The organism is Psychroflexus sp. MBR-150 (assembly GCF_053628795.1).
Map to the genome: position 1 here is coordinate 1 of NZ_JBRJHB010000010.1, position 92,361 is coordinate 92,361.

Annotated in this window: 92 protein-coding genes; 43 read left to right on the plus strand and 49 right to left on the minus strand. The window is 32.4% G+C overall.

Features of this window, described 5'->3' with window-relative positions; all coding sequences use genetic code 11:
* Positions 1 to 116 precede the first annotated feature (116 nt).
* The 3 genes from ACSSV5_RS07075 (at position 117) to ACSSV5_RS07085 (ending at position 1,613) form a co-directional block, all read left to right on the plus strand.
* Positions 117 to 446, plus strand: a complete 330-nt coding sequence (locus ACSSV5_RS07075; protein ID WP_454245333.1) for a hypothetical protein — start codon at positions 117 to 119, stop codon at positions 444 to 446.
* Positions 447 to 489: 43 nt separating this feature from the next.
* Positions 490 to 912 carry a hypothetical protein gene (locus ACSSV5_RS07080; RefSeq protein WP_454245334.1) on the plus strand — a complete coding sequence of 141 codons (423 nt, stop codon included), beginning with the start codon at positions 490 to 492 and terminating at the stop codon, positions 910 to 912.
* A 206-nt stretch (positions 913 to 1,118) separates the two neighbouring features.
* On the plus strand, positions 1,119 to 1,613 hold the full coding sequence (locus ACSSV5_RS07085; RefSeq protein ID WP_454245335.1) for a helix-turn-helix domain-containing protein: 495 nt from the start codon (positions 1,119 to 1,121) through the stop codon (positions 1,611 to 1,613).
* 229 nt (positions 1,614 to 1,842) lie between these two features.
* Here the strand turns inward: ACSSV5_RS07085 and ACSSV5_RS07090 are convergent, their stop codons facing one another.
* Positions 1,843 to 2,010 carry a hypothetical protein gene (locus tag ACSSV5_RS07090; protein WP_211066472.1) on the minus strand — a complete coding sequence of 56 codons (168 nt, stop codon included), beginning with the start codon at positions 2,008 to 2,010 and terminating at the stop codon, positions 1,843 to 1,845.
* Positions 2,011 to 2,148: 138 nt separating this feature from the next.
* On the opposite strand from ACSSV5_RS07090, the gene ACSSV5_RS07095 reads away from it, so the two are divergent.
* The 4 genes from ACSSV5_RS07095 to ACSSV5_RS07110 all read left to right on the plus strand — a co-directional run bounded on the left by ACSSV5_RS07095 (position 2,149) and on the right by ACSSV5_RS07110 (position 4,025).
* The gene (locus tag ACSSV5_RS07095; RefSeq protein ID WP_454245336.1) at positions 2,149 to 2,541 is read left to right on the plus strand and encodes a Fur family transcriptional regulator; all 393 of its coding nucleotides are present in this window, start codon (positions 2,149 to 2,151) and stop codon (positions 2,539 to 2,541) included.
* 82 nt (positions 2,542 to 2,623) lie between these two features.
* Positions 2,624 to 3,010, plus strand: coding sequence for a DUF302 domain-containing protein (locus ACSSV5_RS07100; RefSeq protein WP_454245337.1), 387 nt, complete (start codon positions 2,624 to 2,626; stop codon positions 3,008 to 3,010).
* An 80-nt stretch (positions 3,011 to 3,090) separates the two neighbouring features.
* Positions 3,091 to 3,366: a hypothetical protein gene (locus ACSSV5_RS07105; protein ID WP_211066475.1), complete on the plus strand. Its 276-nt coding sequence runs from the start codon at positions 3,091 to 3,093 to the stop codon at positions 3,364 to 3,366.
* 20 nt (positions 3,367 to 3,386) lie between these two features.
* Entirely contained in the window at positions 3,387 to 4,025 is a 639-nt protein-coding gene (locus ACSSV5_RS07110; protein ID WP_256437268.1) for a serine aminopeptidase domain-containing protein, read from the plus strand.
* Positions 4,026 to 4,390: 365 nt separating this feature from the next.
* On the opposite strand, the gene ACSSV5_RS07115 is transcribed toward ACSSV5_RS07110, so the two are convergent.
* From ACSSV5_RS07115 to ACSSV5_RS07170, 12 genes are all read right to left on the minus strand, one after another.
* Entirely contained in the window at positions 4,391 to 5,149 is a 759-nt protein-coding gene (locus ACSSV5_RS07115; RefSeq protein ID WP_454245338.1) for an SDR family NAD(P)-dependent oxidoreductase, read from the minus strand.
* A gap of 244 nt (positions 5,150 to 5,393) precedes the next feature.
* The gene (locus ACSSV5_RS07120; RefSeq protein ID WP_454245339.1) at positions 5,394 to 6,275 is read right to left on the minus strand and encodes a glycerophosphodiester phosphodiesterase family protein; all 882 of its coding nucleotides are present in this window, start codon (positions 6,273 to 6,275) and stop codon (positions 5,394 to 5,396) included.
* Positions 6,276 to 6,285: 10 nt separating this feature from the next.
* On the minus strand, positions 6,286 to 7,824 hold the full coding sequence (locus ACSSV5_RS07125) for a RagB/SusD family nutrient uptake outer membrane protein (RefSeq protein WP_454245340.1): 1,539 nt from the start codon (positions 7,822 to 7,824) through the stop codon (positions 6,286 to 6,288).
* An 11-nt stretch (positions 7,825 to 7,835) separates the two neighbouring features.
* Complete coding sequence (locus ACSSV5_RS07130) at positions 7,836 to 11,117, minus strand: TonB-dependent receptor (protein WP_454245341.1); 3,282 nt, start codon at positions 11,115 to 11,117, stop codon at positions 7,836 to 7,838.
* Between the two features lie 109 nt (positions 11,118 to 11,226).
* Positions 11,227 to 12,255 (minus strand): FecR family protein, encoded by a 1,029-nt coding sequence (locus tag ACSSV5_RS07135; protein ID WP_454245342.1) that lies wholly within the window; start codon positions 12,253 to 12,255, stop codon positions 11,227 to 11,229.
* A 506-nt stretch (positions 12,256 to 12,761) separates the two neighbouring features.
* Positions 12,762 to 13,325, minus strand: coding sequence for an RNA polymerase sigma factor (locus ACSSV5_RS07140; protein ID WP_454245343.1), 564 nt, complete (start codon positions 13,323 to 13,325; stop codon positions 12,762 to 12,764).
* Positions 13,326 to 13,937: 612 nt separating this feature from the next.
* Entirely contained in the window at positions 13,938 to 14,822 is an 885-nt protein-coding gene (locus ACSSV5_RS07145) for a dioxygenase family protein (protein WP_454245344.1), read from the minus strand.
* The gene (locus ACSSV5_RS07150) at positions 14,806 to 15,855 is read right to left on the minus strand and encodes an LLM class flavin-dependent oxidoreductase (RefSeq protein ID WP_454245345.1); all 1,050 of its coding nucleotides are present in this window, start codon (positions 15,853 to 15,855) and stop codon (positions 14,806 to 14,808) included. Before ACSSV5_RS07150 ends, ACSSV5_RS07145 begins: the two co-directional genes overlap by 17 nt.
* 58 nt (positions 15,856 to 15,913) lie before the next feature.
* On the minus strand, positions 15,914 to 16,795 hold the full coding sequence (locus ACSSV5_RS07155; protein ID WP_454245346.1) for an SDR family oxidoreductase: 882 nt from the start codon (positions 16,793 to 16,795) through the stop codon (positions 15,914 to 15,916).
* A 451-nt stretch (positions 16,796 to 17,246) separates the two neighbouring features.
* Positions 17,247 to 20,900: an Eco57I restriction-modification methylase domain-containing protein gene (locus ACSSV5_RS07160; protein WP_454245347.1), complete on the minus strand. Its 3,654-nt coding sequence runs from the start codon at positions 20,898 to 20,900 to the stop codon at positions 17,247 to 17,249.
* 477 nt (positions 20,901 to 21,377) lie between these two features.
* Positions 21,378 to 21,911 carry a hypothetical protein gene (locus tag ACSSV5_RS07165; protein WP_454245348.1) on the minus strand — a complete coding sequence of 178 codons (534 nt, stop codon included), beginning with the start codon at positions 21,909 to 21,911 and terminating at the stop codon, positions 21,378 to 21,380.
* Between the two features lie 139 nt (positions 21,912 to 22,050).
* On the minus strand, positions 22,051 to 23,241 hold the full coding sequence (locus ACSSV5_RS07170) for an SGNH/GDSL hydrolase family protein (protein WP_454245349.1): 1,191 nt from the start codon (positions 23,239 to 23,241) through the stop codon (positions 22,051 to 22,053).
* A 292-nt stretch (positions 23,242 to 23,533) separates the two neighbouring features.
* Here ACSSV5_RS07170 and ACSSV5_RS07175 point away from each other — a divergent pair, with 292 nt between their 5' ends.
* From ACSSV5_RS07175 to typA, 13 genes are all read left to right on the plus strand, one after another.
* The gene (locus ACSSV5_RS07175) at positions 23,534 to 23,866 is read left to right on the plus strand and encodes a single-stranded DNA-binding protein (protein WP_454245350.1); all 333 of its coding nucleotides are present in this window, start codon (positions 23,534 to 23,536) and stop codon (positions 23,864 to 23,866) included.
* A 267-nt stretch (positions 23,867 to 24,133) separates the two neighbouring features.
* A complete protein-coding gene (rpsF, locus tag ACSSV5_RS07180; RefSeq protein WP_211066492.1) occupies positions 24,134 to 24,472 on the plus strand; it encodes a 30S ribosomal protein S6 in 339 nt (112 codons plus the stop codon).
* Between the two features lie 3 nt (positions 24,473 to 24,475).
* On the plus strand, positions 24,476 to 24,772 hold the full coding sequence (rpsR, locus tag ACSSV5_RS07185; RefSeq protein WP_125085365.1) for a 30S ribosomal protein S18: 297 nt from the start codon (positions 24,476 to 24,478) through the stop codon (positions 24,770 to 24,772).
* Positions 24,773 to 24,784: 12 nt separating this feature from the next.
* On the plus strand, positions 24,785 to 25,234 hold the full coding sequence (gene rplI, locus ACSSV5_RS07190) for a 50S ribosomal protein L9 (RefSeq protein ID WP_211066493.1): 450 nt from the start codon (positions 24,785 to 24,787) through the stop codon (positions 25,232 to 25,234).
* Between the two features lie 116 nt (positions 25,235 to 25,350).
* Complete coding sequence (locus ACSSV5_RS07195; RefSeq protein WP_454245351.1) at positions 25,351 to 26,559, plus strand: sensor histidine kinase; 1,209 nt, start codon at positions 25,351 to 25,353, stop codon at positions 26,557 to 26,559.
* A 60-nt stretch (positions 26,560 to 26,619) separates the two neighbouring features.
* Positions 26,620 to 28,542, plus strand: coding sequence for a BatA domain-containing protein (locus ACSSV5_RS07200; protein WP_454245352.1), 1,923 nt, complete (start codon positions 26,620 to 26,622; stop codon positions 28,540 to 28,542).
* Positions 28,543 to 28,548: 6 nt separating this feature from the next.
* Positions 28,549 to 29,814: a dihydroorotase gene (locus ACSSV5_RS07205; RefSeq protein ID WP_454245353.1), complete on the plus strand. Its 1,266-nt coding sequence runs from the start codon at positions 28,549 to 28,551 to the stop codon at positions 29,812 to 29,814.
* Entirely contained in the window at positions 29,789 to 30,130 is a 342-nt protein-coding gene (locus tag ACSSV5_RS07210) for a DUF4870 domain-containing protein (RefSeq protein WP_454245354.1), read from the plus strand. The genes ACSSV5_RS07205 and ACSSV5_RS07210 overlap by 26 nt, the downstream gene beginning before the upstream one ends.
* The gene (locus ACSSV5_RS07215) at positions 30,131 to 30,781 is read left to right on the plus strand and encodes an alpha/beta hydrolase (protein WP_211066496.1); all 651 of its coding nucleotides are present in this window, start codon (positions 30,131 to 30,133) and stop codon (positions 30,779 to 30,781) included.
* Positions 30,782 to 31,423: 642 nt separating this feature from the next.
* Positions 31,424 to 31,585 carry a T9SS type A sorting domain-containing protein gene (locus ACSSV5_RS07220; RefSeq protein WP_454245355.1) on the plus strand — a complete coding sequence of 54 codons (162 nt, stop codon included), beginning with the start codon at positions 31,424 to 31,426 and terminating at the stop codon, positions 31,583 to 31,585.
* Positions 31,586 to 31,689: 104 nt separating this feature from the next.
* On the plus strand, positions 31,690 to 32,838 hold the full coding sequence (locus ACSSV5_RS07225; RefSeq protein ID WP_454245356.1) for a hypothetical protein: 1,149 nt from the start codon (positions 31,690 to 31,692) through the stop codon (positions 32,836 to 32,838).
* Positions 32,839 to 32,852: 14 nt separating this feature from the next.
* A complete protein-coding gene (locus ACSSV5_RS07230) occupies positions 32,853 to 34,313 on the plus strand; it encodes a transporter substrate-binding domain-containing protein (RefSeq protein ID WP_454245357.1) in 1,461 nt (486 codons plus the stop codon).
* Between the two features lie 76 nt (positions 34,314 to 34,389).
* Positions 34,390 to 36,186 carry a translational GTPase TypA gene (gene typA / locus ACSSV5_RS07235; protein ID WP_454245358.1) on the plus strand — a complete coding sequence of 599 codons (1,797 nt, stop codon included), beginning with the start codon at positions 34,390 to 34,392 and terminating at the stop codon, positions 36,184 to 36,186.
* Positions 36,187 to 36,390: 204 nt separating this feature from the next.
* Here typA and ACSSV5_RS07240 read toward each other — a convergent pair whose 3' ends face one another.
* A complete protein-coding gene (locus ACSSV5_RS07240) occupies positions 36,391 to 37,152 on the minus strand; it encodes an MBL fold metallo-hydrolase (RefSeq protein WP_454245359.1) in 762 nt (253 codons plus the stop codon).
* Positions 37,153 to 37,251: 99 nt separating this feature from the next.
* On the opposite strand from ACSSV5_RS07240, the gene ACSSV5_RS07245 reads away from it, so the two are divergent.
* A complete protein-coding gene (locus tag ACSSV5_RS07245; RefSeq protein ID WP_454245360.1) occupies positions 37,252 to 38,718 on the plus strand; it encodes a TonB-dependent receptor in 1,467 nt (488 codons plus the stop codon).
* A 183-nt stretch (positions 38,719 to 38,901) separates the two neighbouring features.
* On the opposite strand, the gene ACSSV5_RS07250 is transcribed toward ACSSV5_RS07245, so the two are convergent.
* From ACSSV5_RS07250 to ACSSV5_RS07270, 5 genes are all read right to left on the minus strand, one after another.
* The gene (locus ACSSV5_RS07250) at positions 38,902 to 40,521 is read right to left on the minus strand and encodes an AlwI family type II restriction endonuclease (RefSeq protein WP_454245361.1); all 1,620 of its coding nucleotides are present in this window, start codon (positions 40,519 to 40,521) and stop codon (positions 38,902 to 38,904) included.
* Positions 40,522 to 40,573: 52 nt separating this feature from the next.
* Positions 40,574 to 41,488, minus strand: a complete 915-nt coding sequence (locus ACSSV5_RS07255; protein WP_454245362.1) for a DNA adenine methylase — start codon at positions 41,486 to 41,488, stop codon at positions 40,574 to 40,576.
* Positions 41,485 to 41,796 carry a helix-turn-helix domain-containing protein gene (locus ACSSV5_RS07260; protein ID WP_454245363.1) on the minus strand — a complete coding sequence of 104 codons (312 nt, stop codon included), beginning with the start codon at positions 41,794 to 41,796 and terminating at the stop codon, positions 41,485 to 41,487. The genes ACSSV5_RS07255 and ACSSV5_RS07260 overlap by 4 nt, the downstream gene beginning before the upstream one ends.
* Before the next feature lie 70 nt (positions 41,797 to 41,866).
* Complete coding sequence (locus ACSSV5_RS07265; RefSeq protein WP_454245364.1) at positions 41,867 to 42,232, minus strand: efflux RND transporter permease subunit; 366 nt, start codon at positions 42,230 to 42,232, stop codon at positions 41,867 to 41,869.
* Positions 42,233 to 42,253: 21 nt separating this feature from the next.
* On the minus strand, positions 42,254 to 43,330 hold the full coding sequence (locus ACSSV5_RS07270; protein ID WP_211066502.1) for a helix-turn-helix domain-containing protein: 1,077 nt from the start codon (positions 43,328 to 43,330) through the stop codon (positions 42,254 to 42,256).
* A 310-nt stretch (positions 43,331 to 43,640) separates the two neighbouring features.
* On the opposite strand from ACSSV5_RS07270, the gene ACSSV5_RS07275 reads away from it, so the two are divergent.
* The 4 genes from ACSSV5_RS07275 (at position 43,641) to ACSSV5_RS07290 (ending at position 49,735) form a co-directional block, all read left to right on the plus strand.
* Complete coding sequence (locus ACSSV5_RS07275) at positions 43,641 to 46,550, plus strand: TonB-dependent receptor (RefSeq protein ID WP_454245365.1); 2,910 nt, start codon at positions 43,641 to 43,643, stop codon at positions 46,548 to 46,550.
* Between the two features lie 64 nt (positions 46,551 to 46,614).
* Positions 46,615 to 47,763 carry a tyrosine-protein phosphatase gene (locus ACSSV5_RS07280; protein WP_454245366.1) on the plus strand — a complete coding sequence of 383 codons (1,149 nt, stop codon included), beginning with the start codon at positions 46,615 to 46,617 and terminating at the stop codon, positions 47,761 to 47,763.
* Positions 47,764 to 48,065: 302 nt separating this feature from the next.
* On the plus strand, positions 48,066 to 49,094 hold the full coding sequence (porQ, locus tag ACSSV5_RS07285; RefSeq protein ID WP_454245367.1) for a type IX secretion system protein PorQ: 1,029 nt from the start codon (positions 48,066 to 48,068) through the stop codon (positions 49,092 to 49,094).
* The gene (locus tag ACSSV5_RS07290) at positions 49,094 to 49,735 is read left to right on the plus strand and encodes a CPBP family glutamic-type intramembrane protease (protein WP_211066506.1); all 642 of its coding nucleotides are present in this window, start codon (positions 49,094 to 49,096) and stop codon (positions 49,733 to 49,735) included. Before porQ ends, ACSSV5_RS07290 begins: the two co-directional genes overlap by 1 nt.
* A gap of 13 nt (positions 49,736 to 49,748) precedes the next feature.
* Here the strand turns inward: ACSSV5_RS07290 and rimO are convergent, their stop codons facing one another.
* Genes rimO through ftsY form a run of 3 tightly spaced genes read right to left on the minus strand, consistent with a single transcriptional unit; the run spans position 49,749 to position 52,299 of the window.
* Positions 49,749 to 51,050, minus strand: coding sequence for a 30S ribosomal protein S12 methylthiotransferase RimO (gene rimO, locus ACSSV5_RS07295; protein ID WP_454245368.1), 1,302 nt, complete (start codon positions 51,048 to 51,050; stop codon positions 49,749 to 49,751).
* 3 nt (positions 51,051 to 51,053) lie between these two features.
* Positions 51,054 to 51,353 (minus strand): hypothetical protein, encoded by a 300-nt coding sequence (locus ACSSV5_RS07300; protein ID WP_454245369.1) that lies wholly within the window; start codon positions 51,351 to 51,353, stop codon positions 51,054 to 51,056.
* 1 nt (position 51,354) lies between these two features.
* Entirely contained in the window at positions 51,355 to 52,299 is a 945-nt protein-coding gene (gene ftsY, locus ACSSV5_RS07305) for a signal recognition particle-docking protein FtsY (RefSeq protein ID WP_454245370.1), read from the minus strand.
* Between the two features lie 235 nt (positions 52,300 to 52,534).
* Between ftsY and ACSSV5_RS07310 the strand changes: the two genes are divergently transcribed.
* Together ACSSV5_RS07310 and ACSSV5_RS07315 are read left to right on the plus strand one after the other, a co-directional pair.
* On the plus strand, positions 52,535 to 53,734 hold the full coding sequence (locus ACSSV5_RS07310) for a DNA adenine methylase (RefSeq protein WP_211066510.1): 1,200 nt from the start codon (positions 52,535 to 52,537) through the stop codon (positions 53,732 to 53,734).
* Entirely contained in the window at positions 53,734 to 54,513 is a 780-nt protein-coding gene (locus ACSSV5_RS07315; protein ID WP_211066511.1) for an HNH endonuclease, read from the plus strand. The genes ACSSV5_RS07310 and ACSSV5_RS07315 overlap by 1 nt, the downstream gene beginning before the upstream one ends.
* 279 nt (positions 54,514 to 54,792) lie before the next feature.
* On the opposite strand, the gene ACSSV5_RS07320 is transcribed toward ACSSV5_RS07315, so the two are convergent.
* From ACSSV5_RS07320 to rpmB, 3 genes are read right to left on the minus strand one after another with little or no spacing between them, the layout of a single operon-like run.
* The gene (locus ACSSV5_RS07320; protein WP_211066512.1) at positions 54,793 to 54,942 is read right to left on the minus strand and encodes a DUF4295 domain-containing protein; all 150 of its coding nucleotides are present in this window, start codon (positions 54,940 to 54,942) and stop codon (positions 54,793 to 54,795) included.
* A gap of 7 nt (positions 54,943 to 54,949) precedes the next feature.
* Positions 54,950 to 55,132, minus strand: coding sequence for a 50S ribosomal protein L33 (gene rpmG, locus ACSSV5_RS07325; protein WP_454245371.1), 183 nt, complete (start codon positions 55,130 to 55,132; stop codon positions 54,950 to 54,952).
* An 11-nt stretch (positions 55,133 to 55,143) separates the two neighbouring features.
* Entirely contained in the window at positions 55,144 to 55,383 is a 240-nt protein-coding gene (rpmB, locus tag ACSSV5_RS07330) for a 50S ribosomal protein L28 (RefSeq protein ID WP_125087986.1), read from the minus strand.
* 179 nt (positions 55,384 to 55,562) lie between these two features.
* Here rpmB and queA point away from each other — a divergent pair, with 179 nt between their 5' ends.
* From queA to ACSSV5_RS07355, 5 genes are all read left to right on the plus strand, one after another.
* Positions 55,563 to 56,612, plus strand: a complete 1,050-nt coding sequence (queA, locus tag ACSSV5_RS07335) for a tRNA preQ1(34) S-adenosylmethionine ribosyltransferase-isomerase QueA (RefSeq protein ID WP_454245401.1) — start codon at positions 55,563 to 55,565, stop codon at positions 56,610 to 56,612.
* A 495-nt stretch (positions 56,613 to 57,107) separates the two neighbouring features.
* Positions 57,108 to 57,611: a hypothetical protein gene (locus tag ACSSV5_RS07340; RefSeq protein WP_454245372.1), complete on the plus strand. Its 504-nt coding sequence runs from the start codon at positions 57,108 to 57,110 to the stop codon at positions 57,609 to 57,611.
* Positions 57,599 to 58,327 (plus strand): NRDE family protein, encoded by a 729-nt coding sequence (locus ACSSV5_RS07345; RefSeq protein WP_211066515.1) that lies wholly within the window; start codon positions 57,599 to 57,601, stop codon positions 58,325 to 58,327. The genes ACSSV5_RS07340 and ACSSV5_RS07345 overlap by 13 nt, the downstream gene beginning before the upstream one ends.
* A complete protein-coding gene (locus ACSSV5_RS07350) occupies positions 58,312 to 58,971 on the plus strand; it encodes a hypothetical protein (RefSeq protein ID WP_454245373.1) in 660 nt (219 codons plus the stop codon). The genes ACSSV5_RS07345 and ACSSV5_RS07350 overlap by 16 nt, the downstream gene beginning before the upstream one ends.
* Positions 58,950 to 59,264: a DUF6695 family protein gene (locus ACSSV5_RS07355; protein WP_211066517.1), complete on the plus strand. Its 315-nt coding sequence runs from the start codon at positions 58,950 to 58,952 to the stop codon at positions 59,262 to 59,264. The genes ACSSV5_RS07350 and ACSSV5_RS07355 overlap by 22 nt, the downstream gene beginning before the upstream one ends.
* Before the next feature lie 23 nt (positions 59,265 to 59,287).
* Here ACSSV5_RS07355 and ACSSV5_RS07360 read toward each other — a convergent pair whose 3' ends face one another.
* The 5 genes from ACSSV5_RS07360 to gyrB form a co-directional block, all read right to left on the minus strand.
* Positions 59,288 to 59,905, minus strand: a complete 618-nt coding sequence (locus ACSSV5_RS07360) for an L-threonylcarbamoyladenylate synthase (protein ID WP_211066518.1) — start codon at positions 59,903 to 59,905, stop codon at positions 59,288 to 59,290.
* 6 nt (positions 59,906 to 59,911) lie between these two features.
* Complete coding sequence (locus ACSSV5_RS07365; protein ID WP_454245374.1) at positions 59,912 to 61,966, minus strand: HD family phosphohydrolase; 2,055 nt, start codon at positions 61,964 to 61,966, stop codon at positions 59,912 to 59,914.
* Between the two features lie 195 nt (positions 61,967 to 62,161).
* Complete coding sequence (locus ACSSV5_RS07370; protein WP_454245375.1) at positions 62,162 to 63,082, minus strand: malate dehydrogenase; 921 nt, start codon at positions 63,080 to 63,082, stop codon at positions 62,162 to 62,164.
* Positions 63,083 to 63,101: 19 nt separating this feature from the next.
* Complete coding sequence (locus tag ACSSV5_RS07375; protein WP_454245376.1) at positions 63,102 to 64,121, minus strand: DUF6588 family protein; 1,020 nt, start codon at positions 64,119 to 64,121, stop codon at positions 63,102 to 63,104.
* A gap of 92 nt (positions 64,122 to 64,213) precedes the next feature.
* Positions 64,214 to 66,154 carry a DNA topoisomerase (ATP-hydrolyzing) subunit B gene (gene gyrB, locus ACSSV5_RS07380; RefSeq protein WP_454245377.1) on the minus strand — a complete coding sequence of 647 codons (1,941 nt, stop codon included), beginning with the start codon at positions 66,152 to 66,154 and terminating at the stop codon, positions 64,214 to 64,216.
* 175 nt (positions 66,155 to 66,329) lie between these two features.
* Here gyrB and ACSSV5_RS07385 point away from each other — a divergent pair, with 175 nt between their 5' ends.
* Positions 66,330 to 66,857 carry a DUF2911 domain-containing protein gene (locus ACSSV5_RS07385; protein WP_454245378.1) on the plus strand — a complete coding sequence of 176 codons (528 nt, stop codon included), beginning with the start codon at positions 66,330 to 66,332 and terminating at the stop codon, positions 66,855 to 66,857.
* Between the two features lie 79 nt (positions 66,858 to 66,936).
* Here ACSSV5_RS07385 and ACSSV5_RS07390 read toward each other — a convergent pair whose 3' ends face one another.
* The 10 genes from ACSSV5_RS07390 to ACSSV5_RS07435 form a co-directional block, all read right to left on the minus strand.
* Positions 66,937 to 67,848 carry a bifunctional metallophosphatase/5'-nucleotidase gene (locus tag ACSSV5_RS07390; protein WP_454245379.1) on the minus strand — a complete coding sequence of 304 codons (912 nt, stop codon included), beginning with the start codon at positions 67,846 to 67,848 and terminating at the stop codon, positions 66,937 to 66,939.
* A gap of 2 nt (positions 67,849 to 67,850) precedes the next feature.
* Complete coding sequence (locus tag ACSSV5_RS07395; protein ID WP_454245380.1) at positions 67,851 to 68,612, minus strand: 5'-nucleotidase C-terminal domain-containing protein; 762 nt, start codon at positions 68,610 to 68,612, stop codon at positions 67,851 to 67,853.
* A 4-nt stretch (positions 68,613 to 68,616) separates the two neighbouring features.
* Positions 68,617 to 69,258: a protein-L-isoaspartate(D-aspartate) O-methyltransferase gene (locus tag ACSSV5_RS07400; RefSeq protein ID WP_211066524.1), complete on the minus strand. Its 642-nt coding sequence runs from the start codon at positions 69,256 to 69,258 to the stop codon at positions 68,617 to 68,619.
* Between the two features lie 136 nt (positions 69,259 to 69,394).
* Positions 69,395 to 70,540, minus strand: coding sequence for a DUF6997 domain-containing protein (locus ACSSV5_RS07405; RefSeq protein ID WP_454245381.1), 1,146 nt, complete (start codon positions 70,538 to 70,540; stop codon positions 69,395 to 69,397).
* 81 nt (positions 70,541 to 70,621) lie between these two features.
* Positions 70,622 to 70,927: a hypothetical protein gene (locus ACSSV5_RS07410; RefSeq protein WP_454245382.1), complete on the minus strand. Its 306-nt coding sequence runs from the start codon at positions 70,925 to 70,927 to the stop codon at positions 70,622 to 70,624.
* Positions 70,917 to 71,696 (minus strand): DpnI domain-containing protein, encoded by a 780-nt coding sequence (locus ACSSV5_RS07415; protein ID WP_454245383.1) that lies wholly within the window; start codon positions 71,694 to 71,696, stop codon positions 70,917 to 70,919. Before ACSSV5_RS07415 ends, ACSSV5_RS07410 begins: the two co-directional genes overlap by 11 nt.
* Positions 71,696 to 72,373 (minus strand): DNA adenine methylase, encoded by a 678-nt coding sequence (locus ACSSV5_RS07420; protein ID WP_454245384.1) that lies wholly within the window; start codon positions 72,371 to 72,373, stop codon positions 71,696 to 71,698. Before ACSSV5_RS07420 ends, ACSSV5_RS07415 begins: the two co-directional genes overlap by 1 nt.
* A 186-nt stretch (positions 72,374 to 72,559) precedes the next feature.
* Positions 72,560 to 72,781 carry a hypothetical protein gene (locus ACSSV5_RS07425; protein ID WP_454245385.1) on the minus strand — a complete coding sequence of 74 codons (222 nt, stop codon included), beginning with the start codon at positions 72,779 to 72,781 and terminating at the stop codon, positions 72,560 to 72,562.
* Between the two features lies 1 nt (position 72,782).
* The gene (locus ACSSV5_RS07430) at positions 72,783 to 73,121 is read right to left on the minus strand and encodes a DNA cytosine methyltransferase (RefSeq protein ID WP_454245386.1); all 339 of its coding nucleotides are present in this window, start codon (positions 73,119 to 73,121) and stop codon (positions 72,783 to 72,785) included.
* The gene (locus tag ACSSV5_RS07435; RefSeq protein ID WP_454245387.1) at positions 73,111 to 73,419 is read right to left on the minus strand and encodes a helix-turn-helix domain-containing protein; all 309 of its coding nucleotides are present in this window, start codon (positions 73,417 to 73,419) and stop codon (positions 73,111 to 73,113) included. The genes ACSSV5_RS07430 and ACSSV5_RS07435 overlap by 11 nt, the downstream gene beginning before the upstream one ends.
* Positions 73,420 to 73,688: 269 nt before the next feature.
* On the opposite strand from ACSSV5_RS07435, the gene ACSSV5_RS07440 reads away from it, so the two are divergent.
* From ACSSV5_RS07440 to miaA, 10 genes are all read left to right on the plus strand, one after another.
* Complete coding sequence (locus ACSSV5_RS07440) at positions 73,689 to 74,648, plus strand: Gfo/Idh/MocA family oxidoreductase (protein WP_211066863.1); 960 nt, start codon at positions 73,689 to 73,691, stop codon at positions 74,646 to 74,648.
* An 11-nt stretch (positions 74,649 to 74,659) separates the two neighbouring features.
* The gene (locus tag ACSSV5_RS07445; protein WP_454245388.1) at positions 74,660 to 75,550 is read left to right on the plus strand and encodes a 3-hydroxyacyl-CoA dehydrogenase family protein; all 891 of its coding nucleotides are present in this window, start codon (positions 74,660 to 74,662) and stop codon (positions 75,548 to 75,550) included.
* 3 nt (positions 75,551 to 75,553) lie between these two features.
* Entirely contained in the window at positions 75,554 to 76,792 is a 1,239-nt protein-coding gene (locus tag ACSSV5_RS07450) for a DUF1015 domain-containing protein (protein WP_454245389.1), read from the plus strand.
* Positions 76,793 to 76,829: 37 nt separating this feature from the next.
* On the plus strand, positions 76,830 to 77,489 hold the full coding sequence (locus tag ACSSV5_RS07455; RefSeq protein WP_454245390.1) for a YggS family pyridoxal phosphate-dependent enzyme: 660 nt from the start codon (positions 76,830 to 76,832) through the stop codon (positions 77,487 to 77,489).
* A gap of 356 nt (positions 77,490 to 77,845) precedes the next feature.
* Complete coding sequence (locus tag ACSSV5_RS07460) at positions 77,846 to 78,088, plus strand: hypothetical protein (protein WP_454245391.1); 243 nt, start codon at positions 77,846 to 77,848, stop codon at positions 78,086 to 78,088.
* Entirely contained in the window at positions 78,079 to 78,396 is a 318-nt protein-coding gene (locus tag ACSSV5_RS07465; RefSeq protein ID WP_211066534.1) for a type II toxin-antitoxin system RelE/ParE family toxin, read from the plus strand. The genes ACSSV5_RS07460 and ACSSV5_RS07465 overlap by 10 nt, the downstream gene beginning before the upstream one ends.
* A gap of 218 nt (positions 78,397 to 78,614) precedes the next feature.
* The gene (locus tag ACSSV5_RS07470; RefSeq protein WP_454245402.1) at positions 78,615 to 79,967 is read left to right on the plus strand and encodes an exonuclease domain-containing protein; all 1,353 of its coding nucleotides are present in this window, start codon (positions 78,615 to 78,617) and stop codon (positions 79,965 to 79,967) included.
* Positions 79,964 to 81,703, plus strand: a complete 1,740-nt coding sequence (locus tag ACSSV5_RS07475) for a TrkH family potassium uptake protein (RefSeq protein WP_454245392.1) — start codon at positions 79,964 to 79,966, stop codon at positions 81,701 to 81,703. Before ACSSV5_RS07470 ends, ACSSV5_RS07475 begins: the two co-directional genes overlap by 4 nt.
* Positions 81,704 to 81,720: 17 nt before the next feature.
* Entirely contained in the window at positions 81,721 to 82,410 is a 690-nt protein-coding gene (locus ACSSV5_RS07480) for a potassium channel family protein (protein ID WP_454245393.1), read from the plus strand.
* Positions 82,411 to 82,413: 3 nt separating this feature from the next.
* Positions 82,414 to 83,337, plus strand: a complete 924-nt coding sequence (gene miaA, locus ACSSV5_RS07485) for a tRNA (adenosine(37)-N6)-dimethylallyltransferase MiaA (protein ID WP_454245394.1) — start codon at positions 82,414 to 82,416, stop codon at positions 83,335 to 83,337.
* Between the two features lie 35 nt (positions 83,338 to 83,372).
* On the opposite strand, the gene ACSSV5_RS07490 is transcribed toward miaA, so the two are convergent.
* From ACSSV5_RS07490 to ACSSV5_RS07530, 9 genes are all read right to left on the minus strand, one after another.
* Positions 83,373 to 83,780, minus strand: coding sequence for a protein-export chaperone SecB (locus tag ACSSV5_RS07490; protein WP_211066537.1), 408 nt, complete (start codon positions 83,778 to 83,780; stop codon positions 83,373 to 83,375).
* Between the two features lies 1 nt (position 83,781).
* Positions 83,782 to 84,003, minus strand: a complete 222-nt coding sequence (locus ACSSV5_RS07495) for a hypothetical protein (RefSeq protein ID WP_454245395.1) — start codon at positions 84,001 to 84,003, stop codon at positions 83,782 to 83,784.
* Positions 83,990 to 84,565 carry a hypothetical protein gene (locus tag ACSSV5_RS07500; RefSeq protein WP_211066539.1) on the minus strand — a complete coding sequence of 192 codons (576 nt, stop codon included), beginning with the start codon at positions 84,563 to 84,565 and terminating at the stop codon, positions 83,990 to 83,992. The genes ACSSV5_RS07495 and ACSSV5_RS07500 overlap by 14 nt, the downstream gene beginning before the upstream one ends.
* Positions 84,566 to 84,819: 254 nt before the next feature.
* Positions 84,820 to 85,542 (minus strand): response regulator transcription factor, encoded by a 723-nt coding sequence (locus ACSSV5_RS07505; RefSeq protein ID WP_454245396.1) that lies wholly within the window; start codon positions 85,540 to 85,542, stop codon positions 84,820 to 84,822.
* 3 nt (positions 85,543 to 85,545) lie between these two features.
* Positions 85,546 to 87,111, minus strand: a complete 1,566-nt coding sequence (locus ACSSV5_RS07510) for a sensor histidine kinase (RefSeq protein WP_454245397.1) — start codon at positions 87,109 to 87,111, stop codon at positions 85,546 to 85,548.
* A 121-nt stretch (positions 87,112 to 87,232) separates the two neighbouring features.
* Positions 87,233 to 87,829 carry a dephospho-CoA kinase gene (gene coaE / locus ACSSV5_RS07515; RefSeq protein WP_454245398.1) on the minus strand — a complete coding sequence of 199 codons (597 nt, stop codon included), beginning with the start codon at positions 87,827 to 87,829 and terminating at the stop codon, positions 87,233 to 87,235.
* Positions 87,826 to 88,776 (minus strand): CdaR family protein, encoded by a 951-nt coding sequence (locus tag ACSSV5_RS07520; RefSeq protein WP_211066542.1) that lies wholly within the window; start codon positions 88,774 to 88,776, stop codon positions 87,826 to 87,828. Before ACSSV5_RS07520 ends, coaE begins: the two co-directional genes overlap by 4 nt.
* On the minus strand, positions 88,773 to 89,783 hold the full coding sequence (locus tag ACSSV5_RS07525; RefSeq protein ID WP_454245399.1) for a glycosyltransferase: 1,011 nt from the start codon (positions 89,781 to 89,783) through the stop codon (positions 88,773 to 88,775). Before ACSSV5_RS07525 ends, ACSSV5_RS07520 begins: the two co-directional genes overlap by 4 nt.
* Before the next feature lie 79 nt (positions 89,784 to 89,862).
* Positions 89,863 to 92,361 (minus strand): fibronectin type III domain-containing protein (locus tag ACSSV5_RS07530; RefSeq protein WP_454245400.1); only part of this gene is annotated, 2,499 nt, incomplete at its 5' end.

Here is a 92,361-nt window from a genome sequence, read left to right on the forward strand (position 1 = left end):
AGATAGAAAGTCCATTAGACAAAATGGCAAAAAAGTATAAAAACAAGCCTAAAAATTAAAAAAGTGGTGTATTTTTGTGGATATATACTAGTTAGCAAACATTAAAAACAAACTGAATGAAAAAATTAAACCTAATTATTATTTTATTAAGTTTTTCAACTTTAATTATCAGCTGTGGTGCAAATCCAACAAAACTAATGGCAAAAACAATGGATAAAGTCTATATTGGAATGCCTATATCTGAATTCAAAGAAAAAGTTGAAAAAGAGGAGCTTGTTGAAATGAACGAAACAGTTACAATTTTCAGAAAAGTAATAAAAACATATAATGACACACCTGGAGTTGGTTGGAGAAGTGACCACCGATATTTTTACTTTGAAAATAACAAACTTGTAAAAGTTGACAAAGGAGAAAGAGCAGTTGATTATAGAATTAAAATAGACTAAATTTTTGGAAATCTTCAGTAATCCATATTTCGAGAAAGTTACTTTGACAATTTTAGCAATTGCAATAAAAATTGTAGTTGACACTTTCATTAAACCAACCGAAACGATAAAAGGAATATCCAAATTATTATTGACCCTAATTTATTATGTTTTGCCTTTAACTATAATTGTTTGGCTAAACATTGATGGAAATATTGAAAATTCAAAATTTACTACAACAATCATAGTCCTGAATTTTGTTTTTTTATTATTTAACTATTTTCAATCTAAAATCAATGAGACCAATAAAATGCTAGAACAACTAGCGAAAACGGAATTTGACAAAGTTGAAAAAGTAAAACAAATAAATGCTGTACAGGTAGAAAAAGTTAAATCTATCAATGAAAATCAGAAATATATTTTGAGTGAATTATCAAATATAAATGACCGAATAATAGAATATTTTAAAGACAAATCGAAAAAATAACGTTTGCTAACAATGTATAACCACAATTACGGCGGATTCGACTACGTCCGAATCCACTCGGAATTGCTAACGTCAGTGCTAAACCGAAAATAAACGCTAAATTTAACCCGTAACTGACGGTTATACGAGACCGTTAGCCCACATTAAAAAGATGTAATTTCCTGAAATAGGTTGACTAAAAATTAAACCATTAATTATAGTCACTTATGAAATCAAAAAAAGAACACTGGCGAAAAAAAAGCTACCAAAAAGTAACTTTAGAAACCAAATTATTAGTTGTTGACCAAATCGTAAACGGTCAGCTCTCAAGAAAAGCTGCCTCAAAGAAATATGACGTTCCTCGGACAACTATTTCCTACTGGCTAAGAATTTATAGTACCTTAGCCCAACAAAAAATAGGTATGAGTAAAAATCAAGAAATCAAGAAATTAAAAGAAAAGATCGAAGAACTGGAGTTCGTTAAAGACTTTCAGCAAGACATCATTGCTGATATGGAACTCATTACAGGAGTGGATATGGCAAAAAAGTCGTTGCCCAAAACATTAGCAAAAGAGATAGAACGAAAGAAGAAAGACCGTATAAAAGAAAATGGCTCTATGGATGTTTTGGGATCACTAAACAAGCCTTCTACAAACGACTTAAAGCCCAACAAAAACATTGAAATAGCTAGAGATATGACTCATCAAGCTGTATATTTATAATAACCTAAGAACGCATTTTAGTCTTGACCTTAGAAAACCAGCAGAGGTTCATTTAAATCCGAACATCAAATACAAGTCGTATAGAAAAAATAACTTAAATTTACAGGAAATTAAAATATGAGCACAAAGTAAAAAGTTATTCTAATTTTTTTTGGGCCCATTCAAAAGGCTCAGAAAAAAAATTGGAAATAACTTTTGATCGATAATCTAATCAATAACCAAAAAAGAGTCAACCTATATCAATATAATACATTGACTTTTGCACTGGTAAAAGTTGATGAAATTTTCCAAGTTTTAGAATGTCGATAAAGTTTAGAAAGAAATCTGCTCTTTTGTGTTTATCAACAAAAGCACTGTTTAATTCTGATAAATTTTTAATATCTTTGTGTTGTAGCATTTTGTCGTATTTGGAATTACAGCTTTAAATATACTGAAAATCAGTAAATTAAAGAAACAAAAAGCTACTTTTTTTGTAATATTTATCTTGTTTTTAGGACAATTTAAAAGTGCGAAACTTGAGTTAATTATTACTGTTATGGAAAATCAGGAAATCGATAAAAAACTTGAATCGAAAAACGTAAAATCAACAGCCATGCAAACGTTGGTTTACAAAGCACTGAGCCTATCGGATTTGGAACAACGCTTTGGAAAAGTTGAGCGTTCAACCATATTCAGGGCACTTAAATCATTCGAGGATAATTTCATCGTTCAAACAGTTAATGATGGTTCAGGTTCAGTTAAGTATGCCGTTTGCGATGAGGATTGTACATGTAATATAAATGACCTGCACGTTCATTTTTTCTGTACGCGTTGTGGCAGAACACGTTGCATGAAGGAACTGCCCATCCCCGATGTTAAACTGCCCGATGGATATACTTATGAGAATACCCAGTTCATTATTAACGGGGTGTGTCCGCACTGTGATTAAACTTTGCAACAATTTTGCACTAACTTTTATGTAATTTTGGTGTTAATATTATTAGAATGTCTCACATTAAAAAATTATTAGTATGAAGTATTATTTTGAAAAAACCACAGATTATGCTTTTGAAGAAGCAGTAGAAAAAGTAACCGAAGAACTTAAAAAAGAAGAGTTCGGGGTACTGACCGAGATTGATGTGCAGGCCACATTGAAAAAGAAACTGGATGTCGATTTCAGAAAATACCTAATTTTGGGGGCTTGCAATCCGCCATTTGCACATAAAGCACTGCAAGCCGAAAACAAAATCGGAGCCATGCTACCCTGCAATGTGATTGTGCAGGAACTGGAGAATGGCAAAACAGAAGTAGCTGCCGTTGACCCAGTGGCATCCATGAAGGCGGTTCAAAATGACAAATTAGGTGGTATTGCTGGCGAAATCAGGGCGAAACTTGAAAAGGTCATTGAAAACGTATAATAACTTAATAATCATGATAAAAATTAATCGAAATAAAAAAGAGGATTGTTACATTCTTATTGACGAGTTTTATCATTTACATGGCAATTTGTTTATCTCTTATCTATTGGTCGATACCTGAAATAAAGAACATTAAAAACTACGATTTTAGTTCAATCGAGGAAAATTCAGGTTCTTCTCTTGGAGAAACGCAATGGATTAAAACCAGAGATGGATTTGAATTATTCAACAGAATTTATAAAAGCGAAAGCAAAGATGTAATGATTTTAATTCATGGCTCTGGTTCTGAAAGCAGGTATTTGTCAAGTTTATCCGATTCAATTGCAAAAAAAAATTGCCACAGTACTGACGCCTGATTTAAGAGGACACGGAAATAATAAAGAAAAAAAAAGGAGAAGTTGAGTACATAGGACAACTTGAAAACGACATTGAAGATTTGATTGAGTTCAGCAAACAAAATCTCAAAGCTGATAAAATCATATTGGCAGGACACTCATCGGGAGGCGGTTTAGTTTTAAAGTTTATCGGCAACCCTAAAAACACAAAAGTTGACAGGGCAATTATGCTTGCACCTTATTTGGGATACGATGCAATAACGGTTAAACCGAACAGTGGCGGTTGGGTGACGGTTGCGTTGAAAAGGATAATCGGACTATCGATGTTGAATAACATTGGGATAAAGATGCTCAATGGACTTCCGGTTTTGTTTTTCAACCGGCCGGAAAGTGTTAATGATGAACTCCAGGTTCCTTTTTATTCGTTCCGAATGACGATAGATTTTACGCCCAAGAATTATAAAGAAGACATAAGAAATATAAATATCCCGTGCCTGGTTTTAGTAGGAAAGCAAGACGAAAGTTTTTATCCCGAACAATTTGAAGTTGCTTTTAAACCAGCCGACAAATTTGTCAAGACATTAATATTAGACGATGCGAAACATTTAAGTCTTGTTGATAAACAAAAGACATTTGAAATAATTAAAGAATGGGTGAAAGAAACAGAGCACGAAAATTAAAATCTGCTTCGCAGACAGAAAAGAAAACTATGGAGAAATCCTTGTGAAAAGTTTAGCCACGTTAGACAAGTTTTTAGATGACGGAATGAATGCCAGCAGCCGCCAACACATGGTATAGTGCATGCAGGTTTCAGAGGTTTGCAAAGGCTTGTGGCTCGTAAAAAAAGTCGGTGTAAACTGATAGGAAATCGCTTCGTAATCCCGCACGACACCTAAACTGAAAAAATGTCAAGGCTGTTTTATGGCTAATGGTGAATGTTATTTTATATATCTTTCTAGGTATTGGGGTTCTTAAAAAATACGTCGGTATTATACTTTCATCTGTTTATTAACGATACTATTTCATTAAAAATGGTATAATATCATTATAGTGCGGTCAATCCACCATCAATAACTAATTCAGAGCCTGTCATATAAGAAGATTCATCAGAAGCAAGAAATAAAACACCATACGCAATTTCTTCTAATTTTGCCCCTCTACCCAAAGGTGTTCCAGAAAGTGAATTCATTTTAAAATCATCAGAACCTTTCATCTGTGTTGTCATAGGAGTTTCTACATAACCTGGATGAACGGAGTTGACACGAATGTTATCCTTGGCTAATTCAACTGCTGCCCCTTTGGAATAGATTCTTGAACCACCTTTTGATGCCGTATAGGCCGTACCATTACCTCCACCAATAATACCTCCTACGGATGAAATATTGATAATGGAACCTGCTCCTTCTTTTTTCATATAAGGAACAACGGTTTTAACTCCTATGAACTGACCTAAAAGATTAACCGAAAGTACTTTGTTGAATTCTTCTACGGTTCTTTCTTCCAATGATCCCATGATATCACCAAGAATACCTGCATTATTAACCAGTACGTCTATTTTACCAAAAGCTTTCTCCGCTTTTTGAGCTACTGTTTTCCAGCTCTCTTCCGAGCTCACATCATGGACGACATATTCCACAACACCACCATTAGCCTTTATTTCAGCGGCAACGGATTTTAATTTTTCTTCTTGTATATCGGTGATGATTACTTTTGCCCCTTCTTTGGCAAATAGTTTAGCTTCTGCTGCACCCATACCACCAGCAACACCAGTGATAATTGCGACTTTGTTTTCTAATCTGTTCATGCTTATATGTTTTTTAATTTAAAATCGAATTTAATTAAATTCCATTTAAATATTAATAAGTTTCACATAAATTTAATAAACTAAAACATCAGCCTACAAACAATTATCAAAAGTTTAGATTTTTGGATACTTTTTATTTCTAAGTCCTAAGATTTTCAGTTTTCTTTCTTTAAGTTGGTGGTTTTTATCTTATTTCTCCTTATATTTTATCAATTAACACTATAATTCATTTAGTTTATCAATATTAACGATGTAAATTTTTCGATTTAAGAAATGCTAGTAGTTCTTCAGGTAAATCAGTCTGAATTACATTGACATACTTTTCATTTAAGACTTTTTCAAAACCAGAACCTTTTTCTTGCAATTCCAAATCATCGATATCTCCCATGGTTTTTACCAAGATACGCATCCCTTTATATGCCATTTTTTTCATTAAATAATCATTATAAAAATCATGGTCGATGTGTACAATTTTTATATCGTCATATTTTAGCATATCTTCTACATCACAAGTAGAATATGCCCTTGGCATAATTTTAATTTCTGGATTCAACTTATGTATATGGGGGAAATATCTAAAATTATGTAAAAAGAAAAGCACTTGCTTTTCAGCATTATGCTTTTCAATAAGTTTAAAGGTTTTAACCACAGCTTCTTTATCATCCAACTTAAAGTCAACATCTATCATAATTTTATCTTTAGTAAGCTTTAGAACCTCGTCGAAAGTGGGTACGGCTTGATTGGTTGGTTTTTCATTAAACAATAAATGCAATTTTTTTAATTCATCTAATGTAAAAGAACTGACTTCTCCAGTACCATCTGTTGTACGATCGACAGTAGCATCATGCATAATGATTAATTTTCCATCCTTAGTTTGTCTTAAATCCAATTCGATAATATCCACTCCTAAACGGATACTTTCTTTCATTGCAGCTATCGAATTTTCTGGATAATTTTGATGAGCTGAACGATGAGCCATTACCAGAATTTCCTCTGGTTCATTATTAAAAACATGTAATATACTATCTAATCTTGTTGTGATCTGTGCCTGAACTTGCAGAGCTATGAATAAAAGAAAGAATAGATTTTGGAAAGCTTTTGTTGTTATATTTAGATTTCTTTTCATTTTAAAATTTTTAGTATCCGTCATTTTGTGGAAATTCTACTGTGCTTAAATCGATTTGAGATTGTGGTATCGGTCTTAGTTTATGATAATCCATGATATTAGGTTCAGCATTAGGATTATATAGCCTTGTCCGTTCTATTAATTTTCCTGTTCTTGCTAAGTCCATCCAACGTTTCTCCTCAGCACCTAATTCTAAAGCTCTTTCATCTAAAATTTTATCCATGTCTATTTGCGATGCGGTCACTAAAGGAATCATAGTACCTTCTTTTGATGCTCTAATACGAACTTCATTTAAGTAATCAGCAGCTTCTTGTTTTTTATCCTGCTTTAAAAGTGCTTCTGCTGCCAACAAATAAGTTTCTGAAAGTCGATATACAAAAAAGTCTCGAAAACCTGCTCTGTCTTGAAAACTGGCACGTGTGGGATCATCATGTTTTTTTATACCCCAATGCATTTTATCGATATTAGGAGCTATTTTTGAAGGAACATCTGATTCTACCTGCCAAACAACAGTATCTCCTATAGCTTTACCTTCTGGCAAAGTTGCTTCATTATTGTAAAACCAGGTATATCTAAATGTAACATCAAATCGAGAATCATTTTCAGAAAATAAATTTCTAAAAAATTCAGTAGGACGAAATCGAGTATATGGTCTTCCTCCTTGAGTTACGTCTCGTTTAAGCCCAGGATATTGATCATAGGCTGGAGTAAAAAAAAGATGACCTTGGTTTCCATCTCCATTAAAAAGCGGGTCTCGAATGTATTGAACTGCAAAAATTATCTCTTCATTTACCTGATTATTATAATCAAACACATCAGCATAATTACTCAGTAATGCATAAGGACCTTCTTGTATAATCATTTTAGCAGCGTTTTCTGCACCTTCATAATCATTCAACAATAAGTCAATCAAAGCTAATTGTTGCAAGGCTGCTCCTTTTGTAACTCTTCCATACTCATCTTGTGTATAGTCTAAGTTATTTACAGCATATTCGGTATCTTCTTTCATTTTTTCCCAAATGCTAATCCTATCGGTTCTTACATCTTCTGTATTTACGCCTTCTGTTTCAGTATCTCTATAGACTACATCGCCATACTGTATGGTCAGCCAGTAATAATAATGAGCTCTTAAAAATCTTACTTCAGCTTTATAGGTTGTTTTCAGAGCCTCATCCATATCAACATTATCTATACGATCAAGTATTGTATTAGAAGCATTAATTCCGGCATAGCAGGTACTCCATATATCTTCTAAATAACCCATAGATGAGTTCAATTCAGAACTGTATCTGTCCATACCTTTATAACCGCCATCTTTACCGTGGCGGAACAAATCTGTACCAAAAGTAGTTAGAGTAAAGCCAGGCTGAGATCCATATAAATCTCTGAGATATGAATAAACACCATTCACACCGTCAACTATTCCCGAAGGAGTATTGAATATAGTATTGGGAGTAGCTTCTGAAACAGGGTCTTCGTCTAAACTACATGAATAGAAAACACCCAATGCTAACACTGATAAAATGATTAAAAAATTTATTTTTTTCATGATAAATAAAATTAAAAAGTTACATTAAGATTTAAAGAGTACATTTTGGTAGAAGGATATAAAGCTCTTTCACCATTAGATTCAAACTCAGGATCAAATCCCTCATAAGAAGTAAATGTAAAGGGGTTTTCACCTATTAGAGTTAATGTTAGGTCTTGAATATTGAGATTTTTTGTCAATTTTTTAGGCAAAGAATAGCTCAAAGCTATATTCCTTATCCTCACAAAGCTCACATCTTTATAAGCTAAGGTAGATCCTAAGAAAACGCTTTCCTGACTTACATTAGGGCGTGGATTTGCGTTGGTGGGATTTTCTGGCGTCCAATAATCAACATCTAAATTATTATATCTTCCTGCAAGTCTGTTATTATTGACGTAAAATTGAGAAAAGGTCTTGTAGTTTTGACGGGTATAGAGTACAAAAGATAGGGCTAAATTTTTATAGGTAAAGCTATTGGTAAGACCGCCTATCCATTCAGGGTTTGCAGAACCGATGATGGTTCTATCATCCGCATTGTATAAACCATCATTATTGATATCTTCAATTTTTATATCTCCAGGTGCAAATCCTGCTGCTTCTGCCACTTCTGCTTCATTTGTCTGCCAAATACCAATTTTTTTATAATCGTAAAAGACATTGATAGGTTGCCCAATAAACCAATTATTTCCAACATCATCCTGACCGTTTCCAAAAAGTTCGGTAATTTTATTTTTATTGGTAGCAAAAGACAAATCAGCTCTCCAATTAAAATCTGAAGAATTAAGAATATTTTTAAAGGATAAGTTTATTTCTAAACCTTTATTTCTTGTAGATCCAATGTTTTCTAAAACACTTTCAAAACCCGTACTCGTAGGGATACTTCTCGGTAACAAAAGATCTTCTGTATCAGCTACATAATAATTTATAGAACCTCCTATGTGTTGGTTCCAGAATTCAAAATCAAGACCCAAGTTGAATTGTTTTGTAGTTTCCCACCGCAAATCTGGATTTGATAAAGAACCAGGAACAAAACCAAGAACACCATTATCTCCAAAAGCATAGGAACTTGAATTTAAAAAACTAAAAGTTTGATAGGGTTGTATTCCTGTATTTCCAGTTTCTCCATAGCTAACCCGAAGTTTTAGATCTGAGAAAGTAGGTAATTTAAAAAATGGTTCGTCAGAAATACGCCAAGCCAAAGCTGCTGAAGGAAAGAATCCCCATTTATTTCCTTCGGCAAAACGAGATGAACCATCAGTTCGAGCGGTTACAGTTAGGAGATAGCGTTTTTTAAATTGGTAATTAAGACGTCCAGTATAAGAGAGAAGCCTCCACTTTTGATAATTAGATCCAACTCCTGTGATTTCAGTAGCAGACCCTAAATTATTATACGATTGTGAATCATAGGGCAAATCTCTGACATTTATAAAACTTGACCTCGTGACTTGATTTTGATAACTTTGCACTAAGGTTGTTGATAGTGAATGAGATTCATTAAATTCATGATCATAGCTTAAAATATTTTCTACGGTTATAGAAATAATATCAAAATTATTTTTTCCAGCCAAAGAAGCTCCTCCTTGAGAATTAGTGGTTTCACTTCCATAAAAATAGCCTTGCTTTCCAAATTGTAGATCAGGACCGACTTTCAACTGGTAGGTCAAATCATCTGTTATTTTATATTCCCCATAAATACTCGAAAAAATACGAGTTTTAAAACGTTCATCTACTGAATTTTGAATATCAGATAACGGATTTACGCGTTGGCTTTCATCATTTGTAGGACGAAAACGAATGTTTCCTTCTTCATCATAAGGAACCCCTAAAGGGCTTAAACGCAACACATTATCATACAAGTCGTTTTGGGTAAAATCTTGTTTTGAATAGCTACCGAATGAGGACACACCAAACTTAAATCTCTCATTTACTTTATGATCTAAATTTATTCTTAAAGATGCCCTGTTATAAGTTGAGCTTTCAACAATTCCCTTTTCATCAAAAAAATTTATAGATGTAGCAAACTGTGTTTTTTGATTGCCACCCCTAATAGATATTTGGTGATTCTGTTTATAGCCTGGGTCGTATGTAAAATCCTGCCAATCTGTAAAGTTTCCGTTTGCCAAAGATTCTAAAGCGATATTATCAAAAATCTCCTCATCGTCTGGATAGCTTCCATCAGGTCGTATGGTCCGGTTAGCTTCTCTCCTTAGTTGGGCAAACTCTTCACCGTTCATCAAGTCAATTTTATGAATTACAGAGGTTATACCGTAATAACCGTCATAGGTGATGCGAGTCTCTCCTATCTCTCCTCTTTTGGTAGTGATAAGAATAACACCGTTTGAAGCCCTAGAACCATAAATAGCTGTGGCAGATGCGTCTTTTAAAATCTCAAAAGAAGCTATATCATTGGGGTTAATGTCATTTAAACCGCCACTGATGGGAATGCCGTCTAATACAATCAAAGGTTCATTATCAGCACCGATAGATCGTGCACCCCTTATGCGTATGTTAGTTGGCGAACCAGGCTCATGACCACCATTAAAAACATCTACTCCCGAAACTTGCCCTTTTAATAACTGTAAAGGATTGGCTACTGGTATATTTTTAAAATCTTCACTATTTACAGATTCTACTGAACCCGTTACATCCCGTTTTTTTTGCTTTCCATAACCTATTAAAACCACTTCGTTTAAGCTCGTAACATCACTTTCTAATTGAATATTTATTACTCTACGCTCATTAACTGAAATGGTTTGTGGAATGTAACCTAAATATGAATATTCCAATTCTACGTCTAAATTAGGGACATCAACAATATATCGACCGTCTAAATCGGTTATGGCACCTGTATTAATCCCTTTTACTTTTATATTCACTCCTGGTATAGGTTCTCCTGATGTTTTATCGGTTACTACCCCAGTAACTTTTCCTGTTTCATCCTTTTGAATTATGATGATATTGTTTCCATTAACCTCATAAGTAAGAAACGTTTTTTCTAGTAAACGCTTTAACACTTGTTCTATACTTTGATTTTCAAATTTTAGGCTTAGATTTTGGTAATTATTTACTTGTTCTTGGTTAAATACAAACTTTAAGTTACTCTGGGCTTCCACTTGTCTAAACCCATCTATTAAAGGTGCATTATTGAGTTCTACAGAAACTTTTATTTCAGAAATGTTCTGTGCCTTTACAATCCCAATATTATATAAGGATAACAATAGCATAAAAATCAATGATGTTTTTATAAATTTTTTAGAAAAAGAAATATTTTTGTTCCAACTAAAAAATAGAATTGTTTTGTAAGAAATTTTCATAAATTTGAATGTTTAATAGTTTGAGATGGTTATTGAATTGAATGTTTTTGAATTAATCCAGTAATTCAAAATACAAATACTGGTCTAGTAGGTTTTACCTAAAGTTTTTTTACTGCATATTTTTATCTTTTTTTAAACAACCTTTTCCCGTTATAAGAATTTGGTCATGGGTTAATAATTTGTATGATGTAGGGTTAAGCCGGCATAGCATATCCAATATTTCATTTATAGATTTATCAGCATTAAAACTTGCTGTGATAGGGCAATTTTTGGCAGACTCATTTTTAAAAGTTATAGTTACCTGATATCTTTTTTCCAGTATTGTGGCTACTTCCCCGAAATTTGATTCTTTAAAAATCAACTGTCCATTCTTCCATTCATTCCAATTTGGATTGCTTATTTGAGTGGTATGTATCTTATTGGTACGATGGCTATATGTGAGTTTTTCATCCTTTGTGAGTAAACTTAGTCTTTCATTTCCTCGAGATACTGAAACCTTGCCCGTTGCCACCGTTACTGAAATGTTTTCACTGTCTGGGTAAGCACTAATGTTAAATGAAGTGCCTAAAACTGTGGTTTTTAAATCCTGAGTATAAATAGAAAAAGGTCGTTTTGCATTGTGTTGCACTTCAAAAAAAGCTTCTCCTTCTAAGTATATTTCCCGATAATTTTCTTCAAATTTTCTTGGATATCTAATTTTGCTCGTTGTTGTTAACCAAATCTTAGAGCCGTCAGGTAAATTGATGTTTTTGATTTTTCCTGAGTTGTTTTCAACAAGAACATCATCGGCTAATTTCATATTTGAAAACCAAAACGCAACAGCACCAGACAAGCCAATTAGCAGAAAAATGATAGCTGCGATCTTTCGGAAACTAAAGGCTGGTTTTGATTTTTTGGTATTACCTATCGCATTTTCTTTTCTAAAGAATATTTTATTTCGAACCAACTTCTTAGCGTTATCCAAATTAAATTGTGGATATTCACTCTCATCAAAATTCCAATTAGATTTAATTTCAATATATAATTTTAAATCCTCAGGGTTTTCTTGAAGCCACCTCTTTACTCTCTCATCTTCTTCTGCAGAAGTCTCTTTTAAGAGATGTTTAATTATGAGTTCCCAAAAATCCTGTTGTTCCATAGTTTTACCTTTCTACTTATAAGACCCCAAAACCCAGTTTTTTTCCCGACTCATGCTATTACCAAATTGTTAAGGTAGAGTTAGCTTTAGGTTTTTATATTTAACGTGAGTTCGATATAAATTCCAGTAAAATATATTCATATAAAACACAGATATTTAATCATTTGTCATGTTGACAGAGCGATGCATGAGCGACGAGACATCTCAGTAGGATGAGATTTCTCCTCATTCTTCGTTCGAAATGACAAAATTTGCTAACAAAAAGATGTAATTATCTGATTTACAGCTTTCGATAAATCTAACTCACGTTATTTAAGAAGATATTTATGAAACAATCTTATACCATTTTGAGTGAATAATATCGTTTAGATAAAGGTATAAGTTTGATTAGCTTGCTATATTTGTATCATCAGCAATGATATTTTTCGTCTTAGCAAGTGAAAAAAGTTTAATCAAAAAAGTCTAACAATATTTTTTTTTACTGGACTTCTTGATTTTTTATAATTTTATATTACGGATTTTAATTTAAGAATTTCTTTCAATTGTTTATCGGCCAAACGCAGTTGATTCATTACTGTTTTTTCTGAAATGTTTAAAATTTCGGCGATTTGTTTATTTGAAAGATGTTCTTTACGATTAAGCTGAAAAATCTTTCTTCTTTTTATAGGAAGTGTTTGTATCAATTTTTCCATTTCAATTTCAGTTTCCTGAAATATCAAATTTTCAAAAGCATTTGCCGATTTTTCTATACTTGTGTTGGCTACTTCTTCAAGCTGTTGATTTGCTACTTTTGTTTTGCGAATTTGTTTTAGTGCATTATTTTTAACAGCCATAAATAAATACGACTTTAGACTTGTATGAATGTATTCTTTTTTACGATTTACCCATAACCCAAAAAATATATCTGCAACAATTTCCTCACAATCTGTTTTAGCATTTATAAAACCGTAACAAAACCTACATAACAGAACATAATATTTCTCCATTAAAATTTCTAAAGCCTTTTCCTCATTATTTTTGAGTCTTTTCAGCAAATCGGCATCGGATTCATATTTATTTGCTAATTTCATTTTTTTATCCTGTTAGCATTTCATAGGTGTTAATCAACTATTAATAAAACCATAGATTGCTTCAAAAATATTTAGTTCATAAGAGATAGTTATTAAATCAAAATTAAGGTTGGGTTAAGTAAAGTAGATGATTTTTTATAGACTCCAAAAAATGTATTATACCGTACTTTTAACTTGAATTTGATAAACCCAAAACGCATCAGTTTAAGTGAAATTCTGATAGTAATTTTGTAACGAAACAATGCTATTTGGTTGCCAAAAGCCCATTCTCAATACACTTTTCTCAATCTTTATGGTTAAGAAAAGTCTCAAATTGACCTATTCTTGCCTAGCCTAAAAATGATGGAACTCGTAAAATTTTATATTTTAACGTGAGTTCGATATAAATTCCAATAAAATATATTTCTATAAAATACAGATATTTAATCATTTGTCATGTTGACAGAGCGATGCATGAGCGACGAGACATCTCAGTAGGATGAGATTTCTCCTCATTCTTCTTTATCAATGACGTTTTTTTATAATATACACATATTTAGATAATTACAACATTTTTTCTTTTCTTTTTTGCATCGCCCAAAAAAGTCTATGCTTACAAATATTTATCTAAATTTATCGTTCAATAATAAAACTGCGTTCGCTAAAAGCTGGTATAGTTGGCTCGCCTCCGAAAAAATACTTGATTTCATCATCTTGATCCATAAGTCCCAAACTGTAAAGTACAGGTACATAATGATCAGGCGTGGGAGCAGCTAACTTACTCAACTTATGACTGTTTTCGTAGTTAATGATATTGACAATGTTTCGGGAATCAATCTGTTTTTTAATCCAAGCATCATATTCTGTCTCCCAACCATAAGGCGTCTTATCATTTTTGTACAATTTTTGGCTTGCTAAAGGTAAGTTGTGTATAAGGGCACCACTTCCTATAATCAACACGCCTTTGTTACGCAATGATTTTAGTTGTTTGCCCAACTCATAATGGTAGTCGGGTTTAGCATAATAATCAATACTCATCTGAAAAGCGGGAATATTGGCTTCTGGAAATAAATGCATCAGCATAGGCCACGCACCGTGATCTAATCCCCAATCGGTTGTTTCGGTAACCGAAGGAACAATCTTCTTTACTTCATGGGCCACATCAGGCGAACCTTTAGCACGGTAATACACTTTGTAGTATTCTTCAGGAAAACCATAATAATCGTAAATCTGTTTTGGACTATGCGAAACATTAACGTAAGTCCCTTTGGTACACCAATGCGCTGATACAACCAATGCTGCTCTTACTTCATATTTTTTTTGAAGGTTAATGCCTAAATCATAAAGTTTTTGCCAAAATTCCCTGTCACTTCTTGAAACAGGAATATCCATCGGGTTGCCGTGAGAGGTAAACAGCACGGGCATTTTCTTACTTTGTGTAGGTAAAGTATCTGTGAATGATTTAAGTTGATTTAATGTGGTCATACCTGATGTATCAAAATTAGACTTCGGTTTCAATTTTTGCTTTAACAAGCGGAATTACTTTTGTGGCATAAACGCTTATTGCTTTTTTGACAATATCGTGGGGCATGGTTGCCAAAGGCATTTGAATGATAAATCTGTCGATGTTCAAATGTTTGATGAGCAAAATAATTTTGTTCGCAACTTCTTCAGGACCACCTACAAATAATCCTTGTCCTGGTGAACGTGCATAATCATATTCGTCTCTAATGTAAGGTGGAAAACCGCGTTCTCCTAATAAGTGATTTCTGTAATACTGTATGTATGGAAAAAATGTGTCGGCAGTTTCTTGATTATCGTCAAGTACAAAACCGTGTGCTTGAACACTAAATTTTAAGTTATCCGAATCGTGCCCACTTTCTTGTGCTACCGCACGATACAATTTTGGGTATTTACTGAAGTCAACAATGTTGCCACCCAACATGGCCAAAACCACGGGAAGTCCATGTTTTGCTGCTTTAATAACGGTACTCTGCGAACCACCTAAGGCCATAGAGATATTCAATGGTTTTTCGGTGCGTGGATAAACCCCTAAGTTGTCAATCGGACTTCTTGTTTTTCCATGCCAAGTAACAAACTCGTTGTCTCTTGCTTTGAGCAACAATTCAAGTCGTTCATCAAACAATAAATCGTATTGATTAAGGTCGAAACCAAACAATGGAAATGATTCGGTAAATGCTCCACGCCCAACCAACAACTCTGCTCGGCCATTACTGATAGCGTCAATTGTTGCAAAGTCTTGATACACACGAATAGGGTCGCTGGTCGATAAAACGGTAACAGCACTACCCAATGTAATGTGTTTGGTTTTTCCCGCAGCCGCAGCCAACACAATGGCTGGCGATGAAACTGCAAATTCTGGTCTATGATGCTCGCCTACGCCATAAAAATCAACTCCTAACTCGTCGGCTAAAACAATGTCATCAACCACTTGCCGAATGCGTTCTGCTTGTGAAATAGTTACGCCCGTATGTGGGTCGGGCATAACATCGGCAAAGGTGGAAATGCCAAATTCAATGTTCTTTTTCATACGTTATAATTACTCAAATAAGGCAATTTTTTTAAGCAGTTTAGCATCTGAATATCTTTTATTTTTTAAATTTTGACGAAAGATATTTTTTAACTGTAGTGGGTTTACGTCCGAGTAATTGAGTTAAATCAGTAGTAGAAATATTCATAGTATCAGCAGCAAAAGCAACCGCAAAGGCTGTAAACATTCGTGCAAAATCTTCTGGTACATCATGCTGCATCAAAGTTTGCTTATAAACTTCAGGTTCGGGAGTAACATAGTTGATGGCAACTCCAGTAAGTTCTGAAATGTAATTGGCAATTTCTCCAAATGATATGGGTTGTTCGTTTCCTATTAAGTAAGTTTTATTGTCGTGACCGCTTGTCGTAAGCACGTTAGCAAGTGCTTCAGCAACTTCGTTACGCAGTACAAAATTTACTTTTCCTTTACCAGCTGGAACAAAAATGGTTTTGGTTTCCAATACCTGTTCTCCTACGTAATCCATCAGCATATCCAAATAAAAACCATTATCAAAAAGAGTATAAGTAATACCCGATTCTTTAAGGTACTTTTCGGTTTCTATATGATCTTCGGCTATAAACCAAAGCGGAGATTTGGGATCTTCTTCGGTTCTCATAAAACTGGTATAGACGATATGCTTCACGCCATTTTCTTTTGCAGCTTTGATGGCATTGATGTGCTGTTCTGCTCTGCTTTTGTTCATTTCGCTGGATGAAATTAAAAGCATAGTTTCTATACCTTGCATTGCGGAGCGCAGGGAATCAATATCATCATAGTTACCTATTTTTATATTTATTCCTTTAGATTTTAGTTCGGCTGCCTTGCCTTCATCTCTCGCCAATGCTGAAATTTGATTGGCTGCAACACCCTTTTCTAACAGAAAGTTTATCGTTGCTTTTCCTAAGTGACCTGTTGATCCTGTGATAAATAACTTGCTCATAATTAATTTGTTTAGAAAATTATTGTTTTAACTATTCAGTCTTACTATACTTTAGAATTTCAATAAATTTCTATAAAATTAGCTATTATTAAAGAAATATTGATAATTTTTAAGAAAACATTATGCTAATTTAATGTGAATTGGACTAATAAAATTATGGTATTTTGAGCACTTTCAAATCAAAATAATTTATTTGATAAGAAATGAGCTTTTTTAAGATACTAATGCATTAATAAAGGCAAGGTTTGTAAGCTAATTTTATTTAACTCATTATCAAATAATTGTAATAGGGATAATATTATTTTTCTTCTGTAAAACACTTGTGTTGGGTTTTTCGAAATATAGGGCAAAGTTAGCGAAAACTATTTCTGTTTCTAAAATAAAGGCTCTAAATAGATATTATTGTTACTAAATTCCGTTCTACTCGGCTTTTAGCACTGGCTTTTCATTTTTATATATTCTTTTCTATCGTTGCAATTTCAGTCGGTTCAATGTCGTAAAGTTCGTAGATAATCGAGTTGATTTTGTTTTCGGCTTTTCCTAACTCCGTTTTTAGTTGCTCCAATTCTTTTGTCAGTTGTATTTCTCGGTCAAAATTGTTTTCCGCTTTTGCTGTTTCCAACAATTCTTGGTAATCCGAACTTTTTTGTTTGTTAGAAATTATGCTTGAAACTAAATCAGCTACTTTTTCCTGAATTTCTTTTGTTGGATTAATAATTGGCAAATTCATTAACGGCTCTTTGTCCACTTGATATAAATCGCCTTGCATTTTTCCTTGATATTTCAACCAAAATGCAATTAGATTACTGTTTAATAAACCTGTTAAATACTTTTGGTTTAGGCGTTCAGTTTGTATTGAAAAATAGGTTTGAGAAACATAACAATCAAAATCTGTAAACGTAAAAGTAGGTCTTACACACTTTCTTAATGAGATTATTTTTTCTCCATTAAAAAACTTTTCTTCTCTTGCTCTATGTAAACCATAAGGTTTGTTATCAGATGTTATTACTTCTTGAAATTTATCTAAATGTTCTTTTAAATTTGGATATGGCTCAATTGCTTCTGGATTTTTAAAACTGGAATCTGTATAAATTACCCAAAGTCTATTTTTATTTGTTCCATAAAATCTATGCAATTCTGTAGTTGTGTAAAATGGCTTAACTAATTTTTTTTCTTCTGCGGACAAATTAAGATTTTCATACTCTGTTTGAGTTATATTGAAAATTCCTTCACCAATTGAAAAACCTTCGCCTAAAATAGAAATATGCTTTTTGTTCGTGAAATCTTGGTGCACATCAATACCTGTGGCAATTTCTTTTTTGTCAAAGGCGAAATTTTGTTTTGCTCTTATTTTTTCTAAAATTAAAGTTAGTTCAGCATTTACAAAATTGATAGGTTTATCTAAGTTTTCTTTTCTATCGATATTGGCTCTAAAATATTCGTATTTTTCATCTTTAACACGCTCTAAAAACAATTGTGCATCTTCGTGTTTTATTTTGCTGTCATTTACTTTTGAAAAGTTGAAGTTATAGTTTTCATTATTTTCAGAACTTTTCATTATATAAATCATGGTTTGAATGCCTGCCGAATCAAACACTTTAAAATCGCCAAAATCTATGAATTCTGTGAGTTTTCCTTTGTTCAGCACTATGTTTCTAAATTTTGAAGCACCTGAATTGGTTATCCAATTATTGGGTGCGATATAACCAATCAATCCATAATCTTTTTTAATGATGTTTAATGCCAAAGCACCAAAGAAATACCACAAATCCATTTTGCCTTGATAACAAGGATGGTCGTGTAAACCGTCAAAAGCTTGTCGGTTTGTGTATTCTTTAATATACGGCGGATTACCGATAACCACATCAAATCCGCCAGTAAATTCAGGCTCAAGAGCTTCATCAATAGTACAACACATTTTTTCGATGATACTTTTTATAATTTTATCGTGTTGTGGTAATTGGTGTTTAGTTCTGTTGTTTTGTATATAAGCAATGGTGTTTTGTAATTGCTCTTCGTTCATTATTTCTTTAGGAGCACTATACTTTTGTTGCCACACAGGTTTGTATTCTTTTTCTTTATGCAGAGGTTTATCCTGCAAGGGGTCATGACCCCTTGCAATATCCCTTGCGTATCTTGAGTCATTTACTCTCTTTGCGGTGATTGATTTTATTTTTTGCATTATGGATGCAACTTCATTGATATCACAAGCAATTAACAGATGCATGTGGTCAGCACAAATATTATACGCCAGAACTTTAATTTTGTCTTTTTCAACAATTTCAGCAATGGTTTCTGTAATAATTAAATCTTCTTCTTTTGTGAAATAGATGATGTTTGGGTATGGGTTTGTTCCCATCTCTCTTTTTTCTCGTACTTTATAATCCATCATCCTTTTGGATGTACGGCTGTCATGAACTGCCGTTGTAATGTGATATAGTTTTTTATCTTTTTCCTTAAAAACTTGGGGAAACTCTTTGTGCCAATCAAATTCACTTGTTAAAAGTGAGTTGCCACATTTTATGTTATTGTTTAATTTGGAAAGTTTGCGGTCTTTTTTTGCGGTGCGAAGCCAAAGTGATAATTGGGCAATTTCAACACTTTCTTCGTTGATATCTACACCAAAAAGATTGTTTTCTAAAATGTTCTTGTCTGTATCAAACAATCTCAATGGTGAGTTTGTCAAGTCTGCAATGATGTCGTCTATTTTTTTATGCTCTTCAATCAAGTAATTTAATGCTTGATTTAAAAATGCTCCACTTCCGCAAGCTGGGTCAATTATTTTTAAATTTGTCAACCAATTTTTGTACTCGGTCAAGGTTGTGAAAAGCTTTTTACCTTTTACCGTTAGCGTCTTGTCTTTTTTTAGAAACGAATCGTCATATTCAATTTCTTCAATGTCGAGTTCTTTTCTTTTGTCAATGCAAAGTTTACCTATTGTATTGGCAACAATATAAGTTGTGATATATTTTGGTGTGTAAAAAACACCGTCTTTCTTTCGCTTTGTTCTTTTTTGGTCGGAAACTGTGCCCTCAATTTCTGCGGTTACTTCCTCAATTTCATTGAGTGAATGCTCAAAAATATGACCGAGAATATTTACGTCAACTTCTGTATTGAAATCGTAGGTTGATAGTTTCTTTAAATCGTCAATTAAAATGTCATCATCAATGTTTAGGTTGTTGAGCAATAAATCTTCATAAAACAATCCGCCATTGTATGCAGGAATATTGTCAGGTTCTTTTTTGCCTTTTCGACCAATGTTCATATATCCGAAATACTGCTTGAAAATTTCGTAAATTGGTTTGTAGGCATCTTCTTCTTTTAAGATGTCAAAACGCTTGATGATTCGTGAAATTGAATTTGGTGGCAACAATCCGCTATCTTCAGCAAACAGGATAAACAGAAAACGATCTAAAAGTTTTTGCGATTTTTTGAAAAGCAACAACTTATCATTGTCCGGATGATTTGCAATAAGGTTGTTGAACAGTTTTGTTTTAAAGTTGGAATAATCGTTGTAAAGTTCCTCAGAAATTTCCTTTTCGTGAAATTGCGTTTCTTTTTTAAGTTGTATGGGAAGATTTGAAAAAATACTTTCCTTATGAAGAATTAGGTACAGCAATTCAAATCGTTCCCTGTCGAGAAAAAACAAGTCAAACTCCTCAAACTCGGTAGAGTAGTCTATGTAAAACCGAAGTTTTTGAAAATTAGAGGTTATGATGTATTTACACTCTGGCTGATTGTTTTTATAGTTAAACGCTTGTTGCGTTATTTTTGTCAAGTCCTTTGTTTTTGTTGACTTCAACTCAATTACTGCAATTGCATTTTCATCTTTTAAAATTGCACCGTCTGCTTTTTTTCCGTCCGTTTGGTTTTTAAATTCACGTTGTAAATCAAAATTTTCATCTGGTCGAAGTGTATAACCGAGAACGTCAACAAATATTTCACGTAAAAATCCGTCTTGATATTCCTCTTCTTTGAGCGTTTTTATTTGCTCTATTTTTGTTGGATTGTAATTCAGTCGGAATGTTTGGAAAGCCTTTTCCAACTTTTCTTGGTCAAGATTTTTAAGGTGCTTTTGTATGACTGATTTCTGAAATATTGGCATTTATTTTCGGTTGTTTTTTCTTTCACAAGATACATTTTTTCGAGCATTGGTAAAAACAACTCTTTTGGTTTTTCGACCTTGGGTTTTAACGTAGGCAAAAAACCAAATGTATTTAACCGTGAGGTTAGCTTTTTAGCTTCAAACTAACCTAAAATTATACCACTATAAATCAATCATTTATATTTTATTCGAAGTTTCAACTTTCAATCCTAAATTTACTCATTTTACGTTAGCCGATGGGCTAAAGTTTCTATGAGTCTATGAGGGATTGTTGCCAACGTTTGGGCTATCTGTAGTGCGGGGCATAAAAGCCAAAGCCTTTCAATTCAGCACATACCCAAGCGAGTGATTTTATATTTATAAATTTCATTATTTAAATATACAAATTGCGAGTGAAAAAACATGCTCAAGTCTTCAAATTCAGCTAATAATCCCGCATTACTTATAGCCTCGTGTTGTGCCACGTTTTTAATTATATTAATCGTTATCAGAAGTTTTGGATATTGAATCTAAATTTTTTATTTGTATTTGTTTTAAATTTTGATGGTTCAATTGAGATGTCGAATCTTTGTAATTATTGAAGCCAACTTTTAAGGAATCATATTTCTTTAAAAGAGAATTATAATCATCTTTTAAAAATCGATTGTCAAAATGCTGATAAATATTAAAAATTAAAAGAATGAAAGCAATTAAAAATCCAACCCAGGGTTTATTATACCATTCATTCCTATTTTGTTTTTTCTCAAAGTTTTTAAATGTTTTACTTGAAAGTTTTAGTTTTTTCCCTTTATCAGTTAATTTAAAACAGTCGCCTTTTGATACTCGAATAAACAAGTCATTGTTTTTAGCAAATAATTCAATTTTATCGATTAGTTTGAAAAAATACTTTCTTTCATCTTCTGTTTTAGGTTTTAATTTGTCAAAAACTGGGTCTTTAATACCAAAAGCATTAAAATCATCTATATTTTTAATAACTAAATCAATGTATTTTATTAGTTCTTTTTCAGTCATTTTTTATTAATATGGCATAACGGTTACGTATATGAAACGTTTGGCATTTCGAAGCACTTTTCTGTCAAGTTACAAGTACTTTTGATACGGGTTGAAATACTCGATAACACACTGACTGCCAAATGTTTTATATACGATGTTATGGGCTGATTATTTTTTCAATTTCTTTTCGTAAATGTTCGTATGCTCTATAATGTCCTAAGTCGTTAAAATGTGTTCCGTCTATTGTCGCTTCGTGGTCCTTACCGATAAGACTTTCACTATTTATGTAAAAAATATTTTTCCTTGTCTTTATTTTGCTTTCATAAACATCATTCAATGCGTTATTTTGCTCATTTATAAATGACATCGTCCCAAAGACTGTTTTGTCATCTTTTTTAAAGAAAGCAAAATCTCTGATTATACTTTCTACAAGTATAATTGGAACTGTGTCATTAACAGAGTTTATATAATCAATAGTTTTTGGCAGGTTTTTTCTAATCGTGTCTGCTGGAGAGTTTGGTGTGCAATCCAAAATAATCACAGAAGGTTTTGCAGTCATTATGTATTCGGCAATTTCTTTTTCAAATCTACCGTTACCACTAAAACCTAAATTGATTACTTCTTTGTTAAAATATCTTTCCAATAGTGCTGGGTATGTTAGTCCTGGACGTGAAGCCGATGCACCTTGTGTTATACTCGTTCCATAAAAAACAATTGGGTGAGAAGTGTCAATAATTTTTTGAGATGGTTTATTAATATATGCACCTTTATTTATACCTAATTCAAGTGATTGAATTCCATCATATAAGGGTAGATTTAATAAGTATTCTCTATTAATTGTATCCATTCCTTCAATTATAATTGCTTCGTTTTGGTATGCACCTGTTGGTTTTGCAACACCAACAAATTGCCATTTATTGTCAGTATATGCATACAAATCAAGTCCTTTTGATGCAATAGGTGTCATATTTGACGAATTGCTATTATTTTTCAATTTCCAACGGATGTTTATTGTAGAGGAATTTGAAGAAAAACGAATAGAAATGCCTGCTGAATGTTGAGAAAGTCCCCAAACTGGTTGTCTTACTTTACTTTTAGAAATTAAAGGAAGTCTCGTGTAAGTTTCTGTATTTGGTAATTGACTAATAATTTCAAATTTTGAAGCATCGTAAATAATTGTCGGAATTTTGTCTGTGTCTTTAAGTTTTTCTTCTTGTATTACAGACAATATTTCTGGAAAAAACTTTGATTTAAGTTTTGGATAATATTTGTATGCTATCAAAATTGTCCCACAGATGAAGACAATATTCAGCAATATAGAAATTCTTGCTATTGTTTTATTTTTCATTTTTACGTTCTCCGTTCTTTTTTAATTTGCCCATAACTTCAGTATATACCAACAAATATAAAACTTTTTTAACAATTCATTAATTTTTTATAAATATTTGTTTATTAGGTTTTTATCCATTTACAAATAGTTACAAACAAAAGTAAACGAAAGTAGATGTTTATTTACCGAATATCTCTTCCCTCCTATCTCATCTTTGTCCTGTCGTTTTGTTACGGCACTGGTTTAGAAACCCTAAATCGGTTTTATGTTTAACTTGTTCCGCCAAAGGCGGAATCAAAAATTTTATATTATGAATAATTTACGTAACCATGTGCAATTAATGGGAAGATTAGGTCAAGACCCAGAAATCATCAACTTAGATTCTGGTAAAAAATTAGCGAAATTCAGTTTAGCTACCAACGATTATTTCACCTCAGCTAAGGGTGAAAAAGTAGAAAATACCGACTGGCACAATATTGTGGCTTGGGGCAAAACTGCTGATGTTATTGAAAATCACGTCTCTAAAGGTCAAGAAGTGCTGATTGGTGGTAAACTGACTACGCGTTCTTATGAAACTAAAGACGGTGACAAACGCTACATCACTGAAGTGGTTTGCAATAATATTGTGATGACGCAGAAATAGGTTTTGCAAATGAATAAAATTTCATGTTTAGTTCAAACCTTATAATCTAACAACACAATATTTAAAAAGTCATTGCTAAGCTGTTTTCTGCTGAAATGCAGGAAACAGCCGTGGCAATCTTGGGATATATAATTGTGTTTTGAGGTTTAAAAAGTGAATTCATATACTTCAAAAGCCATAAATTACTCTTATTTTTATTTAGCAGAAAATCTTGCAGTTAAAGATAAAAAGTTTATTTTTGCACCCGTTTAATTAAAAACTATATTTATGAACCAGTACGAAACTGTTTTCATTTTAAATCCCGTTTTATCTGAAGATCAGATAAAGGAAACAGTCAAAAAGTTTGAAGATTACTTATCTTCAGAAGGTGCAGAAATGGTGCACAAAGAAGATTGGGGGCTAAAAAAATTGGCTTACCCAATCGAAAACAAAAAAAGTGGCTTTTACCACTTGTTAGAATTTAAAGTGAAGCCTGAAATCATCGATACTTTTGAGTTGATGATGAGACAAGATGAACGCGTTATGCGTTTTTTAACTGTCAAGTTAGACAAGTATGCCGTAGAATGGGCAAGAGAACGCGTAAAACGAACCAAACAAAAAGCTTAAGCGATGTCAAAAATTGAAGAACAATCAAAAGAGAAAAACGAAGGCGAAATCAGATATCTGACGCCTCTTGATATTGAAACGAAAAGTAAAAAACGTTTTTGCCGTTTTAAAAGAGCTGGCATCAAATATGTTGATTATAAAAATGCGGATTTCTTGATGGAGTTTGTGAACGAGCAAGGTAAAATTTTACCCAGACGTTTAACAGGAACTTCTTTGAAATACCAAAGAAAAGTTGCTCAAGCTGTAAAACGCGCAAGACACTTAGCCTTAATGCCTTATGTAGGTGATTTACTTAAATAAAACGAAAAAAACATGGAACTTATACTGAAAAAAGACGTTGAAAATTTAGGTTTTGCTGACGATGTGGTAACAGTTAAAAACGGCTATGGTCGAAATTTTTTAATCCCTCAAGGGTTTGCGGTTTTAGCCACTTCTTCTGCCAAAAAAGTTTTGGCTGAAAATCTTAAACAACGTGCTCATAAAGAAGAAAAAATCATCAAAGAAGCTAAAGATGCAGCTTCAAAACTTGATGGTTTAGAACTTAAAATTACAGCTAAAGCTGGTGCAGGCGATAAACTTTTTGGTAGCATTACCAATGCTGATTTAAGTGAAGCCTTGGCCGATAAAGATGTAGAGGTTGACAAAAAGTTTATTTCTATTCTTGGTGGCAACATCAAAAGATTGGGGCAATATGAAGCCAAAATCAGATTTCACAGAGAAGTGGTTGCTGATTTTACCTTTGATGTTATCGCAGAAGCTTAAATAATTTATTGTTATTTATTAAACCAAACCTCGTCAATTGACGGGGTTTTTTATATAAATTTATCAAGTGCATAGGAATTACTTTTAATTTTTGTTAAATTGCCCTTTTAATGAATATGCAAACATCAACTCCTTCTGAAATAGAACAAAAACGTTTAAGAGCTCTAAAGTCTCTTAACATTCTCGATAGCCAACCTGAAAAAGAATATGATGATTTGACCGAATTGGCTGCTTACATTTGCGACACACCTGTAGCAATGATCAGTCTAATTGATAAAGACCGACAATGGATAAAATCTAAAATTGGTATTGACTTTTGTGAAACTGAACGCAAGATTTCGTTTTGCACACATGTCATCAATCAACCTGATGAAATATATGAGATTGAAGATACCTCAACCCATGAATTGTTTAAGAACAACCCTTTTGTCATTGAAGAAGGCGTTAGATTTTATGCTGGAGCTCCTTTAATTAACGAAAACGGTTATGCACTTGGCACAATTTGCGTGATTGATTTTAAACCAAAAACTTTATCAGACCAACAAAAAATAGCTTTAAAAAATTTGGCTAATCAAGTGGTAAAGCTTTTTGAATTGCGCTCTAAAAATGAAAACCTGCGTGAAGTGCAACGCAATTTAAAAGAAAAAAACACTCAACTTAGAAATTTTGCTGGTGTGGTTTCGCATGATATGAAAATGCCACTGGCCAATATCATCGTGACCATTGATATTTTAAAAAGCAAATACAAAAAAGTCTTAGATGAAGCTGGTTTTGATTATCTCAACAACCTGAAACAGTCAGCCTTTAAAATGAGTGACTATATCAGCAATATTCTTACCCACTACGAAAGCGATGAAATAACCGAAAAACAAGCTAAAGAAAACATTGATCTTCACGAACTTCTCGAAAACATCATAGAATTGTTAGACGTCAATGACAATTGCGAAATCAATCTACCAGCCCAAAACACCCAAATCAAATGCAATAAAACCGCTGTTGAACAAATTTTGCTCAACCTTATCGGTAATAGTTTAAAATATAACGATAAAGAAAAAATTATCGTCGATATAGATTTTTCTGAAGATGACTCTTATTACTATTTTAGCGTAAAAGACAACGGTATTGGTATTCCTAAAGAAAAACAAAAAGATATTTTTAAATTGTTTTCTACAGTTGCTGAAAAAGATAGACGCGGTCAAAAAGGGAACGGCATTGGTTTATCTACGGTGCGTAAACTCATCAACAACCTGGGTGGAAAGATTGACGTAGAGTCTGAAAAAGGCATTTATACTAAAATTTCATTTAGTATTGAGAAATGTGAGTAAGTTGAGTTTGATTACAATCACCATTAGCTATATTTGCCCTTAACGCTTCTAAACCTTGGTATGCAATTTTATCGCCCTGAACTTTTATATGGATTATTGGCACTTGCCATTCCTATTATTGTGCATTTATTTCAGTTGAGAAAATTTAAAACTGAACCTTTTACCAATGTCGCTTTACTTAAAAAACTCATCATTTCTTCAAGAAAAAGTTCTAAGCTCAAAAAATGGTTAAGTCTCATTGCTAGATTGCTTATCATCACATGTTTGGTTTTGGCTTTTGCTCAACCTTATTTTTCTGATTCAAAGATTGTTGACCAAAAGAAACAAATTGGTGTTTTTATAGATAACTCATATAGTATGGCTTTAAAAGGACAAAATACTTCGCTGTTTGAAAAAGCCAAAAAAGAGTTGCTTGAAGCATTACCAGAAAATGAAAATTATCATATCGCAACACATGATCAAAGTCTGAAAAATGTAAAACCTAGCGAATTCAAATCTTGGCTATACGATTTGGATTACAGTTCGGTGAGTTTAGATTTAAAAGCCATCTTTACCAAAGCTCAAAGTTTGTATCAAGCTCAGGACAATCAACTTAACGAACTTGTGATTTTATCTGATTTTCAATACTTTGAAGAGTTTGACAGCTCAAGTCTTGACACGACTTATAATTATCATTTTATACAATATCAACCTAAGGAACAAATCAACTTTAGCATAGATACCGCTTATCTTAAAACTTCGGCAGAACAAAAAACCCTGATGTTCAAAGTCTCAGCATCTGATCAAACCACACAAAGTTTGCCAGTTTCATTGTATGATGATAAAACTTTACTCGGCAAATTTAGTTTGAATTTTGAAGATGAAACCGAAAAAAACTACAGCTTTGATATAGAACAAAACGAAATAATAAACGGACAAATTCAAATTGACGATGCCAGCCTGAATTTTGACAACAAACTATTTTTTTCAATAGCTGAGCCTGAAAAAATTAAAGTTCTAATCATTTCACAACAAGCTTCATCTTATTTAGACAAGGTTTATAACAATGAAAGATTTGACTACCAACAAAGCCTTATTGGCAATTTAGAATATGCCGATATCAGTCAAGCTGATGTAGTTATTTTAAATGAACTTCAAAGCATTCCAAACGCGTTAAAAATCAGCATAGAAAATCATATAGCTGAAAATAAAGTATTAAGCATTATTCCTTCAAAAGACATTGACTTGAACAGTTACAATGATTTGTTTAATGCTTTAAATTTAAGACCATATTCTGCTGTCAATTCTAATGAAATTAAACTGACTACTATTGCTTTTGAACATCCTATTTTTGAAGATGTGTTTACACAACGTATTCAAAATTTTGACTATCCTAGTTTTGAATCCTATTACAGAAGTTCAAATCCACAAAAAGCCTTAGCCTTTAGTAATGGTTTAGCTTTTTTAGAATCGCAGAATAATATTTTTAGATTTAATGCAGCTATTGAAGACAATTCAAATTTTAAACAATCGCCGTTGGTCGTGTTAAGCTTTTATAATCTGGCATTACAAGCTCAAACCAAAACTCAGCTTTATGCAGAAATAGGACAATCTTATCAATTTAACATCAAAACTCAACTCAATCCTGATGAAGTTTTAAGTCTGTCTCAAGATGAATACAAATTCATTCCTAAACAAAATGCAAAAGGACAACACATTACGCTCCAATTTGATGAAAACCCAAACACGCCAGGACATTATGCCATTACCAATACCCAAAATGACACGTTATATCAGTTGGCATTTAATTTAAATCGTAAAGAAAATCAATTTAATTATTTAGATGTTTCTAATTTTAACAATGTTAAAACCTATGACAGCTTTACGACTTATGCTCAAAATTGGTCTGAAAGTCAAAATCAAAAAAGTTTATGGCAATGGTTTATCGCTTTTGCATTGATATTTATGATTATTGAATTACTTTTGTTGAGATTTATTAAATAAGACTTTATGAGATTGCTTATCAAATCAGCAAAAATTATTGACCCAAAAAGTCCTTATCATCTTAAACAAAAAGATATTTTTATTGAAAATGGCAAGATTAAAGCCATAGAAGACAAGGTTGATGAGAAAGCAGATAAGCAAATTACATATAAAAACCTCCACGTTTCTCAAGGTTGGTTTGATTCTTCAGTCTCTTTTGGCGAACCTGGTTTTGAAGATCGAGAAACTTTACAAAATGGCTTAGATACCGCGATGAAAAGTGGATTTACGAGTGTGATTTTAAATCCCAATACCGATCCCGTTATTGACAATGCCGCTTTGGTTCAGTATTTAAAAACCAAAACCCAAAGTCATATTGTCAACGCTCTAATTTCAGGAGCATTAACCGAACAATCAAAAAATCAGCAACTTGCAGAATTGTTTGATATGCATCAACACAATGCAGTAGTGTTTGGCGATTATAAAAAAGGGATTCAAAATGCCAACCTACTCAAATTGGCTTTGCAATACACCAAAGCTTTTGAAGGTTTGGTTCAAGTTTTCCCGATTGAAAACAGCTTGAGTGAAAAGGCACAAATGCACGAAGGCGAAATCAGCACAAGTCTCGGTTTAAAAGCACAACCACGAATGGCTGAAGTGATTCAAATAAAAAGAGATTTAGACCTATTGAGATATACCGATTCGAAAATTCATTTCTCTTGTATTTCTACAGCAGATTCAGTTGAACTTATAAAACAAGCCAAAAAAGAAGGTTTGGATGTGAGTTGTAGCGTTGCTATTTCCAATTTGATTTACACAGATAAAAAACTGCAGGATTTTGATACCAGATATAAAGTTTGGCCACCATTAAGAGAAACTTCAGACCAAAAGGCTTTAATAAAAGGACTCAAATCTGGTGTTATAGATATGGTAACTTCAGACCATCAACCACTTAATATCGAACTTAAAAAAACAGAATTTGAGCACGCCGCTTTTGGCAGTATAGGCTTAGAATCTGCCTTTGGCATTTTAAATAAAAAATTGGGCTTAGAGCCAAGCATAAAATATCTTACCCGTGGAAAAACACGTTTTAACCAAGCGTTTTCTTCAATAGAAGTCGGGCAAAACGCTGAGCTAAGCCTTTTTGACCCCGATATAAAATGGACGTTTTCAGAAGATGATATCATTTCGAAATCAAAAAATGCGATATTTCTAAGTGAAACGCTTAAAGGAAAAGCTCTCGGTATCATTAATAAAAATCAATTTTATGTTACAGATGTCACAAAATTCTAAAAGTCCAAAAGGAAAAACGGCAGCTATAACAAGCTATTTATTCTTTTTTTTAGGCACTATCATTGCCCTATTTATGAATATGGAAGATAGACATGAATTCGCAAGATTTCATATCCGTCAATCTTTTGGATTACATTTTATCTTTATCTCCTTTTCACCTTTAGCCAGTGGGTTTGACAATTGGATGATCAGTTTTTCATTGTATCTATTTTATACGGTTTTATGGTTTTACGGGTTTATCAATGCGGTTACCAACAAAACTCAACCTATTCCTATACTCGGTAATTTTTTTCAAAAACTATTTAAAGTGTTATAAATGACAACAAAAAATTTAAGCTTAACTCATCTCATTAGACCTTCAAATCTAACCCAACCATCGCCACTTATTTTGATGCTACACGGCTATGGCAGTGATGAAAAAGATTTGTTTGCCTTTGCCGAATATCTGCCTGAGAACTATACTGTGATTTCAGTGCAAGCTCCTTATGGTTTACAACCTATGGGTTATGCATGGTATGCCATTAATTTTGATGCTGATGCCAATAAATTTAGCGATACCCAACAAGGAATAAAATCCAGAGAAAAAATTAAAAATTTTATCACCGAAGCGATAGATGCTTACAATATCAATCCAAAAGAAGTGACTTTGTTCGGCTTTAGTCAAGGTACAATTTTAAGTTTTGCCACGGCTCTAACCTATCCACATTTGGTCAAAAACGTGATTGGTTTGAGCGGTTACATCGACAAAAATATGGTTGAAATAGCCGATAAAAACGCTTTAAAAAAACTACATGTATTTAGTTCTCATGGCACAGCAGACCAAGTCATACCAGTAGATTGGGCAAGAAAAACCCCTGAAATTTTAAAATCCTACGGAATTGATTGTGAATTTAAAGAATTTCCCATCGGTCACGGTGTCAACCAAGAAAATTTTGAAGCGGTGTTAGATTGGCTGAAAAACCATTGAAAAAAGAATTGATAATAATATCACAAATGCTTTATTTTATTGACAAATTTCAAGCTGATATCAGAGTTTGTTTATTTTATAATCCTTTTGTTAAAACCGTTTAAGTGTATAACTCAAAATTTTTATTACTAACCTGAGTTCGATTTAAATAGGGTTTTCTCAGAAAATCAGAATTTAAAGTTATAGATTTAGGATTTGTTATAACCTGAGTTCGGTATATTGAAAGCTTTAAATCAGATGATTATATCTTTTTGTTGGCAAATTTTGTCATTGGTAACAAAGAATGAGGAGAAATCTCATCCTACTGAGATGTCTCGTCGCTCATGCTTCGCTCTTTCGACATGACAAATGATTAAATATCTGTATTTTATATGAATATATTTTATTGAAATTTATATCGAACTCACGTTGTTATAAATAGAACGTCTCCAATCCAACTATTTAAAACCGTTGAAACGCTTAGGATTGTGCGTGGGCTATGGTTTGCAAATATTCGATGGTGAATGGATTTATCCATTTTCTATGATTTCAATTTCTTCTCTGTAAGTCATTGAAATAAATTTTAACACATTCATCCCAAGGAAAATGATAGGCTAATTTTACCTAATCCTGTTGATAATCGAATTAAAATTGAATCTGTAGTTGATCAATTTACAATTTGAAATATACGATATAAAAGGCCTACTTTTAATGCAAACCCAAAACAGAAATAGTAACGCTTCAAAATTTTCAACAGGTATCTATTTTCTTAAAATTATAAATAAAAATCAACAAATATTGACCAAAAAGATCATCAAGAAATAAGCAGATTTATCTCATTTGACAAAAATCCTAAACTAAAATTTTGATTAGAAGGCATATTGTTTTTAAAATTTAACTAAAAAACGTATGTTTGAATAAAACCAAACATGAAAAACCTTTATTTGCTTTTAGTTTTTTTAAGCCTGATGGGTTGTAACTCGACTAAAAAAGTTGAAAAGGCTTTATTGTCAGGTAACTATCAAACAGCTATAAATCTTGCTGTAGATCAAATTCAAAAAGGTAAAGACAACAAAAAGACAGAAGATCAAAAATTAATTTTACAACAAGCCTTTAAAAACTACCAAAAAGAAATTATTAAAAAAAATGATTTCTTAAAAAAAGACCCAACTACTAATGCCGAAAAAGAGATATATGAAAATTATTTAGAGCTTTACGAAACGCAAAATAATATTAAACCTCTTTTACCGCTTTATCATCAAGGTAAAAAACTAAAGTTCAAGTTTGAAGATATTTCTTCTGACTTGATCATCGCTAAACAAAACTATGCAGAATATCTTTATCAATCAGGACAATCGTTTATGGATAAAGAAAAAACGCTTTCATACAGAAATGCATATGAAATATTTGAAAAACTCGACCAATTAATACCTCAATATAAAAATTCAAATAATTTAGCCGAAAAAGCGAGCTATTTAGGTAAAGATTTCGTCTTTGTCAATGCCGTAAACAATACAGAAGTCAGCATCCCAAAAAAACTTGAAGCTGAAATATTAGACTTCAATACTTATGGAATAGACAATCAATGGACAGTATATCACTCCAACCAAAAAGATGGAAATCCTTACCAATTTCAAATTAATCTCATCTTTGAAAATATTACCTTTTCACCTGAACAAATTGTTGAAAAGGAAAAACACATTAACAAAACAATCGAAATATCAGAAGTTCAAACGGATAGATCTGGAAATGAAATAACCAAAAATGTTAAAGTCAATGTAAGTGGTTTGTTGAACACCATTTCTCAAAGCAAATCTGTTTCTATTATTGCACAAGTCGATTATATTAACTTAGATACGGCTCAAAAAATAGATGATTTCAAATTAGGTAGCCAATATGTTTTTGAAAATATTTATGCTACTTTTGATGGAGATGAGAGAGCTTTAGACAAAAAACAAAAATCACTTCTAAACAACAAAGCAGTACCATTTCCTAGTAATGAGCAAATGTTGTTTGATGCGGCTGAGGATGTCAAACTCAAACTCAAATCTATTTTGAAAAGACATCCCTTAAGATAAATTTAAATTAACTTATGATACGATTGATTTTTATAAGCTTTTTAAGCCTTTTTTTGCTGTTATCCTGTAGTGATAGTAATAGCAAAGATGTTAAGGCTAAAAACACTGAACTTAATAAAAATCGAAAGTTTAAAGATATAATAGAAAGTGGCAAAATAAAAGCCATAACAACTTATAGTGGCACCACCTATTTTTTATACCGAGGACAACCCATGGGGTTTGAATACGAAATCCTTAAAAAATTTGCTGAAGATTTAAACCTTGAACTAGAAATCGTAATTGCCAAAGACGAAAATAAACTCATTGATATGCTCAAAGCCAACAAAGGCGACATAATTGCCTACGGCTATACTATCACAGAAGAACGCAAAAAAGAAATAGATTTTAGCATTCCTTTATATTTATCACATCAAGTTTTAGTTCAGAGAAAACCAAACAACTGGCGAAAAATGAAACTTCACAATATAAGAGAACAACTTATATCTAATCCAGTTGAATTGATAGGTGATACCGTTTCAGTTAAACGCAATTCATCCTATGCCCAAAGGATAGTGAACTTGTCAGAAGAAGTAGGCGGAAAAATTTATATCGATACCATTCCTGGTCAAATGACTACTGATGAGATTTTTAAAAATATTGCAGAAGGTAAAATAAAATACAGTATTGTTGATCAAAATGTAGCTTCTATTTACGCATCTGACTATCCTATTCTTGATATTTCCACAAAAATGAGTTTTTCTCAACGCATTGCTTGGGGTTTGAGAAAAGACTCAAATCAACTTAAAGATACTTTAAACCAATGGCTTAAACGTGCTAAAAAAACAGTTGATTATCACGTGATTTACAATAAATATTTCAAAAACAGAAGATCCTTTAGAAAACGTGTAAAGAGTGAGTTTTACAGCCTTAACGATCAAAAAATAAGTCCTTACGACGATTTGATAAAAAAATATGCAAAAAAATTGGGTTGGGATTGGCGTCTGATTGCGTCAATAGTTTATCAAGAATCGCAATTCAAACCTTCTAATGAGTCTTGGACAGGAGCCACTGGTCTTATGCAGATTATGCCAAGAACTGCTGAAGAACTAAAAATCACTAATCCAACCGATCCTGAGCAAAGTTTAAGAGGTGGCACAAAATATCTATCTCAACTTTGGAAAGCCCACAACACTGTTCCTGATTCTATACAGCGTATAAAATTCACTTTAGCATCTTATAATGCAGGTTTGTTTCATATTAAAGACGCTCAACGTCTTGCTTCACACCTCAAATTAGATTCACTTCAGTGGGATAAAAACGTAGAAAATGCACTTCTTAAATTGGATAAACCCGAATTTTACAACAAAGATTTTATAAAATACGGATACGTCAGAGCAAAAGAGCCATATAAATATGTCAAAGAAATTTTTGAACGTTACGAGCATTATAAAGCTTTTATTGATAGAAATCCTAATTTAAAAGAAGAAGAACTTTAGTATTAATTTTATAACTCATAAAAGGGTTTCTATTCAGATTTTATAAAGTACATTTGCAACTTTTTAAAACTGAGTTATGAACCTTAGAAATATTGCCATTATTGCCCACGTTGACCACGGTAAAACCACCTTGGTTGACAAAATTATGCACCATTGCAAACTTTTTAGAGACAACCAAGATACTGGTGAACTCATCTTAGATAGCAGTGACCAAGAACGCGAACGCGGTATCACCATTGTATCCAAAAATGTTTCTGTAGTATATAAAGACACTAAAATTAATATTATTGATACTCCTGGTCACGCCGATTTTGGTGGCGAAGTTGAACGCGTACTCAATATGGCCGATGGCGTTTTACTTTTAGTTGATGCCTTTGAAGGTCCGATGCCACAAACCCGTTTTGTGTTGCAAAAAGCCATAGATTTGGGGTTAAAACCTTGTGTGGTTATCAATAAAGTGGACAAACCAAACTGCACGCCAGAAGAAGTTCACGAAAAAGTTTTTGATTTGATGTTTGAACTCGGTGCTGAAGAATGGCAACTCGATTTTCCAACCGTTTACGGTTCTGCACTTAACAACTGGATGAGCGAAGATCCTGATAATGTTACAGACAACATCGAACCATTATTAGATATGGTTGTAGAACATATTGATCCTCCTAAAGTTAAAGAAGGTAATCTTCAAATGTTGATTACCTCTTTAGATTTCTCATCATACACAGGAAGAATTGCCATAGGAAGATTGCAACGTGGCAAGCTCAAAGCTGGAATGAATGTCGTTTTAGTGAAACGAGATGATTCTATCCAAAAAACAAAAATTAAAGAGCTATATGTATTTGAAGGCTTAGGCAAACGAAAAGTTGACGAAGTTCAAGCCGGTGATATTTGTGCTATTGTTGGTTTAGAAAATTTTGAGATAGGCGATACTATTGCCGATGTTGAAAATCCAGAAGCTCTATCTAAAATCAAAATTGATGAACCTACAATGAGTATGTTGTTTACCATCAATGATTCTCCCTTTTTTGGTAAAGATGGTAAATTTGTAACTTCAAGACACATCAAAGAACGTTTGTTAAAAGAACTTGAAAAAAACTTGGCTCTTAGAGTTGAAGAAACCAACAATGCTGATAAATTTATCGTTTATGGACGAGGTGTGATGCACTTATCGGTTTTAATAGAAACCATGCGAAGAGAAGGTTACGAACTCCAAATTGGTCAACCTCAAGTTATCATCAAAACCATAGACGGAAAAGCTTGCGAACCTATTGAAGAGTTAACCATTGATTTGCCTGAAAATCTTTCAGGTAAAGCTGTTGAAATGGTTACTCAACGAAAAGGCGAAATGCTCAGTATGGTGACCAAAGGTGAACGAATGGTCATCGAATTTATGATTCCTTCTCGCGGTATTATTGGTCTAAGAAATCAATTGTTGACAGCCACTGCCGGTGAAGCTATTATGGCACATCGATTTAAAGAATATCAACCCCTTAAAGGTGACATTCCTCAACGTCAAAACGGCTCTTTGATCTCTATGGAAAAAGGAAAAGCTATTCCCTACTCTATCGACAAACTGCAAGACAGAGGTAAGTTTTTTGTCGATCCAGGCGAAGATATTTATGAAGGTCAAGTGATTGGTGAAAGTTCTAGACAAGATGATTTAACTGTCAACGTTACCAAAACCAAAAAGCTTTCTAATGTCCGTTCTTCAGGTGCAGACGATAAAGCTAAAATTGTGCCGGCCAAAAAATTCTCTTTAGAAGAAGCTTTAGAATATATTCAAAAAGACGAATACGTTGAAGTGACGCCAAATTTTTTAAGACTAAGAAAAATTTATCTTAAGGAAACCGATAGAAAACGCAATAAGATTGTTTGACCTATTATACCAAATTGAATGAGTAAAAAAAAGTATAACACCGACCTATATTTTAACGTGAGTTTGATATAAATATTAGGAAAAAAAATTAAAAAAGTAGAAAAATTAGTATATTAAAACACTGAAAAACAACAATATAAACTAATTTTCTGCTTATGATTTCAACAAATAAAATTACTGAAATTTACTATTGAATAAATCGGGTTATACTTCTATTTTCAAATTATCGTAAGCCAAAAAAACATTTTCTGGAAGTTTTTTTTGCACCTCTTCATGAAATCCCATTTTATGACTGATATGTGTAAAATATGCCCGTTCTGGTTTTACATGATTTACAATTTTAAGTGCTTCGCTTAAGTTGAGATGTGTATTGTGCGGTTCTTCTCTTAAAGCATTTAAAACTAAAACTTTTACGCCTTTCAATTTTTTCATAGACTCTTTTGGAATAGTTTTAGCATCAGTTACATAGGCAAAATCGTCTATTCTGAAACCGTAAACTTGGAGTTTGCCATGAAAAACATTGATAGGAATAACTTCTTTTTTTCCAATAATAAATGGATTATCATCAATGATATTGATATCTAAAGTCGGTGCACCAGGATATTTGTTTTGTACTGTAAAAACATATTCAAATCTTTTTTTTAGTTCTTTTAAAACCCTTTGATGTGCGTAAATAGAAATATCACCTTGCCTAAAGTAAAACGGTCTGACGTCATCTAGACCGATAACATGATCATTGTGTTCGTGGGTAAACAAAATGCCGTCTAATCTATCAATAGGGTTAGCTAACATTTGTTGTCTAAAATCAGGACCACAATCTACTACATAGGTATAAATATCCCATTGAATCAAAATAGAAACTCTAAGTCTTTTGTCTTTAGGGTCATCGCTTAAACATACAGGATGACGGCTTCCAATTACGGGAATACCTTGTGAAGTGCCTGTACCTAAAAATGTAACTTTCAAAACCTTTATTTTTTCACAAAAGTAGGGATTATTTTTTGTAAGCTTATGCATTTAATTATCTTTGTTAGTACTAAAATTTATACACTTAAATCAACAAAAATGGCAGTTTCAATCAAGGGAGACAAAGAGTTTGACGAAGTACTTTCCATCAAAAACAAAGCCTTAAGAATCAACCTTAACAAAAACATTTACGGCACATTTGCTGAAATTGGTGCTGGACAAGAAACCGTAAGGAATTTTTTTAGAGCTGGTGGTGCCAGTGGAACCATAGCTAAAACTATGAGTGCTTACGACAAAGATTTTAGCGATGCTATTTACGGAACTGAAGACGATAGACGCTACGTCACTGAAAACAGGCTAAACAAAATGCTTGATCATGAAACCAGACTTATCGAGGAACGTATCATAAGGCGTAAACATCCTGATAAATTATTTTTTACCTTTGCTAACACCGTTACCACGATAGATTTTGCAAAAAAATACAAAGGTCATGGTTGGGTTGGTATTAAATATCAAGTCAAACCTGACGAAGCTTACAATAAAATAGTTTTGCATCTGAGATTTAAAGAAAACAATGCTAAACATCAACAAATCACACTTGGTGTTTTAGGGGTTAATTTGATTTATGCGGCTTATTACAATCACGATAGTGCAAGAGATATTTTAATAAACCTTTACAATCACCTTGAGAAAGACCAACTAGAAATTGACACGATAAACTTTTCTGGACCGCGTTTTAAAAAAGTAGATAACCGTTTGATGAGTTTGCAATTGGTCAAAAACGATATGACCGATGCGGTAATGTTTGCTCCAAATGGTAACAATGTTTTGCCTGCAAGTATTTTATACAGGAAAAATATTTTAGCTTTAAGAGGAAGTTTTAGACCTGTGACTAACGTCAATATGGATATTTACAGAAATTCATTAAAGCTCTTTAAAAGCGAAAGAAAGGTCAGTGAGAAGCAAACCCAAGTCATTTTTGAAATCACATTATCTAATCTAAAAGCTGAAGGCGAAATAGATGAAGCAGATTTTTTAGACCGTGCTGACTTGCTTTGTAATCTTGGTCACACAGTTATGATTTCTAACTTCCAAGAATACTATAGGCTTGTTGAATATTTTTCTAAATACACCAAAGAACGAATGGGTCTTGCTATGGGCGTTAACAATCTTATTGACGTTTTTGACGAACGCTACTACAGACATTTAAGCGGTGGTATTTTAGAAGCATTTGGTAAACTCTTCTTTAAAGACCTTAAAGTTTATCTTTATCCATACAAAAACCCAGAAACTGGCGAAATAACCAACAGCGAAAATCTTAAAGTTCACCCGAGAATGAAAGAACTCTACAAATTCTTTAAACATAATGGTCGCGTGGTTGATATTAAAGATTACGACGAAGACAATCTAGGAATTTTCTCAAGAGAAGTACTTCAAATGATAGCTGATGATGAAAGTGGCTGGGAAGACAAATTACCAAGGCAAACTGCTGAAATGATAAAAAGCCAAAACCTGTTTAAACGCGATTATAAAAAGGCTGAGTATGTTGGATATGATATTTCGTGATTCTAATTTTTAGTTTTAAAGTTAAACTTATTTTCTAACCAATAAAGGTCTAGTGTATGAGCAGTAGTGGATTAAAAAACATTATCTTTTCGGTTAAACACTTGCTTTTATTAATATTCATTTCGTTTCAATTTTGTACCAAACTCGCTATTGCTTATACAAATTGTTATGCTTTCACCTTTTTTATTCATTCAGCCAATTCAATGCTTCTTGTGTTATTCCATTATACCAATCTTTTTCGTTTTCTGTGGACACCGCTAATACATTTGAACGTTCAAAAAACTTTTGTACGTGTCTTGGCTCGGGAACATAACTTGCTTTGTGCGAGTCCTCAACCATTTTGATGAAAACACTTAATGGTAGCGGAACTATTGTGGATTTTCCACCATAATAGCTGATATTCATTTTATGCAATGCGTAAAAGTGAGCAATACAAGCATCATTTATATTCGGTGCAATAAATAGACAGTAAGCAGGTTTGTCTGTTTCTCGTTTTACTTTAGCAAGATGTCGAGTTACAGGTTCGCCCTCTGTTTCATATTGTCGTTGTCCGCCTTGCATAGTCACTTCTACAGTCAGACCAAATTCTCCATAATCACAAACAATATCCGCCATATTTCCTTGTGCTGTGGACATTGGATTTCCAAAGTCGTCAAACTTTAAATTGGTTTTAATGTTACCACCGTCCAACATTGTCATTGCTCGCCAAGTGTTCCATTCAAGCATTAAAGGAGTATCGTAAAGCGAATTGTCAAGAATTTGGTCAAATGTTGAGTTTATTTCATCAAACAATCGATAGTCTTTAATTGCTATTACTTGCTCGGTGAGAATTTGCTCTTTACGTTTTTCTAATTCGTCTGCATAAATGTCTTTGAGTTGTTGTAAACTCATTTCATTGCTGATTTGAATTTCGGGGAACTCCGAAGCTATTTTTTGTTCAAGCAATTCGCGATTGTTAGAAAGTAAAGTAGGAGTTTCCGCATTGCCGAGATAGTTTATATATTCTTTCTGATTATCAATAAAAACAGGTTCTCGGCTTGTGCGTTCCAAAAAATAATCCACCTCTTGAATTTTTTCAGGTGCTATTGAAACAGATTTTCCAATATGAGAAATTTTTACCAATCCCGTTGCTCGTAAATAACGAATACAAGCATCAGCATAATCTCGCATATTACTTGCTTTCGTTTTTAGGAATTTTGAGATAGATGCATCATTGGTTTCTCTCGTTTTTGTGTTTCCTTCAATGATATCATCTTGGTATATTTCTCGTAGCTCTTTGTCTAAATATTCTTTGCGAAATTTTTTATAGTTGCCTTCATTTTGAGCTTTTGCTGTCCGAAATTCATTCACCTTTTGCAGAATTTCATCAAACTTTCTGTAATCCACCAATTGCAAGCCGAAAAACATTAATTCGTCAAATTTTAGTGAACCAAAATGGCGAACTAAACGAAACAGCTCCAAATAAGGTTTAACCCAAAATTTTGCTGCCTTTTCAGATGGTTTATGGTACGGGGAAGGAACTTGGAATTTTAGGAGTTGTCTTAAAAATATTTCGTCCTTGCGTTTTGAATTTACTAATTCCGAACCTGCTGGTGTTAGGCTAATTTTGGGAGAAAGAATGACAAAGCCAAGAGCTTTTGGTGCTCGGTTAATTCTATCTCTTGAACTAAACGCTGGGTCTTTTGCTCCTTGTCCATTGAAAAAGTTTTCCTCTTTCAATAATTCCATAAAAGCTCGTTGTGTTTCTGTATTCCATTTTTGCCCTGCAAAATGAGTGCTCAACAACTCTATTTCTGGTATCATTTTAGCCGGAGTTCTCGGAGACGTAGTAACGAAAATTACTTTACTGTCAATTCTAGCCATAAGAAACAGATTCTTCTTCTAATATTAGCTTGGGTTCTCTTTTTAATGCTTCATTACCATAGTTTGAAATAAGAATATGACTTGCTTCTGCCTTAAATCTATTTCTAATATTTACGGCATATGATTTTCCATATTCGTCCACAATCATATCTCCGTATAATTTTTCGGTTAGCGGTGTTCGTCCAATAACCATTAATGCTTTACAGTTTAATTCTTTATAAGCATTGGCTAATTCGTTATGGTTTTTTTCGTTGAAACCGTCTTTGTGTTCTACATTTCCATAGTCCGAAAATACGCAGTCGTAAGGCGGGTCTAAAAAGATAAAATCATCTTCGTTTGCCATTTCGAAAATAGCTTTATAGTCATAGTTGTATATTTCCGTATTGGCCAGTAGTTGACTATGCTTTTTTGTTACTAATGATGTGTTTAAATTTTTATAACGTCCATAAGGAACATTGAACTCGCCTTTCGAATTGTAGCGTATCATTCCCGAATACGCAGTTTTGTTAATGAAGAAGTACAGCAGGGCATCAGAATATTTTTTTTCTGTCAAATCGTTAAACATATTCCTGATTTGATAGTAAAGTGTTTCGTTATCGTCAGCAACTCTTTCATTTGGTGTTTTGGCTTTTAGCTTTTCAAATTTTTGACGATTGATTTTGTAGATTTTTTCGATTTCGAAAAGTTCTTTTTTTAAACTTTCAAAGTCCAATTTCACGCCTTTGTAGAAATCCATCAATTTAGAATTTATGTCATTGATGATTGCTTTTTTTGGTTCTAAATAAAAAAACAATGCTCCGCCACCAAAAAAGGGTTCAATATATCTGCCATTGAAATCGGGTATGTATTTTTCTAGGTGTGGAATTTCTTTGGATTTCCCTCCTCTGTATTTGACTAATGGTTTCATATTTTTGTTTTTTGGCGTTTATAATTAATGATGTTTTCCGCCACAACATTCAGAATTTGTGTAGCTTCATCTTCGTCAGCAATTAGGTCATAAACCTTGTCTGCCGACCACAATTGTAAAAGTTCTTTTGTATCAGTTTTCAATAGTTTCGCGAGGGTTGAAACTTGTTCACGTTTTGCTCGTCTGTCGCCTTTTTCGATTTTACAGTAGGTTGCTGTATCAATTTCCAATACGGAAGCCAATTGTCTTTGAGAGATTTGTTGTTTCTCTCGAAGCGTTCTGATTCTATTACCAAATATTGTTGACATATATTTGTCTTGACGTTATTTGGCAAATCTAATAATTAATTCTGGCTTTAGAAATTTTATCGGAGTCTTTTTAGGTGAGGCATAACTTATACAAAATAGGAATAAAGTATAAACTGATAAAAGTACCTACAAACAAGCTACCAATAACAGTAAGAGCTAAAGGCTTTTGCAAATCTGCTCCTAAGCCTGAGATAAACAAAAATGGCATAAGAGCTAAAATAGTAGTTAAAGAAGTCATCAATATAGGCTTTAAACGCATAATACCAGCTTTTTCGATAGCTTTATCAACATCATTTAAACCAGACTTTCGCAACATATTGATGGTATGAACTTTTATGATACTATCATTTATGACTATACCCGCCATAACAACTATGCCTATACCCGTCATATCATTTAAACTGCCTCCAAAAATCCAAACTATAAAATTGTACATTACTCAATACATCTTCAGTTGTCAGCTTGCCTTATAAATAGAATCCTTAGAATTTAAGTGTTTCCTGTATTCACTGGGAGTGAAATTTGTTTCCATCTTAATATATCTATTAAAAGAAGCCTTAGATTTAAAACCACATTGAAAAGCTATATCTAACAATTTCATTGAACCATTCTTTTTACTTTCAATAATTCGTTTTGCTTCTTCAATTCTATAATGATTAATAAATTTATAAAAATTCTTATTGAGATGTGAGTTCAACACTTGAGTTAAATAATGTTTAGGAACATCTAAATTGTCTGCCAATTTATCTAAGGTTATATTTTCATCCAAATAAATCTTACTTTCGCTCATATATTTTTCTAAATTAATTGCTATTTCTTCTATATTCACTCCCCTAATTTCAGATTTCTCGTATTTTTTTTTCTTCTTATTAGAAGAAACCAGTTTTAAATAAAATAAGTGTTGAATCAACAAGATACAAATAATGGTCAATGTGCTATAAATAATCACCCTATTGGTGTAATCAGAGAAATAATTAGGTAAAATATAACTTAAACCCCATACGATTAAAGATGGAGTAAATAACAAATAAGAAATTATTTTTAATCTGTTTGAATTTACGCTATCATCGCTACTTTGATGCTTTCTAATGGTAAAAACGCTAAGCAATCCGTAAACGGTTATCGATATCAAAAAAGCATAAACCATAAGTGGTTTGTAAATGCTAAGCCACTGCACATAATTATTGGAAGAGGTAAATAAATTGCCTACAATAACCACATAAAAAACTGAAGCAACCAACAGAGGAGTAAAGTGATATTTTACTTTGGTTTTGTCATAGTCTATTTTGAAATATTTACAAATAGCAAAATATAACAATGGACCATAAGCTAAGCTCAAGCTTGTAATAAGGTTTCTAAATAGAAAATCGGTATCTGCCAATTCCAATAAAAGAAATTTTAAAGAAAAGTGAATCAATACAATAAGTATAAAATTCTTTATAAAATATTCCTTTTTAAATAGACTTTTGTTAGAACGCAATAAATATAAAGCGACAAGAACTTGACAAATTGCAACTATTAAGGTTGTTTTCATATTCAAAGATATTTATCAAATTTATATAATTTGTTAACTCATTATTAAGTAAGGGTTACGTTTACAAACTCTATAATCTGAAAAATCAAATCCATATCTCTTAAAGATTATATTACAAAAAATTAACCTAAAGGTAATACATGCTTTTTGTTTTTTATATTACTGTATATCAGATGTTTAAAGTATTATTTTTATCATTAAAAGTTTAAATTAATTGGTTGCTACCAAAAAAGGTGTCCACCAAATATCCGATACTTTTACGCGGTTACTTAATTATAGATTTGGCGAAAATTTTAAAACATCTATTTTTATGAAAACAAAAACCTTTTTCTCATCTAGTAAAGAAGCTTTGCTACTTTATCTATGTATTTTATTTTCAACTGTATCATTTTCGCAAAACTCAGCTTCAATCACTGGTGTTTGCGTGGACAGTTATGGTAAACTGCCTGGCGTTTCTATTTTAATAAAAGGCACTAACTATGGTGCGATTTCAAACCTTGAAGGAAATTTTACCATAAACAATGTTCCTGTTGGTGATCAAGTTGTTGAATTTTCTTTTATGGGCTACGAGACAATCACAAAAGAGATTGTGGTTGAAGAAAATCAAATGATAAATTTAGGAACTATCAAAATGACTGAAAGTGGCATTTCCTTAGATGCTGTAGATTTAAAAATTTCTAACCGACCTACTCAGGCAAGGGCTTATAGCATTCAAAAAAATGCACCTGCTATTATGAATGTAATCTCTTCTGACGTAATTGGAAAATTACCCGACAGAAATGCCGCTGAAGCCGTCCAGAGAATTCCAGGAGTTTCTATTGAAAGAGACCACGGCGAGGGCCGTTATGTAAGTGTGAGAGGTGCTCCATTAAAATGGAATTCAAACCTCATAAATGGTAACAGGCTGCCTTCATCTTTAGGAACTTCCGATGGGATTGGCTCCGACAGGTCGGTTCCTTTAGACATCTTCCCTTCAGAATTAATTCAATTTGTTCAATTGTCAAAGGCTATAACCCCAGATATGGAAGGTGATGCTATTGGTGGGTCTGTTAATTTTATCACCAGAACAGCTCCGCTTAAAGAAACCCTTATTGTCAACGCCGCAGGTGGTGGTAATAATCAAGCCAAAGATTACACTTACAACGCTGCAGTTACTTATGGTAATAAATTCTTTGATGATAAGCTGGGAATCATCGTTTCTGGTTCAATTTGGGATCGTGCTTGGGGAACTGATAATTATGAAGTGATATACAACGCTGAACTAGAAGACCCTATACAGCAGTTTTCTCTTGCTGAACTTGAGTTGAGAGACTATCTCGGAAGAAGAAGAACTTGGGGTTTAAATTTTGGAGCCGAATACAATTTCGATTTTAACAATAAAATATTCTTAAGAACCATCAACACTTCTTTTCAAGATGATGAAAAATCCAGGGAGTCACTTTTTGATTTCAACGCAAACAGCTATACAATGAGAACCAGAAAAGCCGTTTGGGGTACTGATTTATCTGGTGGCGAGCTAGGCGGTGATCATTACTTAACTCAAAAACTACGATTGAGATGGAAAGGAGCTACCTATACCAATAAGTTTGACCTTTCTAATACACCTAGAGTTAACGATCTTGTTGATCCTGCTTTGCTGTTTGCCATTTTTGTTCAATCAGATATGAATTTTGGTGGCAGAGCAGCAGATGGCTATAAATATTTAGATATTGATGCTCCTCAAGGAAGTCAAGGCGATCCTGCCGATAACATTCAGCCCAATCCAGGCAATCCTATAAGTGCAGACGAACTTTTATTATCGCAACTGCTCAATCTCCAACAAAGATCTAAAGAGACCGATTATGTTGGGCAAGTGGACTTTGACTATGAGGTAAACAATAGACTTAAATTAAAGTTTGGTGGCAAAGCAAGATTTAAAACCAGAACAGAAGGTGCTCCACTTAACATCTGGATTCCAGGTGCTGCAGTTGGTGCTCCAGTTCAGCCATTTTTTCTGTCTGATTTTGATAGAGAATCTTCGTTCCCGTTTAATGGAGGATATTTATCTGAAATTCCAGGAAATTACGATAATTTATTAATGCCTCATATTACTCAAGGGCAATTACGAGATCTCTATTCTGAAAACAGTTTGTCAGAACTCAATGCAATCAGAATTACCCAAGACGAAAACAATCCTTCATCAGCTGGAAGTTATTTCTCTGGTGACGAAAATGTTTATGCAGGTTATATTATGGCTACCTATGAGCTAACGGATAAGATGACATTGATTGGTGGATTTAGAAACGAATACACCTCCATAGACTATACAGGCAACAAAGTAATAGAAAGTGATAACGCAGATCCAGTAATTGAAAAAACATCAGAAAGCAAATCAAACAATGCTTTTTTGCCTATGTTTCATGTAAAATATGCTCTAAATGACAATTCTAATCTACGCTTAGCTTACACTAGAACTTTAGCTAGACCAGATTTTGGAAGCTTAAACCCTGGGGTTTCTCAAAATTCAGTTTTCAGGACCATAAATAGAGGTAATCCAGATTTAAAACCTACATTTTCAGATAATTTTGATTTGCTTTTTGAACATTACTTTGATAACGTTGGTTTTGTTTCTGGAGGTGTGTTTTACAAATCTATTACTGACGACATTTTTGCCAGCACAGGACAAGAAACCATAGACGGAGTAATATATAATGTTACAGAACCCCGCAACCTAGAAGACGGTTACTTGTTTGGTTTTGAAGTAGGTCTTTCTAAACGATTAGACTTTCTGCCAGGTTTCCTAAGTGGTTTTGGCGTTGAAGCTAACTATACTTATACAGATTCTGAAGTTAACATCCCTATTTTTAATGTTGATGAAAATAATAATATTGTAAGAGAAACCATAAAACAACCCTTACAAAATCAATCAGAACACTTGTTTAATGCATCTATTTTCTATGAAAAATATGGATTTATGTTTAGAGCTGCTGCAAACTTTAAAGGTAAAAATATTGTGGAATTTTCAGAATTTGGTCCAGAACATAACAGATGGTATGACGACAACCTAACCGTTGACCTCTCTGCTTCCTATAGCTTCAACAAAAAATTAAAGTTATTTATGGAAGTTAACAATATAACCAATGAGCCGTTGAGATATTTTCACGGTGTAGAAGGAAGACCAGAACAGGTTGAATATTATTCTATACGAGGTCAACTGGGCATTTCTTATTCAATATTTTAACATTACTAAACAAGAGGTAAAATTAATTGCCTCTTGTTTAAACTTTAATTCTTAAAACTAATATATGATAAATTATAGAAACATCACTTTAATATTACTTGTTTTGATTACAAGTTTGGTGGGTTGCAAAAACAAACCTGAAGAAAAACTTAACTCTGAGATTTCAGCTGAAAACAAGCTTAATTCTGAAGTTACATTGGAAACCCCCAAAACCATTGAAAAATCACTTCAAGAAACAGCTGAAGCCATTTACAACCCTGATAGCAGTTATACTTTGGCTTTTAACAAAAAGGCGAACTGGAAATTTGTAGCCTCAAATTCAGATGAAAACATCAATTGGGAACAATTAAAACCCATTGAGTTATCAAATGATAGTACCTATACCACAAATCAAAAATTTAAGGAACGTATGTTCTTTGGCATAGTAAATGATTTAGGAGATACTTTGGTCATTTCCAATAGGCAAATTCCTTTGTTAGGACTTTCAAATTTTAGGGACATAGGTGGCTTACAAACCACAGATGGTAAAACAGTAAAATGGGGGAAAATTTACAGATCGGACAAATTATCTGAACTTTCAAATAATGATGTTCAACTACTTAAAACGATGGATATTAAAACCGTTATAGATTTTAGAACTGCTTCAGAAGTTAAGGAAGAACCTGATGTAATTGCAAACGACTCTTATTTTGACTACAAAAATTATCCTACAGGTCCTGATATGAAAGATAAAAACAAATACTTAGAAATGCTAAGAGAATTTGAATCTCCTGAAGATTCGGCTGATCTTTTAAAGGAAATAACTGGGCAATTCCCTATTGAATGGAAAGACACTTACATCAAATTATTTGAAAATTTAGTGCAGACAAACCAACCTTTGCTTTTTCATTGTACAGCTGGAAAAGACCGTACCGGTTTGGCCAGTGCACTTATTCTTTATGTCTTAGGGGTTGATAAAAACACCATAATAGATGAGTATTTATTATCTAATTTTTACAGACAGGAAGATAACAATAAATGGATTAGTCAAATTGCTCAATATGACATTGATCCAGAAATAATCAGACCTTTTATGGATGTTCGTAAATCCTATTTGTTAAATGCCTTCAACACCATTGAAAAAGAATACGGTTCTATGGACAACTATGTAAAAAATGTTTTGAATTTAAATGAAAAAGATATAAATACACTTCGAAATAAATATTTATATTAAGCAAGATTAAACCTTCATATTCAGACAAATAAGAAACACAGTTTGTTTTATTGCGGGGTAAAAATTACCCCGTATTTTTTTAATTTACCTATTATCAAACTTTATATTATAAAAATGCCTTAAAAATCAATTAATAAAATTTTCAACTCTATCTATTCTTGTATTTTTACCTTGCTTTCTCATCTCAAGAAAACGTTTAAAAATTTAAGGGTTTAGTTTAAAACCAACAGATAACTTTAGAATTTAAAATATTGCACTTCAGTATTCGTTTATAAGGTTGTATCATTATCTTTACCGCCTAAATGAATAGCTTGAGCCGTTTAATTTTAGTTTTATCAATGCTTTTATATTTTGACCTGTCAGCTCAAATCGGTGGTCAAAATACTTATCAATTTCTCAATTTACCCGTTTCGCCGAGGCACGCTGCTCTTGGTGGTAAAAACATCACATTAAACAATTACGACCCATCTTCAGCCCTGAATAATCCAGCTCTGATTAATTATAGAATGGACAATCAGTTGGCAGTAAATTATATGAATTTTGTAGGTGACATCAATTACGGCACAGCATCTTACGCCTATTTGTTTGATAGACGCACACAGGTTTTGCAAATTGGCATGACCTATATCAATTACGGTAGCTTTGATGGATTTGACGAAAATGCTAATCCAACTGGAAGTTTTACGGGCAACGAAGCGGCTCTATCAGTAGGTTACCAAAAGAAACTTGGTCGTTCAGATTTTCATCTTGGAGCAAATGTGAAATTTATCACCTCTAAATTAGAAAATTTTACATCTTTTGGTATTGCATCAGATATTGGTTTATCTTATAAATATGACCGTTGGGATTTAATCGTCTCTGGTGTGGTTAGAAATATTGGCTATCAGATTAAACCTTTTAATGATGTTCGCGAAGATTTGCCTCTTGAAGTTGTCCTCGGCATTTCTCAAAAGTTACGTACTTTACCGTTTAGATGGCATATTACGGTTGAAAATATCCAAGAGTGGAATATCGCCTTTGGTAATACAGCAAGAGATGAAGTGGATTTAAATGGAAATGTAACCAAAGATGATCCTGGTTTTTTTAGCAATTTATTTAGAAGAACAATAATTGGCTTAGAATTCTTTCCTGAAAGCGGATTTAATATCCAATTAGGTTATAACTTTAGACGTGCAGAAGAATTGAGAATTGAAGATCAACGTTCATTTGCTGGTTTAAGCGGTGGCTTGAGCATTAAGTTTAATAAAGTGAGAATCAATTACAGTTATACCCAATTTAACCGTGCTGCCAATACCAGTTTTTTTGGAGTCAGCATAGACCTTAATCGCTAATGAAATTTTTTACTTTCAACCGTTTGAGCCTTGAGCACTTCTTGATATTTGTGTTATTTCCTATTGTACTAACTTTTGATTTTTCTATATATATCAAATTAGGTTTAGGATTTATTGCCTTAATTTATGTGATAATTATCTCGATCAAAAATAGTTACTTTAGAAGTTTAAATCTAAAATTTAGTCCATCTCAAAAGTCAGCTTACTTAAAAAGTTTGACGTTAAAATTTATAAGTATTGCTCTGCTGACAAGCCTAATCACATTTTTATTTTATAAAGAAGTGTTGTTTAATGCATTACAAAATAATCTATGGCGATTTTTTCTCGTTACTGGTGTTTACACTTTTTTATCTGTCATACCACAAGAATTTATTTATAGAAAATTCTATTTTCAACGATACAAAATGCTTTTTAAATCTGATAAACAACTTATCGCAATCAATTCTATGGTGTTTTGTCTCGGTCATTTGTTTTTTGACAATCTGTTAGTCTTAGTCATCACTCTAATAGGTGGATTCATATTTAGCTTGTCTTATCTCAAATATCAGTCCTTAAAATGGATATGTATTGAGCACAGCCTTTATGGTTTATGGCTTTATACAATCGGACTTGGCGGATTGTTGGGGTTTCCTGTTAACTGAAGGCTAAATACAATTACGCAGGAAAACCATACAAATCAAAATCATGAGCCTCTTCGATTTTGATATTGCAAAAATCCCCTATTTTGACATAGTGTTCTTCTGCATTGATCAAAACTTCATTATCCACATCAGGCGAATCAAATTCAGTTCGACCTACAAAATAATTGCCTTCTTTTCTGTCTATAACGCATTTGAAAGTTTGACCGATTTTGTTTTGGTTTTGCTCCCAAGAGATTTGAGATTGAATTTCCATAATCTCATTGGCACGTTTTATTTTGACTTCTTCGGGTACATCATCTTCAAGATTATAGGCGTGCGTGTCTTCTTCGTGTGAATAGGTAAACACGCCAAGTCGTTCAAACCTCATCTCTTTCACCCAAGTTTTTAATTCTTCAAATTGAGCTTCAGTTTCGCCAGGATAGCCAACAATCAAAGTTGTTCTGATACAGATGCCTGGCACTTTTTCTCTAAATAGTTTTAAAAGCTTTGTGGTTTTTTCATGAGTTGTGCCACGTCGCATAGATTTTAAAATTTCATCAGAAATATGTTGTAGTGGAATGTCGATATAATTACACACTTTTGGCTCTTCACGAATAACGTCTAAAACATCTTCAGGAAAGCCCGTTGGAAATGCATAATGCAACCTGATCCATTCAATACCTTCTATTTTTGCTAAAGCTTTTAGCAATTCGGCAAGATTGCGTTTTTTATAAAGGTCTAAGCCGTAATAGGTTAAATCTTGAGCTATTAAAATCAGTTCTTTAACACCATTTGCGGCTAATTTTTCAGACTCTTGAACCAATTCCTCTATGGGTTTTGAGCGGTGTTTACCACGCATGAGCGGAATAGCACAAAAAGAACACGGCCTATCGCATCCTTCTGCTATTTTTAGATAAGCATAATTTTTAGGCGTTGTCGTTAAACGTTCGCCAATCAATTCGTGTTTGTAGTCAGCACCGAGAGCTTTTAATAATAAAGGCAAATCTGTCGTACCAAAATAATCATCAACATCGGGAATTTCTTTTTGCAAATCTGGTTTATAGCGTTCAGACAAACAGCCTGTTACAAATACTTTATCTATTTCGCCTTCTTGTTTAAGGTTGACATAGTTTAAGATTGTGTTGACCGATTGCTCTTTGGCGTTGTTGATAAATCCACAAGTGTTTATGACTACAATATTGCCTTCCTGCTCGTGAGCAACATCCTTGCCGTTGGCTTTCAACTGACCCATTATCACTTCAGAATCATAGATGTTTTTACTACAACCCAAAGTAACTAAATTGATTTTATTTTTCTTGAGCGATTTTGTTCGCATAAATTATAAATTTTGATTCAACCACCAGACCCAATCTACTTCAAAATACCGCACTGCACTGATGACGATGACTGATAAAGCAATGAACCACCAATTGGTTTTGTTTTGTTTGAGTTGCCACCATGCTATCAAACCGATTATCGCTAAAGGTAAACTTATGATAAGGATAGGCAACACCGATTGGTTTTCTGCAAAGATAGAATACAATTTTGTCAAGATATAAAAAGCTGCATAAATGACAGTAATTTTATAAATGATGAGTTTATTTTTTGGGTTTCTAAATGGTGCTGGTTTATCGGTCATATTAAGATTTAAAAAATGAATCTACAAATTCTGTTTTGTCAAACAATTGTAAATCTGTGGCTTTTTCACCAATACCAATATATTTTACAGGCACTTTAAATTGGTCGCTAATACCAATCACAACGCCACCTTTGGCAGTACCATCGAGTTTTGTAACGGCTAAAGAAGTCACTTCGGTTGCAGCCGTAAACTGTTTAGCTTGTTCAAAAGCATTTTGCCCTGTAGAGCCATCTAAAACCAACAAAACTTCGTTAGGAGCATGATCAACCACTTTTTGCATCACGCGTTTAATTTTGGTCAACTCATTCATCAAGTTCACTTTGTTATGCAATCTTCCTGCGGTGTCTATTAAAACAACATCTGCATTTTGTTTAACAGCACTTTGCACAGTATCATAAGCCACAGATGCTGGATCGCTTCCCATTTTTTGTTTAACGATAGGCACACCAACACGCTGAGACCAGATGTCTAATTGCTCAACAGCTGCAGCTCTAAAAGTATCAGCAGCACCCAAAACCACTGAAAGGCCTTGATTTTTAAACAAGGTTGCAAGTTTACCAATGGTTGTGGTTTTTCCAACACCATTGACGCCAACAACCATAATCACATACGGCTTTTTATCTTCATCGTGGTTAATGTCGTGTTCATTTTCTGATAGAAGTTTGGCAATTTCGTCGCGTAAAATACTATTGAGTTCGTCAGTGCCAAGATATTTATCTCGAGCTACGCGTTCTTCAATACGGTCTATAATTTTGATAGTGGTTGCCACGCCTACATCACTTGAGATAAGGACTTCTTCCAAATCGTCTAAAACTTCAGCATCAACTTTTGATTTGCCAGCAACGGCTTTAGACAGTTTATTAAAAAAACTGGATTTTGTTTTTTCAAGACCTTCATCAAGGTCTTCTTTTTTGTCTTTATTAAATATTTTTTTGAAAAAACTCATGATATTAAATTTAAAATTGCAAAGATACATATTAAGTTAATCCCAAATTATAATCAGAGCATAATCCTCTATAATAACCGACGAAAACATAGTTTTGTTTCGGGGTTAACCCTGACAAAAATGCTTATAATTGAACATTTTTCGTCATTATTCAATAGTTGGGCACAATACAGAAAAAATTTCAACTTAAAATTAAATTCTCGTGTTTAAACTGATAAATTTTTATATTTACAGTATGAATTATCTTGTAGAAGAACCAGTCGTAACATACAATCAAATTAATTTAAGTTTCACAAACTATACAAAAGCACGGAAACTTGAACCACTTGTAAAATGGGCTGGTGGAAAGGAACAAGAATTAAAATATATTATTCCAAATCTTCCAGATTATTTTGAAAATTACTACGAACCCTTTGTTGGTGGCGGTTCAGTTTATACCGCAATTCAAGCCCAAAAATATTTTATAAATGATAAATCACACGAGTTAATTGATTTATATAAAATCATAATTTCTGAAGAGCGAGAAATTTTTTTTAAAGCAATTGACGAAATTATCCACAACTGGGAAGTTTTAGGTGATATTTCAAAGAAAAATCAAAAGTTCTTTGTGAAAATATATAAGGATTTTGCCAGTGACAAAATAACGAAAGATATATTATCAAATAAAATCTATGAATTCATATTAAAAAATTCTAAGGAATTTAATGGTCTTTTTTCTTCATTTTTCAATTTTAATATTGAGAATTTTCTCAAAGAAGTCAAGAAAAATTTAGTCCGAAAAACATCAAGAATGAAAGTTCTTGAAAAACAAAAAGGGAAATTACCCGATAAAGACATTTTAGATAACATAGAAACGGCATTAAAAAGTGCATTTTATATGCATTTTAGACATATTTATAATTTCCATAAAAAATACGAATTAAATAAAGCTTTTTATAGTGCAATATTTCTCTTTATTAGAAATTACGCATATTCTGGAATGTTTCGATACAATTCAAAAGGTGAATTTAATGTTCCTTATGGCGGAATAGCATACAATAATAAAAATTTCAGAAAAAAAATTGAATATTTAAAATCTGAACCCCTACAAAAATTATTAACAAAAACAAAAATTGTTAATGATGATTTTGAAGATTTCTTTAGATACAATAATCCATCAAAAAGAGATTTTGTTTTCTTAGATCCTCCTTACGATACAGAATTTAGCACATATGCTCAAAACGATTTTGTTAAAACTGACCAAGAAAGACTTGCAAATTATTTAATAAATGATTGTAAAGCAAAGTGGATGATGATAATTAAAAATACTGATTTTATTTTAAATTTATATACTCATCCCAAAGTAAATGTTTTAACTTTTGACAAAAAATATTTAGTTAGCTTTATGAACCGGAATAATAAAAATACTGAACATCTTTTAATAACCAATTATTAATGGCAAGAAGAATTACCGAAACAGAATTAATATTACCATCATTATATTTGATGAAACTAAATAATGGTCAAATAACGACATCAGAATTAATCGAGAAACTTCGCTTAATAATGAAACCAAGTGGTGCAGATTTAGAAATTCTTTCAGGTAGAAACGATGACAAATTTTCTCAAAAGGTTAGAAATTTAAAAGCCCACGGAACCTTTGAAAGAATGGGATATGCAAAATATAAAGGTAAGGCTCGCAGTGGTTATGTAGAAATAACTAATGAAGGGAAAAAACATTTGAAACGAAATCAAAAGATTTTAAATTATCTTTTAGTAAATGATTTTGAATATTCTGACCTAACAGAAAACTTAAAGGAAATAGAAAAAAATGAAGACAAAAAAGAAATAGAAACTTTTGACGAAAATATTATTATTCAAGAAGGTCTAAAAAAAGTAAGAGAAGTAAAGGTTTACGAAAGATCTTCGACGTTAAGAGATTTTGCGATTAAGCATTTTACTGTAAAAAATCATATTTCCTGTAAATGTTGTTCTTTCGACTTTGAAGATTTTTACGGTTCTGAAATTGGAAAAGGTTTTATTGAAATACATCATACAAAACCAATTTTCCAGTATGAAGATGATGATTTAGAAAACACTTTGGAAAATGCACTTGAAAATTTAGCACCAGTTTGTTCAAATTGTCATCGTATGATACATAGGAACTGGTCGAAACCACTCGAAATACAATATTTAATAGGACAAATAGAACAAAACGGAACATTTACGCGATAAAGCTCAGTGCCTAACACGAGGTCATAAGTAATGTGGGTTTTGAGCAAAATCAAAAATTAAGGCGTGTTATTTCGCGAGCAATTTATATTGTTTATAATATGAAAAACAAAAATAGCTCGCTTGAGTTTGTACTGAATTGAAAAGTAAAAGCTTTGTTTTCTCGCACTACTCATAACCCAAACGGAAATTCGTACTGAATGTTTCGGGGTTAATACCAATTATAGAAAACAAAAAAAGCCGTTAACAAAGTAACGGCTTTAGAAAATATGTAAGAGTTTTTTATTTTTTTAAAAAATCATTGACATCCTCGGGTGCCATAATTTGTTCTACAAAAGTATAAGCACCAGTCTTTTCAGACTTTACCATTTTTACTGCTTTTGTAAGTCTCTTGCTTCCAGTTTGAATACTTGCTACTGATTTCTTAGCCATAACTTATTTATTTAATTTCTTTGTGAACGGTCATTTTTCTCAAGATAGGATTGTATTTTTTTAATTCAATTCTATCAGGTGTATTACGCTTGTTCTTAGTTGTAATATATCTTGACATTCCAGGTTTTCCTGAATTTTTATGTTCGGTGCATTCTAAAATGACTTGAACTCTATTGCCTCTTTTTGCCATCGTTCTTTAGTTTATTTTTTTAAAAATCCTTTTTGTCTTGCTTCTTTTAAAACCGCAGAGATTCCTTTTTTATTGATATTTTTCAAAGCTGATGTAGATACTTTTAAAGTGATCCATTTATCTTCTTCAGGAATATAAAAACGCTTTTTAATGAGATTTACATTAAATTTACGCTTTCTTCTATTTAAAGCATGAGACACATGATTTCCTGTCATTGCTCTCTTACCGGTAAGCTCACAAACTCTAGACATGATTTTCTTATTTTTTAAAACGGTTGCAAAATTAAGACCTTTTAAAACAATTTACAAACCTTTTGAAATATATTTTATGCTTTTTTACACAATTTCTTAAAATTAAAAGCTAAAACACTTGACAACGGTATAGCGATAAGGTTATATTTGCAACTTTTAAAAACCACTTCGCTATGGGTATGAAATTATCTCAATTTGACTTTGAACTTCCTAAAGAACTTTTGGCTGAACATCCTGCTGATCACAGAGATGAATCACGATTAATGGTGGTTCACCGTGATACAGAAAAAATTGAACACAAAGTTTTTAAAGATCTTATCAACTATTTTGATGAAAAAGATGTGCTGATTTTTAACAACACTAAAGTATTTCCTGCACGTTTGTTTGGAAACAAAGAAAAAACGGGTGCCAGAATTGAAGTTTTTCTTTTAAGAGAACTCAATCCTGAAACGCGTCTTTGGGATGTTTTGGTTGACCCTGCTAGAAAAATAAGAATTGGTAATAAGCTATATTTTGGCGATGACGATAGTTTAGTTGCAGAAGTCATTGACAATACCACATCGAGAGGTCGAACTTTGAGATTTTTATTTGACGGTTCGTATGAAGAATTTAGAAAAAAACTATACGAATTAGGTGAAACCCCAATTCCAAAATACATCAGTCGTCCAGTTGAACCTGAAGACGAAGAGCGTTACCAAACCATTTACGCCAAAGAAGAAGGTGCTGTGGCTGCTCCTACTGCTGGGCTTCACTTTTCTAAACACTTAATGAAGCGTTTAGAAATTAAAGGTATTGATTTTGCCGAAGTTACTTTACATATTGGATTAGGCACATTTAATCCTGTTGAAGTTGAAGATTTGTCCAAACATAAAATGGATAGCGAGCAGGTGAAAATTGATAAAAAAGCCACTAAAATTGTCAACAATGCCAAAGCAGAAAAACGCAGAATATGTGCTGTAGGTACAACGGTGATGAGAACCATAGAAAGTGCTGTCAATTCGGATAATACTTTAAATGATTTTGAAGGTTGGACCAACAAATATATATTCCCGCCATATGATTTCAGAATTGCCAACAGTATGATCACCAACTTTCACATGCCAAAATCTACATTATTGATGATGGTATCTGCATTTATGGGGCACGAATTGATGGAAAAAGCCTACAAAGAAGCTATAAAAGAAAAATATAGATTTTACTCCTACGGAGATGCGATGTTGATATTGTAAGTAGAGTTGTTTATTGTATTTTTAACCCAATCACGATTTAGTTATTGTAATCATTTCACAATATTGAATGGCAATTTATGATTTTTTATAACACAATAACGTCATAAAGAAAACAGTTGATTAAACTGAGGGTTTTAAAAATTTATCAATTATATTACAGATTTTAAATCTTAAATCTAAATCATAAAAGCACATTATAACCTTATACTTTCTAATAGTATTTGTGATTTACTTACAAGATACACAAAAAAATCTCAAGATTTTGATTAAAAAACATGGGCAAAAAATTGAAACTTATGACAGTTGATTTTTCTGCAACATTCTTATATCACTTCAAAATATCAAGTATCTAAAGTAATACGTTAAAATTTTTAATTACAGAACGTAAAGATATAGCCTATGTAACGACATAGATTAAAAATTGCAACTTCGGTTAAAGTTTTGACCTTTAAAATCAAAAGATTATTTATATTTTTGTTAAAAGATAATTAAATTATGATATCACACTGTAAAAACAATTTACTTCAAATTAAAAATTTAACCATTAAAATAGATAAAGAAAATTACAAAAAACCCTGTGCTGTTTTATTTCAATCAACAATTGGGCAGCACATCAGACATGCTTTGGAGTTTTACTTGTGTTTATTGGAAGGACTTGATAGCCATATTGTAAATTATGATGAACGCAAACGTCAATACACTATTGAGAACTGTCCAAATATGGCTGCAGAAGTTATAGAAACTATCATATCAAAACTTAATACCATTAATCAAAATCAATTTTTAGAAATTAAAGCCAACTACACATCCGATTATGATATTGAAATCTGTATGAAATCATCTTTGTATAGAGAATTAGGTGTTTGTCTTGAACACAGTATTCATCATCAAGCCATAGTAAAATCTGGTTTAAAAGAATTAGATTGCTTAAACTTAGTGAACCATAATTTTGGAGTTGCTCCATCAACTATAAGAAACCAAAAAAAATGTGCACAGTAAGCTACATCACTCATAACCAAGGTTTTAATTTAACATCAAATCGAGATGAATTAGTCTCTAGACCTACTAAACCACCAAAGATATATGAGGAGTTTAATCAACAACTGGTTTACCCTAAGGATGAATTGGCGGGCGGAACTTGGATAGCAATTTCAAACCAGAATATTACTGTTTGTTTGCTCAATGGTGCTTTTAAAAAACACAAAAGAAAACCACCTTATGCCAGAAGTCGTGGTCAAGTGTTAAAGCAACGGTTTGATTATCAAACAAATCGCGATTTTGTTGACAACCTAAACTTAAAAAATATTGAACCTTTCACGCTTTTGCTTATCGATCATAAAGACAAGATTGATTTTGCAGAATTGGTTTGGGATGGCACTCAAAAACACTATAAATCAATAGACCCGTCAAAAAATCACATTTGGGCATCTGCTACTCTTTATAGCGAAGACCAAAGACAAAGCCGAAAAAAGTGGTTTCAACACTTTTTAAATCAACATCACAACATCACACCAAATGATATCCTAAATTTTCACACAGGAAGCTATACAGATGATAAAAAAAATGATATGCTGATGCAAAGAAATAAAATGTTGAAAACTATAAGTGTTTCTCAAATCAATGTTTTTTTAGATAAAGCATCATTTGTTTACAAAGATTTAGAACAAAATAAAACTCACCATCAAAACCTTGATTTGTTATGCAAAACAGTATAGCCATAGCATTGGCTTGGCCAGAAACACGATGTAAACAAACTGGAGCATGGTATGATAGACCTGCTGAGTTTTTGAGTATTAGCAAAAATAACTACTACAAAGTTGGTCATTCAGCTATTGTATTAATTAATCCTAAAAATAAAAAATGTTTATATTTTGATTTTGGAAGATATCACACACCATTAGGCTATGGCAGAGTGAGAGATGAGCAAACTGATTTTGATTTAAAAATAGAAACATTAGCTGAAATGAGCGATAATTTGATTTTGTCTAATTACCAAAATATCATAGATGAGATTCAACAAAATCCTTCTTCTCATGGAGATGGTCAGCTTTATGCAGCATTAACTAAAATCAATTTTGAAAATGCTTATTCCAAAGCCAAACAAATGCAAAATTGTGGAATTATCAATTATGGTCCTTTTGTAATAAACGGAACAAATTGCTCTAGGTTTGTCAGAAGTGTGTTGTTAAGTGCAGAAATATCATTATTGCTACAATTTAAAATTCGCTTCACCAGAACATTAAGCCCAACTCCAATAGGAGTTGTAAATAATCTAAACCAACAACGTAAAGCAAATTTCAGAAAAAGATATTTTAGTGTTGAAAAAAGCGTGAAAGAATGCGAAATTATAACTTCATAAATAAAACTTTACCAGAACCACAACGCCCTGATTTTTTATCTATTCATGCTCAATGGTTGGCTGGAGAAGGTGCAGGTTCATGGTTTTTGTTAGAAAAAACAAGTGATAATACAATCTATGAAGTTACACGCTTTAGTCCAAAAGGAAAAATAGAATGCGAAGGTTTTTTTAGATTAGAAAATAAGACTAAAGCTTTAAACATAACTAAACCATATCAATTTGTTCATTTAAGTCACTGTGCAATAGTTCATATCAAACAAGATAAAAATATCTTTAAACTGGTAAGGATTTAATTACTTAGTTTATTAAAAAACATTTAAATTTCAATAGACCCTTTTCCTTCTCTAATCAGTATTGGTTCATCTGTTGTTAAATCTATAACAGTAGAAGCAATATTATCTCCATATCCACCATCTACTACAATATCGACCAGTTTATCCCATTTTTCTAAGATTAAACTTGGGTCTGTAGTATATTCAATAACTTCATCATCGTCTTTGATAGATGTTGAAATAATGGGGTTGCCAAGTGTTTCAACTATACTTAATGTAATTCTGTTATCTGGTATTCTTATGCCAACGGTCTTTTTATTCTTAAAAAATTTAGGGAGATTATTGTTTCCTGGTAAGATAAAAGTATATGGTCCAGGTAAATTTCTTTTTAAAATTTTGAAAGTATTAGAATCTATTTGAGCTACATACTCAGAAAGATTGCTTAAGCTTTCGCAAACAAAAGATAGATTAGCCTTTTCAAGTTTTATATTTTTGATTTGTGCGATTTTTTGGAGTGCTTTTTTACTTTTGATACTACATCCTAAACCGTAAACTGTATCTGTTGGATAAATTATTAAACCATCGTTTTTTAAAACCTCTACTATTTCTCTTAGATGTTTTTCTGATGGATTTTCTTCATATATTTTTATAAGTTTAGCCATTGTTTTTTATTCTGGATATTCCACTCTTAGGTGATATATGTTTTTTAATTTTATTTTAAGTATTTTCTTAACCTGTTCAATTTCTTTAAACGTAATATTAGCGTTTAAAAATTGTTTTTCATTAACTTGATAGTCAATTATTTTTTCAACAAAATTATTAATTATTTTGGTATTGGGTTCTTTAAGGCTTCTACTGGCTGCTTCAACACTATCACACATCATCAAAATAGCTGTTTCTTTATTAAATGGTTTAGGTCCTGGATATCTAAATTCTGAATCATCTTCTACTGTTTCATCGCTGATTGCTTCTTGTTTTTTAAAAAAATAATACACCAATGTTGTGCCGTGATGTGTTCTAATAAAATCAATAATCCTATCAGGTAATTTGTGTTTTTTGGCAATTTCTATTCCAAAAGCTCTGTGGTTAATGATAATTGATGCACTTTCTTTAGGGTCTAAATCATCATGGGCAGATACCGAAGTTTTTTGGTTTTCGCTAAAATATGTGGGCTGTTTCATTTTGCCTATATCGTGATACAAAGCTCCAACTCTTACCAGTAGTGCATTTGCTCCAATCTCGTTTGCTGAAGCTTCTGCTAAATTTGCAACATTTAAAGAATGATGAAAAGTTCCTGGTGCATGTTCTGCAAGTTGCTTAAGCAGTTTAGAATTTGTATCTGATAACTCTAATAGAGATAAATCAGAAATTAATCCAAACACCTTTTCGTATGAATAAATCAAGGGTTGAACAAATAGTAAACCTACGCCAGCGAGTAAAAACCATATAAAGGTATTTACTTCAATTTCATAAATGCTGCCTTCTTGAATTAAATTAAAGGCCAGATACGAAAATAAATACACTAAAGTGATTTGAAAAACCGAGATAAATAGATTGGCTCTCTTGTATAGTTCTGATACGGTTAGTATAGTCACAATTCCAGCTATAATCTGCAAAAACATATATTCAAAACTATTAGGGACAATAAAACCGAGTATTAAAACAGTAATCACATGAGTAAACAAACCTAATCTCGCATCAAAAAACACTTTTAATGTCAAGGGTAAAATACAAATTGGAACTATATAAATAAAATCTCTATTAAAGTGCAATACTACTAACGATAAGCCTATGACAAATAGAATATTAAAAAATATAAAAGTTACTTTATTGTTATCTTCATAAATATCTTTGTGATACTTGTTTATGAACAGTAATAACATGAGTAAAGCTAAAGAAACGAGTAATACATATCCAACAATCACCGTGTTATATGAAGAATGATCCCAATCTTGACTTTCATATTCAGCTTTTAGAGAAACTAATTTTTGATATCTATCACTATCAACTATTTCGCCTTTACTTATAATTTTACTGCCTTTTTTAACGGTTCCTCTTGTTTCAGAGATATCATTTAAACTTCGATTTAAACTTTTTTCTGTAAGTTCTTCATTAAAAAACACATTGACTTCAATATGTTTAAAGAAAATAGATGTAATTTCATTTTTGTATATTTCAAATGGCGTTCCGTTTATTTTTTTATGGATTAAGGTTTTGAGTTCGTCTTGTTTTACTATAGCTGAAAGTAAAACTTCTTGAACTTCTGCATTTTTTTTTAAGAAGACTACTTTATCTTCCGGATAGCGATTTTCATCTATTCTCAATCCATATTTATAGATATCTTCAAATGTTGAGACAATTAATTCTTTTAATTTTTGTTTTGATATTTTAAATATAGTATCGGTGTTGAATTTCTGTTCAATTTCAGATAAAAAATCATTTTTAACTTGATTATAAATATTGACATCGTAATTGTAGTAAGGTGTGTGGTTTTTGATTATACTCTCCCGCTCTGCTTTTAATTCGTCTGCGGACTTTAGTATGGAATAATCGAAAGGAGCGTAAAGATTTTCATAAGGCCAGGGCGTGTTTTTATCAATGTCATATTTAAATTTATAGCCTTTTGGAAAAAAATATACAATTAGAAATACCGTTATAAGAACTAAAAATATCTTATATATATTGGCTTGATTACTGTATAAAAATTGCAATATTTTTTTCAAAATCTAACTTTTAAGCTAAAATAAGGGTTTTTTAAATAATACTATAATTTAAAAGTAAGAATCAAATTAAAACTAAACTGTTTTTAACTGATTTATTTTAAAGCGAATTATAGAGTGGAATCTAATCAATAATTATAAAAAAAATCCGCTACTGATTATAGCAACGGATTTAAAAATTTAAAATGCATTTATAGTTTAAAGCAAACCATTGGTTTTCTTAACGCCTTCAGCACTTTCTTGAAGTTTGGCTTTTTCAGCATCAGTAAGATCAAGTTCTACGATTTTTTCAATACCGTTTTTACCTATAATGACAGGAACACCAATACATAAATCTTTAAGTCCATATTCACCGTCAAGCAAGGTTGAACAAGGGAACAATTTCTTTTGATCGCAAGCAATGGCTTGAACAATGGCTGAAACTGCAGCACCAGGTGCATACCAAGCACTCGTGCCTAATAGTTTGGTTAAAGTAGCACCACCAACTTTGGTGTCTTCTTTCACTTGTTCAAGTCTATCTTCAGATAAAAACTCAGTAACTCTAACGCTGTTTCTTGTTGCTAAACGTGTTAATGGCAACATTCCTGTATCGCTGTGACCGCCAATTACTATACCATCAACATCAGATGCTGGACATTCTAAAGCTTCTGATAGTCGGTATTTAAACCTTGCAGAGTCTAAAGCACCTCCCATTCCGATGATTTTGTGTTTTGGCAAGTCTAAAGTTTGGTGTGCAAGATAAGTCATGGTATCCATAGGATTGCTCACAACAATTAAAGTAACATCTGGTGAATGTTTAACTAAATTGCTGGAAACATCTTTAACAATTCCCGCATTGATTCCGATAAGTTCTTCACGGGTCATACCTGGTTTACGTGGCACACCACTGGTGATTACGGCAATATCAGAATTTGCTGTTTTTGTGTAATCATTTGTAGAACCCAAAATTTTGGTATCAAATCCGTTTAAAGAAGCCGTTTGCATCAAATCCATAGCTTTGCCTTCGGCATAACCTTCTTTGATGTCTAAAATAACAACTTCTGATGCAAAATTTTTAATGGCAATGTACTCAGCACAGCTTGCACCAACTGCTCCTGCTCCAACTACTGTAATTTTCATATGATATTTATTTTAAAATTTATATTCCTAAACTTATGCCTAAACTGGCAGTATTAAATTCTTGAAACGAATAATCTGCATGTATTCTAAAAAATGCTAAACTTAATTTAAAACCCAAAGTTGCTTTTGCACCACTTACATCAGATGTAACGCTATAAGGATCGACCAAGACTTCACTATCAACCGATTCAATACCCGTGTTTAGGTTATATTGTCCTAATAAACTTGTCGTGGCATCTCCACTAACATAACCTACGCTGCCATAAAAATTTATAACGGGCAATTTGGTTGACACAATAGCAGAAAACAACCACGAATCTGCTTCAGACTCTATTCTTCTATCAACACCTGAAATAAGGTCAGAATTATCAAATTTATATTTGCCTTCAAACTTAGAATAGCCAACCAAAGCCGAAATTCTTATCGGTAAAATTTTATCAAAAGGGATTAACTCTGTCAACTCATTTTGCAAAGCAAAGCCATAAAACTGAGTATCAACATCTTCGATATTAACTTCAGGGAGATATCTCGCTTTTAACTCAAACCCTTTTACTAAACCTATACTGGCTTGAATGAAACCCGTTGGCACAAAATTGATATCTTCAGAAGATATACCTTGCGGTAAAGTAATAGGAATTTGTAATGTTTGATTGGTGTTTGGGTCTTCTACATTGACTATCATATTAATATCGGGATCATTTTCTCCCAAAGCTGTTGCAACAGATTGAGAGTTGGGTCCAGAAGCAAACGACAGATTGTTATAATCGGCAGTGTTTAGTTGAAAGGATTGGTTTTCATCATCTGTAAAAGACAAATTGCCAATGGCCGAAATTTCAAATCTTAAAAATTTTTTGCTTTTTGCCGTGTTAAACCATCCCGAACTCATACCATAAATCACAGCATCAGTTGCTGGCGAAAAATAGCTTTGACTAAATCGTTGAGCGTCTTCAACACCAGCAGCTAGAAGATTATCGATATCCTCTTGTGCTAATGACAAAAAGGTTAAAAATAAAAATAAGCTTGTGAAACATGCTTTCATAAACAGTAAATTTAATTGTTTTAAAATGTTTTGTTTTAACTTAAGGTTAATTTATTTTAAAACAACTGAATTATACTTTTTTCTAAAAATATTTAAACATCAATATTGGCATAAACGGCGTTCTTTTCTATAAATTCTCTTCTTGGTGGCACTTCATCGCCCATCAACATCGAAAAGATTCTATCAGCTTCGCTTGTATTGTCAATCGTTACTTTTCTTAAAATTCTAAACTCAGGATTCATGGTGGTATCCCAAAGTTGGTTGGCATTCATTTCACCAAGACCTTTGTAACGTTGAACACTGGCATTGGTTTTATATTCGCTTAAAATTTCATCTCGTTCTTTTTCACTCCACGCATAGCGTTTTTTGTTTCCTTTTTTGACTAAATATAATGGCGGTGTGGCAATGTAAACATGACCAGCTTCTATCAATTCTTTCATATATCTAAAGAAAAAGGTCAAAATAAGTGTAGCAATGTGGCTACCATCAACATCGGCATCACACATAATAACAATTTTGTGATATCTGAGTTTTGAAATATTAAGAGCTTTAGAATCTTCTTCAGTACCGATGGTTATACCAAGTGCTGTATAAATATTTCTTATTTCTTCATTTTCAAAAACCTTATGTTGCATAGCTTTTTCAACGTTAAGGATTTTACCTCTTAAAGGCAAAATGGCTTGAAATTTTCTATCTCGTCCTTGTTTAGCTGTACCACCTGCAGAATCACCCTCAACCAAAAACACTTCACAGTCTTCTGGGTTTTGCTCAGAACAATCTGAGAGTTTTCCTGGCAAGCCAGCACCACTCATCACTGTTTTTCGTTGTACCATTTCACGGGCTTTTTTAGCGGCGTGTCTGGCTTGAGCAGCAAGAATCACTTTTTGCACAATGGTTTTAGCATCATTGGGGTTTTCTTCCAAATAAATTTCTAACATTTCAGACACCGACTGAGACACAGCGGAAGTTACTTCACGGTTACCCAACTTGGTTTTGGTTTGACCTTCAAATTGTGGATGAGCTACTTTTACTGAAACTATAGCTGTAAGACCTTCTCTAAAGTCGTCACCAGTAATTTCAAATTTAAGTTTTTCTAACATCCCTGAAGCATCGGCATATTTCTTTAGGGTGTTAGTTAAACCTCTTCTAAAACCTGACAAATGTGTTCCACCTTCGTGAGTGTTGATATTGTTGACATAAGAATGTAGATTTTCAGCATAAGAGTTATTGTAAATCATCGCTACTTCAACCGGGATATCATTCTTCTCACCTTCCATACTGATCACGTCAGTAATTAATGGTTCTCTGGTGCCGTCTAAAAATCTTACAAATTCTTTTAATCCTTCTTCAGAATAAAAAGATTCTTTAAGAAATTCACCATTCTCATCTTTAGAACGTTTGTCGGTAATGTTGATTTTTATACCTTTATTAAGAAAAGCTAATTCTCTTAAGCGTTGAGTTAAAGTTTCAAATTTAAACTCGACACTGTCTTGAAAAATTTCAGCATCAGGCATAAAAGTTACTTTAGTTCCTTGCAAATCTGTTGTGCCAACTTGTTTTACAGGATATAGTGGTTTTCCTTTTTCGTATTCTTGTTCATATATTTTGCCATCTCTATAAACTGTAGCTCTCAATTGAGCTGAAAGAGCATTAACTACAGAAACACCAACACCGTGGAGTCCACCAGAGACTTTATAAGAATCTTTATCAAACTTTCCTCCAGCTCCAATCTTAGTCATCACGACTTCAAGGGCTGAAACGCCTTCTTTTTTATGCAGATCTACTGGAATACCTCTACCGTTATCTTCAATGCTTATCGAGCCATCTTCTTCGATAATGACAGTGATTTTGTCACAATGACCTGCCATAGCTTCATCAATAGAATTATCGACAACTTCACTGACCAAATGATGCAAACCTCTTGAGCCTACATCACCTATATACATAGATGGACGCATTCTTACATGTTCAATACCTTCTAAAGCCTGAATACTATCAGCTGAATAGTTGTTTTTTTTGATGTCTTCGTTCATAAATTTTTAATATTAGTTCATAACAGACAAATATAAGCAAACCCATTATTTACAAGACACAATCAAACAACTTTAAACAAGTATTTATCAACAAAAAGATGTTAAATATTCACAATTTAACAAGTCTTAAATATGGCAACCTTTAATTTTGAGTTATCATTGAAAAAAAACATTTATGAAAACCAAAATTTTATCACTATTTATCGTTGCACTATGTTTTAACTCACTTCAAGCTCAAAATTTTCCAAAGGTTGATATAAGCCCAATGGATGCCGTTATCGTTAGGACAGATGATGGACAATCTTTTATGAGAATCATTTACAGCAGACCTCAAAAAAAAGGAAGAGAAATTTTTGGTGGTCTTGTTCCTTATGGTGAAGTTTGGAGAACAGGTGCCAACGAAGCCACAGAAATCACTTTTTATGAAAAAGTTACTTTTGGCGGAAAACCTATTGATGCAGGGACTTATTCTTTATTTACCATTCCAAATAAAGATAAATGGACTGTAATTCTCAACAAAGAGCTTAACCAATGGGGTGCTTATCAATACGATTCTTCTAAGGATGTGACTCGAATAGAAGTTAAACCAAAATCTACAGTTGCTAATGTTGAAACATTTTCAATAACAAGTAAAAAAGTAGATAAAGGTTATCACCTTTTGCTTGGTTGGGACGATACTTATATAGAAATTCCTGTTTATTAAATTAACGTGAATTCAACTAATAAAATACCTCGATTTGTAAGAGATAAAACATGAAAAAAAGTAGAATTTTTATTAAATTTTAAACTTCAATAACCAAATCTTTCACTCCTTTTTCTTGATTGTTGCTAAAGTAAAAATCAATTCTGCCTAGGTTTAAACCTGCCCAACCTACTTGATTGACTAAGGTGATTTTTTCTGCTTGGTTGACAACTTTAGTCGGTCGGTCTAAAAATGTGTGCGTATGACCGCCGATGATTAAGTCAATATTTTTTGTGTTTTTGGCGAGTTGTATATCGCTGACTTTATCTGATTGATATTCATAACCCAAATGAGATAGACAAATTACCAAATCGCATTGATGTTCTTGTTTTAAAATTTTTACTTGGTCTTGAGCGATTTCAATGGGATTAAGATATTTTGTTTCACCATAAAGATTTTTAGACACTAAACCTTCCAATTCAATACCAAGTCCAAAAACACCTATTGAAATGCCATCCACATCGTAAATTTGATATGGTTTCACCAAAGCATTTAAAGAGGTATTTGATAAATCATAATTGGCATTAAGCAAGTCAAAATTTGCGTGTTGCAATTGTGCCGCGATATTATCAATGCCATTATCAAATTCGTGATTACCAATGGTTGAAGCCTGGTAACCCATTTTAGACATCAGTTTATATTCTAATTCTCCGCCATAAAAATTAAAATATGGCGTGCCTTGAAACGCATCACCAGCATCGAGAAGTAGCGTGTTTGGATTTTCAGATTTTATCTGCTGAACAAGACTATATCGCCGACTCACACCACCGCGGTTAGGAAATTTGCGATGCTTATTTGGAAACGGGTCAATGTGACTATGCACGTCGTTGGTGTGCAAAATCGTGATGTGTTTGTCATAAGATTTCTCCCAAATCACAGGATTGACCAAACTGCTCAATCCAACAAGACTGCCAGCTTGTATAGTTTGGCTTATAAATGTTCTTCGTTTCATATTTATCTAATTTTGACAAAACGCTGATCAGCTGTTGCAGAAATGGTATCGTGTTTTTTGAAATAATCTATAAAAAGGTTTCTCAATTTATAATCTATATCAAAAACCTGTGTTGCGTTTTTAAAAAAAATCATGTTATCGCCACCTTGCAACAAATAATCAGACGTAGCGATAAAATATGTTTCATCATCGTTGATGGGTTTTCCATTTATTTTAAAATCTACAACTTCACTATTGCTATTTAAACGCAATTGCATTTTTGAAATAGGATGGGCAACTTGGTTTTTGGCCAAATAATTCACCATTGCTTTTATTGATTTGGCATCTAATTCTGCAACCACCACCATATTTTCAAAAGGCATAATATTGTATGCCGTTCGAGTGGTTATCACACCTTGATTAATACCTGAGCGAATACCGCCATAATTCAATAAAACCCCATCAATTGAATCTTTGTGGCGGCTATTAAAAATAGGATTTGCCATTTCAAAAACCGCATCGGCCATCATATTCCCAATGGCAGTATTTAAAGGATGGTCAGACTTAAACATTGCTTTTTTCGTATAGCTCAAAGGTCGATTCATCTCTTCTTGAATTGAAGTTCTATAAGGCTTGATAAATTTTTCAAGAGATTGGTCTTGACTTAAAGTAGAATCAACAGCAATTTGTTCTCCTTCTATTTTAATGAGTTGAGGTTGATTTTGACAGGAAAATAAAATCCAAAAAAGAGATAAAAGTGAAATTTTAAATAAAAATGACTTCATAACGTTAATTTTTATTTTCTAATAAAGGTACAAACCTAAATTCGCCAAAAGTGTGTTTATCAAATTTATCTTTAGCCGTTCGCACAAGCAAAGTCATAATTTGTGGGTCTTCACCAACAGGAATAACCAATCGCCCACCTATTTTCAATTGAGCCATAAGCGGTTTAGGCACAAAAGGTGCACCAGCTGTAACGATAATTTTATCAAAAGGAGCATAATCAGGCAAACCTTTGTAACCATCACCAAAACTCAGATATTTTGGGCGATAACCCAATTTTTCTAAAAAACGCTTAGTCGATTTATAGAGTTTTTGTTGGCGTTCAATACTGTAAACTTGGGCATTGAGTTCACAAAGCACAGCGGTTTGGTAACCACTTCCTGTGCCGATTTCTAAAACTTTATCGCCCTTTTCAACTTGCATCAATTCGGTTTGAAAAGCCACGGTAAAAGGTTGCGAAATCGTTTGACTTTCAGCAATAGGAAAAGCTTTATCTTGATAAGCAAAATCTTCAAAACTGCTATCCATAAACAAATGTCTCGGAATGCGATTAATGGCGTCTAAAACACGCTCATCTTTAATTCCCTTATCTTTGAGTTTTTCAACGAGTTGTTTGCGTTTGCCCTGATGCTTAAAAGTGTCTTTCAAATGAAAAAATTAAAACGTAAAAGTAAGTAAATAGAATATTTTAAAAAACTAATTAAGCTCGATTTTTAGAAGCAAAAAAAGTTTGGTCATTTTTGCTCAGGACAGTCTCCCGCTTTCCGCTATAGTTGTTTGTCTTTTATTCTTCAATTTGGTCTAAAATCCAATTTAACCAACTCGAAATTGTTGATGAACGTCTCTTAAAGGTAGATTCAGAATTTATTTTATACAAGTTAGATTCTTTCATAATCTTTATAATTTGAATCCAACTAGGCAATTCGCCTTTTTTAAAATATAGTTTTAACACTTTATTAAATACCAAATGAGATAAAATAAGTTCAACAAACTTTAATTGTCTATTAATTAAAGATAAGCTAAATAATTCTTGACCTGATTTAGAAAGAAAATAGAAAACGTCTCCATCTTCATGCTTTTTATCAATTAGTCCTATATATCTACCCGCATTTACATAATAATCAACTTGTCTTGGGTCAATAGAATCTTTTAAACGAAAATCATAATTTTCTAATAATCCATTTTTTGAAATTTGGATTTCTGAGTTTAAAATCTCACATAAATTTATTACTCTTTCAAAAGAGTCAGCTTTTGGAAAAGGAATTGAAGGTTCTTTTACAATTTTGACTTGAATCAAAGTCTTTTGTATAAGTTCTAAATTTATTGCACCATCTCTAATTGCATATTTCTTTTCACGAATTAATTTTATGGAATTGTAATGAGTTGGGTCTTCAAAGACATATTCTTTGAAATGAAAAATTCCATTTGAATATGTTAAAAATAAAGGTCTAACTTTTTTAGATACCTTATTTTCCCATAATTTATATGGATAGAAAACTTGACGAATTAAAAAGTCCTTTGAAATTGAATTTTTAGCTTCGATTAAGTTTAAAGATTCTATGCCTTCGTAACCACCATCAATTTCGATTTGTGAATTATTTACATTAATGTTTATAAGTGATTTTTTTGAATTAATGTTAAAGTCAAATGATAATGAACTCATTCTACCACTAACAGTAGGTTTTAACTCTTCATCCTGAACAAAGTCTTCAATTATACCTGAAACGTAAGCACAATTTAATGCAGTAGATTCGCTTGTGATATTGTTGAAGTCGATACTTTCTAGATAATTAGGAAAGTCAATTTTTGTTATTTCTGCATCATTGTTTTCAAAGTCTTTAAATGTGTCAAAATCAGAAATTACATAACTGCCTTTTGAAATTGGAAGTATAGAAAAGTTATTTGTTATATTTTTTGGGCGTGCCCACAAGGGTCAGGCTATCCGTTGCAAGTCCTCGCTCGTACCTCGCTGTGGGCTTTCCACTTCTATCCTTCACGCAGTTTCTGAAAGTTAATAAACCAATTTGGTGGTATTGAAATTTCTAATAATTCTTATAAATCCTTTCTTTTGCGAGTAGTATAAATTATTAAATATTTTAACGTATTTAAAACCAGATTTTTCAGAATGCTCAAATAACTTATTTAGCCATAATAAAGCATCAATTTTTGAAGAAAATTCTTCAACAAATAAATCTTCTGTTGAATTATCAAAAGCTATCCACTTGGTTTTTTCTTTGAAAAACCCTTTTTGTTTTAGACTTCTATCAGTCAAGTTTTTGTGATAAACCTTTTTGGCTATTCTATTGTTATAAATCATTTATCTTTTTATAATTACCTCTTGATGTAAATTCAATTATTCCTTTGTCACGAAGTATTTGTAACTGTTGCCTAATTTTATCTTTAATGAAATTATTATTTGGATATTTAATTTTTAATTCACTTTCAAATTTATAAACATTTTCAAGTGAAAAATTAGTAGAATTAATTCTATCAATACAATTTAAAACATCTAATATCCAACCTCTGCTACTTAATTTTTTTGACTTCAGAAAGGTTGTTTTATTCCAATTATCGCGGACTTTATTTATTGGAACTGATTCAGAATTTTTAATTAAATATATTCTTCCATTTTGAGGTATTTTCTGCAAATTTATGTTACATCCAATCCAACCTGCTCTTTTTGCGTTTTCACTTAAAGGTTTCCGTTTGTCTATGATGTCAGGAACGAAAAAATGTTTTGGAATAATCAAAAAATTATTCACTTTCCAATCCTTGTTATTATAGGTTAGAAAGAAAAAATTAGGATTTGTATCAGAATTAACTCTTTCAATCATAGTTGAGTAAGCGCCATCTACAATTTGTTTACCAACTTTTAAACCTATTTTGCTTTTTAATTCGTATTGTTCGTTACAAGTATTACAATAAAAATCTGCAACGGGTTTATTATTTTCAAATTCAGTCAAATATTCTTCGTTACAATTTGGGCAATATCCATTGTCTTTTAACCAGTTTTCAGTTAAAACTCGTGAAATTTGAGATTTGCTTTTGTATTCTTTAATAAGAGATAAATCAAAATTTAAATTCATTAAGCAGCAGGTTTGTCAAATAAATCTCTCAACCTAACTTGCTCATACATATCAAATCCTCCTTGAACATAACCTGTAAAATTTGAACTTGCAGAAACAGGATGATAAGGTGGATCAAAATATACAAAAGCTCCTTTTTTAATTCCTTTTAAAGCTTCTTCAAAATCTCCATTTAGAATGGTAATTTTATTTGTGTTTAAATATTTACTAACAGCTCTTATTGTAGTTTCATTTACAATATTTGGATTTTTGTATCTACCGAATGGCGAATTAAATTCTCCCGAGTTATTTACACGATAAAGACCGTTATAACAAGTTTTGTTTAAATAGATTACTCGTGAAGCTTTTTTTATATTTGGTAGATTTTCAAAACTTTCTTTTCTGTCTAAAGCTCTTATCTTATAAAAATAGTCGGATTCGTTTTTGTGTGTTTTTAAGTCGGATATTAATTCTTCTGGGTTTTTTTTTATTGTTTGATAAACATTAATCAATTCTTCATTAAAGTCATTTATTACAGCTTTTTTAGGTTGAAGTTCAAATAAAACTGCTCCACCACCAACAAAAGGTTCATAATAATTTGTATAGTTTTTAGGGATCAGTTCTTTAATGGAAGGCATTAATTGTCTTTTACCACCAACCCATTTCAAAAAAGGTGCTATTAATTTATTTTTCTTCATTTTTAAGTTTAACAAAGTAACAAAAAAGTTTATATTTTAAGTTGACATACGTATTTTTTTTATGCTTCGCGGTAGATTCAGATTTTGTTTCGTCTGTTTAAATGAAAAATCTCCCTCACATGCTTTATTAACTTTAGAAGAATTAGAGAAATCATTAGAAATAGAAGAATACAATATCAAATTAATTTATGAGAGAGATTTAATCTGCCAAATATGAAAAAGTATATTTTCATAGTCATCTTTATTGCATTTATCTTCTGATAGTTTTTCTATCAAGGAATTTATTTCAGCATAACTTCTATCTTCATCTTCTATTACTTCTTCCATATGGTCGGGATAATTATTATTGAAAGTTTCTGCCCAACTTTCTAATTCATCAATTATCCAAGATTTATATATTGGTTTCATTTTATGTTGCGTTAGGGATTGAAGCAATTGTTTGAGCTCTTTTTGAGACGATAGGAACAAAAAAGCGAGTGTGGAAAACCCGATCCGCCATAAGGCGAGTAACACCCAAATCATAATCAGGGATTTCTTCCACATTTCTTTGAACAACTTCATTTATATCTTCGTTTGAATGATTTTCTTTTCCAAATCTCGCTTCATAAACTTTTGATGCGTGTTGTATTTTTGTTGAAGGTTCCCATTGATTACTCCAAACAATTTTATAATTACTTTTTTCTAGACCAAGTCTAAAACCACCTACTCCAGCGAACAATTCTACTACTTTTAATGTTTTACTTTCCATTTGCTTGAGTTTTATAATATTTGATTTTTTCTTCTGCTACTTTTAGTATTTCAGTAGTCAAATCCGTGTATTTTAGGTCATCAGCTATTTTTTCTGAATACCAATTAATCAATAATTCACTTTCTGAAAGTTCGTAAAATTTAGCAAGCCTTTTAATTTGATTCATTGTTGGTTTTCTATCATTTTTCTCAAACTTACTAATCAATGATTGATCAATATCTACTTCAGCTGCAACTTTTCGTAAAATTAATTTTTTATGCTCTCTTGCATTTTTTAAAGTCTCACCTAAAGTTTTCATTAGTCAAAAAAGTTTTAGACAATTATTGTCCAAATATACAAAAAGATTATAGATTTCAAATATTTTTTAATTAATATCAAAAGCGTTGAAGAAAAAGCTCTTTTGGTTTATTCAGCGTTGGCAAAATGAGTAGCAAAAAACTAAATGTAATTTTGTTCGGCTATAATCAGCGTAAACAGAAACCCATACTTTCTCACCTTTATCTTAAAGCTTTACAATCATCAATCAAAATTCAAAAAAGAAATGTTATTTTTGATAAAAATTTAAATATGCTTAAAATAGGTGTAGTTGGTGCAGGTCATTTGGGTAAAATTCATTTGAAATTAGCTCAAGCTTCAAAAGCTTATGACCTTGTTGGTTTTTATGATATGGATCAAAACAATGCTAAAACCATAAGTCAAGATAATGGTTATAAATTTTATGATGATTACCAAAAACTGTTAGATGATGTAGATGTGATTGATATTGTCACACCAACTCTATCCCACTTTGAAATGGCTAAACAAGCCATTGAAGCTGGCAAACATACTTTTATTGAAAAACCAATCACCAACAGCATTGAGGAAGCTGAAGCTTTGATAAAATTGCTTGACAAACACCAAGTCAAAGGTCAAGTGGGTCACGTAGAGCGGTTTAATCCAGCATTTTTAGCGAGTGCACCAAAGATAAAAAACCCAATGTTCATCGAGGCACATCGCTTGGCAGAGTTTAATCCTCGTGGCACAGACGTTCCTGTAGTTTTAGACTTGATGATTCACGATATTGATGCCATTTTAAGCGTTGTCAAATCTGATGTAAAATCCATCAACGCCAGTGGAGTTTCGGTCATCAGTGAAACGCCAGATATTGCCAATGCACGCATTCAATTTGAAAACGGTTGTGTTGCCAATCTCACCGCAAGTCGGATTTCTTTAAAAAATATGCGTAAAGCAAGATTCTTTCAAAAAGATGCCTACATTTCCGTGGACTTTTTAGAAAAAAAATCTGAAGTCGTCAAGATGAAAGATGCCCCAAAAACACCAGGCGATTTTGATATGATTTTACAAAATGCCGAAGGCGTGAAAAAGCAAATCTATTTTGACAATCCCAAGGTTGAAGAAAACAATGCTATTCTTGAAGAATTAGAAAGTTTTGCAAGAGCCATAAACAACAACAAACCTACTCAAGTTACTTTTAGACAAGCGGCAAACGCCCTAAAAGTGGCTAAATCTGTAATTGATAATTTTTAAATTTATATACTATGAAAAATATTGCCGTCATCGGTGCTGGAACAATGGGCAATGGAATTGCTCACACATTTGCACAATTTGGATACAAAGTTAGTCTAATAGACACCTCTCAAAACAACCTTGATAGAGGCATAGCAACCATTACCAAAAATTTAGATAGAATGGTTGCTAAAGACAAAATCACAGAAGCTCAAAAAAAAGAGACGTTAGACAACATCAACACTTATACTGATTTAGAAAAAGGTGCAGAATACGCAGGATTAGTTGTAGAAGCGGCCACTGAAAACGAAAAAATCAAATTAGATTTATTTAGAAATTTAGACAAAATATGTCCAGAAGACACCATTCTGGCAACTAACACCAGTTCAATTCCTATTACAAAAATTGCAGCGGTTACAAAACGCCCTGAACAAGTTATTGGTATGCACTTTATGAATCCAGTGCCAATTATGAAGTTAGTTGAAGTCATCAGAGGCTATAACACTTCAGATGAAACGACAAACACAATTCTTGAATTATCTAAAAATCTCAAAAAAACACCAACAGAAGTCAACGATTATCCTGGTTTTGTCGCTAATCGTATTTTAATGCCGATGATTAATGAAGCTATTGAAACTCTATACAACAATGTAGCTGGCGTTGAAGAAATTGATACCGTGATGAAACTCGGTATGGCTCACCCAATGGGACCACTACAATTGGCAGATTTTATTGGTCTTGACGTTTGCCATTCTATTCTTGAAGTGATGTATGAAGGTTTTAAAAAACCAAAATACGCACCTTGTCCATTATTAGTCAATATGGTAAGAGCTGGCAAATTGGGTGTAAAATCTGGCGAAGGTTTCTACGATTACAGCGAAAGTCGAAAAGCCGAGAAAGTCTCTGCTCAATTTACATCATAAAATATGCCTATTGTCAAAGCTTTTAGAGCCACACGACCTACACGAGATAAGGTCAGTTTGATAGCGTCAAGAGCTTACGAAACTTACTCTAAAAAAGAACGTGAAGCTCGACTAGATAACAATCCTTTTTCATTCTTACACATTGTCAATCCAGGTTATAAATATCAAAAAGAAGTTTCTGGTAAAAAACGTTTTAAGTTAGTTAAAAATCGATTTCAAGAATTTAAAGAAGATGGTATTTTTATTAAAGACAATCAGCCTCTTTTTTATATCCATAGAATTGTTTATCGCAACGAACAGGTTTTTACTGGTCTTGTAGCTAAAGCAAGTTGTCAAGACTATCTTAATGGTAAAATCAAAAAACACGAAGATACTATTTTAGACCGTGAAAATACATTTTCGGAATACTTAAAAACCGTAAGATTTAATGCTGACCCTGTATTGTTGACCTATCCTAAACAAGATCGTATCAACAAAATCATTGAGCGATATACTTCTGAACGTGCGGAATATGAATTTACCACAACTTCTCGAGAAACCCATTATTTATGGCTGATTGATGATGAGAATGATATCAACAACATAGAACAAGTTTTTGCTAAAATGCAAAATATTTACATTGCAGATGGCCATCATCGCTGTGCGTCATCAGCACTTTTGGCACAAAAATTAGCTCAAAACAACGACGCTCACAATGGCGATGAAGACTACAACTATTTTATGAGCTATTTGATTTCTGAAGACCAACTCGATATACACGAGTTTAATCGGTTGATTACAGATTTGAACGGATTGCACAAAGACGAATTTTTGATTAAACTTGACGAGCATTTTAAAATTGAAAATCGTGGCGAAACTTATTACAAACCTCATCAGAAACACCATTTTAGTATGTATCTTGATGGTGATTTTTATTCGCTTTACCTGAGAAAATCTGAATATCAATTTGAAAATGCTTTAGAACAATTAGATGCTCAAATTCTTTACAAAACGGTTTTAAAACCTATTTTGAACATAACGGATTTAAAAAATGATAGCCGTATTGATTACATCAAAGGACAAAAAGATATGGCTTATGTCAAAAGTGCTATTGATCAAAAACAATATGCCGTTGGTTTTGGTATGCTTCCACCAACAATTGAAGAAATCAAAAACATAGCCGATGAAGCTTTGGTCATGCCACCTAAAACTACTTATATTGATCCTAAATTGAGAAGCGGTATAACCATTTATGAATTTTAAGGCCGAAATTAAATTAAACTAAAAAGTTGAAAGGAATATGATAGCAGAGAATCTTAGAAAAATAAAATCAAAACTTAAGCCTGAAATCACTTTAGTAGCGGTTTCAAAAACCAAACCTAATGAAGATATTTTAGAAGCTTACAATATAGGTCATAGGGATTTTGGCGAAAACAAAATCCAAGATATGACTGACAAATATGAAGCACTTCCTAAAGATATTCGTTGGCATATGATTGGTCACGTGCAACGTAATAAAGTGAAATATATGGCTAAATACGTGCATTTAATCCACGCCGTAGAGAGTTTAAAGTTGCTTAAAGAAATCAATAAACGTGCAAAAAATGAAGATCGACAAATTCAGTGTTTACTCCAATTAAAAATAGCTGAAGAAGACTCAAAATTTGGATTAGACAAAAGAGATTTGCTCGACATATTAAAAAGTGATGCCCTTAAAAGTTTTGAACACGTCAAAATTGTTGGCTTGATGGGCATGGCAACTTTTACTGATGATGAGCAACAAATCCATCGTGAATTTTCGCAGCTTGAAAATTTATATTTTGACTTAAAAGACCAATATCACTTTACTACCCTATCAATGGGAATGAGTGGAGATTATGAATTGGCACTTGAGCACCGCACAAATATGGTCAGGATTGGAAGTAAGATTTTTGGGAAGAGAGATTATGATAATTGGTAAAATCAATATCATAGAGTTGTTTAACCTTTTAACGTATAAAATATTTCTATAGAGTTAAAGTGAAATTGAAATATATTGAATACGTTGTGGCGTAATAATTGATAATATTTTATAAATTTGAATAAATCAAAATTATGGTTATTACAATTAAATCAGGCGAAGAAGAAAAAAATATAATTTTAAACTTCCTGATTCAATAATTGTTGCTTCGACTATTTATCTTAATTGCTCTTTTGTATCGGCTGATAAGAAATTATTGAAGACAAATGAAGTTTCAGGTGTTGTATTTGATTTTTAAATTTTGTCTTATAAAACATAAAATTGATTAATTTGTATATTTAATAAAAATCATAGAAATGGACATCCAAACAAGAAAAATAGAATTTGTTCAAGAATTTCTAAAAGTTGAAAGTGAAGACATTATTAAACGCTTAGAAAGTATTCTGCACAAAGAAAACGAAAATTCTGATAAAGAAGAATTTCATCCTATGAGTATTGACGAGCTTAATAGGCGGATTGACAGATCATTGGAAGATTCTAAAAATGGAAGATTGATTAAAGCAAGTGACTTAAAAGCTAAAATGGAGAAATGGCGTTAGAAGTTTATTGGACCGAGTTTTCTGAAAGAGAACTTGAAAATATATTTAATTATTACAAAAACAAAGTAAATTTAAATGTTGCTAAAACAATAACAGATGGTATTTACAATGAAGCTCTCAAGCTTGAGCATCAACCCGAAATGGGACAAATTGAAGAACTACTAAGCAAAAGAAATCAAGACTTTAGATATTTGATTTACAAAAACTATAAAATAATTTACTGGATTAATTATTCTAAAGGTAAAGTTGAAATAAATGATGTTTTTGACACCAGACAAAATCCAACTAAAATAGAGCGAAATAGGTGATTTTAAGTTTCAAAGTGGTTGATTACACTTTCATTATAAAGCCTAATATCGATAGTCCCGACAAAATTCGAAATTCTTCGTTTTACTCGGAAAAATCAGCCAATTTTACGGTTTTACATAATTTAATTATTTACCCCTGCGGGTTTATTCCCTTTTTTCACTTTAGCTTTGCCAAAAATATTTTTAACACCTTAAACAAGTATTAGATTTACGCTGTAATAGACATAGAATCCACAGGAGGTAAATACAACGAAGAAGGTATTACCGAAATTGCTATCTATAAATTTGATGGGCATGAGGTTGTTGATAAATTTTGTAGCCTTATTAATCCTGAAAGGAAAATCCAAGCCTTTGTAGTCAAACTCACGGGCATCAATCAAGAAATGTTGCGGTTTGCACCAAAATTTCATGAAGTTGCTAAGCGTATTGTAGAAATCACTGAAGATTGTATCATCGTGGCACATAATGCCAAGTTTGATTATCGCATTTTACGCACTGAATTTAAACGTTTGGGTTACGACTATCAAAGACAATCGCTGTGCACGGTAGAACTGTCTAAAAAACTCATTCCCAATATGCCATCATACAGTTTGGGCAAGCTCACTAAATCGCTTGGTATTCCCATAGCTGGAAGACATCGTGCAGAAGGCGATGCTCAAGCCACAGTAAAATTACTCAAACTTTTACTAAACAAAGACCGAGACAAAAGCACTTTAAAAAACTATATTCGCCTCAAACCTAAAACACAAGTTGATACCAAGCTACTCAATTTTCTTGACACACTTCCACAAGAAACCGGTGTTTATTTTTTTTACGATAAAGATAAAAAACCTCTCTATGTTGGGAAAAGCAAAAACATTAGAAAGCGAGTTAGTCAACACTTTACAAAAGACAATCCAAAATCAAAGTCTATTCAAAGATTGACCGACGATGTGCAGTTTGATATTACTGGCAATGAGCTGATTGCACTTCTCAAAGAAAACGAATACATCAAAACACTCCAACCAGAATTTAACCGTGCATTGACAAAAACACAATTCACTTATGGCGTTTATGTCAACAAAGACAGTGAAGGTTATCTAAATTTTAAAGCAAAACCCATTCATAACAAATCAAAAGCCTTAGTTACATTTTCAAACTTAGCTTCTGCAAAACGTTTTTTAGAACAACTTGTCAACTCTTACGAACTTTGTCTGAATAAAACAAGCTTGGGCAACCACCAAAAAAGTTGTTTTAACTATGGCATTAAAAATTGCTATGGTGCTTGTCTATGCAAAGAAAATGCTGATGATTACAATGCACGAGCAAAAGAAATCATAGATAGATATAGTTTTGAAAACAAAAATTTTTTATTAGTCACAAAAGGAAGAGAGTTAGGCGAAAAATCATTAGTTTATATTAAAAATGGCGATATTGTTGGTTTTGCTTATTTTAACTTAAATTTACAAATTCAAAATATTAAAATTTTAGAACGGATTTTAACACCAGTAAAACATCAACGCGATGCCAAGCATATTGTTCAAAGTTATATGAGAAAACATCCCAACAGACTTAAAATGATAGATTTATGAAGCTATCTTCAGCATTTAAAATTTTAAAAAAAATAAATATTGGATTAAGTGTCGTTGCAACCTTGCTAATTCTTTTTGATTTTGGTTTTAACCATACCAATTTTGAAAATCAGTTTTTGGTTAGTTTTTTTGTCATTACGATTTTTTTTAATGTAGTGGTATTAAATCTTGAGTATGTAATCAATCAAAAAAAATCTGTTTTTAAAGTTTTAATATTCGATATTATATTCATACTGTTTTCAATCTTTTTATTACTCGCTCAGTTTAAGGTTTTTAAAATTGCTTCTTTTGAGTCTCTTCATTGGTTAGAATTTTTAATTTTTGTGGGATTAGTTAGATATCTTTCTAACTTAAGTTTCAAATATTCTAAAACAAAACTTGATCCGTCTCAAATTTTTGTTGTCAGTTTTATTATAATCATTTTATTTGGCACTTTGGCTTTAATGTTGCCAAATGCAACCTATACTGACATCGGTTTTATTGATGCCTTATTTACTTCAACAAGTGCAGTTTGTGTTACGGGTTTAATCGTGGTTGATACCAGCACATTTTTTACACCATTTGGTCAAGGTATTATTATGGTTTTAATACAAATTGGCGGTTTGGGTATCTTGACCATAGCCAGTTATTTCAGCTTTTTTTTTAAAAGAGGTTCGTCTTATGAAAGCCAGTTGTTGCTCAGTGAAATCACCCAAAGCAATAAAGTTAATGCTGTTTTTGGCACATTAAAATATATCATTGGCATCACTTTTTTTGTAGAAGCTGTTTCTGGTATTTTTATCTTCTTTAATGTAGAAAGTTCAAGTTTTGATAATTTAGGTCAGCATATTTTCTTTTCAATGTTTCATTCTATTTCAGCTTTTTGTAATGCAGGTTTTTCAACACTCAGTAATAGTCTTTATCAAACTGGGTTCAGGTTTAATTATGGTTTGCAATTAGTAGTGGTCTTAACTTTTATATTTGGTGGTTTAGGCTTTCCTATAGTGGCTAATATAGTTTCTTATTTAAAAAATAAATTTTTAAGACTTTTTGATTTTAAAAATCAAATCAAACACAAACCTTGGTTAGTAAACATTAATAGTCGATTGAATTTGATTACCACTGGCATTATTACTTTAAGTGCATTTGTGTTTTTTATAGGTGTAGAATTTGATGGTGCTTTAGCTCACTTAGACTTTAAAGGTAAGTTAGTCAATGCTTTATTTACAGCAGCAACACCACGAACAGCTGGTTTTAACACTATAGATATGGCAGAATTGGCAGTGCCAAGTATTTTGTTTACTATTTTATTAATGTGGATTGGGGCATCGCCATCATCAACTGGTGGTGGAATAAAAACGTCAACAATTGCTGTAGCTGTCCTTAATGTGTTTAATCTTGCTCAAGGTAAAAATAAACTCGAAGTATTTAGACGAGAGATAAGTCAAGTTTCTATCAGTCGAGCCTTTGCTACAATAGTTTTATCTCTTCTTATCATTGGGCTAAGTATTTTATCGATATCTATATTTAATCCTAAACTCAATCTTTTGGACGTAGCTTTTGAATGTTTTTCAGCCTATAGTACCGTTGGTTTAAGTTTAGGCATCACATCAAGTCTTAGCACTTATAGTAAAATTATAATAATATTGACTATGTTTATAGGTCGGGTTAGTATGCTTACAATAATTGTGGCGATAGTGAAGAAAACTATGAAAAAGAATTATAATTATCCAAAAGAAGAAATTTTAATTACATAATCTGAAAAAAAATTGATATGAAATATATAATTGTCGGTCTTGGAAATTTTGGAGCATCTCTTGCTATGAAACTTACAGAAAATAAAAACGAAGTCATTGCCATAGATGATAGCCTTGAAAAAGTAGAGTTTTACAAAGAAAAAATAACACATACCATAAGAATGGACGCCACTGATGAAAACACAGTAAGTGGATTACCTATTCCAAACACAGATATTGTTGTTATTGCCATTGGTGAAGACCAAGGTGCTAATGTTATGGCGACGGCTTTATTTAAAAATTTAAACGCCAAACGCATCATAAGTCGATCTATCAATGTCCTTCACGAAAAAGTTTTAACTGCAATAGGCGTGGATGATATTGTGAGACCAGAGCAAGAGTCAGCAGAAAAATGGTCTAAAAAACTCTCGCTACAAAACATTGTTGACTCATTTGAATTAGGTGTCAATTTTTCAATAGTTGAAGCAAAAATTCCTGAAAAATATGCTGGACAATCTTTAAGAGAAATGCACTTGAGAAGAAAATTTAATATTTTAGTTTTAACGGTTATTGAAGCTGGAAACAAAAATGAGTCAGAATCTTTTCAACTCAACGAAAAGATTGAAGGTATAGCTGATCCCGATAGAGTTGTTAATAAAAATGACGTGTTGGTTCTTTTTGGTGCTAATAATGATCTTAAGGTTTTTTTAAAGCAAGAATTAAAATAGATTTTGACGTCTAAATCAAATACTTTGATATGCATTGTCGGTCCAACGGCTATCGGCAAAACTAGCATCAGCATCAGGCTTGCTAAAGCTTTCAATACAGAAATTATCTCATGCGATTCAAGGCAATTTTATAGAGAAATGAAAATTGGCACTGCTGTACCATCTGATGATGAATTAGCACAAGTCAAACATCATTTTATTCAACATCTATCTATTTTTGAAAACTACAGTGTTGGTAACTATGAAAAAGAAGCATTGAATAAAATAAATGAAATTTTTGAAACTAAAAATACACTTTGTTTAACTGGCGGAAGTGGTTTGTACCAAAAAGCCGTTTTAGAAGGTCTTGATGATTTTCCAGTCGTTGATAAATCCATTAGAGAAAAACTTAAAGCCACCTATAAAAATGAAGGCATCAAGCCCCTACAAGACCAATTAGAGCAACTTGACCCTGAATATTTTAAAACTGTAGATATTCAAAACCCACATCGATTGATACGGGCTTTAGAAATTTGTATTGGCACTTCAAAACCATTTTCTTTATTTATCAATACCAAGAAAACTTCAAATAGAAATTTTACACCTATAAAAATTGGTTTAACCGCAGATAGAGCCATTGTTTATGAGAGAATAGAACAACGCGTCGATAAAATGTTTGATAGCGGTTTGCTTAAAGAAGCCCAATCTCTTTATGAATACAGAAATTTAAACGCCTTACAAACAGTTGGCTACAAAGAATTATTTGACCACTTTGATGGCAAACTAAGCCTTGAAGAAGCTAAGTCTGAAATCAAAAAAAACACTCGCCGCTATGCCAAACGTCAACTGACTTGGTATAGAAAACAAAACGACATCAAGTGGTTTGAATATGATGCAAATATTGACAAAATTATAGGCTACATCAAAACTATTTTACCCGTCAAATAATAAATTTAACGGGTTATAGCAGTATGAAATTATTATCAGTGATTAGAATCAGTGGAATTATCTTCTTCCTTTTCTTTAGCGAACTGAACAAAGTTAATTGATGGTAAAATCACAGGATCATATCCAGACTGTAAAGTCATGTTAGAAACGTAAGCTCTTAAAAATGGAAAGGCTATTGCTGGTGCATTAATTTTCGGGAAATTTGAAAGCTTAAATTCTTCTGTGATATCTTCGTCAAGTTTAAACATAAACATAGCTTCAACCATTAAGTCAAAGGATTTATCTTTTATTTCAATTTCAAAACCAACACCGAAAGAATCATTAAATTTTTTAGAAAAAAAATGCTCAGTAGATAAGTCAAAAGAATTTTCCTCTCTATGTTTATCTTTTAAAGCTTCAAAGTTTACGTTAGTAACTTTCCAATTATCTAGTTGAATTTTCATATTAAGCTGCTAATAGTAAAGATTCCATATCATTAGCATCCAAGCTAGTGTCAGAATTTGAACAATAGAAGTTTTGTCCGACGTTCTTAAAAGATTGATTGTCGATTTCTATATCTACTTCTTCTTTAAAACCGTAACCGATTGCTTTAAAATATAATTCCTCTGGAGTTATATTTTCAAAGTATTGGTCTATTCGATTTTTAATTTCTTTATTCAGTTTCATCTTTTATATTACCTATTTCTATAATATTTGAACTAGTTATATTTTTTGTAGGTTCATATACTGTACATATAGTACAATTAGCAGTTCTTAAAGTAATATTTTTAATTCTTTCTTTTGCAAATTTAATATAAAAATTTCCTTTAACAACCTCTATTGGCAAAATCCCTTCATCTCTGGCAAGATTAATAAGCAAACCATCTATTGGTTTAAATCTTTTATTTAGTTTTCTTAGCTTCTTTTCAAAACATTCAGAGAGATAAGATAATATTTCAACACCTTCTTCTTTGGTTAAGTCCAAATAATCATCTTCTTCAACCTGTATTTCAGAATTAATAACACAATAGTTTTTATATTTATATGTTTTTTTATGCTTATCCCAAGCTTGGACAATTGACCATTTCTTTGCCTGTTCATCTGGCTTTGAGCTTATTCCATCTACAAAAAAATAAACACCATTACCCAACCATTCATCATCACCAATTGAAGATTCATAGTTTGAGCTAACTATTTTTTTTGCCGAACTTAAACTTGTTCCATGAAAACCATTAAAATGTAATAGCATTAATTGGTAATTTGAAACAAAAATAAAAAAACTATTGCCAAAAAAATATTTGTTAACGTGAGTTTTATTTATTGAAAGCTGTAAATCAGATGATTACATATTTTTGTAAGCAAATCTTGTCATTTCGAACGAAGAATGAGGAGAAATCTCATCCTACTGAGATGTCTCATCGCTCATGCTTCGCTCTATCGATATGACAAATGATTAAATATCTGTATTTTATTGGAATTTATATTGAACTCAGGTTTTGTTAGCTATGCTTTTTCATTGTCTTTTCCGTGAACAACCAATCTGAAACCTTCGCCATGGATATTTAAGATTTCTACGGTATCGTCTTTTTTGAGATACTTTCTCAATTTGGCGATGTAAACGTCCATACTTCTAGATGTAAAGTAGTTGTCGTCTCTCCAAATTTTGGTCAAGGCTAATTCTCTGGGCATCAAATCGTTTTCGTGTAAAGCTAAGAGTCTCAGCAATTCGTTTTCTTTTGGCGACAATTTGATGGGTTCTTCATCTTTATAAGTTAAAAAACGAAGTTTTGAATTGAGAAAAAAGTTACCAATTTGAAACTCAAATTGTTTAGAATCTGCGAGGCTATCAACAGATTTTCGCTGCATAATAGCTTTGATTTTCATCAATAAGACTTCGCTATCAAATGGTTTATTGAGATAGTCGTCTGCACCAACTTTATAGCCTTTTAAGACGTCTTCTTTCATGGATTTGGCCGTTAAGAAAATGATTGGGATATTTTCATTTTTCTCTCTGATTTCCTTAGCTAAGGTAAAACCATCTTTGTAAGGCATCATGACGTCAAGAATGCAAAGATCAAAATTGTCTTTTTTGAATTTTTCAAAACCTTCCATACCGTTTTTGGCATGAGTGACATCATAGTCGTTCATACTTAAATAATCTTTAAGCACAATTCCAAAATTTGGATCGTCTTCTACTAATAGAATTTTTTTGTTTTCAGTTTCCATATGTTATGATATTAGTGGTAATTTAATTATAAATGTACTTCCTTTTCCTTTTTCACTTTCAACAGTGATTTCACCGTGATGGTCATCAACAATTTGTTTAACGTAGGCTAAACCAAGTCCATGACCTTTCACGTTATGCACATCTCCTGTGTGTTCTCTATAAAATTTTTCAAAAATGCGTTTTTGAACCGAAGTTGACATACCGATACCTTGGTCTGCAATTTTCAGAACAATATAATTTTTTACATTTTCGGTATATATATCAATTTTTGGTTCGTTTGTTGAATATTTTATAGCATTGTCTAATATGTTTACTATCACATTAGTAAAGTGTGATTCATTAGCTAAAATTGAAGATTTTTTAGCTTCAAAATGTGTTTTTATATAACCTTCTTTATTTTTCACAATCAATTCAACATGGGTTATGGCTTGTTGTATTATGTCGTGAAGTTTCAATCTTTCTTTCGAAATATCAAGTTCATTCTTTTCGAGTTTAGAAATACGCAATACATTTTCGACTTGAGCATGCATGCGTTTGTTTTCATCTCTAATCATTTTGTGATATCGTTTCAGCATTTCAGGATGCTTGGATATTTTTGGGTTTTTTATAGAATCTAAAGCCAAATTGATGGTTGCAATTGGGGTTTTAAATTCGTGCGTCATATTATTGATAAAATCTGTTTTGATTTGAGATATTTTACGCTGTTTGATTAATTGAGAAATGGCTGCTGCAAAAGCTAATACTATAATTAATGTAAAAATAATTGAAACACCACCCATAAAAGCAATAGAAGAAAAGATTTGAGATTTTTTATCTGTAAAACTGACATATAGTTTGTAGTCTAAACTTTGCTCGTTGTAATCAAAAATAGGTATGCCATAAATAGCTTCGTGATTAAGGTCAAAATCTTCTGATTTTACTTTTGTTGGCAAGTCATCTTGATAAATACCAAATTCAAAATCTGAATCTATATTGCGTTTGCTTATTTCTGATTTTATAAGCGATTTAACTTCTTCATTATCTACGCGTTTGTGAATTGGTATTTTGTTAGCTTCGTTCTGTACGCCGTCTGTAATTTGAAGCCTTTCAAGGTCATTGAGGTTTTCTATTTTTTCATATCCTTGTTCTAAGCTGTGTTGCTGACCATCGACATGTTTGTTTCTTACAACTTTTGTGATTTTTTTATTAATGTATTTTTTAAATTCAATACTGTCTTTATCACCTATCAAAAAAGGAGAAGCCATTTTGTAATCTTCTCTCAAGATACTATTGGTATAGATAAAATAATCGGCTGAATAATTTTCTTCATCTATCTTAAAAAGCTCACTGACTTGCCTGTTGATTGGTCTTAATGTATCTGAAATGCTTAAAAATTTGTAGTAATAACTGTCTAATTCGTTTTTTTCGATTTTGTCTGCTACATTAATCAAGACTTCTTTGGCACTAATTGAAAATTGATTTGAGCTATTGACCACCGAATTTTTAATCCAATAGCCTTGAACCATAATTATACCAATAAGCGATAAGCTCATCAATATGACTATAAATTTGAAATATGAGTATTTCATTAAAACTTAAGCTTTTATAAAGCATTATAATTTAACAAAATTATCGTTTTAATGATGAGTTGTTAAGTTGTTTAACCTAATGTTAACATGAGAATATATTTATATTTTTTTAATATTTTTATTAGCATTTTTCTAATATATTAACATTTATTTTATGTATTTCTTTGTTTAAATTATTAATATCTATATTTTCTATAATATAGTCTGCTTTTTTTCTTTTCAGCCTATCATCCATTTGTTTATCCATTCTTTTTTTGACGTCATCCTCAGAAACATTATCTCTATCTTGGACTCGTTTGATGCGTAAATCTTTTGGTGCTGTGACCAAAACAATATAGTCAAAATTGTCTTCTTGGTGTAGTTCAAATATCAAAGCAGATTCATAAACCACATAAGCTGAGTTTTGGTAAGACAGCCACTTTTTAAAATCTTCTCTTACCGCTGGATGAACCAAATTATTAAGAATTTTGAGTTTTTCAGGGTTATTAAAAACAATATCAGATAAGTAAGTCTTGTTGAGTTTACCATCTTCATCATAAGTTTGATTTCCAAAATTTTGTTTGATACTGTTGATCAAATTTGGGTTGGTTTGCATTAAATATTTTGCTTTTATATCAGATATATAAGCTGGTACATCAAAATCTTTAAATATTTCAACAACTGTAGATTTGCCACTACCAATTCCGCCAGTGATGCCAACAACTATAGGTTTTTTCATGATTTTCGTTTAATGAGATAATCCACTTTATTGATATGTAATTTTGGTCCAATAATATTTTTGGGATATTTTTCGAGTTTAGGAATCATTATAGCGTCGTCTTCATATCGTTTTTTATAATCGCATATCACTTGAAAATCTGAGTTTGATATTTTATCAAAAGATTTTAAACTCACCAAAAACGACACTTTAGCTTGGCTTGGATAGGTTGTCAACTGCAAAGTATCAGGAATATTAATGGTCTCAATATCTACCATTAAAGTTTTTTCAGAAAATTTTTCAACGGGCAAATAATATTCAACTTGAGAGGTTGTTGCTTCGATATTTTCAGAAGGTATTTCTAAACTGATTTTGCTAGACAAAGTATCTTTAATATTTTTTAAAATCAACTTTTGAGTTTGAATATAGTTTATGTTTTTTAATTCATTTTTTGGTCCTGTTATGACCACAGAATCTGGTATAGGTTGAATGGATTGTAAAGTGTTGTATCCTGATTTAAAATTTAAATCAGCAATTATTCTAACTGGAACTTTTTTTGTTGCTTTTTTTCTAAATCCAAAAGCTAACTCATTGTCTTCAATAGAAATATTTTCGCTATCAAAAGGAAAGTTGTTAGTCATTTTATCAATGATTGAGTTTTTTGATATTTTTAATAGCGATGTTTCTTTATTAAAGTCTGCATAATTTATTGTTATAGTTTTTGATGATAAATTGTACTGCCATAACTTTAGCCCGCTTGCTTTTATATTTACTTTGATGGTTTTAGTTGTTGTGTCAACTACAAATTGTTTTGGAATTTGGTCAATTTCAACCATTAAATCGGTATTGTAATTGTAGGTTTTAACCAATTGTATGACAAACCATAATATGAATGTTAAGCTTAAAAAAACAGCGTAAGCCTTATAATTTTTAGCTGAAAATAGTTTTATAAGATTAGTTGTTTTCATGTTTTAGGCTTAAAAAATAATTTTGGATAGGTGTTTTCTGGAGGTTTTTTAAAAACAAATATTGATAAAGTGCTATTCAAATAACCCCAACCATAGCTAACAAACTGAATACAAGTTGCATAAATAGCATAAAAAGCAATTTTAAGGTTTTTATTTTGGATGAAAGCATCTATAAAAATTATTGAAAAATATAATAAATATAACAATACAAAAAAATAATAATCAAAAAATAATAGAACAATAGCCATCAAAAACCCCAAACTAAACAAAGTCGGAAAATAATACAAAATTTTATGACTTGATGGATGCCAAGTGTTGAGAATAGGACGAACAAGCCCAAATTTGTACATCTGCTTTGCATAATTTTTCCAATCAATACGTCTTTTATGATAGACAAAACAATCTGAAAATAGAGCTGTTTTAAAACCTAATTGTTGAAGACGAATAGACAAATCAGGGTCTTCACCAGGATGAATGTTTGAAAATCCTTTAGATTTTTGAAATGCTTGTTTAGACAAACCCATATTAAAACTTCGGGGTTGAAATTTTTTCTTTTGTGCCTCACGACCTCTTATGCCACCAGTTGTCCATAGTGAAGTCATAACATAGTTAATCGCTTTTTGAACAGGCGAAAAGCTTTGATTTGCTTTGTCAGGACCACCAAAACAGTGAGTAAATTGTGTTTTGAGGTGTTTTTTTAGATTAATGATGTAATCACTTGGCAATAATACATCACTATCTAATATAATAAAGTAATCAGCTTGAGCATGTTTCATTCCATAATTCCGAGAATCACCAGGACCTGAGTTTTTCTTAAAATAGTAAGATATAGCCAATTTATTTTTAAATAAACTTACAATATCTTTACAAAGCAAATCAGAGCCATCTTCAACAATAACAATTTCGCAGGTATCAATTCCTCTAACATTTACAAAAGACTCAAGCAGTTCTTTGATTTCTTGTGGTCTGTTGTAAACAGGTATAATAAACGAAAACTCAAATTTCATAGCTGTAAATATAGGCACAATAAAAAAATCCCAAAGCAAAATTGCTATGGGATTTTATCTGATTATTATTTAGAACGAACTATTTTTTGATAAATCTGAAGTTTTCAGATGAACCATCAATAGTAACATTCATAATATAAGTTCCAGCCTGTAAAGCTTCAACATTAAGCGAAGGAGAAACCGTATTAGGCGTTTCAGTCATCACTTGTTGACCAAGCATATTATAAACTACCACAGACTCAACTTGTCGAGTTGTTTGAAAGTTTAAAGTATTTTGTGTTGGATTTGGATAGAAACTAAAGTTCTGACTATCAAAAGTTTTAGTAGATAATGTTTCATTAACTTCTATTCCAAATGTTCCTGGTGTAGCTGTATTCCATCTATCAACCTGAATATAATAAGTATTTCCAGGAGTTAGACCAGTAAGGTCAAGAATCGAGTTATAATTAACGGTCGTACCAGCATCTTGATCACAACCTAATTCTGCACCAAGTGTAGTTAAATCAGCACAGTCTGTAGGAGCTTCATAAACGGCTATTTCTGTATCGACAAATGTGCCACCTGCAATATCCGTAGAAACTTCTACAGAACCAGATGCAGGAGCAATAAATGTAAACCATACTGATCTGTCAACTCCTCCAACAAAACAAGACCCAACAGGCTCATCAGTTTGTGCTGTTGCACCAACATTGGTGTAAGCATCGCCAGTAGAAGGTGTACCAATTGTTAAAGCAATAGCATCACATAAATTATCATTTGCAGGTGGTACAGGTAGAGTTGAAAAACTCTCCACAGCAGACCAAGCACTTTCATCACCTACACTACAAACGGCTCTAACATAGGCATCATAATCTGTACCTGAAGTTAAACCCGTTGGGTTGGCTGTTGTTACACCCGTACCGACACTTCCAGTTGGTGTGGTTGTGGCATCTGGTGTTGAACCATCTGTAATTAATACATATTCATAACCACCTGTTTCTGTTGAAGTTGTGGCTGTCCAGTCTAATTGAACTGAAGTTGTAGTGATATTTGATGCGGTTAAATCTGTTGGAGATGCACAACTTGGTGGAAGACCACATATTACATCGGCTTCCCAACCTGAATTTTGAGTAAATCCATCTGAAGTAAACACAAATGTCAAAGCTCCACTTGGGTGAGTTGATGTAAATGTTACACCATTTGCAGAAAAATCACCTGTACCATTCCATGCCCCATCTGGTAATGGACCGAAAGTATTTACGTATCCAGAATCAAATATTGGCTCAGTAGTGTCTGGGCCATCATAAATCATCAGCCCATCCCAATTGGCTTCTGTGTCAAAACTCAAAAAGGTTACACTGACGACGTCACCTGGGTTATTTGGTGAAATTACTATAGTCTCATTAGAGTTTGATAAATAATCTCCCGATAGACCTCCATTGTCAACAAAATTATCTCCACCACAAAAATCTGGTGTGGTTGAAAAACTCTCCACAGCAGACCAAGCACTTACATCACCTACACTACAAACGGCTCTGACATAAGCTTCATAATCTGTTACTGGTGTCAAGCCCGTTGGGTTGGCTGTTGTTACACCCGTACCGACACTTCCAGTTGGTGTGGTTGTGGCATCTGGTGTTGAACCGTCTGTAATTAATACATATTCATAACCACCTGTTTCTGTTGAAGTTGTGGCCGTCCAGTCTAATTGAACCGATGTTGCCGTTACATTTGAAGCGGTTAAACCTGTTGGAGCTGCACAACTTGGTGGTGTTCTTACTTCGAAATTATCAATATAAATATTATAATCTTCAGCATCATCTACAGTGCCTTCAGTTCCCCAAAATGCAAATTGAACACTTGTTCCTGTAATTGATGATAAGTCAACGGTAACCAATTCACCAGCATTTGAAGGTTCTGAACCTGCTGCCCATGTCTGAAGGTTGTTCCAAGTTGCTCCGTTATCATCAGAATACAACAATTGAACTTCATCATCACTTCCCATAGGAGAATCGTCAGTATTATTCCATACCGTAATTCCAATAGTAAAAGCAACTTCAAAACCGCCTGCAGATAAATCAAAGCTAGGTGATAATAACCAATCAGACTTAAATGTACTGTAAAGATTTATTCTCGCAGAACCACTTGAACCGTCATTTAAAAAACCATCTGAAGTCCAACTTCCAGAGCCTAAACCTGTTGGTCCTGTGGTGGGGTCGCCATCTGTGGCTTCATCCCAACAGTCAGGAACAAAATTTGTAAAGTCTTCTAAATAATCTGGTGTAAATACATCACAAGGTGTTGTAAAACTGGTAGAAAGTGACCAAGCACTTTCATCACCTACACTACAAACGGCTCTGACATAAGCTTCATAATCTGTTACTGGTGTCAAGCCCGTTGGGTTGGCTGTTGTTACACCCGTACCGACACTTCCTGTTGGTGTGGTTGTGGCATCTGGTGTTGAACCGTCTGTAATTAAGACATATTCATAACCACCTGTTTCTGTTGAAGTTGTGGCTGTCCAATCTAATTGTACTGAATTTGCAGTTACACTTGAAGCGGTTAAGCCAGTTGGTGCATTACAACTTGGTGGTGTTCT

Bases quoted from the DNA above. Each gene is read 5' to 3' on its own strand.
- ACSSV5_RS07075 (WP_454245333.1), top strand. From the start codon at position 117: ATGAAAAAATTAAACCTAATTATTATTTTATTAAGTTTTTCAACTTTA.
- ACSSV5_RS07085 (WP_454245335.1), top strand. From the start codon at position 1,119: ATGAAATCAAAAAAAGAACACTGGCGAAAAAAAAGCTACCAAAAAGTA.
- ACSSV5_RS07090 (WP_211066472.1), bottom strand. From the start codon at position 2,010: ATGCTACAACACAAAGATATTAAAAATTTATCAGAATTAAACAGTGCT.
- ACSSV5_RS07095 (WP_454245336.1), top strand. From the start codon at position 2,149: ATGGAAAATCAGGAAATCGATAAAAAACTTGAATCGAAAAACGTAAAA.
- ACSSV5_RS07100 (WP_454245337.1), top strand. From the start codon at position 2,624: ATGAAGTATTATTTTGAAAAAACCACAGATTATGCTTTTGAAGAAGCA.
- ACSSV5_RS07105 (WP_211066475.1), top strand. From the start codon at position 3,091: ATGGCAATTTGTTTATCTCTTATCTATTGGTCGATACCTGAAATAAAG.
- ACSSV5_RS07115 (WP_454245338.1), bottom strand. From the start codon at position 5,149: ATGAACAGATTAGAAAACAAAGTCGCAATTATCACTGGTGTTGCTGGT.
- ACSSV5_RS07120 (WP_454245339.1), bottom strand. From the start codon at position 6,275: ATGAAAAGAAATCTAAATATAACAACAAAAGCTTTCCAAAATCTATTC.
- ACSSV5_RS07125 (WP_454245340.1), bottom strand. From the start codon at position 7,824: ATGAAAAAAATAAATTTTTTAATCATTTTATCAGTGTTAGCATTGGGT.
- ACSSV5_RS07130 (WP_454245341.1), bottom strand. From the start codon at position 11,117: ATGAAAATTTCTTACAAAACAATTCTATTTTTTAGTTGGAACAAAAAT.
- ACSSV5_RS07135 (WP_454245342.1), bottom strand. From the start codon at position 12,255: ATGGAACAACAGGATTTTTGGGAACTCATAATTAAACATCTCTTAAAA.
- ACSSV5_RS07140 (WP_454245343.1), bottom strand. From the start codon at position 13,325: ATGAAATTAGCAAATAAATATGAATCCGATGCCGATTTGCTGAAAAGA.
- ACSSV5_RS07150 (WP_454245345.1), bottom strand. From the start codon at position 15,855: ATGAAAAAGAACATTGAATTTGGCATTTCCACCTTTGCCGATGTTATG.
- ACSSV5_RS07155 (WP_454245346.1), bottom strand. From the start codon at position 16,795: ATGAGCAAGTTATTTATCACAGGATCAACAGGTCACTTAGGAAAAGCA.
- ACSSV5_RS07160 (WP_454245347.1), bottom strand. From the start codon at position 20,900: ATGCCAATATTTCAGAAATCAGTCATACAAAAGCACCTTAAAAATCTT.
- ACSSV5_RS07165 (WP_454245348.1), bottom strand. From the start codon at position 21,911: ATGACTGAAAAAGAACTAATAAAATACATTGATTTAGTTATTAAAAAT.
- ACSSV5_RS07170 (WP_454245349.1), bottom strand. From the start codon at position 23,241: ATGAAAAATAAAACAATAGCAAGAATTTCTATATTGCTGAATATTGTC.
- ACSSV5_RS07175 (WP_454245350.1), top strand. From the start codon at position 23,534: ATGAATAATTTACGTAACCATGTGCAATTAATGGGAAGATTAGGTCAA.
- rpsF (WP_211066492.1), top strand. From the start codon at position 24,134: ATGAACCAGTACGAAACTGTTTTCATTTTAAATCCCGTTTTATCTGAA.
- rpsR (WP_125085365.1), top strand. From the start codon at position 24,476: ATGTCAAAAATTGAAGAACAATCAAAAGAGAAAAACGAAGGCGAAATC.
- rplI (WP_211066493.1), top strand. From the start codon at position 24,785: ATGGAACTTATACTGAAAAAAGACGTTGAAAATTTAGGTTTTGCTGAC.
- ACSSV5_RS07195 (WP_454245351.1), top strand. From the start codon at position 25,351: ATGCAAACATCAACTCCTTCTGAAATAGAACAAAAACGTTTAAGAGCT.
- ACSSV5_RS07200 (WP_454245352.1), top strand. From the start codon at position 26,620: ATGCAATTTTATCGCCCTGAACTTTTATATGGATTATTGGCACTTGCC.
- ACSSV5_RS07205 (WP_454245353.1), top strand. From the start codon at position 28,549: ATGAGATTGCTTATCAAATCAGCAAAAATTATTGACCCAAAAAGTCCT.
- ACSSV5_RS07210 (WP_454245354.1), top strand. From the start codon at position 29,789: ATGTTACAGATGTCACAAAATTCTAAAAGTCCAAAAGGAAAAACGGCA.
- ACSSV5_RS07215 (WP_211066496.1), top strand. From the start codon at position 30,131: ATGACAACAAAAAATTTAAGCTTAACTCATCTCATTAGACCTTCAAAT.
- ACSSV5_RS07225 (WP_454245356.1), top strand. From the start codon at position 31,690: ATGAAAAACCTTTATTTGCTTTTAGTTTTTTTAAGCCTGATGGGTTGT.
- ACSSV5_RS07230 (WP_454245357.1), top strand. From the start codon at position 32,853: ATGATACGATTGATTTTTATAAGCTTTTTAAGCCTTTTTTTGCTGTTA.
- typA (WP_454245358.1), top strand. From the start codon at position 34,390: ATGAACCTTAGAAATATTGCCATTATTGCCCACGTTGACCACGGTAAA.
- ACSSV5_RS07245 (WP_454245360.1), top strand. From the start codon at position 37,252: ATGGCAGTTTCAATCAAGGGAGACAAAGAGTTTGACGAAGTACTTTCC.
- ACSSV5_RS07250 (WP_454245361.1), bottom strand. From the start codon at position 40,521: ATGATACCAGAAATAGAGTTGTTGAGCACTCATTTTGCAGGGCAAAAA.
- ACSSV5_RS07255 (WP_454245362.1), bottom strand. From the start codon at position 41,488: ATGAAACCATTAGTCAAATACAGAGGAGGGAAATCCAAAGAAATTCCA.
- ACSSV5_RS07260 (WP_454245363.1), bottom strand. From the start codon at position 41,796: ATGTCAACAATATTTGGTAATAGAATCAGAACGCTTCGAGAGAAACAA.
- ACSSV5_RS07265 (WP_454245364.1), bottom strand. From the start codon at position 42,232: ATGTACAATTTTATAGTTTGGATTTTTGGAGGCAGTTTAAATGATATG.
- ACSSV5_RS07270 (WP_211066502.1), bottom strand. From the start codon at position 43,330: ATGAAAACAACCTTAATAGTTGCAATTTGTCAAGTTCTTGTCGCTTTA.
- ACSSV5_RS07275 (WP_454245365.1), top strand. From the start codon at position 43,641: ATGAAAACAAAAACCTTTTTCTCATCTAGTAAAGAAGCTTTGCTACTT.
- ACSSV5_RS07280 (WP_454245366.1), top strand. From the start codon at position 46,615: ATGATAAATTATAGAAACATCACTTTAATATTACTTGTTTTGATTACA.
- porQ (WP_454245367.1), top strand. From the start codon at position 48,066: ATGAATAGCTTGAGCCGTTTAATTTTAGTTTTATCAATGCTTTTATAT.
- ACSSV5_RS07290 (WP_211066506.1), top strand. From the start codon at position 49,094: ATGAAATTTTTTACTTTCAACCGTTTGAGCCTTGAGCACTTCTTGATA.
- rimO (WP_454245368.1), bottom strand. From the start codon at position 51,050: ATGCGAACAAAATCGCTCAAGAAAAATAAAATCAATTTAGTTACTTTG.
- ACSSV5_RS07300 (WP_454245369.1), bottom strand. From the start codon at position 51,353: ATGACCGATAAACCAGCACCATTTAGAAACCCAAAAAATAAACTCATC.
- ftsY (WP_454245370.1), bottom strand. From the start codon at position 52,299: ATGAGTTTTTTCAAAAAAATATTTAATAAAGACAAAAAAGAAGACCTT.
- ACSSV5_RS07310 (WP_211066510.1), top strand. From the start codon at position 52,535: ATGAATTATCTTGTAGAAGAACCAGTCGTAACATACAATCAAATTAAT.
- ACSSV5_RS07315 (WP_211066511.1), top strand. From the start codon at position 53,734: ATGGCAAGAAGAATTACCGAAACAGAATTAATATTACCATCATTATAT.
- ACSSV5_RS07320 (WP_211066512.1), bottom strand. From the start codon at position 54,942: ATGGCTAAGAAATCAGTAGCAAGTATTCAAACTGGAAGCAAGAGACTT.
- rpmG (WP_454245371.1), bottom strand. From the start codon at position 55,132: ATGGCAAAAAGAGGCAATAGAGTTCAAGTCATTTTAGAATGCACCGAA.
- rpmB (WP_125087986.1), bottom strand. From the start codon at position 55,383: ATGTCTAGAGTTTGTGAGCTTACCGGTAAGAGAGCAATGACAGGAAAT.
- queA (WP_454245401.1), top strand. From the start codon at position 55,563: ATGAAATTATCTCAATTTGACTTTGAACTTCCTAAAGAACTTTTGGCT.
- ACSSV5_RS07340 (WP_454245372.1), top strand. From the start codon at position 57,108: ATGATATCACACTGTAAAAACAATTTACTTCAAATTAAAAATTTAACC.
- ACSSV5_RS07345 (WP_211066515.1), top strand. From the start codon at position 57,599: ATGTGCACAGTAAGCTACATCACTCATAACCAAGGTTTTAATTTAACA.
- ACSSV5_RS07350 (WP_454245373.1), top strand. From the start codon at position 58,312: ATGCAAAACAGTATAGCCATAGCATTGGCTTGGCCAGAAACACGATGT.
- ACSSV5_RS07355 (WP_211066517.1), top strand. From the start codon at position 58,950: ATGCGAAATTATAACTTCATAAATAAAACTTTACCAGAACCACAACGC.
- ACSSV5_RS07360 (WP_211066518.1), bottom strand. From the start codon at position 59,905: ATGGCTAAACTTATAAAAATATATGAAGAAAATCCATCAGAAAAACAT.
- ACSSV5_RS07370 (WP_454245375.1), bottom strand. From the start codon at position 63,082: ATGAAAATTACAGTAGTTGGAGCAGGAGCAGTTGGTGCAAGCTGTGCT.
- ACSSV5_RS07375 (WP_454245376.1), bottom strand. From the start codon at position 64,121: ATGAAAGCATGTTTCACAAGCTTATTTTTATTTTTAACCTTTTTGTCA.
- gyrB (WP_454245377.1), bottom strand. From the start codon at position 66,154: ATGAACGAAGACATCAAAAAAAACAACTATTCAGCTGATAGTATTCAG.
- ACSSV5_RS07385 (WP_454245378.1), top strand. From the start codon at position 66,330: ATGAAAACCAAAATTTTATCACTATTTATCGTTGCACTATGTTTTAAC.
- ACSSV5_RS07390 (WP_454245379.1), bottom strand. From the start codon at position 67,848: ATGAAACGAAGAACATTTATAAGCCAAACTATACAAGCTGGCAGTCTT.
- ACSSV5_RS07395 (WP_454245380.1), bottom strand. From the start codon at position 68,612: ATGAAGTCATTTTTATTTAAAATTTCACTTTTATCTCTTTTTTGGATT.
- ACSSV5_RS07410 (WP_454245382.1), bottom strand. From the start codon at position 70,927: ATGATTTATAACAATAGAATAGCCAAAAAGGTTTATCACAAAAACTTG.
- ACSSV5_RS07415 (WP_454245383.1), bottom strand. From the start codon at position 71,696: ATGAATTTAAATTTTGATTTATCTCTTATTAAAGAATACAAAAGCAAA.
- ACSSV5_RS07420 (WP_454245384.1), bottom strand. From the start codon at position 72,373: ATGAAGAAAAATAAATTAATAGCACCTTTTTTGAAATGGGTTGGTGGT.
- ACSSV5_RS07425 (WP_454245385.1), bottom strand. From the start codon at position 72,781: ATGAAACCAATATATAAATCTTGGATAATTGATGAATTAGAAAGTTGG.
- ACSSV5_RS07430 (WP_454245386.1), bottom strand. From the start codon at position 73,121: ATGGAAAGTAAAACATTAAAAGTAGTAGAATTGTTCGCTGGAGTAGGT.
- ACSSV5_RS07435 (WP_454245387.1), bottom strand. From the start codon at position 73,419: ATGAAAACTTTAGGTGAGACTTTAAAAAATGCAAGAGAGCATAAAAAA.
- ACSSV5_RS07440 (WP_211066863.1), top strand. From the start codon at position 73,689: ATGCTTAAAATAGGTGTAGTTGGTGCAGGTCATTTGGGTAAAATTCAT.
- ACSSV5_RS07445 (WP_454245388.1), top strand. From the start codon at position 74,660: ATGAAAAATATTGCCGTCATCGGTGCTGGAACAATGGGCAATGGAATT.
- ACSSV5_RS07450 (WP_454245389.1), top strand. From the start codon at position 75,554: ATGCCTATTGTCAAAGCTTTTAGAGCCACACGACCTACACGAGATAAG.
- ACSSV5_RS07455 (WP_454245390.1), top strand. From the start codon at position 76,830: ATGATAGCAGAGAATCTTAGAAAAATAAAATCAAAACTTAAGCCTGAA.
- ACSSV5_RS07460 (WP_454245391.1), top strand. From the start codon at position 77,846: ATGGACATCCAAACAAGAAAAATAGAATTTGTTCAAGAATTTCTAAAA.
- ACSSV5_RS07465 (WP_211066534.1), top strand. From the start codon at position 78,079: ATGGCGTTAGAAGTTTATTGGACCGAGTTTTCTGAAAGAGAACTTGAA.
- ACSSV5_RS07475 (WP_454245392.1), top strand. From the start codon at position 79,964: ATGAAGCTATCTTCAGCATTTAAAATTTTAAAAAAAATAAATATTGGA.
- ACSSV5_RS07480 (WP_454245393.1), top strand. From the start codon at position 81,721: ATGAAATATATAATTGTCGGTCTTGGAAATTTTGGAGCATCTCTTGCT.
- ACSSV5_RS07490 (WP_211066537.1), bottom strand. From the start codon at position 83,780: ATGAAAATTCAACTAGATAATTGGAAAGTTACTAACGTAAACTTTGAA.
- ACSSV5_RS07495 (WP_454245395.1), bottom strand. From the start codon at position 84,003: ATGAAACTGAATAAAGAAATTAAAAATCGAATAGACCAATACTTTGAA.
- ACSSV5_RS07500 (WP_211066539.1), bottom strand. From the start codon at position 84,565: ATGCTATTACATTTTAATGGTTTTCATGGAACAAGTTTAAGTTCGGCA.
- ACSSV5_RS07505 (WP_454245396.1), bottom strand. From the start codon at position 85,542: ATGGAAACTGAAAACAAAAAAATTCTATTAGTAGAAGACGATCCAAAT.
- ACSSV5_RS07510 (WP_454245397.1), bottom strand. From the start codon at position 87,111: ATGAAATACTCATATTTCAAATTTATAGTCATATTGATGAGCTTATCG.
- coaE (WP_454245398.1), bottom strand. From the start codon at position 87,829: ATGAAAAAACCTATAGTTGTTGGCATCACTGGCGGAATTGGTAGTGGC.
- ACSSV5_RS07520 (WP_211066542.1), bottom strand. From the start codon at position 88,776: ATGAAAACAACTAATCTTATAAAACTATTTTCAGCTAAAAATTATAAG.
- ACSSV5_RS07525 (WP_454245399.1), bottom strand. From the start codon at position 89,783: ATGAAATTTGAGTTTTCGTTTATTATACCTGTTTACAACAGACCACAA.